Below are 115,343 nucleotides of genomic sequence, written 5' to 3'. Positions count from 1 at the left end.
TAGGAGTTGTTGCTGTACCAGGAATAGAGCCATTTGTTATGGCAGACGTACCAGGTATTATAGAAGGAGCTTCAGAGGGTGTAGGTCTTGGATTAGACTTCTTAAGACATATAGAAAGAACAAGACTTTTAATACACGTTGTTGATATTTCAGGAGTTGAAGGAAGAGACGCAGTTGAAGACTTCAAGAGAATCAACGAAGAATTAAAGAACTACAGTGTTAAACTTTGGGATAGACCTCAAATAGTAGTAGCAAATAAATGCGATATGTTATTTGATGAAGAAATTTTTGAAAACTTCAAAGCTGAAGTTAATAAAATGGGATTTGATAAGGTATTTAAAATGTCAGCAGCTACTTCACAAGGAGTAGAGGAAGTAATAAAAGAAGCAGCTAGAATGCTTAAAGATATTCCTGTTACTGATTTAGAAATCCCAGAAGATGAAAGATTCATTCCAGAGGATAAGAAGTTTACATATACTATAAATCCAATAGAAGAAGATGGATTAAAGGTTTATGTAGTAGAAGGTTCATTTGTAGACAGATTATTATTAGCTGTTAATGTAAATGATCCTGATTCATTAAGATATTTCCATAAGGTTCTTAATAATAAAGGAATATTCCATGAGTTAAGAGAAATGGGAATAGAAGATGGAGATATGGTAAGATTAAACGACTTTGAGTTTGAATACTTACTATAATTAATGGAGGATAAATAATGATAACAACAAAACAAAGAGCATATTTAAGAGGATTAGGTGCTAAATTAACTCCTATATTTCAAATAGGTAAAAATGGAATAGAAGATAACTTTTTAAAGCAAGTTGATGATGCTTTAGAAGCAAGAGAAATTTTAAAAATAAATGTTCTTGAAAATAGTGGATTAGAGACAAGAGAAGCTTCAAATTTCATCTGTGAAAGATTAGGATGTGAAGGGGTTCAATCTATAGGAAACAAAATAGTTCTTTACAGAGCATCAAAAAATAATCCTAAGATAGAATTACCTAAAAAAGGGAAGTAATATGAAAAAAATAGGAGTATTTGGTGGAACTTTTGACCCGATACACATAGGCCATATTTATATAGCTTATGAAGCCTATAAAATATTAGAACTAGATGAAGTTATATTCATGCCAGCAGGCAATCCACCTCATAAGAAGTGGAAAGATATAACTGATGAAATAATTAGATATGAAATGGTTAAAAAAGCTATAGAGCCATATAGCTTTTTTTCCATAAATAACTATGAAATAGAGAAAAAAGGATTGAGCTTTACTTATGAAACTTTAAGATATTTACATGAAAGTTTTAAAGAAGTAGAGCTCTATTTCATAACCGGAGCAGATTGTCTTATAAACCTAAATTCATGGAAAAATATAAATGAAATTTTTAAATTTAGTAATTTAGTGGTTTTTAATAGACCTGGATTTGATAAAAATGATTTATTAAAGAGGAAAGAAGAGTTTGATAGAGAATATTGTACTAATATAGTATATTTAGATTTACTTAATATAGAGATAAGTTCTACTCTTATAAGAGAAAGAGTTCATGATTCTCTAGAAGTTAAATTCTTTTTGCCGCCAGGTGTAGTGGATATAATAGATAAATATAATTTGTATAGGAGAGAGTAACTATGTGGTCATTAGAGGAAATAAATAATTATGTTAAAGAGACTATTAAGGGAAGTAGATACTCACATACTTTAGGGGTTGTTGAAACTGCTAAAGAACTTGCTAAAATAAATGGAGAAGATATACAAAAGGCAGAATTAGCTGCATTAATTCATGATGTAGCAAAATATATTCCTGTAGATGAACAAGTAAAAATATTAGAAGAGCATGGTTATGAACTAGATGAAATAACCTTAAAATCACCTCAAGTTTTACATGGATTTGTTGGTGCCATAGTAGCTAAAGAAAAGTTTGGAATAGAGGATGAAATGGTTTTAGATGCTGTGAAATATCATACTTTAGCCAAAAAAGATATGAGTACTCTAGAAAAAATAATATATATAGCTGACTATATTGAGCCAGGTAGAGATTTCCCAGGGGTTGAAGAATTAAGAGAAATAACAAGAGAAGATTTAGATAAAGGAGTATTAAAAGGCTTAGAAAATACAATTTTATTTGTAATAAAACAAGGCAATTTAATACATCCCTTAACTATAGAAGCAAGAAATTTCTTAATAATGCAAGAAAAATAATCAAATAATTGGAGAGGGTTATATGGGGAATGAAGAAAATAGATTTGAAAAAAGACAAGATAAGAAAAATATCAATAAAAAAAGCTTGGTAAAAAGAATAATTTTAGGTGCTTTAGCTTTTATTCTTATTTTTTTTATAAGTATTTTTGGATATTTTTATTTTAAATATGGCAGTTTTTTAGGGGAAGTTTTTAATATAGTTAAAGACGTAAAACAGGATGTAATAAAGGTTGAAGAGCCAATTAATGTACTCTTATTAGGAATGGATATTGGTGATACAAGTGATGTATCAAATAAAGATGCTAAAAGAACAGATACCATAATTCTAGCAAACTTTGATCCTATAACAAAAGAGGCTAAGTTAATATCTATACCTAGAGATACTAGAGTAAAAATTGGAGGAAAGTCTCAAAAAATAAATGCTGCTTACCCAATTGGGGGAGAAAAGCTTGTTAAACAGCTTGTTGGAAATATATTAGGGGTTAAGGTTGATTATGTTGTTAAAGTTGATTATGAAGGCTTTAGAGGCATAATAGATGCCATTGGTGGAATTGATATGTATATAGAGCAGGATATGAACTATGACGATCCAGGGCAGGATTTACACATACATTTCAACAAGGGAGAAACTGTACACCTAGATGGTAAAAAAGCTGAAGAGTTTTTTAGATGGAGAAAAAATAATGATGGTACAGGATTAGTAAATGGAGATGTTGATAGAATAAAAAATCAACAAAAGTTTATAAATGCTGTAATAGATAAGGTTTTATCAGTATCTACCATAACAAAGATAGATAGTATAGCAGAGATTTTAAATAAAAATATAGAAACTAATATTCCTTTAGATGTTACTGTTGCATATGGACTTAAAGGATTAGAGACTGATAAGAATAATATAAAAATGATGACTTTACCTGGAGAAGGTAAATATGTTGGAAATGTTTCTTATTATATTCCTGATGAAAAGGCTACTAAAGAATTAAGAAGTCAATTAAACAGTAGTAATTTAAGTGGAAGAAAAAATGTTATTCCTAGTGCTGCTAGAGGAGATTTATCCATAAAAGTTTTAAATTGCACAAAAATAAATGGCTTAGCTGCAAATGTACAAAAACAATTAAATGAAAACGGATATGATAAAGTTGATGTTGGAAATGGAGATCCAAGAGAAAAATCAGAGATTTTGATAAAGGATGAAAGTTCTAGAGCTTTTATGGAAAATGATTTAAAGATAGAGAATATTAAAAAGGGCATTTCATCTAAGTATGATGGAAATGGAACTTATGATGTAGTAATATTACTAGGAAAAGACTTTAAAAATTTCGGAGAGATGAAATGAGTATTTTAGAAAGTAAAATAACTAAAGAGTATGATAAAAGAAAAATAAGAGAGTTTTTAAAAGAAGAGTTAGGATTATCTTCAAGATTAATAAGAAGTGCAGCCATAGACAAGAGAATTAAGGTAGATGGTGTTGCTGTAAAGATGAACTATGTTGTTAAAACTGGTGAAGAGATAAAAATCGAGCTTTCAAAAAAGGAATCTCAAAATATTGAACCAGAAAAAATGGATATAGAAATAGTTTATGAGGATAGTGACATATTAGTTTTAAATAAGAAACCTTTTATGGTTGTACATCCTACAAGAAGCCATCCTAATGGAACCTTAGCTAATGGTATATTATATTACTTTAAAGAGAGTAATCAAGATTGTATAGTTAGACTAGTTAGTAGATTAGATATGAATACTTCAGGACTTATAATCATAGGTAAAAATCAATATGCTCATATGGTTTTATCTAATGAAATGAAAACTGATAAATTTCAAAAAAGATATTTAGCTATAGTTCATGGAAATTTAGAAGAAAAAGAAGGAACTATCAATAGACCAATTTATAGACCAGCAGAGGATACTATAAAAAGGGTTGTAGATGAAAGAGGGCAAGAGAGCATAACTCACTACAAGGTTATAGAAAGTTATAAGGGTGCTGATTTAGTTGAATGTTTACTAGAAACAGGAAGAACACATCAGATAAGAGTGCATCTAAGCAGTTTAGGTCATCCTATATTTGGAGATTCTTTATATGGAACAGAGGATGAAGAGTTTATATCAAGACAGGCACTGCATGCTTATGGATTAGATTTTTATAGTCCAAAGACAAAGAAGCCTTTAAGCTTAAGGGCAGATCTTCCAGAGGATATGAAAGAGTTAATAAATAAATTAAAAAACAAGTAGTTTTAAGCATTGGCTTAAAACTACTTGTTTTTTAATTATAAAAATATGAATTACGTTTTTTTCTATTTCTTATTCTTTTTATAGTTGATATAAGTCTAATCATAAATAGTATTAAGATTATTAAAAATATTAAACCTATAACACCTAAAGCTATGTAAAATCCACTAAAACCCTTTAATTTAAACATAAGTTTTTCAAAACTTGTATAAGTTATATCATTACTATTTAAAAGATTTAAGGTTTTATAAGGAGTATTTCCAATCATAAGTGTTCCAGTAAAAGAATCAGTATCTTTTAATATGTCAGTACCCCTAGATATAGGTTTAGTTGCTTTTACTGAAAAGTCTATGTTTAAATTTTTCTTTATTTCATCTGTAGATAAGTTCTCTATTTCAGAGTTCTTAAATGTTTTATAAATATCTTCAGGAACTACTAAAGATAAGGTGTTCTTATCATCAATGTAATATTCTTTTACAACATCATTTTTAGAATATAATTTAACTAAAGAAAAATTATCAAAGCCATAATCTAAAAGATTTTTTGTATCTTCATAGTATTGATCCTTAGTGTCATAACCTAGTAGGGTAAGGATTAATTTTCTATCACCCCTTTTAGCTGCACAAGTAAATGTATGCCTTGATTTAGTTGTATATCCTGTTTTGTTACAAAAAATATCTTTATTATAATATGGGCTTGTTTGGTGAATAAGTTGATTATTATTATTTGCCCATATAGGTTCTCCACTTACAATGCTTTTAGGCATTTCATAAACTGTTTTTTTTGTAATTTCATCAATTATTGGATTTTTTGAAGCTACATTCATTATTAGAGCTAGATCATAAGGGGTAGTCATATGATCATCCTCAAAAAGTCCACTAGCATTAACAAAGTGAGTATTTTTAGCTCCTAATTCTTCTGCACGCTCATTCATAAGCTTTGCAAACTTTTCTTCAGAGCCAGAAATATGTTCAGCTAAAGCTACAGCAGCATCATTAGCTGATTGTATTAATAATGCATTAAGCAATTCTTCAACTGTATATTTATCTCCTTCTTGAAGACCAACACGGGTTCCTTCAGCTAAAGGAGGATTCTTTCCTATAGTAACAACATCATTTAAGTTAGCTTTTTCTACTGTAAGTAAAGCTGTCATAGTTTTAGTAGTAGATGCAGGAGCAAGTTTTTCATTAGCATTTTTTTCAGCTAAAACCTCCCCTGTAGTCCCATCCATAAGAACCATTCCTTCACCTTTAATTTCCGGTACATTACTTTCAGCAAAAACATTAGTACTTAAAATTAAAGAGAAGATAAAAGCCATAGATATTATAAAATTAAGTTTTATTTTTAAATTCTTAAACTTTATACTCATAGAGCCTCCAAAATTTTTAATTTTAATTGCAATAATTATTATAACAATAATAGAGTATATTTTCTATAAATTTGTATTAATTTGGTACTCAAAAATGGAGAAATTGTCAATAATGTTAAAGAAATATTAGAATTTATTGCTTTGAAACTTTAATTTTTTAATAAACCTTAAAGAATTATATAATATGGAGGGTTCATGAAGAGAAAAGAAAAAATTATAGGTAGTTTAATAATTGCTATAATAGCCATTTTGTTTTTATTTATTGGTTACTCAAAGACAAATGATAAAAAAATAAGTGATAGTGATATGGAAAAACTATTTTTAGATATAGAGGAATCAGAAGAGAATAATGAATTAGAAAAGTTTAATGAAAAAGAATCAGATTCGAAGAAAGAAGAGAGTAATAATATTAAAGAAGAAAAAGTTAGTGATATAGAAAGTGAAAAAGAAGAAAAAGAAACTAGCTTAGGTGAAGAAAAAATAGTTGTAGAGATTAAGGGCGAGGTAAAAAAGCCTAATGTCTATGAATTAAAAAATGGAAGTAGAATTTATGAGCTTATAGAAGAAGCAGGAGGACCAACTGATGAAGCAGATTTAAGTAATATAAATAGAGCTTTATATTTAAGTGACGGACAATGTATAGTGATTAAAAATATAAATGATGTTGAAAGTGAAGAGGCAAATTTAAATGAAAGTTTAAATACTGAAGTTGCTAATAGTATTCCTGCTAATTCATCAGGTGACAAAGGTGAGAAAAATGAAAGTTCAATTATAAATATAAATACTGCCTCTAAAGAAACACTTATGACCTTAAATGGAATAGGAGAAAGTAAGGCACAGGCCATAATAGATTATAGAGATGAAATTGGCGGATTTAAAAGTGTTGATGATATTACAAATGTAAGTGGTATAGGAGAAAAAACATTAGAGAAGATAAAAGATAAAATTTCTATAAAGTAATATGATATAATGAATATTATTATTTAGAAAAGAGGTGGAGTTTTATGATAGAAAAAAGACTAACTGAGCTATCAAAGACTTCTGGCTGAGCAGCCAAAATAGGGCCGGGGGCTCTTTCAGAAATTTTAAGTAAATTACCAAAGATGAATGATAAAAATTTGATTGTTGGAATAGATACATCTGATGATGCGGCAGTATATAAATTAAATGATGAAATGGCAACAATACAAACATTAGATTTCTTTACTCCAATAGTAGATGATCCATATACCTTTGGACAGATAGCTGCAGCAAACTCCTTAAGTGATGTTTATGCCATGGGAGGAAAGCCTATAGTGGCATTAAATATAGTTTGTTTTCCTAATTGCTTAAATATGAATATATTAGGTGAAATATTAAGAGGGGGAGCAGATAAGGTATTAGAGGCTGGAGCTGTAATAGTTGGAGGACATACCGTTCAAGATGATGAACCTAAATATGGTTTATCTGTTACAGGAATTGTTCACCCAGATAAAGTTCTTAAAAACTATGGATCAGAGACAGGTGATATTTTAATATTAACTAAACCAATTGGTCTTGGAATAATAAATACAGCTATTAAGGCTAAGATAGCTTCTAAGGAAGCTTATGAAAAAGCAGTAAAAGTAATGGCATATTTAAATAAGTATGCAGGTGAAATAATAACTGACTATAATATAACATCATGTACGGATATAACAGGATTTTCACTAATAGGGCATGCATATGAAATGGCAGAACCATCTAAAAAAACCTTTAGAATCTTTAAAGATGCAATTCCATTTATTAAAGAAGCTAAAGAATATGCTAGTATGGGATTAATACCAGCTGGGTGTTATGAGAATAAAAGATACTTAGAAGGAAAATATCTTCTAAATAATGTTGAAAGTTGGATGGAAGATATATTATTTGATCCTCAAACATCAGGTGGATTATTAATCAGTTGTAAAGAGAAAGATTACATAGACATACTAACTAGATTAGAAAAGTTAGAGGTAGAAAGTGCTGTTATAGGACGTGTTGAAGATTTCAATGATGCATATATAGTAGTAGAGTAATTTTTAGGAGGATAACATGACAAAAGAACTTCTTAGAGCTTTGCCTAAGATAGATGAAATACTTGGTATTTTTAATGAGGACTTTTTAAATGAAAATGGGAGAGAAACAGTTGTAAGTGCTTTAAGAGATATAATCAATGAAAATAGGAAAGCTATTCTAAATGAAGAGGTAGATTATGCCTTAACTAAGGAAGAAGCTAAGAGTAAATGTGAGCATAGATTACTTAAAAAAAGAGAAAGAAATTTAAAAAGGGTTATTAATGGAACAGGTGTTGTTATTCATACTAATTTAGGAAGATCTTTGTTAAGCAAAGAGGCCACTGAAGCAGTTGCTTTAGCCGCTTCAAGCTATAGCAATCTAGAGTATGATTTAGAAAAGGGAGAAAGAGGATCTAGATACTCCCTTATAGAAGGTATCATAAAAGATATTACAGGAGCTGAGGCAGCCTTAGTGGTAAATAATAATGCAGCGGCCATAATGCTTGTATTAAATTCTCTTTGTGAAAATAAAGAGGTAATTGTTTCTAGAGGGGAACTTGTAGAAATAGGGGGCTCTTTTAGAATTCCAGAAGTTATGAATTTTTCAAGAGCTAAGCTTGTAGAAGTGGGAACAACTAATAGAACACATTTATATGATTATGAGGATGCCATAACAGAAGAAACTGGAGCCTTTCTAAAAGTTCATAGCTCAAACTTTAAAATAGTAGGTTTTACTAAGAGTGTAAGTGCTAATGAGATATGTAACTTAGCAAGGGAAAAGGATATACCTGTAATAGAGGACATTGGAAGTGGTGTTTTAATTGATTTAAGCAAATATGGATTAGAAAAAGAGCCTACAGTAATAGAAAGTTTAGAAGATGGAGTAGATGTTGTAACATTTTCTGGAGATAAGATGCTTGGTGGAGCGCAGGCTGGGATTATTGTAGGTAAAAAGAAATTCATAGATAAAATAAAAAGGAATCAATTAACTAGAGCTCTAAGAGTTGATAAATTTACTTTAGCTGCTTTAGAAATTACTTTAAAACATTATTTAAATGAAAAAGAGGCAATTGAAAAAATACCAACTCTTCATATGATGACTTTAGATTTAAAGGAAATAAAAGAAAGAGCTAATAGACTTTATAAGAATTTAGAAAGATTAAATAAGTTCTATAAGTTTTCTATAGAAGAAGGTGAATCAACAGTTGGTGGAGGTTCAATGCCAGATAGTAAATTAAGTACTTATTTACTTAGAATAGATTCAGATAGCATAAATGAAGTTAATTTAGAAAGAGAGCTAAGAGAATATAAAATACCTATAATAACTAGAGTTTATAAAGGGGCAGTTTATATAGATCTTAGAACAATCTTAGAAGATGATTATGAAGTCATATTTAATGCTTTAAAGGAAATAGGTGAAAAATAGATGAAACATGTGATTATAGGAACATCAGGGCATATAGATCATGGTAAAACAACTCTTATAAAGGCTTTAACAGGTAGGGAAACTGATAAGCTTGATGAAGAAAAGAAAAGAGGTATATCAATTAACTTAGGGTTTACTTTCTTTGATTTGCCTTCAGGAAAAAGAGCAGGCATAATAGATGTTCCAGGGCATGAAAAATTCATCAAAAATATGTTAGCAGGAGCTACATCACTAGATGTAGTTCTTCTAATTATTGCCCTAGATGAAGGAATAATGCCTCAAACAAAGGAACATTTAGAAATATTAGAACTTTTAGAAGTTAAAAAGTGTATAGTTGCTTTAACTAAAAGGGATTTAGTTGATGAAGAATGGGCAGAAATGATAAAAGAAGATATAAAGAATTATTTAAAATCAACTAGTTTTAAAGATGCAACCATGATAGAGGTTTCTTCTAAAACTAAAGAAGGAATTGATGAATTAATAACTGAGATAGATAGTGCAGTAGAAGAAATAGAGCAAAAGGATAAGGAAGGCCATTTTAGACTAGCTGTTGATAGAAGCTTTTCAGTAAGTGGATTTGGAACAGTAGCTACAGGAACTATATTAAGTGGAAGTGTAAAATTAGGCGATTTAGTCCAAATTAATCCAAGTGGAATAGAAGCTAGAGTTAGAAATATTCAAGTTCATGATGAGAATGTTGAAATGGGGGAAGCTGGTCAAAGATGTGCATTAAACTTATCAGGAGTTACTAAAGAGGAAGTAACTAGAGGAATGGTTGTGTGTACTTCTAATACCATTCAGCCATCTTACATGGTAGATTGTAAGTTTAGATACTTAAAGTCTAATGAAAAAAACTTAGTTAATAGACAGAGAGTAAGAATATATCATGGTACATCAGAGATATTTGGAAGAATAGTCCTACTTGATAAAGAAGAGGTAAAGCCTGGTGAAGAGGCATATATACAGTTAAGACTAGAAAGTGAAATATGTGCTCAAAAGGGTGATAACTTAGTTATAAGAAATTATTCTCCTATGACAACCTTAGGTGGAGGTAAAATAATAAATCCCGTAGCAAAAAAAGCTAAAAGGTTTAAAGAGGATTATTTAAATGAACTAAAGCTTATGGAAAAAGGAAGCATAGAGGACATAGTTGAAAATGTAGTACTATCTTTAAGTGAAACCTTCCCAAATTCACAAGAGGTTATAAAAGGATTAGGAAGAAATATAGAAAATATAGATTTTATATTGGAAAAGCTTTGTGAGGATAAGAAAATTATAGGAATAGATAATGGTAAATCAAAAGTATTTATTCATAATAAATTTTTCACTAAAAAGAGTGAAGAAATTTATGAAATTCTAAGAAGATTCCATGAAGAAAATCCATTAAAAGTAGGGATGAATAAAGAAGAACTTAGAAGTAAGAGTTTTTCAAATAAGATTAAGCAAAAAATATTCCAAAGTTTCTTAGAACTTATGAAGGAAAAAGAGATAATAAAGGAAGGGATTAATATAATTTCACTAAAGGATTTTGAGATAAAACTAACAAAAGCTCAAAAGGGGATTAGGGAAAAAATATTAAAAGCTTATTTAGAAAGTGGAATAGTTTCTCCAAAGATAAAAGAGCTCATTGAAGATAAAAAGTTAGAAAAGGAATATATAAAAATATATAACCTTTTAATTGAAGAGGGCACTTTAATTAAACTTCCAGAAGAGGTTGTAATGCACAAAGAGGTATTACAAGGTGTTAAAGAAAAAATAATAGAATGGCTAAATAAAAATGGTTCTATTACTTTAGGAGAAACTAAGGAGCTTTTAGGTGTTTCTAGAAAGTATTTAGTAGCAATTTTAGAGTATTTAGATAATGAAGAAATAACTAAAAGGGTAGAAGATAAGAGAGTTTTAAATTAAATAGAGAGTTCTAAAAGGGAAGTTTGGTCTTATAAGCTTCTCTTTCTTATATTCATAATTAAAATGTAATAGTTTTGCCATAATAATACACTATAATTAAATAGATTTGATTTACATAAGATAATAAATATAGTATATTTAATTAATGTATTTCAGAATAATATTTAATGCTTTTAGGAGGATATTATGGACGATAACAAATTCACTAAAGAGCAAGAAAATGCTTTAAAAAGTGATGAAACATCAGTAACAAATGAGAAAATGGACTCATATGAAAAAGAAGCAGCGGTATTAGAGAGTATATCATTAGATACCAATACTATGGCTATTGATGAGGAATTTATGAATAAACAAGATAAAGACAAAAAAGATATTGGTGAAAAAGGTGAGAAAGAGACTTCTTTCTTTAAAAGAATATTAGAAGGAATTATAGATCAAACAGTAGTATTATTATTATCTTTAGCAGCCTTCTTTATAGTAGATTTGCTAATGAGACCTTTTGGCTATAAGATATCTTTAGAAGGAAGAATTCCTTTTTATTTTGTAATATTTGTTATTATGAACATACTTTACAGAGCTATAATGGAAGGTAGAAAGTTCAAATTAACATTAGGTGAAAAAGTTTTTAGAAAATAAATAATTTATTAGTAAGGGAGACAACTAATGAGAAAAGGTAATGAAATAGAATTATTAGTAGAGGGAATAGAGTTCCCTGCTAAAGGATTCGGCTTTGTAGATGGATTAAAAGTTTATGCTAAAAATACTTTCCCAGGACAAAAAGTCTTTGGTAGAGTAACTAAAAAAAGAAAAGAGTATGCAGAAATTAGAGTTTCTGAAGTAAGAGAAAAAGCTAGTTATGAGGAAGACCAAAAGTGTCCACACTTTGGAGTATGTGGAGGATGTTCTTCTCAAACAATTCCTTATGAGAAACAATTAGAGCTTAAGGTTGAACAAGTTAAAGATTTATTTAAAGAGGCTGAAGTTCCAACAGGAGAGTTTTTAGGTATAGAAACTAGTCCAATTCAATGGGAATATAGAAATAAGATGGAATACACTTTTGGAGACGAAGAAAAAGGTGGAGAACTTACCCTTGGAATGCATATGAAGGGAAAATCTTTTGGAATAGTAAATGTTGATAAGTGTGTATTAGTTGATGAAGATTTTAGAAATATACTAGATACAACAGTTAAATATTTCAGAGAAAAAGGATTACCTTTCTATAAAATAATGCCTAGAACAGGGTATTTAAGATACCTAGTAGTAAGAAAAAGTGTTAAGACAGAAGAAATTCTTGTTAATTTAGTTACTACAACTCAAATAGATTTTGATTTAACAGAGTTTACTGAGCTTATAAAAGGATTAAACTTAAAAGGAAAATTAAAATCAATAATACATACAGAAAGTGATGCTTTATCAGAGGCTGTTATACCAGAGAAAGTAAACATTCTATATGGTGATGATTTTATAACAGAAAATCTTTTAGGATTAAACTTTAAAATATCTCCATTCTCATTCTTCCAAACAAACTCACTAGGAGCTGAAAAGCTATATAGCATAGTGAGAGATTTTATGGGAGCTGCTGACAATAAGGTAGTATTTGATCTTTATTGTGGAACAGGAACAATAGGTCAAATAGCAGCGGGAAAAGCTTCTAAGGTTATTGGAATTGAACTTATAGAAGAGGCAGCTATGGCAGCTAATGAGAATGCAAAATTAAATGGATTAAATAATTGTAACTTTATAGCTGGAGATGTAGCTGAGGTTATAAAAACAGTTAAGGATAAACCAGACATAATAATTTTAGATCCACCAAGAAGTGGGGTACATCCAAAGGCATTAGACTACGTTATAAAATTTAATGCTCCACAAATAATATATGTTTCATGTAATCCAAAAACTCTAGTAACTGACTTAAAAGTTTTAGAAGCTAAGGGATATGAAATAGAAAAAACTTTACTTATGGATATGTTCCCTAACACTCCTCATGTAGAGACAGTTGTAAAATTAAATAAGAAATAAATTATTTTATAAGTATAAATAGAATGATTTCATAAATAAATTGCTACCAATTTAACTATATAAAAGTTGATTGGTGGCAATTTTTTGTTTGCAGAAATATTTTTTAGATAGTAATTTGAATTTAAAGTTTAATGTAAAATTTATAGGTTTTTTATAAAGGATTAGGCAGAGAGAAAAGAGTTATTTGTAACATTATTTAAATTATAGAGTAAATTAAAATAAGAGTTAATTTTAAGAGGTGAGGAGCCATAGAATCAGTACAATGTCCAAACTTTTTAAGTGAAGATTCTCCAGATTATTTAGTTGAATATAGAGGAAATTTAAAAGAAGAGTTAGAAAAAATTCCTTATGCATGTGGAGACGCGATTACTGATACCTTAGGTGTTGTTTCAACACCACCACAGTATTTAAAACAACTAAGAAAAGATGTTCCATCAATTCTTTATATACAGACAAGAGTGCCTTATGTTTTACAGGAGGTATCTCCACAAGAAACTGATAATATATCCACAATTGTAAATAATCCTTATTTAGGACTTGATGGAAGCGGAGTCATAGTTGGAATAGTTGATACGGGAATAGATTATCTTAATAAGGAATTTATGAGAGAAGATGATACCTCTAGAATACTTACTATTTGGGACCAAAAGAGTACTAAAAAACCTAATGATTCAGTTTATGTAGGATCCATATTTAATAATGAAGACATAAATAATGCTATTAAAAGTAAGGCAGATGGAGGAGATCCATATGATATTGTTGATAGTAGAGATGAAATAGGACATGGAACTAAACTAGCTAGCATAATAGGAGCCCGTGGATATAATAGGAATATTAAAGGTATTGCACCTAATTGTGATTTTGCCATTGTAAAATTATTAACTTCACTTAGCTATGAAAAAGCATTTAGAGAAAATGGAATAGAGGATGTTCCAGTTTATAATGAAGCTGAAATTATAGCTGGAATAGAGTATCTTAAAAATTATGCCTTTAATCTTAAGAGACCACTAGTAATTTGTTTAGCAATAGGATGCACTGAAGCAAGTCATGATGGAAGAGGACTTTTTTCTAGATATTTAACTACAATTGGCTCAATAAGAGGAGTTGCTGTAGTTGCTGGAGTTGGAAATGAGGGAAGTGCACAAGGACATGCATCTGGAGTTATAGAACTTGAAAATAGTGTTGAAAAAGTTGAATTATCAATACCGAGAGAAATAAAAAATTTTAACTTAGCTTTCTGGATTCAAAGACCTAATATAGTATCCTTAAATATAAAATCTCCTAGTGGAGAAGAATCTTCATTCATAGATGCTAAAATTTCTCTAGAGAGATCATTCAAATTTATATTAACGGATACCAGTGTTAATATTAACTATTATGTTCCTGATACCTTTACAGGAAATGAACTTATTTATATAGATTTTAAAGATATTAAGCCTGGAATATGGACTTTTGAATTAAGAGGAGATTATATAACCAATGGAAGATATGATGTATGGTTAGCTCCAAGCTCTTTATTGCCTGAAAATACAAAATTTCTTAGCCCTAATCCATTAAATACCCTTATGGTTCCATCTACTGCTAGATATATAATAAGTGTAGCCTATTATAATAGTCAAACTCAATCTTTATTAGCAGAGTCTGGAAAAGGTTTTAATATTAATGGATGGATAAATCCAGATATAACCACTGCAGGTAAGGATATTTTGACCATGTTTCCTGGCGATAGAGTTGGAAGAATGTCAGGGAGTTCTCCAGCAACGGCAATAATTGTAGGGGTATGTGCCTTATTGTTTCAATGGGGAATTATAAATGGAAATGATAGAACAATGAATTCTAGCAAGTTAAGAAGCTATTTAATATATGGTGCTACTAGAATTCCGGGACAAACATATCCTAATGAATATACTGGATATGGATATTTAGATTTATATGAAATATTTAAAAATATAATAGCGGTTCCTTTAGCACCTTATAGAAGTGCTAAGGTTAATGAAGATTATACTGAGTATTATTGTGGAAGGATGTTAGTTAGCGTGCCTTCTGATTTTTATTATGGAGGGGAATAAAATGGAATTTAAGTCTTCAGCTCCAGAGAATGTATTTAATAATGAAAATTATTTAAATTATTTAGTTCAGTATCAAGGTGATATTATAGGAGAGTTTAGTGGTGAAAATGGAATATATGCAACCTTAATTAATAATAGATATGCCATAATAACTATTGATAAAAACTTACAGGAATATGAAAATGATATATCTATGATTAAATATAAAAAAGAAAATGGAAGAGATGTAGAAATAGATAGCATTACTTATATAAAAAATCCAGAAGGATATGTACTTCAGGAAATAAGCCCTTTAGAGGCAGCAAATGTTGAATATGTTCAAATACAATCATACTTTAATCTAACAGGTAGAGGGGTTATTGTTGGAATTTTAGATACTGGAATAGATTATTTAAACGAAGAGTTTATGGATTCAGATGGTAATACAAGAATTTTAGGAATTTGGGATCAAACAATTTCAAGTGAGAGTTCAAGTAATGATAATTTACCTTATGGAACTTTTTATTCAGAAGAAGATATAAATAGAGCAATAAGACTTAGTAGAGAAGGAGGAGATCCATATACAATAGTTCCATCAAAAGATGAAGTGGGTCATGGAACATCAATGGCAGGAATAATTGGATCATCAGGAAAAAATCCTAGGTTAAAGGGGGTTGCACCAGATTGTAAGTTCTTAGTTGTAAAGCTTGCACAGTCACTTTATTATAAAAAAGAGTATGAAATAAACATACCTATTTATAATATAACTGAGATATTTACAGGAATACAATATTTATATTCATATTTTTTAAAGGGATCTCAAAGTATGATTATATATTTACCTTTGGGAACTAATAGAGGAAGTCATAAAGGAACAAGTATGTTAGAAGAATTTTTAGATTCTATATTGATAAATAGAGGAATTGCTTTAGTTACCGGTGCTGGAAATGAAGGAACTGCATTATTACACGGATCAGGAACTATAAAACCTGATGGTCAAGTAACTACCCATGAATTTAATATAGATGAAAATCAAAAAAAGATTATTATTGAAGTTTGGGTACAAATACCTAGTATTGCTTCCATAGAAATAGTTTCACCTACTGGAGGAACAACAGGAATAATTCAACCTTTTTTTGGAAAAGGGGATAGGTATGATTTTACAATTGAGCGTACTACAGTGTTAGTAAGTTATTATGTACCTGAAGAAATATATGAAGATTCTCTCATATTAGTTATACTAGACAATGTTCAAGCTGGAACATGGAGTTTTAAATTTAGGGGGTTAAAGGAAATAGAGGGAAGATATGATATTTGGTTACCTCCAAGGGGAGTAAGTAAAACTGCAACTAAGATGATACCTTCTGACCCATATGGAACAGTAACTGTCCCAGGTACTAGTTCTTCTGTAATAACAGTAGCTGCATATAATCAATTAAATAATACACAGTTAAATTATTCAGGGAGAGGATTTCAGGATAATTATATTGATATAATAGATGTGGCTGCAGGAGGAGTAGATGCACTTACTGTTGCACCAGATAATAAAACAACTTTAGCAAATGGTACAAGTGTTGCAGCGGCTATAGTAGCTGGGATTTGTGTTTTACTTTTTCAATGGGGAATTGTTGAAGGAAATTATCCATATATGTTCTCTCAAACTTTAAAAGCTTTTATTGCAAGAGGTACAAGAAAGAGAAAAGGGGATACTTATCCAAATCCAGAGTGGGGATATGGAATAGTTGATATATTTAATATGTTTAATCTTACTAATTAATTTACTTTATTATATAAAATATATTTTGAAAATTTATTATATTAGATTAGATAGGAAAAATAAAAAATACTCTGATTAAACTTATTCATAAATCATATGTTTAATCAGAGTATTTAATTTATAATTATTTTAAAGTTTCTTCTATACTATCATCTACAGAGGATACAGCTGTTTCGGCATCAGCTTCAATTACCTCAGAATCATTATTAGCTCTATTATATTTTTTAGTAAATACTATAAGAAGTAATATGCTAGATATTAGATAAAGAGCACCTGCTATATAGTAAGCTTTTCCATAACCAGATTCTGTCTTTAATAAAGAATATCTTGTATAGATACCAGCTACAATTCCTATAAGTGAATTAACAACTAATATAAGTGAATTATAAGCTGAAACTAAATTTTTAGGAACAAAGGTTAATGGTAAAGAACTTTGTATTGGAGCAGAAACATTTGCTATACCAGATCTTAAAAATAGTATTATACCTACTATCATAGCAACATTACTTCCAAACATAGCACCGTTAGCCATTAATAACATAAGTGGTACACAAAGTATAGTAGTTGCGGCTATGGTTACTATTGAACCAAATTTCTTTTCTAGGTAAGGGGTACAGAAGTAACCGATTACCATAGATACTGTTTGGAATGTTATGATAGATGATACAGTACCTCTGCTTATATGTAAGAAATTATTTAAATAAATTGGGAAGAATGGTGTTACCAATAAAGCACCAAATCTTACTATTCCAAATATAAGAATCCATAAGATAACATATTTATTAGCGAATAATTTGAAGTCAAAGGCTTTTTCTCCTTTTCTAGCTTGAATTTCTTCAGGAGTTTCTCTATAATCTTCACTTTTTTCTTTTAAGAATAATAGAAAGACTGAAGCTATTACTGTTAAGGCTATTGCAATCCAAAGTACAAATTTATATGAATCTGAATATGCCATTAATTGAACAGAACTTAAGGCATCTTGATTTTCTGATAAAACAGAAGCATTATCATAAGAGACACCTAAAGATTTAGCAAATTTCCAAACAACAATTTTACCATTGAAAAATGTTAAAATTGATTGGCTAATAAGGTTACAGTACATAACTCTAGAGAACATTTTAGTTCTTTCTTTTCTAGGAGTATATGATGTAAACATTACAGGATAAATACAGTCAAACATTCCTAAACCAACATTGACAACTATATATGCAAAGGTTATGATTAAACCATTTTTGCTATATATACAAACCAATAAACCAAGAACTGAAAGAATAGGTGCAAGTAATATTAATTTCTTGAATCCTACTTTATGAGTTAATAGTAAAAGCATTGCTATTATGAATGTTCCAATTGATGCATAGGTAGGAAGTGCTTTAACTACATTAGGAACAGTGATGTTTAAATAAGATAAATAAGAGTCATTAGTTATTCCTGTGACAGCCCCCATGAAAATATAACATAATATAAACATTGCACAGTTATACTTCCATCTTTTGTCCCAGTTTTCATCTTTGCTTGTAATTAGATTAACTAAACCAGCTTCCATATAAATTCCCCCAATTTTATAAATTTGTTTAAATTTTCAATTTAATAATAACTCTTTATAGATAAAAAAATCAAAACAATAAAAAATACATTAAGAAAAAAATATATGGAATAATAATTAAAGTAATAATTGGATAAGTAAAAAATTAACATAAATAGAAAATTAATAAGTTTTTAAAATAAAATTAACATTTATTCGGAATTAATGTAAAAAATCGTTTTTAAAAGATAAATTTTGGTGTAATATATAAGAAAAGTAATATAGCTATAAACATGGGAGGAGAGGCTATGATAAAGAGTATTGATAATATAGAGTTAAAGAAGGATTTAGCATATAACTTAATAAGTGATTTTGAGAATGAAGTTTATAATAAAAATATTATTGAGAGAATTATAAAGAAAATAGAGCAAATTCCATTTTATGCATATATAGAAAAAGGGAAAGAAATAGGATTTCTTTCAATGAAATCTTTAACTGAGGAATCAGCAGATATTTATTTCATAAAAATGTTAGATGAATATAAAGAGAAGGGATTTGAGGAGGAGCTTATAAATAATGTAGCAACCTTTTACAAGGAAAAAGGTTATAAGCTTTTAAGAGTTAAGATATTAGCAGATGGTAAACATGATAAATTAATAAATTTTTATAGGTCAGTTGGATTCTTCAAGTTAGAAGAAAGGGTAGAATCAGGAGATATAGAAAATAAAATTTTGGTTATGATAAGACCCTTAATATAGAAATTACGAATAAGCGTAGATTAGTAATAGTGCTAATTTACGCTTATTTTTTGTTTATTAACATATAATTTCTAATAAGTTAAAAAACTTGACATATTTTCAAAGTGTAATATAATATTAATGAAAATCATTATCAATTAGGTAAAATTAAATTAGGGGGGAACAAATTAATTTTATAAAAATTTTAAGGGGGATAAACATGTCAAATAAAAATAAAATAATTATAGGATTAGCCTCATTTTTGGTTTTAATTGCCGTAGGTTTTGCTGCTAAATCAAAAATGAATGTGAAAAATAATAGTGTTATGGAGGAAGCTGTTGTTTCTAGTGCCTCTGAGAATAGTGAAGAAGCTAATGAAAAAGATAAAGATATGACAAAAGAAGAAAATTCTAATGATGATACAACTAGCAGTGCATCTAAAAATGATGAAGATGTAAACGGTGATATTAAAAATAATGAAGATAGTAATAAAAAAGATGCCTTAAGTAGTGCATCAAGTAAGGATAATAGTAAATCAAAAATTTCAAGTCAAATAAATTCTAAAGGTACAACTTCAAATAAAAATAAATCAAATGCAATAAGTAGTGCTTCAATAAAAACAAATACTTCTAAAAATGGATTTGAAGCTATAAGTCAAAGTCAACCTAGTTCTAGCAAAGTAAATAAAAATAATTCAAGTAAAGATGTAATAAGCAGTGCTTCTGTAAAGTCTAATAATTCTAGCAAAACAGATGGAGCTATAAATAAAGATCAGCTTATTTCTAAAAATTCAGATGAAAATAATGTGAAAAAAGATACAGTAAGTAGTGCTTCAGAAAATAATCATGGAACAAATTCAAAAGAAAATAACATAAATAATCAAGTGGTAAGTAAAGTAGAAAATAATAGTGGTAAGGATGCAATAAGTAGTGCCTCTAAAGAAGAAAAACATAATAGTATAAAGGATTTAATTAGTAACAATAGTACAAAATCAGGTTCTTTTATAGAAAAAGCTATAAATGAAAAATATACAAAATTAGTTGATTTAGGTTGGGTTAAATATATAGTAGTTACTTTTAATCAAGGAACTATAAATGATTATGATTTATATGTTTTAGATAATGGAAATTACAAACTTATAAATCCAAGTAATGTTGATGACAGTGGAAAAATTGTTAAATGGGAAATAGATAAATTAGGCTACAATACAATAAAAGTTAAAAGTAAGAAAACTGGAGAAGAAGGAACTTATAAGTTTGTAAAGTAAGGGGTGAAGGTAATGAATAAGAAAAAACTAAGTATATTAACAGCTATTATAGCAATATCAACGTGTTCAATTTCAAAAACAGCTAGTGCGGCACCAAGTAAAATATTAACTTTTACTAATATGCCTGTTTGGGATTATCATCAAAGAAATTATGATAAGCATGGAAATCTTAGAATTAGCACTGCAAAAACTACATTTAATTTAAATAATGAGGAAGAAAAGGCTAGTTACATTCCTATGTTTAAGGTGGATGAAGTTGAATTAAATTCACCAATAAATATTCAATGTGAATTAAAAACTGATGAACAAAAAGATTGGTTTGAAAAAATAAATAAAGTAACCCTTGAGGATGCAACAAAGAATCCAAGTTTAGAGCGAAACTTAGAATTTGAAAAGAGCGGAAATAAAATTATTATTAAGGGAAATCAAAAGGCTTTAGATAATAATAAATTACATACTATAAAAATATATTCAGAAGGAAAAGATTGGGCTTCAATTTCTGTTAACATAGTACAAGCTGAGCCTATTAAGGTTTTAGTATCTTATCCGATGAATCCTAGAACTGGAGAGGATGTAAGATTTAAGCTTGATAACTTTAACTATGCTATTTTAAATCCAGTTAATAGAGTATTTTTAACACATAACAATGTTAGAAAAGAGCTAGTTAAGTTTAAGGATTATCATGTTATTTCAGAGTATATTACAGTTTATGCTGAAAATGTAGATACTGAAGAAGGAAATCTTTTAGAGCCAGGAAAGTACACTTTAGAAATATATGCTGATGGATTTAAAAAAGCAGAGAAGGATTTTGAAGTAATTAAAAATGAAGTTATTGCATCAGAGAAAAATAATTCTAAGGATAATATTAAAATAAAACCTGTAACTTCAAAGATAACAAATAAAGAAATTAAGCCTTCATCTGTAGATACCCTAAGTAGTGCAAGTGTTGGCTCAAGTAAGGGAGCAGATAATTCTGGCTCTGAGGAAACATCAGGTGCAAGTATTATAATGCAAACAAATTTAATTTATAACCATGATTTACTTGCAAATGCTTTAATATTAAATGAATTAGGTCTTGGAACAGAGGAATCAGAGGGAATAGCTAAAAGATTTGAGTTAAATACTATTTCTTGGGATGCGGTAATGAATGAAGATGGAACTCACATAAATGATTTTAGAGATTATCTAAATGCCGTGAAGGATGCAGCTTTAAAAGGTGATTATCTAACTTATGATGAATACCTAAAGAATGAAAATAGTAAGGAATATAAAAATAGACCATATAACGTAAAAGAAGTTTTAGAGGATAATCTTTTAGGTGATGCTCAAAACTTTAGAACTGTGCTTGGTTTAGAAACTCCAAGTTTAGAGATTAAGAGTGCAGTTATGGATAAGGATTTAATTCTTGAAAGTAGTGATGAAAGTTATTTAAAAAATATAAAATCCATAACAATAAATGGGGGCATAAAAGAATTAGATAAGAGTTTATACTCTATAAAGGACAATCAATTAATAATAAATAGTAAAGTTGTAAAAGGAGATAAAATAAAAATTTCAATTTCAGCTACTGGTTATAAGGATAAGGTTATTGAGACAAAACTTGAAAAAATCTTAGATGATATAAGCCTAAAATTAGAAAAAGAATATAAAACAGGGGAAGATGTAATAGTTACAGGTTTAAGTGAAGACTTTATTAAGAATATCAATAGTATAAAGTTAGATGGAAAACTTCTACTAACTAAAGAACAAGGGGGAAGTTCTGGAAATACATACTATGAAATTTCAGAGAATAAATTAACACTTAAATCAGGCTTATTTAAAGAAGATAAAAATTATAAGTTAGAAATAGACTCAAAATATTATGGTAAAAAGGAATTTGAATTTAACATTACAAAAGGTGATGAAAAAAGTAATGAAAAAACTGAGATTATAGAAGAGAAAAAAGAATTACCTAAAATAGATGTAAAAATTGATAGCAAATCAACATTTATGAAGAAATATGATATTAAATTCTTAAATTCAGGAGAATGGATAAATAATATAACAGGGGTTTCTGTAAATGGAGTTGAATATAAATCAGGTCTTGTATGGGGAGATTCAAAAGACCGTTATGCTGTATATAAAAGTGATAATAATATAGGAATAGGATATGAAGGCTTTAAACAAAATGAAGATAACATAATAAAAGTTAAAGCTAAGGGTTATAATGATTTTACTTTTATAATATCTAAGGATGGACAAATAGTATTAGATAAAGAAGAAAAAGAAAGTGCTAATATTGAAGAAAAATCAGAAGTAGAAAAAGAGATAGATTTTACTAACAATATAAGCATAAGCAAAGAATCAATACTTATAAAGAAATATAATATTAAATTCTTAAATTCAGAAGAATGGTTAAAGAATATAACAGATATTTCAGTAAACGAAGTTCTATATAAATCAGGGCTTTCATGGTGGGAATCAAAAGAGCGTTATGCTATATATGAAGCTGATAAAACTTTAGCCATAGGATATGAAAGCTTCAATAATGAAGGTGAGAATCTTATTAAGATTAAATCAAAGGGATATAAGGAATATGCATTTATTATTAAAGGTGGAAAAATAACTTTAGTTCAGGATGAAAAGAAAGTTGAAAGTGAAGATACAAATAAAGAAGCAGTTAAAAATGAGGAAAGTAAAAAGGGAGAGAGTAAAGAAGAAATAAAAGAAAAAGAAGAAGCTCAAAAGGGAGAAAACAAAGAATCCTCAATAAACAAAGATGAAAATAAAGAGGATGCTAAAGAAAAAGAGAATGGAAAAGTAGAAAATAAGGACGGAAATAAAGAAGAAGCTAAGGAAGTAGAAGAAAAAGTGGAAGTTAAAGAAGAGGATTCTAAGAAAGAAGCAGAGAAGCAAGACGTAGAAAAAGAAAATAAAGAAGTTGAAGAAAATAAACAGTCTGCTGAGAAAGATTTCTCTGGTAATATTCCAACAATAACTAAAAGCTTTTTTGGTGATAAATACGATCTTAAGTTTTTAGGAGAGGATGAATGGCTTAAAAATGTAGAGAGTGTTTATATAAATGATGTTGAATATGAGAAAAAACCTTTAATCTGGGGAGATAGTGCAGGGCGTTACAATATATTAGAGAGCGATAGTACTATAGCCATAGGAATTGGCAATTTCAATAAAGATGAAAATATCATAAAGATTAAATCAAAAGGATATAAAGAATGTACATTTATAATAAAAGATGGAAAGATAAGCTTAGTTAAATAGAAATATTTTTGGAAGTTTAATAAAAAATAGTTATGATTATGAAGAAAAATAAACTTATTTAAAGATAAGTTTACTTAATTAGATTTAAAAGATGATTTTGCTTAATCAAAGTCATCTTTTAATCTAAATGTGTATTTAAATTTTAAGAGATATTTATTGGAGTCAAAATATATGTTGAAAAAGAGAGCAATTGTTATTTTATTAGTTTCTATACTTTCTATGGGATTAATATCTTGTGATAATTCAAAAAAAGTGGAAAGCAATAATAAAGAAGTTAATTCCTATGAAAAAACAGAAAAGATTTTAGGTACTGTAGTTAGTGGAGTAGCATATGGAGATAATGCTAAGGAAGCCTTAGAAAAAGCTTTTAATAGAGCAAAGGACATTGAGAATATGATGTCAGTAAATATAGAGAATAGTGAGCTTAGCAAGGTAAATTCTGAAGCTTTTCATAAAAGTGTTAAGTTATCAGATGATTTATATTATGTCATAGAAAAATCTATATATTATGCTAATTTAACTGATGGAGCTTTAGATCCAACTATAGGACATGTAATTGATTCTTGGGGAATAGGAACAGAACATGCTAATATACCTGAAAAAACTTTAATTGATAAGTATAAAGATTTAAAAAATTATAAGAATATAGAATTAAATCCTCATACTAAGGAAATAAGATTTTTAAATGAAAATATAAAATTAGATTTAGGAGCCATTGGAAAAGGATATGCTGGAGATGAAATGAGAAAAGTTTTAAGGGAAGAAGGAATAAATTCAGCATTACTTAATTTAGGGGGAAATGTTGTTGCCTTAGGAAATAAGATAAATAATGAAAATTGGAGCATAGGAATAAGAAATCCTAAGGAAGAGAATGAGATTTCAGCTTCTGTAAAAATTAATGATGAAGTTGTGGTAACATCAGGAAATTATGAAAGATATTTTATAAAAGATGGAGTTAGATATCATCATATATTAGATCCTAGCACTGCTTATCCAGCTGAAAAGGGACTTATAAGTTCAACAATAATCACTAAAAATGGAATAGATGCAGATGCCTTATCAACAGCTACTTATATTTTAGGGGCAGAAAAAGCTAAGAAACTTATTGAAGGATTAGATGGGGTAGAGGCATTATTTATAAAAGATAATATGGACTTCATAGAAACAAGCAACTTGGATAACAAAGGATTTAGGGGGATGTAAATGAATAAAAAAGTTCAAGTGGTAATAATTTTTACGATTTTATTGTTATCTACTTTGTTATGTTTTTTTATACATAATAAAAAAGTTAAAAATCCAGTAGCTAAGATATATAAAGATGGACAACTTATAAAATCTATTGATTTAAGTGAAGTAGAGAAGAGTTATGAAATTAAAATAGGGGATGAAGAGCATTATAATATTCTTCAAGTTAGTAAAACAGGAGTAAAGGTAATTGAGGCTACTTGTCATGATAAAGTTTGTATGGAAACTGGAGAAATACATGATTCTCTTTTACCAATAGCTTGTCTTCCAAATAATTTAATAATAAAAATTGAAGGAGGAGAAGAAAATGAAGTGGATACAAAAACTTATTAAAGGAAAGGTGGATATTTATGAATAATATTAATAAAATAGTTAGATTATCAATATTAACCACCATTGCTTTAACTATATTTATGATAGAGCTTCACATTCCTCCTTTGGTACCAATACCTGGAGTTAAGCTTGGCTTGGCTAATATAATAACCTTGATAGTATTATATTTATATGGAATTAGAGAAGCTTCAACAGTTCTTATTATAAGAATACTTTTAGGAAGTATGTTTTCTGGACAAGTAGTAAGTTTATTATATAGTTTATCTGGTGGCTTAATGTGCTTATTAGTCATGATTCTTTTAATGAAAATAGTTGGGAAAGAGGTAATATGGTTTGTTAGTGTAGGTGGAGCAATAGCTCATAACATAGGACAAATTATTATAGCAATGATTCTTTTTCAAACAACAAGTGTATTATATTATTTACCAGTGTTGATTTTAAGTGGAGTAATAACAGGAGTATTTACAGGACTTTTAAGTAAATATATGATAACTAATAAAGTTATAAATAGATTAATATCAAATAGTTTGTAGTTTTCTTAGTACATATTTTTAGTAAAGAGACTTATCAAAATATAATAATAAAGCTTACAAACATATTCCGAGAATTACTAGATTTCGTTAAGAATTTATAATTATTACTCCGAAGACATTACTAAAACTTCGAAACTTAAGTGAAAGCCCAAATTTTTAATTTGGAATCTTGAACTTATGCAATCGAACTTTGTGAGATTGTATTCCTAAGATACTAAACAGTCTCAGTTTTTTAACGTAATATCTTCTCCATAATAATTTAAATTCTAAAACTCATCTAGATATTCTCTTCATATTGTTTGTAAGCTTTATTAAAAGTTATTTGGATACACGCCCAATATAAAGTAAGATAGTAGATAATTTTCTGTAAAAGAAAAGATTATCTAATATCTTTAAAGCTAGTTATTTTATTTTGAGAATATTGCAGTACACCATTCATTTGTTTGGAATTTTTTATTTAATTTAAAGCCTTTATTCTCAACTTTTTCTTTAACCCAATCAAAGCTCCACTCAACTAAGCCTGAAACTAGAAGCTTTCCTGTCTTTTCTATGTGTTCTTCAATAAAATCCATAAACATTGCAGTTTCTTCTCCTCCAATATTTATAAATATCCAATCAAATTTTTCATTTAATTTATATTCTTCATGAAGAACATTTCCAACTACTACTTCTATATTTTCTAGTTCATTTAAAGAAGCATTTAAAAGAACTTCATCTTCCACATCTCGTATATCTACTGCTACTATTTTTGAAGCACCTTTTACTCCAGCAGCTATAGAAAGTATTCCAGAACCTGTTCCTAAATCAAGAAGAGATTTTCCTTCAAAATCTTCTTCAACTATGAATTTTAATATGTCTTGAGTAGTTTCATGTAATCCAGTTCCAAAGGCACCTTGAGGAGTAAAGAAAATTTCTTTTTTATTTTCAAAGTTATCAGTTGGGGCACATAAAACCCATTGATCATTTAAATGAATTGGATCAATATAAAATTCTTCAAATTCATTTTTAACTTCATCTATTGAAGAAGGTGTTTCTTTAAGTAATGAAGAAACTTGAGATTTAAAGTTTTCAAAGTCTTCTAAATTACCATCAAAGGCTACTTTTAAATCAACAATAACATTTTCCTTTTCTTTATAGCCATATCCAAACATATCTGTTGTTATGTCTAGTGGAGACTCATAATAAACATTAAATATATCATTGATTTGAAGTAATTCTATTTGTTCATCAACAAGTTCCTTTGGCATTTTATAAGTAATTATAAACATATATATGTATCTCCTTATATTAAGTTTTAATTATGTATAAGAAGATTATAGCATATTAAAATTAGTGAGGAGTTTTATTTAAGATAAGCTTTCAATAAAATAAATATTTACTTTTATAAAGGGACTAATATTAAAATATATTTTGAAGAAAATAAGAAAAGGGAGAGAAAAATTTTAACTGTTTGAGATATTTATAGAAAAAGATTACAATGAAAATATATAGGTTAAATTATTATAGAATTTTAACTCGGAGGAATTTTAATGAAAAAAAATGCGGCTCAAAGGGAGTATAAAAAATTATCAGGTCAAATAAATCAAATAGAAAACATAGTAAGACATTCAAAAGCAGGAGCACTTTTTGAACATGAATCAACCTTAAGAAAAAAAATATTGCAATTAAAAGAGATGAAAGATCAAGGGTTAAAAGGATATGAATCTCTTTATGATAGATATGAAGAATTATTAGAAGAGGTAGGAAAGAGAATTCTAGAAAATTATAATAAGAAAAATGATACTAATTTTGATTTTTATGAAGTTTTAAGAAACAATTACAATGTATTTCTTAATTCAGGAATTATGACTCTTCTTGTAAAACATCATATTCCAGAGTTAATATCTAAGGAATTTGATGAGAAGTTTCCAGCAAATCCAAAGGATGAATATCTTCATACAAGAAGGCTTAAAAGAAAATTCTATCTTCACTTAGGAGAAACGAATACTGGAAAAACCTATACTGCTATGCAGAGACTTAAAGAGGTTAGAAAAGGTGTATATTTATCTCCTCTTAGAATTTTAGCTTTAGAGAACTTTGAAAGATTGAATAATGAGGGTGTTAAATGTAATCTTCTTACTGGAGAAGAAGAAATATTATTTGAAGATGCAACACATGTATCATGCACCATAGAAAAAGCTAATATACATGAAAGATATGATGTGGCAGTTATAGATGAAATTCAAATGATAGATGATTCACAAAGAGGGTATGCTTGGACTAGAGCTTTACTTGGTTTATATTGTACTGAAATACATATATGTGGAGCCTTTAATGCTAAGAATATATTAAAAGAAATTATAGAAGATTGTGGAGATGACTATGAGATTATAGAATATCATAGGGATATTCCACTTATTGTAGAAGATGAAAGTTTTCATCCTAAAAATGTTCAAGAGGGAGATGCCTTAGTTTTATTTTCAAAGAAAAAAGTTCTTCAAATGGCTGAGCAATATTCACAGATGGGAATTAAATGCTCCATAATCTATGGAGATTTACCACCAGAGGTTAGAAAGAAGCAGTATGAAGAATTTATAACTGGAAAAAATAAAATTTTAATAACAACTGATGCCATTGGAATGGGAGTCAATCTTCCTATAAAGAGAATTATTTTCTTATCAATAAGTAAATTTGATGGAGAACAAATGAGAGAGTTAACTTCGCAGGAGGTTAAACAAATTGCAGGAAGAGCAGGAAGAAAAGGCATATATGATACTGGATATGTAGCTACTTATAGAGATAATAAAGAATTTATTGAAGAGAGATTAGAGGAAGAGGATATTAGTATAAAAAGAGCAGTTTTAGGACCTTCAGATGCAATATTAGAAATTGATAATCTTCCTTTAAATGAAAAATTAGCTTTATGGAGTACAAAGAAATGTGAAGTTCCATACTATAGAAAAATGGATATAAGTGAATATTTAATAATATTAGAAAGATTAAAATCATATAAACTTCTTGAAGAAATTCAATGGGAGCTTTTAAAAATTCCTTTTGATATATCTAAAGATGACTTAATGAATCAATTTTTAAATTTTGTTGATCAGCTATTTATAAATGATCAAGAAGAACTATTTAAACCTCAATGTTATTCAGGAACTTTATATGACTTAGAAACTTATTATCAAATGGTAAATATGTATTATTCTTTTAGCAAGAGATTTAATTTAAATTTTGACTTAGAGTGGATTGAAAATGAAAGGCTTACTGTAAGTGAAGAAATAAACAATATTCTTATGAGAATTTAATAGGTGATTTTATGAGAGTTTTAAATTTAAAAATAACTTTAAGAGCATCTTGGGTACATTCTTTAAAAGAAAAAAGAATGGTGGTTAAGAGCATAGTTCAAAGATTAAAAAATAAATTTAATGTTTCTGTAGGAGAGGTTCATGAACAAGATATTCATCAAATTATAGTTATAGGAATTTCAGCAGTTTGCGGAGATCAAAAGCAAGTTGATTCAACATTAGAAAATTTAATAGATTTTGTAGAAGAAAATACAGATGCAGAAATTATAAACATAGAAAGTGATAATTATATATTTAAATAAAGTTGTGAAAATAAATTTTAAACTTATAATATATGCTGAAAATGGAAAAGTATATTCCAAAACTATATAAGTATAAGGCTTTTAGGTGAGGGAAAACTAAAATAAAATAAAAAAGAGTAGGAGGCGATTAGTATGAATCCATACGAAGCACCAGAAAATAACTATATTTTAGTTATGCCTGACGGAAGTGTAGTAGGCTTTGAAGAAAGTGATATGGCACAGGCATACATAAACAGATATTATCAAGAAAAAATCACTTCTTATTGTGATAAAGTAGATTATTCAGAATATGATATGACAGAGTGGAAATCAACAGAGAATATATGTACAGCTTTAGGAGCATATGAAGGTTTATGCATTTTATATAAGCTAGAAGACCTTATATGTAGTATTCAGCAATCATCAATATTTGAAGATGAAAAGAATGAATTAATAGCAAAATTAAGATGTAGAAATATAGATATAAATATAAATGATTATCAAATTGATGATATATTATCTAATATTGATGGAGTAATATATCAATAAAAGGATTAAAATTAAATTTAATAAAAGAGGCTTGTATCAAAAGCTAATAAAAAACTTACAAATAATATGAAGAGAATGCTTTTTAAGTTTTTTAAAATTTATTTGATACATGCCTTTTTTTTATTTTGGTAAAGAGTTGATAACAATTAAATTTGAAAAATATAGTAAAATTAATTTAACTATGTGGGTAGAGGAGAAAGAGATGGAAGAAAAGATTTTAATAATTGAGGATGAACCAGATATACAAAATATTTTAAGATACTCATTTATGAAAGAGGGATTTAAAGTTAGATGTGTTGATAAAGGAAGACAGGGTATAGATATATTTAAAGAGTTTAATCCTAGTTTAGTGATTTTAGATTTGATGTTACCTGATATTAGTGGATTTGATGTTTGTAGAGAGTTAAATAAATTAAATGCAAATATTATAATGCTTACAGCTAGAGATGATATTGTGGACAAGGTTCTAGGACTAGAGTTAGGAGCAGATGATTATATAACTAAACCTTTTGATATAAGAGAATGTGTAGCAAGAGTAAAGGTTGCATTAAGAAGAAAAGATAAATTTTTAAAGGAAAGCAATAAAAGTACAGTTAAAGATGAATTCATAATTGGCTCTATTAAAATAAAAAGGCAGTCAAGAAAGGTTTATTTAAATGAAGAAGAGATAAGATTGAAGCCAAAAGAAATAGAACTATTACTATATTTTTTAGATAATCCTAATATAGCCTTATCTAGAGATCAGATATTAGATGGGGTATGGGGAGATGAGTATTTTGGAGATTTTAGAACTGTTGATGTTCATGTAAGAAGATTAAGACAAAAGCTTAATAATGAGGAAATAATAGAAACTATTTTTGGATTAGGATATATGTTTAAAGGTGAAAAATATGAAAGTTAAACATAAATTTTCAGGAGGATTTTTAATAATATTTCTAATTGCCTTTATAATTTTAAATTGTTTTTTAGGTAAAGCTTTTATTAATTATCATGAAAATAAAATTAAAAATGAAATGGATTCTTTATATAAAAGTAGCTACAGTATTTTAAGGTTATATTTTCAAGTAAACAATTTGGAAGGAAACAAGGGGAATTTTAATAGATATATTCCTAAAATATCAAATGATATTAGTGAACAGGGAAAGTGTCAAATTGATGTTTTTAATGAAGATTTAGAAAAGGAATATAGTTATTATTTAGATGATTTTTCCTTTGATTACGAAAAGGATGGGGGCTATGATGTTTTAAAAGAAGCAAATAAGAATAAGGCTGCATTAAACATTTATAGAGATGAAAATGCTGTTAAAGCATACTTAGCTTTTCCAGTTTATGTTGATGAGAGTTTTTTAGGAAATATACTTTTAAGCAAGGATTATTCAAAGGAATATTTAGAGTTAAGAGATTTAATGAGCAATATAAAATTCATTGTTTCAATAACATTTTTACTTATATTAATTTTCACATACTTTCTTTTTGAGAGAATAATAAATCCTTTAAATTATATAAAAAATTCTTTTAAAAGAATTGGTGATGGTGACTTTAAAATAAACTTAAAAGTTAATTCAAAGGATGAAATAGGAGATTTAGCCTGTGGAGTAAATAAAATGGCAAATAAAATTGAGGAACAGATTGAAAAAATAAATGAAGAAAAGGAAAAGGTTTTAACATTAGAAAAAACTAGAACAGAGTTTTTTAATAATATTACTCATGAGTTAAAAACTCCATTAACTAATATTTCAGGATATGCTCAAATTATGAGTGAAGAAGATTTTCATGATAATGATTTTAGAAAATTTGCTTTAGAGAGAATAAACAAGGAAAGCAAAAGAATGCATGAACTTATAGTAAGTTTGATTGAAATTTCTAAAAACAAAAGCGACATAGAAGGTGGAGAAATAGAAAATGTAAACCTAAAAACATTAATAGAGGATTTATGTGAAGATTTTAAAGTTAAGGGAGATAAACAAGGGATATGCATTTCTAATAATTTAGAAGATATTGAGTTTATGTGTAGAGAAGATGAAATAAGGAGAATTATTATAAATCTTTTAGATAATGCCATAAAGTATTCAATAAAAGGTAGTGAAATAGAGATTAGTCTATTTAAAGATAAGGAAGAAAAGCATATAGAGATAGAGAATTTAAGTGATGAGATTAGTAGTGAGGGAGTAGAAAAAATATTTGAGCCATTTTATAGAGAGAATACTAAAAAATCTAGAGAGTTAGGGGGAAATGGGTTAGGTCTTTATATATGCTCAGAGCTAGTAAAAAAATATGGAGGAGATATTTCATTTAATTATTCTAACGGTAAGGTAAAGGTTAGTATTATTTTTAAATAATTTATATATTTAATTTTGGAAATATTTTGGTAATAAGATTTAATTTTTTAGAAAAAACTCCTGTGTAAAATAAAAGCAAATAGTAATTTTATAAGAAGATTTTGAAAGGAGTATTTATGAAAAGGGGTAAAATTTTAATTTGGGTTTTAGCTGGGGTGGTTACTACAGGACTTTTAATAAGTTCCTTTATAAGTTATAAAAATACTAATAAGTATGGAGGGGATTTATATATACTATCTAATAATGCTGCTGAGGATTCTGAAAATAATAAAATAAAGGTTATTAAAGAGCATGATTTTAAATTAGAAGAAGGACTATATGACTATGAAAGCTTATTAGTGAGGGATGAAAAACTTTATTTAGAAAGCAGAAATAGGGATGGAAAGCTCTTAAAAACAGAGGAAATTATTTTTGAAGGAAATAATTCTAAGAGGGTTGAAGTTGAAAAGTTAAAAGAAGCTCCAAATCTTAGAGATATTGAATTTATACTAGATAACTGTGAGTTTGAAGATTTAGGAAATGGCAATTGGAAGATTTTTAGTAAAGATTATGAAAAAGAAGAGATAGTTAATATAGAGAAGTTTAATAAAAATAATTTTGCAGAAGAGACCTTAAAGGAATCAGAAGAATATTATGTTTTAGAAGATTATTTGATTTTTTTTATAAATAGAAGATTTGATTGGGGAGAAGGAATTTGGGATAAAGATGGAGATTATAAAGAAATAAGATGGTATGACTTTAACAATGAACTTTGGGATAGTATTGAAGTACCTAAAGAAGTTTATTTAGAGAGAAGTTTAATAGGTGTAGTAGATAATAAAGTTTTTATTTCAGGAAGTAATATGAAAGGTCAACAATTTCCAAGTAAAATATATTCTTTAGATTTAAAAGAAAAAGTTTTAAAAGATGAAGTTGATTTATTAGAAAAAGGGGAAGCTTACTATGATTTAGCTTTTTTAAATGATGAAAAAATTTTATTTCATTGTGGAAGTAGTGAGGGAGAAAAAGTTAAAATGATAGATTTAAGAAATAAAGTCACCACAGAATTATATAAATCTAATCTAGACGTAGAAAGATTCTTTTTATCTCAGAAAGTAGCTCCATTAGGAGATAAGATTTTTTATCTTTCTCAAAATGGAGGGAACATGGAGGTTAAGGTTTTAAAGATAGGGAATAACAAAACCATAGCTGAAGGAAAAGTTTATGATTATGAATATAATAAAGCTGCTCTTATAAAGGAGTATGGAGAGGATTATATTGATCCAACACCACAGATTTTATGGAATAATGATGGAAAATATTTAATTATAGGAGAAAAAGAAAAGGGAAGTATAAAAATATCAAATATAAAAGTTTTAGAATTAAGCCAGTAAAATTTGTGAGGGGATTTTATGAAAAAAAGAAAGGTTTTAGGTGGAGTTTTATTTAGTTTAGTACTAATAACATTAATTACTCTAATTATGTTTTTTAGAGAAAATATTATTAGTAAATTTGTAAATTCTGAAACCGTGAAAGAATTTACTAGTGAATGTAAGACTAAAAATGAATTGAATTTTAAAGCAGAAGATGAGGAATATTTTTCTTGCGAATTAGTTATTAATGATGAAAAATTATATCTACAAAAAAGAAATAATGATTATAAAATTGTAGACAAGTATGAAATAGTATTTGAAAAGGATGAAGTTAAAAAAATAAAGTGTAATAATTTAAAAGATGAAAGTATAAGAGATGAAAGTATAAAAGAGGATATAGATGAAAGTGAATATGTTAATGGCTATAAATATGAGGATTTAGGAAATGGAAAAGGGCAGTTTTTTGATTTAGCATATAATAAAAGGTTTAAAGTTGATTTAGACAAGTTTAATAAGGATGATATGGCTAAAAAAACTTATGGAGAATATAGTTATAGCAAGATAGTTAAAGATAAAATTTTCTTTTTTATTAGGAGAGATCCAGGAAAAATAAATTGGTTTTCAGAGGAGCATAGTAGATATAAGGAACTAAGATGGTATGATTTTAATGAGGAAATTTGGGAGAGTGTGAAGCTTTCAAAAAATCAACATGTTCAAAGTATTATAGGAATTGTAGATAATAAGATTTATTTAACTGGAACTGAAGAGTGGGGCAGTCAGTATCCAAGTAAAATCTATAGTGTAGATTTAAAGAAAAAGAAAGTAAAAGAAGAAATAAAATTAAAAGATTTATGTATATAAATTAATAAAAAGGACAATATAATAATGTAACGTGGAGGAGATAACTTAAAAATTTCTACCGAAAGTTACATTTAAAAAAATTTTAGTGTATGGCAAGGTAAGAATTATTTTTCTTACGGAAGTGGCGTAACTAAAATTTTAGAATATAAATCTTAATCAGAAGAGATAATTACTTTTACTGAACTAAGATTAGATATTCTAATAAAAAGCTCTTTGATATCTTATAGTAATCTTAGAGTTTTATCTTAAATAAAGGTATTAGGTAATTTAATTTACATGAGTTTGCTTAAGTTATTAGGTATTTTTATTTAAGAGAAGGGATAAGTTGTTTAATAACTTATCCCTTTTTACTTTTAAAGTTATTTTAAAATTAATACTCACTTAAAATAAATATAAATTAATAAAAATTTTTGTGATGAAAATTTAAATATTAATTACTTATAAAATAAATTTTAGGTTTATGATATATAATATATTTAACAAATACAAATGAGTAGGTGAAATACATGTCAGTAGATAAAAACAGAATAAATCAAGATTTAAAGTTTATTTGTGAAAATATTAAAAAGTTAGAAATATTAAATAGACTAGGAGAAGAGGCGTTTTTAAAAGATTTTAAAAATGTGGATAGTACAAAGTACTTATTAAGAAGTTCTATTGAAGCAGTTTTAGATTTATCAAACTATGCTGTTATTTCTAATGGATGGGATATGCCAGAGAATATAGAGAAAACTTTTAAAGTTCTTAGGGAAAAAAATATAATAAGAGATTTTGAATTTGAAGAGTATATGGAGCTTGTGAATTTAAAGGATAAACTTACCTTCATGTATGCTTCTATAGAAGATGAATTCATATTTAATGAGTTAAAAAAGACAATAATAAAGCTAAAAAATATAAAAAAATCCTTAGATAATTTAAAATAAAATTATATTTAAAATGAATATTGATTTCTAGACAGAGTTAGAGCTAAATTAATTTTTTATAGTTTTTATTCTTTATTAAGAAATTTTCTTACCCTTATCTAGAAATCAATATGAGCTTAAGAGATGTATTTCTTACTTTCTAAGAAGCTCAGAGGTTAATATATATGGATTTTTATATCTATTCTTCTTTTTAGTTTTATTTCCTATATTTATGCACTTATGAGGACAGTTATTTACACATCCCATACAATCACAACAATTTCCTTTCCATTTAGGTCCTTCATCTATAATTTCTATATTTTTATTTGGACAGATTTTAGCACAAATTCCACAAGCAGTACAAAATTCATTGGTGTTAAAATTCTTATCTTTATTTTTAAAACCATCTTTCCAAAGTTTATATAAAAGTAAATTAATTCTAGTATGTTTTTCCTTTAAGTCTTTAGACTCCCTATTTAATATTGAAAGAGTAAAATTTTCTATTTTAAACTTGTTTGAATCAATTACTTTTTTTGCATCTTCTCCTACCTTAGGATTTCTACCCATTCTTACATAGTTTGAGTTAAGTAAAAACTTTTCCCCATTAGATAAACTTAAGTTCTTAGGATAAAGTAATTTATTTATCATAGAGAAGGTTATGCCTTTTCCGCCACCAGTACATTCAGCTGCAAAAATATATGAATCCTTATTTAATTGTAATTTAGAGATAAATTCACTTACCATAGGAGGAAGGCCAGAGGCATAAATAGGATATACAAAGCCTATGGTTTCTGCTTCATATTTAAACTCTTTTTTATAGAAAGCATCTACTATGGAGATTATTTCTGCATCCTTTAGATGTTTAGCTATTTCCTTAGCTGTGTAAAGTGAATTACCTGAGGTTGAAAAATAAAATATTAAATTTTTCTTCATATAATACCCATCCTTATTAAAAAATAATTCATTATATTCATTTTAATATTAAAAATACATAATTTCTATATAAAGGCTAAATATAATTAATACGAAATAAAAATCAAAGTTGACAATTTTGATGGGAATTAATATAATTGGAACTATATTAAAATGGAAAGAGGTTAAGCTAATGAAGAAAAAATTAATGTTATTATTTCTAACAATAAGTATTTTAATGATGGTATTAGTTGGTTGTAGCAATAATAGTAATAACATTCAAAAAAATAGCACTAATAAAGAAAAGATAACAGTAGCAACTTCAGGAACATATTATCCATTTACTTTTCTAGAGGGTGGAGAACTTAAGGGGTTTGAAGTTGATGTATGGAATGAAATAGGAAAGAGATTAGGGTATGATGTTGAGTTTAAAACAGCTTCTTTCAGCGGATTATTTGGAATGCTTGAAAGTGGAAAGGTTAATACAATAGCTAATCAAATAACTGTAACTCCAGAAAGAGAAGAAAAGTATTATTTCTCAGAGCCATATGTATATAGTGGGGCTCAAATAATAGTTAAAAAAGGCAATGATTCAATTAAATCCTTTGACGATTTAAAGGGCAAAAAGGTTGGAGTTGACCTTGGAAGTAACTATGAGAAAATAGTTAAAGATAAAGATGAAAATAATGAGATAAAAATATTAACTTATCAAAATACAGATGCTGCTTTCAATGAACTTTTACTTGGAAGAATAGATGCTGTAGTAATAGATAGGGTTTCAGCTATAGCTGCCATAAAAGAAAAAGATTTAAATTTACAACTAGCTGGAGAACCAATAGATAAAATAGAAAATGCCTATCCTTTTGTTAAGGATGAAAAAGGCAAAGATTTATCAGAAAATGTTAATAAAGCTTTAGATGAAATGAAGAAAGATGGAACTCTTAAATCTATTTCTGAAAAATGGCTAGGAATGAATGTAAGTGTTCCTAATAACCAAGAAAATAGTAATAATATTATAGATAATAATAAAAATAATAGTATAGGTTTTGATTTTATGTATTCATTAGATTTAATACCTATGTTATTAAAGGCTATTAACGTAACAATATCTTTATCAGTATTCGGTATGATATTAGGATTAATAGTTGGTATAGCTCTTGCTATGATAAGGGTTTACAAAATTCCTGTACTAAAGCAAATAGCTGAGGTTTACATATCATTCTTTAGAGGAACACCTCTTTTAGTACAATTATTTTTACTTTATTTTGGTGTGCCACAGGTAATACCTTCACTTCAAAATATGAGTGCATTTACTGCAGCATTAATAGGTTTAGGACTTAATGCATCAGCTTACATAGCAGAAATATTAAGATCATCAATAGATGCCATAGATAAAGGGCAAATGGAAGCATGTCTATCATTAGGTATGACAAGGGCTCAAGCTTTAAAAAGAGTAGTTTTACCACAAGCATTTAGAATAGCAATACCTCCTTTAGGTAATATATTTGTAGATACAGTAAAAGGATCTTCATTAGCATTTACTTTAGGAGTTGTAGAATTATTAGCTAAGGCTCAAATGGAGGCGGCAGCTAGTTATAAATTCTTTGAAAGTTATGTGGTAGTTGCAATCATGTACTGGATAATCATAGGCTTCTTTAATTACCTACAAAAGATTTTAGAGAAAAAACTTTCAGTTTATTAAGAGGGGAGGAGAGAAGTCATGATAAAGGTTAAAAATCTTAAAAAGAGTTATAAAAATTTAGAAGTTTTAAAAGATGTTAACATGGAAGTTAAACAAGGTGAGGTAGTTGTTATAATAGGACCTTCAGGTTCAGGTAAGTCAACTTTCCTAAGATGTTTAAATTATTTAGAATCACCAGATAAGGGAGAAATCCAAGTTGGTCATGTGAAAGTAAATGCTGAAAAAATAAGTAAAAAAGAAATTAATGACTTAAGAAAACAATCAGCAATGGTATTTCAGCATTATAATTTATTCAACAACAAAACAGTTCTACAAAATGTTACGGAAGCATTGATTGTAGTAGAAAAAATGGATAAGAAAAAGGCAGAAGAAATTGCCTTAGAAAATTTAAAGAAGGTAGGTATGGTTGATAAAAAGGATAATTATCCAAATACCTTATCAGGAGGACAAAAACAAAGGGTTAGTATAGCGAGAGCTATGGCTATAAATCCCAATGTTACCCTTTTTGATGAACCTACATCAGCCTTAGATCCAGAATTGGTAGCAGAAGTATTAGCTGTTATAAAAGATTTAGCTAAGGAACATAAAACAATGATAATAGTTACCCATGAAATGAGTTTTGCAAGGGATGTAGCAGATAGAGTTGTATTTATGGATGGAGGAATAGTTTTAGAAGAAGGTACTCCAGAGGAAATTTTTAAAAATCCTAAAAATGAAAGAACAAAACAGTTTCTTGAAAGATTTATAGTTAATTAAAAAAACTATAGTGGTATAAGTTAATTTTCTATACCACTATAGTTTTTTATTTTATTTCTTTAAATAATTCAAATGCTTTACTTTTAGCTTCTTCTAATATCTCATTACCTTCTGATGTAATACTATAATATTTTCTTATCTTACCATCTATTAATCTATCTTTTCTTAGTAGTAAGCCATCTCTCTCCATATTATGAAGTATTGGATATAAAGTTCCTGGACTCATAGAATATCCATGTTCCCTAAGTTCTTCAATCATTTTTGATCCGAAAAAAGGTTCAACTTTTGCATGGTGTAATATATGGATATGTATAAAACCTAAAAATAATTTTCTTAAAACTTTTTCTTGCATGGGGTCATCTCCTATAACAAATAAATATATATATATATAAATACGATATCGAAAATAGATTACTGTTAATGCTTTCTATTATATTATACTCCTTAATTCTTTCAAATCAAAAGATTAATATATGGTATTATGCTTAAAATTTAATGTAAAATGGTCTTGTAGTTTAATTAGATTATATAAAGTTAACTATAAGGAGTATTTGTTATAAATAGTTAAAATATTGATTAAAAGGTAGGGTTATACTAGGGAAAATAATGAAATTAGGAAATAAAAATTATTTAATTTTAAGTATGTATAGAAGCTTTTTTAGAGAAATTTTTTATATAAAGTTTTTAAATAAAAAAAGAATGCATAAGCATTCTTTTTTATTGTTTCTTATTCATTATAGCATTTCTTATTTTTTTGAATTGTGGGAAAGCTTTTTTATAAAGTGTGTATATTCCATTATCAACAACAATATCAAACTCTCCTATAAATTCTACGAAGTTTCCGTTAAATCCTTTTTTGAATTTATAAAGTCCATATAATGGATTTTCAGGATTTAAGTCTCCAGAAACACCTCTAAAGTCATATACATCACAACCTAGATCAATAGAGTCACAAATCATTGACCATTGCATAGCAAAGTTAGGCATTGTATCTCTTAATATATTTTCTGAAGCTCCGTAAAGATACCATGCTTTGTTTCCGTAGTATAAGTATATTGATCCTGAAAGATATATTTCTTGACCTTTGAAAGGTTCTATATCAGATATTTTCTTTTTAAATCCTTCTATTTGTCTTTCAGCTTCTTTAAGTCTCTTATCTTGGTCATTTAATTTCTTTTCAATTCTTGATTTCTTATCTTCATCAGTTTCAGCATCAAGCTTTACTTTAAGTTCTTCTATTTTGTTAATAGCCTTAGTTTTAGCTTCTTCTTGCTTGTTTAATTTTTCTGATAATCTGTTGAAGTCATTTTCGTAGCTATACTTAACCATGTATAATCTACAATGTGGATATAAGTAATCTATCATGTCCTTAAAATATTCTCTATGTCTTACTAAGAAGTTATCTCTCTTACCAGTTGTAACCATGATTTCATGGAATCTGTCTAATACATCTTCATTTAAAGTTTCTTTATCATAAACTTCAACTGATAATCCTCTTTCCTCAGCAACTTTTATATTATATCTAGTTTTACTAGAGAATTTTTTAAATACAGCCTTCTTAATATCCATTTTATTCCCTTCAGTTGGAAGTGGAAGTCTAAATACAAAGTTTGGTTGTATAGCTTCAAAGTTTTTACTATCTGTGTTTTTGTAACCTAAACTCTTAAGGAAGTTCTTTATTTCAGTACCTTCTGAAAGAGCCTCTTCATTTTCTTTTAAATGGATATCTGGATCTATTGTTATAAAGCTTATATTATTCTTTTTAGCAAACTCTCTTAGATATTCAGTAAATTCTATTAGTAATTTTTTATTGTTGTAGTCACATGTAAAACTTCTTGGAATATATCCCATATATTTATTTATGTATGGTGCTTTTCTTAAAAGTATAGTAGCTGTGATAACCATATTATTATCATTATCATATCCTGCTATAAATTTCTTCTTCCAATCTTTTTTTAATTCAGCCCAATAAGATGTTTGGAATATGTGACCCTTTCTATCAGATTCATTAAATTTATCAATTTCTGATGAATTTATTTCTACAAATTTATACAATTTAGTTTCCTCCTTAAACTTCATCAGTTCTAAACATATATATACATTAAGACATAATAAGTATATTGTAATATGAAATAATTTTCTGTTCAAGTGTAACATTGCTATTATACAGGAATATTAGGGCTTTATGTAAGCTTTGTAAAAAATAAAGATGCCATATCAAAAGCTAATAATAAAACTTACAAATGTATCAGGAAATTACTAGAGATTTCTTAATACTATTTGCAAGTTTTATTAAAAGTTATTTTGATATAACATCTTTTTTAAGCTTGTGAACTCTTGGTTTCTAAACTTTCTAAAAGATTTTTATTTAAAAACATTATTAAATAAGATACTATGCTTGCCATAAAAATTACTGTTGTTCCAGGACTAATTTCAAATAGCATAAGTGAAAATAAAAATATAACTATATTTCCAATAGAAACTACTGGTTTAGTAAAAGTTAAAATTACACTAGCTCTTAAAATATCCATTGAACTCATAGAAAATCTTGATATTAATACAAAAATATATGTTGTAGTTAATAGTGTTAAGACCATTAATACTATAAATACGCAAGTAAGTGGTAAACTATAGTAAACAGTTGAAAATATTCTTAAGTTAAAGCTTAAAAGGAATATTAAAAATAATTCTCCACACCACATTAAGGTAGATTGTTTCCAATTATATTTTAAACCCTTAAGAAAGTCACTAAATAAATCTAAATCTTTGTATTTCACTAATTTTCTCATGCAGTAAAGCAGTGCTGTAAAACTTGCTCCAAAAGGAATTAGAGAAACTAAAAATAAAGGTAAATATGTTGTTATATTACTAAGTCCTACAAATAAGAAGAACAAGATTACAGGTATATTTAATATAGAGAAAAATATATTAAGCATAAAAAACCAAAAGATATAATTAAAAAAAGTAAGTAGTTTTTCAAGATTAAAAAATTCACTCATTTTTATCACTCCATAAAATAATGTAATGGTTTAACTAATTTGTAATTATAGTTTAAGATAAGTAGAGGGTAAAAACAATTTAAATATGCATGAATTTTAAATGAAACCATAAAAAATACATAAAAACAATAAAATATCATAATTTGATAAGCTTTTCAGATAGGTTAGAATATGATTTAATAAAAATTGACTAAGGTAATGTGGGTGAAGAGGGGAATTAAATGAAGTTTAGTAAGTCAAATCTTTATAAGAGACTGTTTATAACATATACAATAGTTATATTATCCGTAGTTAGTATTTTATGCATTTACTTTTTAAGTAAAACTTCTGAAGAGATTAAGAGAAATAATCTTTATTTAAATGATAAAATACTTCAAGATGTAAATGAAACCCTAGAGTATAATAGCAGCACATCGAGAAGAATAATGAATATGCTCTATGAAGATGACTTTAGGTTAAATGATGTTATAAAGTATTTAAATTCAGATTTAGTTGATTATATAAAAGGCAAATTAGATTACTATAGTGCAAGTGATAAACTTTATTATAATGGTATAGAAAGTTTTGTTAAGAGTTCATTTCAATTAAACAACTTTTTAAAAAGTATATCCTTTATAAGTTATTCTAGAAATGAAATATCAGTTTTTAATAGAAAGGGAGAAATAAAGACATATCCTTTTAATTCAAATGAATTATTAGACAAAAAGGATATTGAATATGCAATCTACAATAAAAATGAGATTAGTATAATAAATGAAATAAGAGATGCAGCTTCTTTAAAGCCAGAAGGAATGCTTATGACTACTTACGATGTAGGGGTAATTAGTGATGTTATAAAAAAATATAAGGATACAAATTCAGAGGTTCTTATATTAAATAAAGAAGGAATGGTTTTATATGACTCAGAAAATAAATATGATTATGAGTATTATCCATACTTTGATAAGCTTAAAGTAGGGCGTCATGAGATTTTATTAGAAGATAGTTATTATGTAGATATATTACCAGATAACAATGGATTAATGTCTGTAGTAAGAATAAAAGTAAGCAATGCTACTAAAGTACCTCTTCTTTTTAAAGTTTCAGCATTCTTAGTTAGTTTATTCTTATTTATAATTGCAGAGTGTGTTCTTTATATAAAATTTAAAAATTTAAGTAGTAGAATGGATTCCCTTGTTTTAGCCATGGAAAAGGTTGAAAAAGGAGATATAGATGTTCATATTCCTTTAAGTAAGGATAGAGATGAAATAACATTTATTGCAGATAATTTTAATAAAATGTGTGAAAAGTTAAATGATCATATAAGGAAGAGCTACTTAGCAGAATTACGTCAAAGAGAGGCTGAAATTGTAGCCCTTCAAAATCAAATTAATCCACATTTTCTTTATAATACACTAGAGTCAATAAGGATGAAGGCAATATGTAATGGAGATAAAGAAGTAGGAAAAATGCTTTATAGCTTAGCATTTTTATTTAGAAGCCAAGTAAAAGGAAATCTTATAGTTTCAATAGATCAGGAAATAAAATACTGTAATAAATATTTAGAGTTATTTAAGTTTAGATATGATGAGAAATTTAAGTTCAAAATAGAATGTGAAGAGGATTTATATGATAAGGGAATTGTTAAATTTACTCTTCAACCTTTAATTGAAAACTATTTTGTTCATGGTATAAGGTTAGAAAGAGATGATAATGAATTAAAGATATATATCTATAAACATTTAGAAGATATAGTTGTGGAAGTAATAGACAATGGTAGGGGAATTCCTAAGGAGAAATTAGATGATATAAATAGAAGAATTAGGGAATGTGATCATTCTGGTAAATCAATAGGGATGCTAAATGTTCATGAAAGGATTAAAATTAAATATGGGGAACCTTATGGGTTAACTGTTACTAGTGAGGAGAATAAGGGAACTAATATGATTTTAAAATTCCCGCTTAGAGAGGTGGAGTAGTAATATGTACAAGGTTATGCTAGCTGATGATGAAAATTTAATTTTACAAGGACTTGAGAATATAATTGAATGGGAAGAACTAGGGTTAGAAATTGTAAATAAGGCAAGTAATGGTCAAGAAGCCATAGATAAATTTAAGGAAAATCCAGTTGATATAGTGGTAACTGATATTAATATGCCACAGGTTACTGGATTGGAGTTATTAAAGGAATTAAAGAAAATTAATTCTGATGTTAAGTTTATAATATTAAGTGGATATGATGATTTTTCTTATGCTAAGAAAGCAATAGAATTAGGTGTTGAAAACTATATATTAAAGCCTATAGATGAAGAAGAATTAGAAAAAACTTTAAAAAATACAATAAATAAAATAAAACAAGAAAAAGAAGAAAATAAATCAAGTTTAGGAAAACATAATATTCTTATTAAACTTATAAAGGGTAAATTGGCTCAAGGTGAAATAGAGGAAAACAAAGAAGGATTTTATATGAATTTAAATTCAGAAAGATATTCTCTATGTATTATAAACACTAGAAGTAGATATGATAGTGAGGAAATGTTACATAATATAGTTAATGTAATAAAGGAAAACACTCAAAATAACTTTGAGATAATATATACTTTAGATGAAGAACTTATTTTAATAAATTCTTGGGATGAAGCCTTAAGTAAAAAAGAGATTAAAAAATATTATGATAAGTTAAAAGAACAAATAATAAATGAATATGGAATAGATGTATTTTTAAGTGTTGGAGAACCTGTTTGTGATCTTTATAAAATTAGTTCAAGTTATAAGGAAGCAAATAATTTAAAAAAATATGTTCTTACCTTAGGATATAATAAGTGTATAACAACAGAGGATGTTAAGGATATAAATGAGAAGAATATAAACTTTAGTGAGGTTTTAGATAAATTAAATAAAAGAATAATTGCTAAAGATATAGAAGGGGCAGAAAAAATCATTGAGGAAACTGTTGAGGATAAAAAGTTAAATCCAAGAAATATATATGATTTATCTGTAAAAATACTATTTTTATTAGATGGTATTGTGGAAGAATTTAAAGTTGAAAAACAATATACAGGAAATAGCTTAGGAGAGGAAATAGTTGCTCTTTGTAGTGAAGATACAAGGGAAGATATTAAAACCTTATTATGTAGTGAAATTAGGGAAGTTATAGAACTTATGCACCCAACAACTATAAAATATAGCCCTGTAATTCAACAAATTATAAGTTATGTAAATGAAAACTATTATGAAGAGGTAAGTCTTAAGACTTTAGCTCAAAAATATCATATAAATACTTCTTATTTAGGTCAAGTATTTACTAAAGAAGTTGGATGTTCATTTTCTGAGTATTTAAATAAAACTAAAAATATGAAAGCTAAAGAGCTTATATTAAATACAAATATGAAGATAAATGATATAGCTAAAAAGGTAGGGTATTTAGATACTAGTTATTTCTATAGAAAGTTTAAAAAGTACTATGGAGTTTGTCCATCAACCTTAAGAAATATAAAAAATTACTAATTATAAAGCTATGGAATATTAAGCTGTATTCAAAGATAAATTTTGAGTACAGCTTTTTTTATGAAACTTTGTTAAAAAAATAATATTTAAAACAAGAATTAAGCAAATAATAATAAAGCGTAATATAATATTTAATTATAACTCTCCTTAAGTTTTATATATTGTGTGATAAAAATCACATTTTCCAAAGTTTTGGAATGATAAAATTTAAACAATTGAAGGAAGTTATTATATTAATAATTATTTTAGGTAAATGTTGATTTCTAGCTATATATTTAGAAATCAACAATAGTTTAAAAATAGACTTTTTTATTAAATTTAAAAGGTAGGTGCTTTAGAGTATGTATAAATTAGGAATAATAACTAGCAGTGATAAAGGATATTCAGGAGAAAGAAAGGATGAAAGTGGATTAGTAATAGCTCATATTGCAAAGGAAAAAGGATTTAAGGTAGAAAAGTATATAGTATTACCAGATGAAAGAGAAATGCTTAGAGATGAGATGATTAATATGGCCGATAATCTAGGGGTTGATCTTATACTTACAACTGGTGGTACTGGATTTAGTAAAAGAGATGTTACTCCAGAGGCAACTAAGGATGTTATAGAAAAGGAAGCCTTAGGAATACCAGAAGCTATAAGAAGTTATAGTATGACAATAACTAAAAGAGCTATGCTTTCTAGGGCTACAGCTGGTATAAGAAAAGATACTCTTATTGTTAATATGCCTGGAAGTCCAAAAGCTTGTAGAGAAGTTATGGATTATATTTTAGAGGATTTAAAACATGGAATAGATATTCTGAAGGGAGATGCTAGAGAATGCGCAAGAAAATAAGCCTACCTATAATAATGGCAATAGGAATGTTATCATTATTATTTGTAGGATGCACTAATAATAAGGAAGAGAAAACTTTAACAGTTAGCATTGCTGCAAGTCTTCAAAAGCCTATGGAAAAAATTGCTTCTAATTTTGAAAAGGAAAATGGAGTAAAAATTCAATATAATGTAGGTGGATCAGGAACCTTAAAAAAACAAATTAGTGATGGGGCTGATGTAGATTTATTCTTCTCAGCAAATACTAAATATGCCAAAGAACTTATAGATGAAGGCCTTGTAAATAAGGATGAATCCTATAAGATTTTAAATAACCAATTAGTTTTAATTGAAAACAATGATTATAATAAACCTATAAATTCTTTAGAAGACTTAAAAAATGTAGAGGGTAAAATTGCAATTGGTGAAATATCAACAGTTCCAGCAGGACAGTATGCTAAAGAAAGTTTAGAAAAAGTAGGAGCTTATAAGGATATTGAGGATAAATTAGTTTTTGCTAGAAGTGTAACAAATGTTAAGACATATGTTGAAAATGGGGAAGCTAATTTAGGGTTTGTGTATAAGACAGACGCTTTAGATTTAAAAAATAGTAAAATAGTTTATGAGGTACCTAATGATTATCATAAACCTATAGAATATGAATTATGTTTATTAAAAAATAGTAAAAATAATAAAGAAGCAAAGAAGCTTATTGAGTACCTAAAAGGTGAAGAAAGCAAAAAGATATTTAGTGAGTATGGTTTTGAGGTGAACTAAAAAATGATATGGGAAGCCTTATTAATATCCTTAAAAGTTGTATTAGTATCAGTGTTTTTAAGCTGTGTTTTAGGAATATTACTTGGCTATTTTATGGTGGAAAAAAATTTTAAGTTTAAATACATTATTGAAACAATAATAATATTTCCTATGTTTTTACCTCCTTCTGCTGTAGGATATTTAATTCTTTTAATATTAGGCAAGAAGGGAGTAATAGGTGAATTTCTATATAATAATTTTGATATGAGTATTATATTTACTTGGATAGGTGCCGTTATAGTAGGGATAGTTGTTTCAATACCTATTATGTATCAGAGTTTAAAGACATCCTTACTTAGTGTTAATGAGGATGTGAAAAATGCTGCTAGGGAAATGGGCGCAATAAACTTTAAACTTTATAGGCTTATAAGTTTACCTCTTTCTAAAAAAGGATTATATACAGGTATTGTACTTAGTATAGCTAGAGTTTTTGGAGAATTTGGAGCTACTATTTTAGTTGCTGGGAATATTCAAGGTAAAACTCAAACAATACCTATGGCTATGTATTATGCTATTGAGAATGGTGATTCAGGTTTAGCAAATAAGATATTAATACTTATAGTTTTAATATCGGTGATTTTAACTTTTTCTTATAATAAAATAATTAAGAGAATAAAATAGAATTTTTAAAGTTTAGAGAAGAGGAGAGAGTAACATATATGGATAATAAACTTACTCATTTCGATAATAAAGGAAATGCAGTTATGGTAGATGTAAGCAATAAAAATGAAACTGAAAGAATAGCTATTGCAACAGGAACTGTAAAGGCATCAAGTGAAACTATAGAATTAATAAAATCTGGTCAAATAGGAAAGGGAGATGTTTTAGGGGTTGCTAGAGTTGCAGGTATAATGGCAATGAAAAATACTAGCAATTTAATACCTATGTGTCATCCTGTTATGATTACAGGATCTAGTATTGATTTTGAAATTGATTCTGAAAAAAATGAAATAAGGATAACAGCTACTTCAAAGGTAGTTCATAAAACAGGAGTTGAAATGGAGGCTCTTACAGGAGTATCTATTGCAGCCCTTACTATTTATGATATGTGTAAAGCCGTAGATAAAAGAATGGTTATAGGAGATATACACCTAGTAAAAAAACTAGGTGGAAAAAGTGGAGAGTTTAATTTTTAAATTATTCATGTGAAAAAGTGAGTTAGAGTTTAGCCTCTAACTCTTTTTTATTATAAAAATAAGTATATAAATTATATATTTTATGGACTTTCTATTGTTATTAAACTTTTTTAATATTTGTAATTGAAATTTATACAGTAAAACTAAATATTTTCAACTTTTCCCAAAACACATAAAATGATAATATTTTATTGTAAGAAACGTTTACAACAAAAGGGGGAAGAAGTGTGAAGAGTAAAGCTAAAAAGCTTCCAAAAGAGAAGCTTACAATGAAAGATAGAATGAAACGTTTTAAAAACAATAAAGAATTATTACTACTTACTATACCAGGGGCAATATGGTTTTTAGTATTTGCTTACTTACCAATGTTTGGAGTAATTGTAGCATTCAAAAGATGGAGAATCCATGGAGGCTTCTTTGAAAGTTTAATGAATAGTAAATGGGTTGGGTTTGATAACTTCAAATTCCTATTCCAAAGTAGTGATGCTTGGCTAATAACTAAAAATACAGTTTTATACAATATTGTATTTATAATTTTAGGAATAGTACTTCCAGTAACATTAGCAATTTTATTAAATGAATTATTAAATAAAAAGTTAGCTAAGTTCTATCAAAGTAGTATGTTCTTACCTTATTTCTTATCATGGGTTGTTGTAAGTTATTGTTTATATGCATTCTTAAGCCCAGAAAAAGGATATGTTAATGGTATTTTACAATCTATGGGTGGAAAGGGAATTTCATGGTATACAGAGCCAAAATATTGGCCATTTATCATAATTTTCATGAGTCAATGGAAAGCAGTTGGATACGGAACAGTTGTTTATTTAGCTTCTATATGTGGTATAGATAAGAGTTACTATGAAGCAGCAATGATAGATGGAGCAAGTAAGTTCCAACAAATAAAATATATAACAGTTCCATTATTAAAACCTGTAATGATCATAATGTTCATAACTTCAATTGGTGGTATGTTCAGAGGAGACTTAGGTCTATTCTATCAATTACCAAAGGATTCAGGTGCTTTATATCCAGTAACAAACGTAATCGATACTTATGTATATAGAGGTCTTATGAACTTAGGAGATATTGGTATGAGTTCTGCAGCAAGTTTATATCAATCATTTGTAGGATTAATACTTATAGTAACTTCTAACGCTATAGTAAGAAAAGTAGATGAAGAAAACGCATTCTTCTAAAAAAGGTGGTGTAATGTGTGTTAGAAACTATTAAACAAAAAAGACTTCAGAAAAAAGCTGAACCAAAAGAAGAAGTAAACAAGTTTAATGCTGTCTCAAAAAAGAGTAACTTTTTATTAAATGTTTTATTCGCAATATTAGCTTTCTTAGCAATAATGCCCTTCGTATTTGTTATAGCTATATCATTAACAAATGAGCAATCATTACAATTAAATGGATATAGATTCATACCAGAAGAGTGGAGCTTAGAAGCTTATAAATATATATTCTCATCTGGTAGCCAGATTTTAACATCATATGGGGTTACAATTACTGTTACAATTGTAGGTACTTTAATTGGACTAGCTATAATGTCAATGTATGGATATGCTTTATCAAGAAAGAGCTTTGCTTACAGAAAGTTCTTTACTAAAGTAATATTTGTACCAATGTTATTCTCAGGTGGTATGGTTGCTTCATACCTAGTAGTTACAAGATTTTTAGGATTAAAGAATACAATATGGGCTCTTATACTTCCAATGTGTGTAAGTTCATTCCATATAATTATTTTAAGAACATTCTTTAAGACATCAGTACCAGACGCTATTATAGAATCAGCTAAAATAGATGGAGCATCAGAGTGGAGATTATTCTTAAGAATAGTATTACCAATCTCTCTTCCTGGTATAGCAACAATAGGATTATTCTTAACTTTAGGATACTGGAATGACTGGTTCAACGCTATGTTATATATTGATGAACCAAACTTAATACCATTACAGTACTTATTAATAAGACTTGAAAACTCAATGGAGTTCTTAGCAAATAACGCAACATCACTTGGTGCAAATGCTATAGAAGCTACTAAGAGTATGCCAAAGGATACTGCTAAGATGGCTATAGTTGTTATTTCAACTTTACCAATTATATTTGCTTATCCATTCTTCCAAAGATACTTTGTAAATGGATTAACAATTGGAGCAGTTAAAGAGTAATTAAATAGAATAATATGACTGTGTCAAGGCACTTAAATAAAACTTATAAATATATTTCGAGAATTACTGGACTTAGCTAAGAATTTATAGCAATCATTCCGAGATATTTACTAAAGCTTCGAAACTAGCTTCGCGTCGAACAATCTCAGCTTCTTAACGTAAATATCTCTCCATGATTGCTTAAATTCTAAAGCACATCCAGATATTCTCTCCATATTATTTATAAGTTTTATTATTTAAGCTTATGATACAGTCTTTTTTTAAAAGATAGAGATATGAAATAATTAAAATGAGGAGAAAATTAGTATGAGATTTATATCAGAAAGAATAAGAAAGACTTATGAAGAAATAGGAAGATATGTTTATTCTAATACTTTAAACATAGATAATTATAAATTTATAGCAGGAAAGTATGATAATATAGATGAAATAAAAAATGCACCTGAAGAAGGATGGATAGATTTTAAAACAGGGGATCTTTGGGGAGAGGAAAGCCATGGATGGTTTAAAACTTCTGTTAAGGTTCCAGAGGAATTTGCAGGACAAACTATTGCTTTAAGTTTTCATACTTTTTTAGGAGATTGGGATAATACTACAAATCCACAGTTTATCCTTTATGTAAATGGAGAACATATTCAAGGGTTAGATGTAAATCATCAGGAAACAATATTAACTCATAATGCTGTGGCAGGAGAAGTTTATAATATAGACTTGCATGCACATATAGGAAGAATTGAGGGCAAAAAATCAACTTTACATGGTAAGCTAGTAACAATAGATGAAGAAGCTAGAAAATTATACTTTAATTTAAGTGTTCCTCATATAGTAGCAATTAAATTACATGAGGAAGATAAGAGAAGAATAGATATGTTAACTGTGTTAAATGACACAATAAACTTAATTGATTTAAGAAGACCATTTACTAAAGAGTACAATGAAAGTTTAAAAATTGCTAATAAATATATAGAAGAAAATTTCTATGATAAAATGTGTGGACATGAAGATATGGTAGCTACTTGTGTTGGTCATACTCATATAGATGTGGCTTGGCTTTGGACTGTAGCTCAAACAAGAGAAAAGGTTGCAAGAAGTTTCTCAACGGTATTAAAGCTTATGGAGGAATATCCAGAATACATATTCATGTCTTCTCAACCTCAGCTTTATAAATTCTTAAAAGAAGATCATCCAAAGGTTTATGAGAAAGTTAAAGAAAAAGTAAGAGAAGGGGTTTGGGAACCAGAAGGAGCAATGTGGCTTGAAGCTGATTGTAATGTAACTTCAGGAGAATCCTTAATAAGACAAATATTACATGGAAAAAGATTCTTTAAAGAAGAATTTAATGTGGATAATGAAATTCTTTGGCTTCCAGATGTTTTTGGATATTCAGCAGCACTTCCTCAAATATTAAAAAAATCTGATGTTAATTATTTTATGACAACTAAGATTTCATGGAATCAAATTAATAAAATGCCTTATGATACTTTTATGTGGAAAGGAATAGATGGAACAGAAATATTAACTCATTTTATAACTACAACTTACCCAGATCAAGATCCATTTAAGGAAACTATGACAACATACTGTGGAAATATTCATCCAGGTTCAATAATGGGAGCATGGAATAGATATCAGCAAAAAAATATAAATAATGATGTTTTAGTTGCCTTTGGATTTGGAGATGGTGGCGGTGGTGCTACTTATGAAATGCTTGAAAATGGAAAGAGACTTTCTAAGGGAATACCAGGAGCACCTAAGGTTAAAATAGGTAAGGCTAAGGATTACTTTAAGAAATTAGAGGAAACTGTAAAAGATAATAATAAACTTCCAAAGTGGGTTGGAGAATTATATCTTGAATATCATAGAGGAACTTATACTTCAATGGGAAGAAATAAGAGAGATAATAGAGTATGTGAAAATCTATATACTTCAGCAGAGAAATTTAACTCAATGGCTATGTTGTTAGGAAAAAACTATCCTTTAGCTGATTTAAATGCTGCTTGGGAAACAATACTTTTAAATCAATTCCATGATATTTTACCAGGTTCATCAATTAAAGAGGTTTATGATGTAACTAAGGAAGAATATAAAGATTTAATTGAAAAAGGAAATAACTTTGTAGGTTCAGCTTTAGATAATATAACATCAGAAATAAACTTAAAGGAAAGAAGTGTTATTGTATTTAACTCTCTAGGATTTGAAAGAGATGATATAGCTACTTTTGATGTTCCAGAAGATATAGAAAATCCATCTGTATTAGATGGAGAGGAAGAAATTATTTGTCAAAGAATAGATGATGGGGAAAAAGCAATTTTCTTTGCTAAAGGAATACCTGCAAATGGATATAAGAGCTTTAAAATAATAGAATCTACCAATAAAGAAGTAGAGAATGTATCTCTAAGTGAAAAAGAAGCTGAAAATGACTTCTTAAGAATTAAATTCAATGAAGAAGGAAATATAGTTTCATTATTTGATAAGAGAGCAGAAAGAGAAGTATTAAAAGAAGGAACTTTAGGAAATAGGATTCAAGCTTTTGAAGATAAGCCTATGGAATATAGCAACTGGGATATAGATATATACTACAAAGAAAAAATGTGGAATGTTGATGATGTTCAAAGCATTGAAGTTGTGGAAGAAGGCCCAGTAAGAAGCACATTAAGAATTGAAAGAAAATTCTTAGAGTCTACTATAGTTCAAAATATTTATGTTTATAAAGATTTAGATAGAATAGATTTTAATTCATATGTTGATTGGAAAGAACATGAAGTATTATTAAAAACTTCATTCCCAATAGATTTAAATGCTACAGAGGCTACTTATGAAATTCAGTATGGTAATGTTAAGAGACCAACTCATAGTAATACATCATGGGATGAAGCTAGATTTGAAGTTTGTGGACAAAAATGGGCTGACCTTTCAGAGGGAGACTTTGGGATATCCTTATTAAATAATTGTAAGTATGGTCATGATATACAAGATGGAGATATGAGACTTACTTTATTAAAATCAGGAACACATCCATGGACTGAAACAGATCAAGAGGAGCATTTCTTTACTTATTCTATTTATCCTCATATGGGTACATGGAAAGATGCTCATACAGTTCAAAAGGCTTATGAATTAAATCAACCTTTATATACAAAGGTTTGTGAAAAACATGAGGGAATATTAGAGGATACTTTAGGCTTAGTAAAAGTGAATAAAGATAATATAATGATTGAGGTTATTAAAAAAGCTGAAGATACAGATCATTTAATAATTAGAATGTATGAATTCTTTAATAGTAGAACTAAGGCTACTTTAGAATTCTCAAGGGAAATAGAAGAAGCCTTTGAATGTAACTTAATGGAGAGAAACTTAGAAGAAGCTAAATTTGAAGGGGAAAAAATAGAGTTTACTATAAATCCATTTGAAATAAAAACATTTAAGGTTAAATTAAAATAATAAAAAAAGAGGCTATATCAAATTGAAGTAAGTTCACTTTTGATATAGCCTTTTTCTATGTTTATTTTTATAGCTTAAAGCCTAAGTAAATTTCAAATACAGCGATTATAATAAAGTAAACCCCTATTATAAATGGTGTAGCTATTAAGAATGAAATTGGTTCAAATAATATTAATAATCCTAATATTATTAATAATATAGAGTAAAGTGTTGTGGCATTAAAACCAAAGCTTTTATAAGTAAACTCACCAACAAGTAAGAATATACCGTTAACTAATGCCCAAGAACCATAGAATATAACTAATACGTCAATACTTTCTAGTGGAACAAAACATAGCATTAAACCAAATAATACTGATATTATACCTGTAAAAATATATAAGCCTTTTCTTGAAGATTTAAAAGCTTTAATTATTGTAAATATACCTGAACCAATTATTAATATACCTGCTACTATTGTGAAATATAGTAATGAGTCCATTGGTTTAATAAAGAATAATATACCTACAATTGCCATTAGAATTCCTTCTAATATACAAAATATTTGTGCACTTTTTTCCATTTAAATCACTCCTTAATTTTTTAAAAAGTTTGTTATATAGAAATTTAAGAAATATTACTATAAGTAAATAATAACATTTGTTTAAAAAATGTTCATATTTTAAATTTAACATATATTTTTTTATTGGCATATAAATTTGATACTTTTCAATTGAAGCAATAAAAAAAGTAATAATATTTTTAATGAAAAGGTATTTATTAGAAAAAGTATGAAATGTTTTAGGGGAGATAATAAAGTATATAATTTCATTAAATTTATAAATAGAGAATGTCAAATAAATATAAAAAAACTCCACTATGAAAATGTTTAGATGGGCTATATAATAAACCTGTAAACGATATTAAGGGATTTGAAAAACAAAGGTTTAATAGGGAGGAAAACGTAATGTTAAAATTCAAAAAACTAATAGCTTTAACAGCTTGTGCAATGTTAACTACTTCAGTTGCATTAACTGGATGTGGAGCAGACAAAACAGCAAATGCTGGAGAGGGAGAAACAGTAAAACTTACTTGGTATACAATTGGACAAACACCAAAAGATTTAGACATGGTTCAAGAAAAAGCTAATGAATATTTAAAAGAAAAGATAAATGCTACTATTGATATGAAATTTATTGATTACGGTGATTACACTCAAAAAATGGGAGTTATAATAAATTCAGGAGAACCATATGACTTAGCATTTACTTGTTCATGGGCTAACCCATATTTAGAAAATGCTAGAAAAGGAGCTTTCTTAGAAATAGACGAATTATTAGAAACTAAAGGTAAAGAAATGAAGTCTGTTATAGATGAAAGATTCTGGGAAGGTGCTAAAATAGATGGTAAAACATATGCAGTTCCAAACCAAAAGGAAATAGGAGTTGCACCTATGTGGGTATTCACTAAGGAATATGTTGATAAATACAACATACCATATCAAGATATCCATACTTTAGAAGATTTAGAGCCATGGTTAAAAGTTATCCATGAAAATGAGCCAGATGTTACACCTTTATACATAACAAAAGGATTCTCAGCACCAGCTTACTTCGATCAATTAGTTGATCCAGTAGGAGTTGAGTATGGAGATGAAAGCTTAAAGATTAAAAATATGTTTGAAACAGATAAAATGAAGAGCGAATTAGAAACTTTACAAAAGTACTATGATGCTGGATATATAAATGCTGACTCAGCTACAGCTAAGGATGATAAAGCAGTTAAGAGATTTGTAACTAAAGCTGATGGACAACCTTATGCTGATGGATTATGGTCAAAGGATTTAGGATATGAGGTAGTTTCATCACCAATAATGGATACTCATATTACTAATGGTTCAACTACAGGATCAATGATAGCTATTTCTAAAACTTCAGAGCATCCAGAAAAAGCTATGGAATTCTTAAACTTATTAAACACTGACGTATATTTAAGAAACTTACTTAACTATGGTATAGAAGGAACTCACTATGAAAAAACTAGTGATACTCAAATAAAATTAACTGATAAAGCTAAAGACTACTCAGTTGGATACTATACTTTAGGTAACTTATTTATAACTTATACTTTAGATAACGAACCAGTTGATAAGTGGAAAGAATTCGAAGCATTTAATGATGCATCAGTTGAATCACCTGCTCTAGGATTCAAATTTAACACTGAAAAAGTAAGTAACCAAATAGCTGCTATAAACAACGTTCTTGAAGAGTTCAAGGCAACTATATACAGTGGATCAGTTAACGAAGCTGAATATTTAGACAAAATGAACAAGAAATTAAAAGAAGTTGGAATAGATGAAGTAATTTCAGAAATGCAAAGCCAAATAGATGCATGGAAAGCTGAAAATGGAAAATAATATAATTTAAAAATAAGTGTAAACTCTATGCCAAGCATAGAGTTTACTTTTATAAAAATATAAATAAAACTTATGAAAGTATTCTTACATAATCTAAGGAGTAGATTATAAATATATGTATAGCGGGGGATGATTTTTCTATGAAGAAATATGTTGTTGTTGATATTGGAGGAACGAGTATAAAACATGCTTTGATGACTGAAAGTGGAGATATTTTAGAAAATGGAAGCATGAAAACTGAAGGGGATAATATAGATATTTTTATTGAATCCATAGGAAAAGTTGTTGATTCATATAAAGAAAAAAATGAGGTTTTTGGATTAGCATGTAGTTCGCCAGGTGCTGTAGATGTTAAAACAGGATTTATAGGGGGAGGAAGTGCCATTCCTTGCATACATGGTCCAAATATAAAAGAGCTTTTAGAAAAAAGATGTGGTTTAGAGGTTTCTATAGAAAATGATGCAAATTGCGCTGGATTAGCGGAAGGATGGCTTGGATCAGCTAAAGGATTAGAAAATTATGCATGTATTGTAATTGGCACAGGAATAGGTGGATGCATAGTTATAAATGGAAGAATTTTAAGAGGAAAGCATCTTCATGGGGGAGAATTTGGTTATATGTTTACTAGAGATAGTGAAGGATTAACAGATAGAATTTGGAGTGAAGTTTCTTCTACCAATGCTTTAGTTACAAGGGTATCTAAATTAAAAGGAATAGAAAAATCAGAACTTGATGGAAAGAAAGTTTTTGAAATGGCTGAAAATGGAGACGAGGAAGTTAATAAGGAAATAGAATTATGGTATATGGACCTTGCAAGGGGAATATACAATATTCAATATATAGTTGACCCAGAAAAAATTGTTATTGGGGGAGCTATAAGTGCTAGGGATGGATTTGATAAGAAAATAAATGAAAAACTTGCTTTACTAAAAAGTGATATAGCAACTTTAGATATAAGTGTTGAAAAATGCAAATTTCAAAATGATTCAAATTTAATAGGAGCATTATATAACTTTCTTTTTGTTAGAAAATAAATCTTATTATTTAAAGAAAAATTATATAGATAAAAAGGGGAGAATATTATGACGCAATTAAATTACAGAGAGAATTTAAATATGAAGTTTAAAGCTTATAATGGGGGATTGAGAGTTTTTAAAAATTATGAGATTAATCATAATAATATAGATATTTATTTTTCAAATATGAAAATAACTCTTACTATATTTGAAAATGATATAGTTAAAGTTTTTATTGGAGACAAATACGAGGAAAGCATTTCAACTAATGGTGTAGTAGATAATTTAGGAAAAGGTGAATTTATAGTAGAAGAGGATTCAAACTTTGTAATTGTAAAGGGCACTAAAGTTTTAACCTTTGTAGATAAAAATACTACAGAGATAAGTTTTAGAGACTTAGAAGGAAATATAATAAATGAAGATTTTCAGCCAAGCTTTAAGGATGAAGAAGGAAATGTGTACATATCAAAGGTAAATGATTGTTTAGCATATTATGGACTTGGAGAAAAGGGTGGAGATTTAAATAAAAAAGGATGTTATACAGAAAACTTTAATACTGATGATCCAGAGACTGATGATGATTCCATAACTTATTATAAGACAATTCCTTTTTATGTTGCCTTAAAAGAAGAAGCTACCTATGGAATATTCTTTGATAATAGTTTTAGAAGTTATTTTGACATGGGAAAGGAAATGGGAGATAGGATTTTCTTTGGAGCCATAGGAGGACAAATTCAATATTACTTTATTCCAGGAGAAAATATTAAAGAGGTAGTTAAGAATTATACTGCTTTAACAGGGAGAATGGAGATACCACCTCTTTGGAGCTTAGGGTATCAACAATGTAGATTTAGTTATTTTAGCCAAGAGGAAGTAAGAGAATTAGTAAAAACCTTTGAAGAAAAAGATATTCCCTTAGATGTAGTTTATTTAGATATAGATTACATGGATGGATTTAGAGTTATGACTTTTAAAACTCCTAATTTTGATGATGCAGCTGGTCTTATTAGTGATTTAAAAGAAAAGGGAATAAGAACTATTACTATTATTGACCCTGGTGTTAATGTAGATGAAGAGTATGATGTATTTAAAAGAGGTAAAGAAGGAAATCATTTTACTAAAAAGTTAGATGGAGAAATGTTTATTGGGGCAGTTTGGCCAGGTGATAGTGCTTTCCCTGACTTTTCAAATAAGGATTGTAGGGAATGGTGGAAAAGTGAACTTAAAAAATTCATAAGTGAACATGGCATGGATGGAATTTGGAATGATATGAATGAACCTTGTGTCTTTAATAATGATCATAAAACAATGTTAGAAACCTGTCTTCATAATAGTGATAATGGAGTTATAGAACATAAGGAGTTTCATAATAGATATGGCTTTGAAATGAGCAGATGTTCTAAGGAAGCGCAAGAAGAATTACATCCTAATGAAAGAGGATTTTCAATGACTAGAGCTACCTATGCTGGTGGACAAAGATATTCCTCAGTTTGGACTGGAGATAATATGAGCCTTTGGAGCCAAATGAGAATGTCAATATCAATGAATGCTAATTTAGGAATCAGTGGATTTTCCTTTGTTGGAAATGATGTTTCAGGTTTTGGATTAGATTCAAGTGAAGAATTATTTATAAGATGGATGGAAATGGGGCCATTTATTCCTATATTCAGAAATCACTCCAATATGTACACTAGAAGACAAGAACCATGGGCTTTTGGACCAAGAGCTGAAAAAATAGCAAAGAAATCTATTGAGTTAAGATATGAGTTACTTCCATATATTTATGATTTATATTATATATCACATAAAGAAGGACTTCCTATATTTAGACCTATGATAATGGAATACGAGAAAGATATGAATCTTTTAAATATGAGAGAACAATTTATGTTAGGTGAAAATATGCTTGTTGCACCAGTATTATATGAAGGGGAAAGAAGCAAAACTGTATATTTACCAAAGGGAAGTTGGTTTAATTATTTTACAATGGAGAAATTACAAGGAGGAAAGTGGTATAAGCTTCCTTGTGAATTAGATGAAATTTTAGTTTTTGTTAAAGAAGGCGCAATAATACCAACATATAATAAGAAATTTAGAAATGTTAAAGAAAGACCAAAGAATATACTTCTTAAGGTTTTTGGAGAGAATGCTAAGGGATTCCACTATAATGATGATGGACATACTATGGAATATTTAGAGGGAAAATATACTTATATGGACATAAAAGTTGTAGATGGAAAAGAAGAACTTAAGCTTATTAATAATGGATATAGTATAGAAGATATAGAAATTCAAATAATAAAATAATCTATAATAAATTATTTTTATATATACTCATGTTTATTTAGATAATAGGCATGAGTATTAATTTTTATTTTTTTGATAAAATTATTTTAATGTTAACATTTGAAATAAAAGTAAGTTATTGCAAGAAAATGGAAGTTGTGGAGAGTTAAATTTAGCAGATCTATCTTAATAAAGAAATTTCACTATATTGCTTTAATTTTAATAGGATGTTAAAATTAATGGGTAATATTTAACGTTAAAATAATTTATGACAAGTTTTCTATGAATTCTTTTAAAAATAGACAAGTATTTTTAAGAAAATTTATATGAAAGCTACTAAAATTTAATGATTAGGAGGGAAAAGTACATGGGTAATAGTAATGACGGAAAAAAACTTATGTGGTATAACCTTGGTTTAATGGCCTTTGTATCAGTTTGGGGCTTTGGTAACGTAGTAAATAACTTCGCAACTCAAGGGTTAACCGTAGTAACTTCATGGATATTAATAATAGCTTTATATTTCGTACCATATGCACTTATGGTTGGAGAATTAGGCTCAACTTTTAGAGATAGTAAAGGTGGAGTAAGTTCATGGATAGGTAAAACAATGGGACCTACATTAGCTTACTTAGCAGGTTGGACTTATTGGGTGGTACATGTGCCTTATTTAGCGCAAAAACCACAAGCAGTACTTGTTTCATTAGGATGGGCAGTATTCCAAGATGGAAGCACTATAAAAGGTATAGATTCTAAAATTATTCAATTAGTATGTTTAGTAGTATTTTTATTCTTTGTATGGATTGCTTCAAGAGGAGTAAATTCATTAGGGAAAATAGGTACAATAGCAGGAACAGCAATGTTTGTTATGTCTATTCTTTATATAATACTTATGTTAACAGCACCTGCTATTACAGGAACTTCTATAGCAAGTCCAAATATGACTTCTATAAAAACCTATATACCGAAATTTGATTTTGCCTATTTTACCACTATAGCTATGTTAGTATTCTCAGTTGGAGGAGCTGAAAAGATATCTCCATATGTTAATAACATGAAAGATTCTAAAAAAGGTTTCTCAAAAGGTATGATAGCCTTAGCTATAATGGTTGCAGTTACAGCACTTCTTGGATCAGTAGCAATGGGAATGATGTTTGATGCAAATAATGTTCCTGATGACTTAATGTTAAATGGTGCTTACTATGCATTCCAAAAGTTAGGTAACTATTATGGAATAGGAAATTCTTTATTAATATTATATGCATTAGCAAACTTTGCAGCTCAAGTTTCAGCATTAGTATTCTCAATAGATGCTCCATTAAAAGTTTTATTATCAGATACTGATGCAAGATATGTTCCAATAGCATTAACTAAGACTAATAAGAATGGGGCTCCAATAAACGGATATATAATGACTTCTATTTTAGTTGGAATATTAATAATAGTTCCAGCTTTAGGAATTGGAAACTTCAATGCTTTATTTACTTGGTTATTAAAATTAAATGCTGTTGTTATGCCAATGAGATATTTATGGGTATTCTTAGCTTACATAATGTTAAGAAAAGCTATAAAAGGAAAGTTCAAATCAGAGTACAAATTTGTTAAAAATGATAAATTTGCAATGTTAATAGGTACTTGGTGTTTTGTATTTACAGCATTTGCTTGTATCTTAGGTATGTTCCCAACAGATGTTAAAGCATTCTCAGGAGAATGGATTTTCAGAGTAGGAATGAATATTGGTACACCTTTAGTATTAATAGGATTAGGTTTAATCTTACCTAAGATAGCTAAGAGAACTAACGGACAAGCATACGAGGATGCAGTAAGAGAAGCTACAGCAACAAAGTTAGAACTTAATTAGTAAAAAAAGGCACTCTATAGAGTGTCTTTTTTTTATACAATTATATAATTATATTTGGTGATTTTATTAGATTAATTATAATGACAAAATATATGAAATATGATAATATGATAATTACAATATATTTTGATAATCAAACAAAATATTGTCAGAGATTAAAAAGAATAGATAAAGGGCTAAAGAAAATATGAGCCTTTAAAAATAATAAATGGAAAAGAAGAAGGGAGAGAAATCTTAATGATAGTAGAACCAAAGTTTAGAGGATTTATATGTACTACATCACATCCTACAGGTTGCAAAAAAAATGTTGAGAATCAAATAGAGTACGTAAAAGAAAATGGAAAGATAGAGGGAGCTAAAAGAGTACTTGTATTAGGGGCTTCCACTGGATATGGATTAGCAAGTGCTATTGTGGCTTCAGAAGCATGTGATGCGGAAGTTTTAGGTGTTTCATTTGAGAGAGAGGCAAAAGGGAAAAGAACAGCTTCAGCAGGTTGGTATAACATAGAATCATTAAAGAAATTTTCAGAAGGTGAAGGAAAGAAATTCATATCAGTAAATGGAGATGCTTTTTCTAATGAGGTTAAAAGTGAAGTTATAGACTTAATAAAAGAAAATATGGGAAAAGTAGATTTAGTTATATATTCCTTAGCAGCTCCAAAGAGAAAGGATCCTGTTTCAGGAGAAGTTTATAGTTCTTGTTTAAAAACTGTAGGAGCTCCATTTACTAGTAAAACTTTAGATTTCCACACAGGAGAAATACAGGATATTACTATTAATCCAGCTACAGAGGAGGAAATAGAAGGTACTAGAAAAGTAATGGGTGGAGAAGACTGGATGCTATGGATTGAAGCATTAAAAGAAGCTGATGTTTTAGAAAAGGGCGTTAAAACAATAGCTTATTCATATATTGGACCAGAAGTTACCTATCCAATATATAGAGAAGGAACTATAGGAAGAGCTAAAAATGATTTAGAAAAAACTGCAGGAGAGATAAATAAGGTTTTAAAATCATTAGATGGAGAAGGATATATATCTGTAAATAAAGCTTTAGTAACGCAAGCTAGCTCAGCTATTCCAATAGTATCTTTATATATTTCAATTCTTTATAAGGTTATGAAAGAAAAAGGTACTCATGAGGGTTGTATTGAGCAAATATACAGAATGTTTAAAGAGCTTTACGAAGGAAAATTAAATTTAGACTCAGAAAATAGAATTAGAATAGATGATTTAGAGATGGCTGAGGATGTACAAAAGGCTATTGAGGAAATATGGCCACAAATAACTAGTGAGAATGTTTTTGAATTAAGTGATGCAGAAGATTTTAAAAAGGAATTCTTCAAGTTATTTGGATTTGGTTTAGAGGGAGTAGATTACTCAGAGGATGTTGATATAACAACAGTTTAATACAAAAATATTATTTAAATAATTTTAAAAAATATGAAAAGGTCATACTTTAGTTAATTTACTAGAGTAAGGCCTTTTATATTTTATTTAAAGTTAATTTATTTAAGAATTTATAGTTGCTTTTTGTATGGCAATGTATTTTTATATTTTGAATAAAACTTAATTGTATCTAAAAAATAATAAATAGTGATAATATAATGATTATTATTCCTGCAATTAAGTTACTGTTTTTTGAAATATTTTTACTTTTTATTGTTTTTGATAAATAGAAGCCTAAAGAGATAAATATCAATGAAATAATAAAGGTTGATATTGTTGTAAAGGCAATATTAAGTCCAGAGATGCTAGCACCTATTCCTAAACCAAAGTTGTTTAAAGCTAGGGCCAAGGATAAGGCTAGGGATTCTTTAAAATCAATATTACCAGATTTATCTTTATCTGCAACTTCTGGGTTTTCTAATATAAAGGTGGGAGAGGAATTATTCTCACTATTATGTGAGGTTAGGATTTTTTTCTCTTTGAAATAAGAATATATAGAATAAAAACCTAATAAAAGAAGAACTAAACCACCTATAATATCTCCTAATTTAACAGGAATTAAATCCACTAAAAATTTTCCAAGTATCATTGAAATAAAAGTTCCTAAAGCAGATATGGATGCTATGACAAGGGTACTTGAAAAATTTATTTTTATGTCTTTTAAACCATATGCTAAAGAAACAACAAGTATATCTAAACTTGCAGCAATTACAAAAAGAAGTATACTTAAAAAGCTCACTTTTTCTGCCTCCAAAATTTTACTGTTAATTCCAATATATTTTATTAATATATAAATTGTGACAATTTTGGAGGGAGAGTAAGCTTAAGACTGAGAAATATAATAAGATAATTCCTTAGGTGGAAACTCTAATTTTTTTACTAACTTTGTTAAATAAACTTTAGCTTTTTCAAATTCTTTTTCATTAATTAGCTTTTTAAAATATAGGCTTTCCCTATTACTTATATGATCTTTTAAAATATTAAAAGCTAGTTCTAAAGAGTATTTAAATCCTATAATATCCTTAGGAGATAGTAATAATTTATCTAAATAATTATAAAATTCTATTAAACCTTTAGAAAAGGAGTTAAGCTTTTTCTGAAAGTCTTTATCATGTTGAAGCAAAAGTAATTTATAATTTTCTATCTCTTCCCTATAAGCTTTAGAGTTTAATGTTTTATTTATTTCTTTTAAGGCGTTTATACACTTAATTGCAGAAATATCCTTATCCTTAACCTCTAACATTATGTCAGGAGAAAACTCTTTAACCTCCTCATAATATTCTAAAAAACTATTTATAGAAATTGAAGGAGAGTGGGACCCTTTCTTTTTAAAAATATCCTGCTCACTATAATGTACTTTCATATTTCCATCTAACTCTTTATTCCATGTTTTAATAACAAGTGAGTAAATTTCTTTTAAACTATAAGAATTATCCCCATAGCATATATTATGTAAATTATCAAATATAACAGGAATATTTATTTTACTAGAAATATCTAATACATCATCTAGAGAAAAATTTCTTTCATCATTTTCTATGACTAATCGCTTTTTAGAAGAATCTGAAAGCTTTTTAAATCCCTTTAAAAAGTTTTCCTTTGCTAATTTTTTATCTCCATATACCCCTCCTATATGAAGTATTATTTTATTTTTATAATCTACATTTAAGGAGTCTAAAAACTCACAGTGATACTCAATATCCTTTATAGATTTGAATAATACATCCTCCTTAGGGGTGTTTATTACTGTATATTGACCAGGATGCATAGAAACTCTAATTTTATTATTCTTAATAAAAGTTCCTATGTCTTCTAACTTATCTTTAAATTCTTTTTGCCAGCTTATATTATTTATTTCATGGGAACCTAAGGGGATAATGTCTGAGCCTATTCTAAATAAGTAAATATTATTTTTAATATTCCATTCTAATATTTTTTGTAAATCATCTAAATTTTGCTTTGTAATAGAAAGGGATTTATCCTTAGAAAAATCCTTTAGTAATATTCTGCGATTTGTTCTAGCATTTGTAGTTATTGGAGTACAAGCATATCCTATTTTCATATATAATCAATCCTTTTCAAAATATTAATTATATATTTTGCATTTAAATAAAAAAATAAAACAAAAAGTTTTAGAAACGTATTAACTTTTAAGTATTACTTTAATAATTAAATATAAAGAATTATTATAATATAGATAGTAAAATTATTCTAAATTAACAAAATATAAAACTACAGTAATCATTGCTTTTATTTATAAATTAATAAATTTGTAATAATTCATAAGGGGGTTATATGGCAAAATTATATTATGAAAAAAGATATATTTAGATTTAAGGATATATAAGAAGTTTGTAAATTTGGTTTATTGTAATTAAATATATAAATTTAAATTAAATCTAAAGGACAGTGATGTTAATGTAACTATAGGGTATATGAAAATCTTTGTAAAAGGTTTAAAAGATGGGGTGAAGTTTTAGACTTAGATTAATACACTGAAGAACATGACGATTATATGGTTAGTAAAACACTATTAATTAAATGCTAATAAGAAAGAAATTTAAAAATTTCTTAGGAAAATTCAAGAGGAACCTTTATTGAATAATGGTTGTTTACAATAAAAAGATTATTTCAAAAAAATATGGAACTGAATTTTTAGAGGTTTAAAACATATAAAATAGATGAATAAATATTTTAAGTTTTGGTGCAATTGATTCATAAAATATATTTTGTTTTATGAATCAATTGCTATGAAAATTTTACGATGATATTTATTCTAAATTGATGATTTTATTCCATTTATCATGTTTTTTTGATAATTTATTAAAAAATAACAAAAAAATATATTTTACAAAATATATAAACAACTGTTATAATGTCAGAGGTTAATTTAAATTATAGGAGTGGAATTTATGGAAAAGTATATATTTTGGGTAACAGCTATTTTTCAAATAGGCGTATTTGCTCTAATGCTATACTATTTATTCATAGCGTTATTTGGATTCTATAAGAAAAAAGATACAAAGACTTTTGAGCCTCAAAAGAAATTTGCAATGCTTGTAGCAGCCCATAATGAAGAAGTAGTTATAGAAAATCTAGTTGAAAGTTTAAAACATTTAGATTATCCAAAAGAATTATATGATATATTTGTTATTGCAGATAACTGTACTGATAATACTGCTAAGATTGCAAGAGCAGCAGGGGCAAATGTATTTGAAAGATTTAATAAAGAGAAGAGAGGTAAGGGTTTCGCATTAGAATGGATGTTTGATAAAATATTCAAAATGGATACTCATTACGATGGAATAGCAGTTTTTGATGCCGATAACTTAGTTGATAAGAATTTCTTAAAAGAAATGAACAATAAAATGTGTGAAGGATTTAAAGTTGTTCAAGGATATATAGATTCTAAGAATCCACAGGATTCATGGATAACAGAATCTTATGCCATAGCATTTACATCAGCTAATAGAATGCTTCAATTAGCTAAGAGTAATATAGGTTTATCAGCTCAAATAGGTGGAACAGGATTCGTTATAGATACTGCAACTCTTAAAAAGTTAGGATGGGGAGCTACTTGCTTAACAGAAGACTTAGAGTTTAGTTGTAAGCTTATATTAAATGGAGAAAAAGTAGGTTGGGCACATGATGCCATAATATATGATGAAAAACCATTAACTTTAAAAGCTTCATGGAACCAAAGAAAGAGATGGATGCAAGGATTTGCAGATGTTGCTACTAGATATGGAATGAAACTTTTAAAGAAATCTATAAAAGATAGAAGCTTAGTTGCTTTTGACTGTACTTTATATGTAATGCAACCATTTGTTACTTTAGCAACTGGATTAGCTGGTTTATTAACTTTCGTACAAATAAGAGCAGTAGATGGTCTTGGAATATTCGTTATAAGTTATTTATTTAATGCCACAGTATGGCAATTATTCTGTGTATTCCAATTCTTATTAACACCATTTGCTTTATTGTTTGATAAAAAGATGAGCGGAAAGTTATTCGTAGTTTTAGGACTATATGCATGTAACGTATTTATACAACCATACCTAATAAATCAATTAGGTATATTAGACAATATAATGTTATTAACATTATTCAATGTGGCTTATATAGGAATATTCTTAATAGGAACATTATTATTCCTAGGAAAGAGAAATTTCCAAATATTCTATAGATATTTAATTTATCCATTATACATATTAACTTGGATACCAATAACAATCCAAGGTATAATCGATAAAGATAAAAAAGAATGGTCACATACTAAACACGTTAGACAAATCGGAATATACGAAGTTTAATTATTATAAGACATCCATTAATGGATGTCTTATATTTTTGCTGTAAAAATGATTACGGGAGTATAAAGTTGACAATATTATTAGAAGATATTTATTTAAATAAGGTAAGTTTTTGTATTTTAAAATCTTTTGATATAATTAATAATCGTGAAGTACTATAAAGATATGTTCGACGGGAACAAATGTTTGACAATGTATTTTTAAAGAATTATACTATTTTAGTAAATTGAAAGGATGATATATAAATGTTTGGATTAATAAGTTATGAGGAGATATATGGACATGAGGACGAGTATATCTTTATAGATGTTAGAAGCCAAAAGGAAGCCTTTGAAGAGCCTATGATAGGGTCTGTAAATATTCCAGTGCTTTTAAATGAAGAGAGAGATGTAGTCGGAACTTTATATGTTAGAGAAAGTGCAGAGGCTGCAAAAGAGCAAGGAATAGAATTCATCTCTAGAAGATTGCCTGAAATATTTAAACAAGTTCAAGAGCTTTATAGAAATAAGCATGGTAAAAAACTTGTTATTTTTTGTGCAAGAGGTGGAATGAGAAGTGGAAGTCTACATTCATTACTAAATAGTTTAGGAATAAATTGTTATAAATTAGAAGGCGGATATAAAGCATATAGAAGTTTTATAATAAATAAAATAGAAGAATTCTCAAAGGAAATTGATTTTATAGTATTATACGGAAATACTGGTGTAGGAAAAACAGAAATGCTATATAAATTAGAAGAAAAGGGATATGATGTTTTAGACTTAGAAGGATGCGCAAATCATAGAGGTTCAATTCTTGGAGGAGTTGGATTAGGTGATTGCAATACTCAAAAGAGATTTGATGCATTAGTTTATGATAAACTTAGACATAGAAATTCTAACATTGTATTTATTGAAGGAGAAAGTAAAAGAATAGGAAGAATTCTAATACCTGATCCTTTATTTGAAAAGATGTATGAAGGTGCAAAACTTAAAATAAGTGCAGATCCAGAGATTAGAGCAGAGAGATTAGTTAAGGAATATACTGCCTTTGAAAATGTAAATGAACAATTAGATGAAGCTTTAGGAGTTCTTAAAAAGCATATAAGTCAAGAAAGAGTGGAACAATATAAAGACTTAGTAGCCAAAGGTGACTATAAGAAAGTAGCCTTAGAACTTATGGAAAAATATTATGATCCTAGATATGGAACAAGTGCAAAGAAAAAAACATTTAGAAATGAATTAGAGATAAATGACATAGAAAATGAATTATTTAAATTAGAGGAAATATATAAAGAGATTTCAGAGGAATTAAGGGAGGATGTATATGAGCAATAAAAATAACAATTATGATGTTACCTCTTTAACTTCTTTAGAAAAGTTAGAACCAGTAAGAGTAAGACCAGGAATGTACATAGGTTCTACAGGAAGCAAGGGACTTCATCATTGTATATGGGAAATATTAGATAACTCTATAGACGAAATATCAAATGGATATGGAAATAAGGCTAAGGTTATTTTAAATAAAGATAAAAGTGTAACTGTAATAGATAATGGAAGAGGAATTCCTACGGGAATGCATCCAATAAAGAAAAAAACTGGTGTTGAAATGGTATTTACAGAGCTTCACACTGGTGGTAAGTTTAATAACCAAAACTATAAGACTTCTGGAGGACTTCATGGTGTTGGAGCAGCCGTTGTTAATGCCTTATCAAGATGGCTAGAAGTTGAAGTAAAACAAAATGGAAAAATATATAGACAAAGATTTGAATATGCTTATGACAAAGAGCTTAAAAAAGATATGCCAGGAACACCAGTAACTCCATTAGAAGTAGTAGGAGAATCTAAGGAAACTGGAACAAAGGTTACTTTTTTACCAGATAGAGAAGTATTTTCAACATCAGATTTTAAATTTGACATAATAGATGAAAGATTACAAGAATTAGCTTTCCAAAATAAAGGAATAAGATTAGAACTTATTGATAATAGAAAAGAAGAAAGCGTAAGTAAAGAATATTACTCTGAAAGAGGACTTTTAGACTTTATAGATTATTTAAATGAAAGTAAAACCCCTCTGCATCCAACTCCTGTTTTATTTGAAGGAGAAAAAGAAGTAAATAACATACAAATGTATGGAGAGATATGTCTTCAATTTACTGATTCAACAACAGAGAATATAGTTAGTTACGTAAATAATATTCCTACTACAGAAGCTGGTACTCATGAGACTGGTTTTAAAACAGGAATGACTCGTGCTTTTAAAGAATGGGCTAAAAAGCTTAACCTTATAAAAGAAAAAGATAAGGAATTTGAAGGTGATGATTTAAGAGAAGGTATGACAGCTATTGTCAGAATAAAAATCACAAATCCAGTCTTTGAAGGTCAAACAAAAACTAAGCTTGGAAATAATGAAGCTTACACAATGATGAATGATTTAGCTTACACTAAGTTTGGTCATTGGATAGAGGATAATAAAGAAGTTGCAACTATGATTATAAATAATGCCTTAGATGCAGCTGCTAGAAGAGAAAAAATTAAAAAGATTAATGATGCAGAGAGAAAGAAAATAGGAAAAGGAACAGCACCTTTAGCAGGAAAGGTTGCAGTATGCACATTAAAAAATAAAGAAGCTAATGAATTCATAGTAGTTGAGGGAGATTCAGCAGGTGGATCAGCTAAGCAAGCTAGAGATAGAAGATTCCAAACAATAATGCCTTCAAAAGGTAAAATAATGAATACAGAAAAACAAAAGTTAGAAAATGTTATAGCTTCTGAGGAATTAAAAATCTTTAACACTGCCATAGGTACAGGAATTTTAGATAATTATAATGAAGAAGATTTAAAATATGACAAAATAATAATAATGAGTGATGCTGACGTAGATGGATATCATATAAGAACTCTTTGGATGACATATATCTATAGATACATGAGACCTCTTATAGCTAATGGTCATCTTTATTTAGCACAACCACCTCTTTATAAAGTTGCTAAATCAGGTAAGGGTAAAGATAAGATTCTTTATGCTTATAGTGATGACGAATTAGAAGAAGTTAAAAAGAAGGTAGGAAAGGGAGCAACTATTCAAAGATTTAAAGGACTTGGAGAAATGAATCCAGACCAATTATGGGAGACAACTTTAAATCCAGAAACAAGAACTTTAGTACAAGTTACTATAGAAGATGCCGCTAAGGCTGAAAAAATGGTTTCTTTATTAATGGGTGATGTTGTTCAGCCTAGAAAGAACTATATGTATAAGTATGCTGAGTTCTAAAGGAGGAGATTAAATGGCTAAGAAGAATATTGAAATACCTAAGGATAATAATATTATTAGAATGCCTCTTGAAGAGGTTATGCCTGATAACTATTTACCTTATGCAGTAGAAGTTGCTAAGGATAGAGCACTTCCAGATGTAAGAGATGGATTAAAGCCTGTACACAGAAGAATTTTATATGGTGCATATATGTTAAAGGCTTTTCCAGATAAACCTTATTACAAATCAGCTAGAATAGTAGGGGATATACTAGGTAAATATCACCCACATGGAGATAGTTCAGTTTATGATGCCATGGTAATTCTAGCTCAAAATTTTAGTACAAGAGCTCCCCTTATTGATGGACACGGAAACTGGGGAAGTATAGATGGAGATGGAGCAGCGGCTATGAGATATACAGAGGCTAGACTTTCTAGTATATCTATGGAGATGCTTAGAGATATAGAAAAAAATGTAGTAGATATGGTTCCAAACTACTCAGATTCTGAAATGGAACCTAAGGTATTACCAGCTAGATATCCAAACCTTTTAGTAAATGGTACTTTTGGTATAGCAGTTGGACTTTCAACTAATATACCACCACATAATTTAAGAGAAGTTATAGATGGTACTTTAGCTTATATAGATAATAATGAAATTACTACTAGAGAATTAATGAATTATATAAAAGGGCCAGATCTTCCAACAGGAGGAGTTTTAATTGGTGAGAAAACTCTATTATCTGCTTATGAAACAGGTGAAGGAAAAGTAACTTTAAGAGCTAAGGCTAAAATTGAAACTTTAGAAAATGGAAGACTTGGAATAGTAATAACTGAATTCCCTTATAGAAGAAATAAGGCTAGAATACTTCAAACAATATCAGATATGACTGGTGACAAGAGACATGCTAAAGCTTTAGATGGAATAGTGGATATTAGGGATGAGTCAGATAGAACTGGTATAAGAGCCGTAATAGAATTTAAGAAGGCTGTAGATCACGATATGGCTGATAAGGTTCTTAAGTATCTTTATAAGAAAACTGATCTTCAAGGTAACATAAGCTTTAATATGGTTGCCTTAGCAGATGGAAAGCCAGAGACTATGGGATTAAAAACAATAATATCTCATTATGTAAACCATCAAAAGGATGTTGTTACAAGAAGAACAAAAAGAGAGTTAGAAGTAGCAGAAAAGAGATTCCACATAGTTGAAGGTTTCATAAAGGCTATAGGAATAATGGATGAAGTTATAGCTACAATTAGAGCTTCAAAATCAAAGAAAGATGCTCATGAGAATTTAGTTTCAAAATTTGGATTTACTGACTTACAGGCAGAGGCAATTCTAGAATTAATGCTTTATAGATTAACTGGATTAGAGATAAAAGTATTCCAAAAAGAGCATAAAGAGTTATCAAAGAAAATAAAGGCACTTAGAAAAATTTTAGAAAATGAGTCAGTTCTTTTAGGTGTTATAAAAGATGAATTAAAAGAAGTGGCTGAAGTTTATGGTGATGAAAGAAGAACTGCCTTAATAGAAGATGAAAGCGAAGCTAAGATAGATTTAGAAGAGTTAATAGTAGCAGAAGATGTTATGGTTACTCTATCAAATGAAGGATTTATAAAGAAGCTTCCTCTTAAGACTTATAATCGTTCAAATGTTGATGAAAATGAAATTGAATATAGAGAAGGAGATTATTTAAAATTCCTTATTAAATCAAATACTAAGGATACCTTAGCTATATTCACTGATAAGGGAACTGTTTATCAAATAAAATGTAATTCTGTAGCAGATAAGAAATGGAAAGATAAAGGAGAAAGACTTGAGGATTTAATAAGAGGATTAAGTTTAGAAGATGAAAAAATTATTGCTCTTGAATCAATTGAGAATTTCCTTCCAAACAAATGCTTTAAGTTTATAACTGCTAATGGATTAATAAAGAAGACTACTTTAGATAAATTTGTTACTGCTTACTCAAAGCTGATGGCTATAAAGCTTAAGAATGATGATTTATTAGCAAGTGTATCTTTAATAGATTCACAGGATGAAGAAAGATTTGTTGAAATTGAAACAACTAATGGATTAAACTTTGTTGTTTCAGAACCAGAATTAGAGTTTACAGATAGAAATATACTAGGAGTTCAATTAGTACCATTAAAGAGTGGTAACCAAATTAAGAGTATAAGATTTGTAGATAACTATGAATATAAAGAATTCATCATAGGAATAAATAAAAAGGGAAATATAAAAACTTTCAGTAATATGAATAGCAATTCTTATGAAAAGGTAAAAGTTAATTCATTTAGAAACATAATTGCTTTCTCAAATAAAGGAAAGGTATTTAAATTCCCAGCATACTTACTTCAAAATACAGAAGAAAGTAATATTTCAGATTTAGTAGATGGATTTGAAAAGGATGAAATTATAATAAAAGTAGCACCTATAAATGAGTTTGGAAAAATAGGTGAAGATTTATTTGTTTACTTCTTCTCAAGAGAAGGATTAGTTAAAAAGACATCTTTAAGAGAGTTCTTAGGAGAATTTAATAATCAAATAGCTTATAAGTTTAAAACTCCAAAGGATGAATTAGTAAATGTAGATATAAATTTTGAAAATGCTACAGTAATCTTAGTAACTAAGAATGGTATGGGAATTAAATTTTTAGCTACAGCTATTAATCCAATGGGAAGAGTAGCTTCAGGGGTAACAGGAATAAGCTTAAAAGATGATAATAAGGTTATATTTGGTAAGGTTATACCACCATCTGAAGATATTGATGATAAAACTTTAGAGGCGTATAATGACTATAAAAAAGAATTAACTAGTAATTATGAAAAACTTATTTTAGAGTCTAAGCAAAAAGAAAAGGCTGAAGTCAATATTGAAGATATTAAACTACAAAATAGAGCAGGAAGAGGAAGTAGTTTAATGATTTTAGTATTGGAAGACTATATAAGGGACGTAATTATTAAGTAGGAGGTATGGTCATGAAAAAAGTATTAGTATTTTTAGCAGAAGGTTTTGAGACTATAGAAGCATTATCTGTTGTAGATGTTTGTAATAGGGCTAAGGTAACATGTCATGCATGTAGCCTTACAGAAAATAGAACTGTTAATAGTGCTCATGGAACAATGGTGCTTTGTGATAAATTAATATCAGATAATGATTTAGAAACTTATGATGCAATTGTACTTCCAGGTGGAATGCCAGGATCAACAAATCTTAGAGATAATGAGAAAGTACAATCATTAATAAAGAAATATAATAAAGAAAATAAAATTGTGGCTGCAATATGTGCAGCTCCAATAGCTTTAGCTAAGGCTGGAGTTATTGAAGGAAAGAAGGTTACAAGTTATCCAGGGTTTAAAGAGGAACTTGGAAATGTTAATTATGTAGAAGAGGACACAGTAGTTGTGGATGGAAACATAATAACTAGTAGAGGACCTGCAACTGCCTTAGTATTTGGATTAGAAATATTAAAAAAGTTAGGATATGAAAAAGAAGCAGAGGAAATAAGAGAGGGAATGCTTATTAACTTTTTCTTAGAAAAAGAAGGTAAGTAGAACTTTTATAATTTAAAGAGAGTTGTATCAAAATAACTTACAAATAAAATTTATAAACATATTTGGAAAATTACTTAGTTAATCTAAGAAGTTTATAGTAAATATTCCATTTATAAATTTTCTTTTGAGTTTTGATACGGCTCTTTTTTTTTTTACAAGCTTATTAGGTATGTTAAAATATAATAAGATTTAATATATTTGGAGGGAAATATATGCAAAAAATAGTTTTAAATAATGGTGTTAGATTATTATATAAATTTAAAGATATAGAACATACATCTTTTTGCATAAGCTTAGAGAGCGGAGCTAATGTAGAACATAAAGATGAAATAGGAATGGCACATGCCCTAGAGCATATTTTATTTAAAGGAAATGAGAAGCTTAAGGAAGATGAGATAAATGAAAAATTAGATGATTTATTTGGATTTAATAATGCTATGACTAATTTCCCTTATGTTATTTATTATGGAACTACTGCAAAGGAAGATTTTGAAGAAGGATTTTCTTTATATGCAGATATAGTTTTAAATTCAGATCTTCAGGAATTTGGTTTTTCAGAAGAATTAAATGTTATAAAACAAGAAAGTGATGAGTGGAAAGAAGATTTAGAGCAACATGTAGAGGACCTTGCTTTAATGAATGGCTTACCAGATGAAAGAATAGGAAACTTAATAATAGGAGAAAAAAATCATATAGAAGCTATAAGTTTTCAAGGGTTAAAAGATTTTTATGAAAGAAATTATCTAAGTGAAAATATGATTGTCTCAGTTGTTTCCTCTCTTTCTTTAGAAGAAGTAAAAGAGATTGTAGAGAAAAATTTTAATAGAGCAAAGAGAGGAAAAATATCTAAATATAATTTAGAAAGAAATATTAATTGTGGCATATTCTCTAAAAAGATAGAGGGAAATACTGGGGCAAAAATATGCTGTTTATTTGATATAAATGATTTAAGTATGGAAGAGGTAACTTTACTTAAGGTATTTAATCTTTGGTTTGGTGAAGGGGTAAGCTCCGTATTATACGATGAAATTAGAACTAAGAATGGACTAGCTTATGAAGTTTATAGTGAAGTTAAGTATGAAAAGGGAATAAGATTATTTAAAATTTATTTAGGAACCTCTAAGGAAAAGGAAGAAGAAGCCTTAGGACTTATTGAAAAGTGTATATCAAAGGCTATGGATATAGAAGATTATTTAAGTGAAGAGGGATTAAATAAACTAATAAAGAGATTTAAGCTTAAAAATTCATTAGATTTAGAAAAAAGTATAGTTCTTGCTAATAGAATGGCTATATATGAAACTATGTTTAATAGAGGAGAATATATTTTTGAAGAATTAAACTTAGTTGAAAACTTAAGTTTAAAAGATATGAAAAATTTAATTAAAAGAGTTTTAAAGAAATCCATTGTGCAAATAATTAACTAAGAGGTGATGGCGTGAGAGAGCAGTGGCTACTTAAACAAAGAAAAAGAGATGAAATAGAAAATTTAAAGGAAGAATTAAATATAGATTTATTAACATCTATCCTTTTAGTGAATAGAAATATAAAAGATGAAAAAGATGCACGTGAATTTTTATTTGGTGGAATTGAAAATTTAAATAACCCTTATCTTATGAAAGATATGGAGAAAGGGGTTAAAAGGGTAAAAGAAGCCATAGAAAAGGGAGATAAAATAACCATATATGGAGATTATGATTGCGACGGTGTATCAAGTACTTCAATTCTTTATAAAGGGTTAAAAAGATGCAATGCTAACTTTAATTATCATATTCCAGATAGGGAAGATGAAGGGTATGGTATGAACTCTAAGAGAGTTAAAATTTTAAAGGAAGAGGGCACTAAGGTTATTTTAACTTGTGACAATGGAATTGCAGCCTTTGAAGAAATAGATTTAGCTGAGAATTTAGGCATGGATGTAATATTAACAGATCATCATGATATTCCTTTAGTTAAAGATGAAAATGGAGAGATAAATAAAGAAGTTCCAAAGGCTTATGCTGTTATAAATCCTAAACAAGAAGACTGTAATTATCCATTTAAATCCCTATGTGGAGCAGGAATTGCCTTTAAATTTATATGTGCATTATATAAAGAACTAGGGATTCCACAGAAGGAAGCTTTAGAATTATTAGAGATTTGTGCAATTGCTACTGTGTGTGATGTAGTTGATCTATTAGGAGAAAATAGAATAATAGTAAAAAATGGCTTAGAAATGCTTAATAATACTAAAAATAAAGGATTAATAGCTTTAAAGAAATATACAGGTCTTGAAGGAAAGGAAATGGCACAATATCACTTAGGGTTTGTTATAGGCCCTTGTATAAATGCCACTGGAAGACTTGAAACAGCTGACTTATCTGTTGAATTGCTTTTAGCTGAAGATGATGAAAGGGCAGATACTTTAGCTAAGGAGCTTTTTGAGCTTAATCAAAGAAGACAGGAATTAACTAAAGACAGCGTTGATATGGTAATAAAGCAAATAGAAGATAATAATATGGAAAATGACAAGGTTATTTTAGTTTATAATCCTTATATACATGAAAGTATTGCTGGAATTGTAGCAGGGAGAATAAAAGAAAAATATAATGTTCCTACAATAATAATGACTAAAGGAAAAGATATGCCTAAGGGATCTGCAAGGTCTATAGAGGAATATAATATTTTTGAGGAATTATCAAAATGTAAAGAGCTTATAAGCAAATTTGGAGGACATCCAATGGCTGCTGGTTTATCTGTTGAAGAAAAAAACATACCTATATTAAGAAATATGTTATTAGAAAACTGTAAATTAACAGATTATGATATAATACCAAAGGTTAGAATAGATGTTAAATTACCTTTAGAAAGTTTAAATTATGGATTAGTAGATAGTTTAGATAAGTTAGAACCCTTTGGAAAAGGAAATTCTAGCCCGCTTTTTGGAGAGAAAGATGTTAAAGTAAGCAGAGTTTGGATAATGGGAAAAGAGCAGAATGTAATTAAGTTTAGATGTAAATTAAGAAATAGTTACAAAACCATAGATGCCATAGCCTTTGGAAATAAGGTTGAGGAATTTAAAGAAGATTTTGCTAATAAATATGGAGAAGAGGAATTATTAAGAGTATTAGATGGTGGAAATTGCAACTTTAGCGTTGATTTAATTTATTACCCAAATATAAATGAGTTTAATGGGAATAAATCTATTCAAGCTAATGTAAAATACTTTAGATTATAAAATTAAAGGAGCAATATTTTAAAATATTGCTCCAATGTTTTGTATATAATTAGGCATAAATTAATCATATACAATATTAATATTTAATTTTATTTAACAGTAGACTTTAATAGGTTCAGGTTAAATTCCTTTTTCGTATTGTTCTACCATTCTTTTAACCATTTCTCCACCAACGCTTCCGCATTGTTTAGAACTTAAATCTCCATTGTAATCTGAGAATGGTACTCCCATTTCAGCTGCTACTTCATTTTTGAATTTTGATAATCCGTTTTTTGCTTCTGGTACTAAATGTTGTGACATTTTTCATTCCTCCTTAGTTATTAATTGAGTTTGTATTACTATTAATTGAGTTTGCATTTATATATTGTGCAGAATAGAGTAAAATATGAGAGGGAATTATAGGAGTTATTACAAAAAAATATTTATAAAACCATAGTTTATTTAAAATATTATAAAATCACATTTTATTAAGGGAGTTGATTTTTTGAAAAAGTATAAAATAATTATGACTGGTGGAGGTTCTGCAGGTCATGTTACCCCAAATTTAGCTTTAGTTCCTAAATTAAAAGAGTTAGGGTTTGAAATAAAATATATAGGAAGTAAAAATGGTATAGAAAAAGAAATAATAACTAAGGAAAATATACCTTATTATTCAATATCATCAGGTAAGCTTAGAAGATATTTTGATATAAAAAACTTTACAGATCCTTTTAAAGTATTAAAAGGTGTTATGGATGCCTCAAGAATACTTTCAAAAGAAAAACCAGATGTTATATTTTCAAAGGGTGGATTTGTTACAGTACCTGTAGTAATAGCAGCCTCAATGAAAAAAATTCCTGTGGTATCTCATGAATCAGATTTAACCCCTGGATTAGCAAATAAAATAGCATCACCATTTTGTGATACCCTGTGTGTTACATTCCCAGAAAGTTTAAAATATATAAAGGATAATAAAGGGGAATTAACAGGAACTCCAATAAGAGAAGACCTTTTAAAGGGAGACAAAGAAAGAGGAAGAAAGTTCTGTAACTTCAAAGAAAATAAAAAAGTTCTTATGATAATTGGTGGTAGTTTAGGTTCAAAAGTTATAAATGAAAGCGTTAGAAAAATTTTAAATGAGATATTAAAAGAATATAATGTTATACATTTATGTGGAAAAGGAAACTTAGATGAATCATTAAAGAACTTAGATGGATATAGACAATATGAGTATATATCAGAGGAACTTCCAGATTTAATGGCTTTAGCAGATTTAGTTATATCTAGAGCAGGAGCAAATACAATATTTGAATTATTAGCTCTTAGAAAGTTAAATATATTAATACCTTTATCAGCTAATGCTTCAAGAGGAGATCAAGTTTTAAATGCTAATTCCTTTGAAAAGAGTGGATATTCTATGGTCATAAAAGAAGAAGAGCTTAATTCAGAATTATTATTAAAATCAATAAAGGATTTAGAAAAAAATAGAGAAAAGTACTTAAATTCCATGAAAATGAGCAAAATAGGCAATGGTGTTAATAATATCATAGATATAATAAAAAAATCGGCACATATGTAAATTTTTATAGTTAATTCTTAGCATATGGTAGAAGTTTTACAAGAATTAAGAATAAACTATAAAAATATGTTTCAAAATATCGGAATATGAAACTTGAAAAATTTCTGTCAAAGAGTATAATTATTAATGTCGAGTAAAATTAGTTTTGTATCAAATAATATTGGGCTTTAAGATAAAATATATTATCAAGTATAAGAGGTGTTTTTATGAGTAAAGTATCAGTAATATATTGGAGCAATGGTGGAAATGTTGAAGTATTAGCAAACACTATTGCAGATGAGTTAACAGATTTAGGAGCAGAGGTTTTAATAAAACATGTTTCAAACGCTAAAGTAGAAGATGTGCTAGAAGCCGATGCAGTAGCTTTAGGCAGCCCTTCAATGGATAATAATAGAATAGAACAATACGATATGGAACCATTTGTTAATCAATTCAAATTAACTCCAAATAACAACAAAAAAATGATCTTATTTGGATCATATGGTTGGGATAATGGAGAATTCATGGTTGAATGGGTTAAAAGAATGAAAGATTATGGATTCGACGTTGTTGGTAGCTTAGCTGTAAATGAATCACCAAACGATGATGAAATTAATTCAGCAAAAGAATTAGCAAAAAAATTAATAAAATAATACTTATGCTAATAAGTAATTTTAATTAATTACTTTAAATATATTATAATTTTTAAGATTTTAATTTATATATCTACAAAATTAATGAAAGAGAGGTCATCTCAATGGCAATGAGAAAAATGAAAACTATGGATGGTAACACAGCTGCCGCTTATATATCATATGCGTTCACTGATGTTGCAGCAATATTCCCTATCACTCCATCATCACCAATGGCAGAGTGGGTTGATGAAAACAGTGCAAGAGGATTAAAGAACATATTTGGTCAACCTGTAAAAGTAATGGAAATGCAATCAGAAGCAGGTGCTGCTGGAGCAGTTCACGGTTCATTACAAGCTGGAGCTTTAACTACTACTTACACAGCTTCACAAGGTTTATTATTAATGATACCAAACATGTACAAAATAGCTGGTGAATTATTACCATCAGTATTCCATGTATCAGCTAGAGCATTAGCTACTTCAGCATTAAACATCTTCGGTGATCACCAAGACGTTATGGCTGCAAGACAAACTGGATTCGCTATGTTAGCAGAAGGATCAGTTCAAGAGGTTATGGATTTATCAGCAGTTGCTCACTTAGCAGCTCTTAAAGCTAGAATACCTTTCGTAAACTTCTTCGATGGATTCAGAACATCACATGAAATACAAAAAGTTGAACTTTTACAATACGATGAATTAAAAGAATTAGTAGATATGGAAGCTGTAGAAGAGTTCAGAAGAAGAGCTCTTAACCCTAACAAGCCTGTTACAAGAGGTACAGCTCAAAACCCAGACATCTACTTCCAAGAAAGAGAAGCAGTAAACAAATTCTACGATGCAGTTCCAGAAATAGTTGAGAGCTACATGAAAGAAATCACTAAGTTAACTGGTAGAGAGTACAACTGTTTCGATTACTATGGAGCAGCAGATGCTGAAAGAGTTATCGTAGCTATGGGATCAGTTACTGACTTAATAGAAGAAACTGTAGACTACTTAAACGCTAAAGGAGAAAAAGTTGGTTTAATCAAAGTAAGATTATTCAGACCATTCTCAAATGAAAGATTAATAAAAGCAATGCCAAAAACTGTTAAAAAGGTTGCTGTTTTAGATAGAACTAAAGAACCAGGTGCTGCAGGAGAACCTCTATACTTAGAAGTTAAGAATGCATTCTACGGATTAGAAAATGCTCCTGTAATAGTTGGTGGTAGATTCGGATTAGGATCAAAAGATACTGTACCAGCTGATATCGTTGCTGTTTACGAAAACTTAAATAAAGAGGATGCTAAAAATGGATTCACTTTATCAATAGTTGATGACGTAACTAACACTTCATTAGAACCAGTTGGAGACATAGATACTACTCCAGAAGGAACTAAAGCTTGTAAGTTCTGGGGATTAGGATCAGACGGAACAGTTGGAGCTAACAAGAGTGCTATCAAAATCATCGGAGACCATACTGACATGTATGCTCAAGGATACTTTGCATATGACTCTAAAAAATCAGGTGGGGTTACAATTTCTCACTTAAGATTCGGTAAACAACCAATAAAATCACCTTACTTAATAAACAAAGCTGATTTCGTTGCTTGTCATAACCAATCATATGTTAACAAATACTTCGTTTTAGATGGATTAAAGAAAAACGGAACATTCTTATTAAACACTATCTGGACTCCAGAAGAAGTTGCTGAACATTTACCAGCAAGTTATAAGAGATTCTTAGCTGAAAACAACATTAAGTTCTATACTTTAAATGCTGTTAAGATAGCTCAAGAAGTTGGATTAGGTGGAAGAATCAACATGATCATGCAATCAGCATTCTTCAAACTAGCTAACATAATACCAGTAGAAGACGCAGTTAAATACTTAAAAGATGCTGTTGTAACTTCATACGGTAAAAAAGGTGAAAAAGTTGTTAACATGAACCACGCTGCTATAGACAAAGGAATCGACGCTATCGTTGAAATCACTGTTCCAGCTGAGTGGGCTAACGCTAAAGATGAAGTTGTTGAAGCTAAAGAAGTTCCAGCATTCATCAAAAACATTGTTGAACCAATGAACAGATTAGAAGGAGATAAACTTCCTGTATCAGCATTCAACGGAATGGAAGATGGTACTTTCGAACCAGGTACTGCTGCATACGAAAAGAGAGGAATCGGTATAAACATACCAGAATGGATAGCAGACAACTGTATCCAATGTAACCAATGTGCTTACGTTTGTCCTCATGCTACAATAAGACCATTCTTATTAACTGAGGAAGAAGCTAAAAATGCTCCTGCTTCAACTAAGTTAGTTGCTGCTAAAGCATTAAAAACTGAAGAGCCAATGCAATTCACTATGGCTGTAAGTACTTTAGACTGTACTGGATGTGGAAACTGTGCTCAAGTTTGTCCTGCTAAGGAAAAAGCTTTAGTTATGAAACCACAACATACTCAAGAAGATCAAATAGAAGCTTGGGATTACTGTGTAAATGATGTTGCACCTAAGAAAAACCCAATGAACAAAAACACAGTTAAAGGTAGCCAATTCGAGCAACCATTATTCGAGTTCTCAGGAGCTTGTGCTGGATGTGGAGAAACTCCATATGCTAAACTTATAACTCAATTATTCGGAGATAGAATGATGATAGCTAACGCTACTGGATGTTCATCAATCTGGGGTGGATCAGCTCCTTCAACTCCATACACAACTAACCACAATGGTCATGGACCAGCTTGGGCTAACTCATTATTCGAGGACAACGCTGAATTCGGATTAGGTATGTTCTTAGGAGTTAAAGCTATAAGAGAAAGATTAGTTGATCTTGCTGGAAAAGCAATTGAAGCTGGTGTTAAACCAGAAGCTAAAGAAGCTTTAGAAGCTTGGATAGCTGAAGTTGACAACGGAGAAGGAACTAGAGATAGAGCTGACGCTGTTGTAGCTGCATTACAAGGTGAAACTAACGAGTTCGCTAAAGAAATATTAAAAGATCAAGACTACTTAGCTAAGAGATCACAATGGATCTTCGGTGGAGACGGATGGGCTTACGACATCGGTTACGGTGGAGTTGACCACGTTTTAGCTAGTGGAGAAGATGTAAACATACTTGTTATGGATACAGAAATCTACTCAAATACTGGTGGTCAGGCTTCTAAATCAACTCCAACTGCTGCTATCGCTAAATTCGCTGCTGCAGGTAAGAGAACTAAGAAGAAAGATTTAGGAATGATGGCTATGAGCTATGGTTATGTATATGTTGCTCAAATAGCTATGGGTGCAGATAAGAACCAAACTCTTAAAGCTATAGCTGAAGCTGAAGCATACAAAGGACCATCATTAATAATAGCTTACGCTCCATGTATCAGCCACGGATTAAAAGCTGGTATGGGTAACTCTCAATTAGAAGAGAAGAGAGCTGTTGAATGCGGATACTGGGCTATGTATAGATTCAACCCAATGTTAAAAGAAACTGGTAAGAATCCATTCTCATTAGACTCTAAAGAACCAACTGGTGATTTCAGAGAATTCATAATGGGAGAAGTTAGATACGCTGCATTAGCAAAAGCATTCCCAGAAGCTGCTGAAGCTTTATTCGAAAAGACTGAAAGAGATGCTAAAGAAAGATTAGAAAACTACAAAAAACTTGCTGCAAACTAGTAAGTAGTAGATAACTAATTACGTTTAATATATATTGATTGAAGTATAAAGTAATATAAGAGTTAGAGTATTTATGCTCTAACTCTTATTTTTTTGTTTAAATTTATTTTCATATGATAAGTGTATTGGGGTTATATAATTAAGAAAGATAATTTATAAAGTAAAAATAATTAATAATCTATTTTTATAAAAGATAAAACTATAAATATCAATTTAAAATAAGAATTAAATATCTTTGTATAGATATGAATATTAATAATTTTGTATAGGGATAAATATTAATAATTTTTAAATATAAAATTATTATATGGTCAATTAGAAAAAATAAAATTTTAAATAAATAAATATTCTTTTTTATATTTATTCAATAAATTTTTAATAAAATGTTAATTAAATAACTCTCTTGATGATATTAAGTTAAAGAGGAAGAAAATAAAAGAAAATTGAAGTATTTTAGAGAAAAATAAAATTAATAGAATAAATTAATAATTAATACAGAAAAATGAAAGAATGAAACTTTTGAATAAATTGTTAACAAAGGTTATTATTTAAATATAGTTGGTAGCTATTATTCAAGACAAAAATTTAGAGCGTGATAAATTTTTGTCTTAGGTAATAGTTGTTAATTGTTAAAGCTTAAGTATTAAACTTAAGTTTCTAAAATTATAAATTAAACAATAACAACAGAGGAGGCGTTTATTATGCCAAGTAAATCAAGTGCAAATGCAAAAACACTTACTTTGTTTGGGTTCTTTGCTATGACAGCATCAATGGTAATGACAGTATATGAATACCCTACATTTGCAACATCAGGATTTCATTTAGTATTTTTCTTAATCGTAGGCGGACTTTTATGGTTCTTACCAGTTGCATTATGTGCAGCAGAAATGGCAACTGTAGATGGATGGGAAGAAGGCGGTATCTTTGCTTGGGTAGGTAATACTTTAGGTGAAAGATGGGGATTCGCAGCGATCTTCTTCCAATGGTTCCAAATAACAGTTGGATTTGTTACAATGATTTATTTTATATTAGGGGCTCTATCTTATGTGCTAAATTGGCCAGCATTAAATAGTAATCCATTAATAAAATTTATAGGTGTTTTAATCATATTCTGGGGATTAACTTTCTCACAATTTGGAGGAACTAAAAATACAGCTAAAATAGCTAAAGCAGGATTTGTTTTCGGAGTTGTAGTTCCAGCAATTATATTATTTATATTAGGTATAATGTACATAGCAAAAGGTAATCCAGTACACGTTGATTTAAGTGCACATGCTCTTATACCTGACTTTACAAAGGTAAATACATTAGTTGTATTCGTATCATTTATATTAGCATACATGGGAGTTGAAGCATCAGCATCACATGTTAATAAATTAGAAAATGCAAGCAAAAACTATCCATTAGCTATGTTTATACTTGTTGTATTAGCAATAGTTCTTAATACAGTAGGTGGTTTAACAGTAGCAGCAGTTATTCCTGCTGAGCAATTAAACTTAAGTGCTGGTGTTGTTCAAACATTCCATCAATTAGTAGTTGTAAACTTAGGTGAAAGTTTTGATTGGATAACAAGAATAGTAGCTTTACTATTAGCTTTAGGAGTTATGGCAGAAGTAAGTTCATGGGTTGTAGGTCCTTCAGAAGGTATGTATGCAGCAGCTAAAAAAGGATTATTACCTAAAAAATTAACTGAAGTTAATAATCATGAAGTTCCAGTTCCATTAGTATTAGTTCAAGGTTTAGTAGTTACTATATGGGCAGCTGTTTTAACATTTGGCGGTGGTGGAAATAACGTTTCATTCCTTACTGCAATATCATTAACAGTTGTTATATACTTAGTTGGATATTTATTATTCTTCATAGGATATATTATTTTAATATTAAAACATGGAGATTTAAAACGTGCTTATCATGTACCAGGTGGAAAAACATTTAAGATGATAGTAGCAATAGCAGGATTCGCTGTATCAGTATTTGCTTTAGTTATTTCATTCGTACCACCATCACAATTAACAGGAAAAAGTGTATCAGAATATTTAACTATACTATCAATAAGTTTCATAGTAACAGTTTTAATTCCATTTATAATTTATGCTTTACATGATAAATGGAATAAATAGCAGAAATAAATTAGAGTTATATTTGAAGTAGCCTAAAAGTATAGGCTACTTCAAACATTTTATAGAGAAATAATTAAAAGTTTTGAAATTTTAACTATGTAATAAAAGAGGTGAGAGGTATGAATTATTATATAAGCATATTATTTAGAGCCATACCATTATTAATGGGAATAATATGCCTTACTTATGGATCATACATATATACACTTGGAGATAAATTTGGCAATGGATATATAATAGCTAGTCATGTAATAATATTTTTTACTGCCATATGTATAGCTTTATTTACTACAGCAGCAACAATAATAAGACAATTAATAAATAAATATAATTCATTTTTTAAGTTTATTCTCCCTACCATTGGATATTTATGTGCAGCCATAAGCATGGTAGGAGGATTGTATTTTGCTTTAAACAATGGAGGAAATCCTGCATATTTTGTGGCTGGAAACATAGGCTTTGGTGTGGGACTGATATCATGTTGTGTATCTACAGTGGCATTATCATCAACAAAGTTTTTGCTTATACCAAGTAATAGTAAAAATTTAAAAGAAGGTGAAAAACCTAAGGGATGTTTTAGTAAAGAAATGTCCTATGTACTTATAGCTATTCCTATAATATGCACTTTAATAGGACTAATATTTTCATTTAATCTCTTAAGACATACAGATAAGGTACCTAGTTTGGTAGCTGGATTTGTACTATTTGGCATATCTTTAGTTTGTGGAAGTTTAATATCATTAGTAGCTAGTGTTTGTAGACAAATACAAAATACTTTTACTAGTAAGGAGCGTTGGAAATGGTCTATATTAGTTATTGTATTAGGAAGTATAAACCTTATATTAGGAGTATGTGTGCTTTTATTTAGTAAAAATCAAACTTTTATAGCACCGGGATATGTATTAATAGGTTTAGGGTTAGTATGCTATAGTATTTCAAGTAAGGTATTATTACTTGCTTCAGTGTGGAGAAGAAAGAGCAAGTTATCTAAGAGAATTCCTTTAATACCTGTTATAACAGCCTTAGCTTGTTTATTTTTATCAGCATATTTATCAGAGGCTGAATTAGTTAACATGGCATATTTTGTACCAGCCCATGTCATGGTTGGATTAGGAGCTATATGCTTCACATTATTCTCCATAGTGTCAATATTAGAGAGTGGTACATCAAATTAAATTTATGTATTTTATGGAAGTGAATTTTTAAGGATTCACTTCTTTTTTTATAAATATTTAATGAAAATAAAGGTTTATAAATATTGAATCTATTAAGGTGTTATTGAAAAGAAATTTTTTACTTAAATATTTAATAAAATGTTAATGAAATATAAATTTTAAAATATATTTTATATAAGGATATATTTAATCAACATTTTGTTATATATGCATTATTTTATTAAAATATGAAATAATAAGTTTGTTTGAAATAAAATAATTAAAAATATGGAGCTTATTTTAAGTATTTATTAATAAAAATCATTCTAAAATATTTTATAGAGAAAAAAATAGGAAATTGAAGAAATTAAGAGCATTAGAGAGAAAATTTAAATGTTAATAAATAAATAATAAAATATTAACAAAATGTAACGAATTGACGAATTTAAATATTATACCAAAAGGTGTATTATATAAATAACTTGATGAGGTAGTCATTAAGGCAATATAGATAAAATGATTTATATAACTAAAAATTACTCTTAATTTCTTGAAAGTTATGAAGAGATTAAGAGTGGTTTTTAGCTAAATTAGGAGGTATTTAAAATGCTTTTTGGAAAAAATGAATTAGGTAGTCAATTTGAAACACCAATATTTGGTACTGTGGAAAGTAATGAATCTATTCCTAAATATGAATTAGCTAAAAAATCAATTGCACCTCAAGTTGCATATAGATTAATTAAGGATGACTTACTAGATGAAGGTAATGCTCGTCAAAACTTATGTACTTTCTGTCAAACTTACATGGATGATGAAGCTGTAAAATTAATGGCGGAAACATTAGAAAAAAATGCTATAGATAAATCAGAATATCCTCAAACAACTGATTTAGAAAATCGTTGTGTAAATATATTAGCAGATTTATGGCATGCACCAAAGGATGAAAGTTTCATGGGAACTTCAACAGTTGGATCATCAGAAGCTTGTATGCTTGGTGGTATGGCTATGAAATTTAGATGGAGAAATAGAGCTAAAGCTTTAGGTATGGATGTTACATCAAGAAAACCAAACTTAGTAATTTCTTCAGGATACCAAGTATGTTGGGAAAAATTCTGTGTTTACTGGGATATAGAAATGAGATTAGTTCCAATGGACGAAGAACATATGAGCATAAATGTAGATAAAGTTTTAGACTATGTTGATGATTATACAATTGGTGTAGTTGGAATACTAGGAATTACTTACACTGGTAAATATGATGATATTAAAGCATTAGATAAAAAACTTGAAGAGTATAATAAAACTGCAAAATTAACAGTTCCAATGCATATAGATGCTGCTTCAGGTGGTATGTTTGCTCCATTTATAGAACCAGAACTAGAGTGGGACTTCAGACTTAAAAACGTTGTTTCAATAAGTACATCAGGTCATAAATATGGACTAGTTTATCCTGGTATAGGTTGGGTATTATGGAGAGATAAAGAATACTTACCACAAGAATTAGTATTTGACGTAAGCTACTTAGGAGGAAAAATACCAACAATGGCAATTAACTTCTCAAGATCAGCTAGCCAAATTATAGGTCAATATTATAACTTCTTAAGATATGGATTTGAAGGATATAGACAAATACATCAAAGAACAAAAGATGTTGCTATGTTCTTAGCATCTGAACTTGAAAAAACTGGATTATTCCAAATATACAATAATGGTGAAAACTTACCAATAGTTTGTTATAAATTAAGAGATGATGTAAATGTTGATTGGACATTATATGATCTAGCAGATAGATTATTAATGAAAGGATGGCAAGTACCAGCTTACCCATTACCAGCAGACTTACAAGATACAATAATTCAAAGAATTGTTTGTCGTGCTGACCTTAGCCATAATTTAGCTGAATTATACTTAAGAGACTTAAAAGCAGCTATAGAAGATTTAAATAACGCAAGAGTTTTAAATCAAAAATCTAAAACAGGAGTACAAGGATTTACTCACTAGTATATAATAAAAAACTCTCCTTAAAGTAAAAACTTTAGGAGAGTTTTTTCTATTAAGAAGTATATTTACTAGAAATATTATTTTCTATTGATTATAATATTATATTATGTTAAGAATATAATTAAAGATTATAAAGAAAATGCTTTTATTATTTTGTATTTAAGGTTACAATTAATATAAAGTAAATTTTCCACAAGGGAGGAAAGATTATGTCAGATAAAGATTTAAACAAATGCTGCGGAGGTAACTGTGGTTGCGGAAGCGAAAAAGAAGAAAAGCATGAAGGATGCGGATGTGGTGGACACGGTCACGATCATGGACATGACCATCATGAAGGATGCGGATGCGGAGATGAACATTTAGAGCATTTCGTTGTAGATTTAGAAGATGAAGAAGGAAACACAATAACTTGTGATGTTATTGATGCTTTTGAATATAAAGATGAAGAGTACGTTTTAGTACAACATCCTGATGAATCAGTTTACCTATTCAAATCTCAAGGTGAAGAAGGAGAATTAGTTCTTCCTTCAGAAGAAGAGTTTGATGAAGTTGTTAAATTCTACGAAGAAAATGTAGCTGAATAATAAAAAAAAGATGATGTTTTACATCATCTTTTTTTTAGTTTATAATATTTTTTATAAATTTTATTTGAAGTGTGGTGTATGACATGGAGAAATTAGCTATATTTGATGTTGATTTTACTTTAACTAGTAAGGAAACTTTACTACAGTTATTTAAATTTTTAATAAAAGAAGATAAGAAAAACTTAAAATTTTTACCAAGGGCTGCTTTTTCAGGACTTATGTATGGATTAAAGTTTTATGATGAAAAAAAGGTTAAGCAATCATTTCTTAAATTTATAGATGGAGTAGAGGAGAAGGATTTAAAAATCCTTGTGAAAAAATATTATGATGAGGTTTTAAGTAAGATAATTTATAAAGATTCTATTGATATGATGAAAAAGTTAAAATCAGAAGGATATAAAATTTACTTAATATCAGCTTCGCCAGAATTTTATTTAAATGAACTTTATAATATAAAAGAAGTGGATGTTATAATAGGAACAAGGTTCTCATTTAATGAAGGAAAGTTTGAAAGAAAAATGGTAGGGGAGAACTGCAAAGGGGAAGAAAAGGTTAGAAGACTTAAGGAATACTTACAAGAAAATAATATAGAGGTAGATTATAAAAATTCATATATGTTTTCAGATTCCCTTTCAGATAAACCTTTATTAGATCTAGTAGGAAATGGCTACTTAATAAATTATAAGAAAAATAATAAGGATTATAAGATTTTAAATTGGAAATAAAAAGCAATCTCTATTTAGAGATTGCTTTTATCTTAATTAAAATTATTTACTAACTCTTGTTGTGATTATTTGAGTTAATGGTGGTACAACTTGTTTCTTTCTTGAAAGAACTCCAGGTAAGAAAGTAGTTGAGTCCTCTAATTTAACTTTGAATGCTTCTTCAGCTATTTCAGGACTTCTTCCAGCCACTAATATTTGTGAACCTTCATTTATTATGTCAGTAAGTAATAACATAATCATTTCTAATCCCATTGATTCAGCTTTTTGATTCATGTAATCTAACATTTCACCTTTTAAAGGCATGAATCCTTCTATGTCCATTGTGTTAACTTGAGCAACACCTACTTTAACACCTTCAATTGTGAAAGGTTTGAAGTCAGCGTTGAATATTTCTTCAATAGACTTTCCTTTTAATGAAGTACCAGCTTTAAACATTTCTTTAGCAAATGTTTCAGGAACTATTCCTGCTATTTCAGCAAGTTTTCTGCACATTTTCACGTCTTGTGGAGTACAAGTTGGTGATTTAAATAATAATGTGTCTGAAATTATAGCTCCACATAAAAGTCCAGCAGCTTCTCTTGATGGTCTGATTCCATTTTCGAAGAATCTCTTAGCAACTATTGTTGAAGTACTTCCAAGAGGTTCATTTCTGAAGTATATAGGGTTACCAGTTTGGATATCTGCAACTCTATGATGGTCTATGATTTCTAATACTTCAGCATCTTCTAAACCATGTACTGATTGACCTCTTTCGTTATGGTCAACTTGGATAACTTTTTTCTTATGAGTAGAAATTAAGTGGAATCTTGCAATTGAACCAACTACTTTGTTATTTTCATCTATTACAGGATAGTTACTGTATCTAGTTTCACTCATTGTTACTTTTACATCTTCAACTAAATCATCAGTAGATACAGCTACTAAGTTATCTTTAGTCATAACATAGTCTACTGGTAAACTTTGAACGATTAATCTTGATGCAGTGAATGAATCATGAGGAGTTGTAATAACAGTTATGTTATTTTTCTTAGCAAGTTCTATTATTTCTTTAGAAGGTGTATGTCCACCTGTTACTATTAATAAAGAAACTTTTAACTCTATTAATTCAGCTTGTATTTCAGCTCTATCTCCAGCTATAGCTATGTCGCCTTCGCTTATGAATTCTTTTAAAGATTCAGCTTGCATAGCAGCAACTACAACTTTTCCTGGGAATACTTTTCTTTCTTCATTTATGTTTTGAGCTTCAGCAGATAATGTATCTAATATATTATCTAATGAAGTAGCACTTTTAGCAAGAATATTGCTATCCCAAATATCCATGTATGTTGCAGTTATGTTTGATGTTGATAACATTCCAAGTAAGTGGTTATTTCCATCAGCAACAGGGATTGATTTTAAGTTTTTATCTCTCATTATGTTCCAAGCCATTTTTAATGAAACTTCTGGAGCTAATGGAGCTATTTTATCCATTTCTAAATCTTCAACTTTTAGTTTAACTGTTTCTAAAAATTGAGGTGCTTCTACACCAAAATAATCAAGTATGTATTGAGTCTCTTGGCTAACATTTCCTAATCTAACTGGTATAGCAGGAGTGTCTTGAGTTTTGTTTTTAAATTCAGCATATGCTAAAGCAGCACATATTGAATCTGAATCAGGATTTTTATGTCCTGTAATGTATATAACATCCTTCATTTAGGTTGCCTCCTTTGTTATTCGAAATTTTTTAATTCATGAATATATTTTAATTCCTAAATTATGAAAAGTAAAGTTTAACAACACTCATTTTATCATAGTTTAATAGAATTTTCTATGAGGTAAAATTTAAGAATTATTCTTAATATAGGGTGTTACATAAGAAATTTTTTAGTTCTAAAAGCAAGTTGTTTAAACATATATTACAATAGATTGCTAGGAAAAGAAGGAGGAACAAGAAGTTATGCATGAGAAAGAACTCTTTAGAGGGTTAACAACTCAAGAAGCTAAACAACGAATGGAAAAATTTGGATTAAATGAAATAACAGAAAAGAAAAAGGTATCTGCTATAAAAATATTATTACAACAATTTAATGATTTTATAATATGGGTTTTAATTGGAGCTACTATTATATCAGGACTTATGGGAGATGTTGCAGATGCTATTACCATATTTGTTATTGTTGTAATAAACGGAATTTTAGGATTTGTACAGGAATTTAAGACGGAAAAATCTTTAGATGCATTAAAATCCTTAGCAGCACCTACTTGTAAGGTATTAAGAGATGGGAATATTAAGGTAATTAATGCTAATGAATTAACTATAGGGGATGTTGTAATATTAGAGGCTGGAGATAGAGTTCCTGCTGATGGAGAAATCTTTGAGTGTACAAACTTTATGATTGATGAGTCATTACTTACTGGAGAATCAGTTGGAGTTAACAAAACAAATAATTCTAAAGAAGCTTCTTTAATTTACATGGGGACTAAAGTATTAAAAGGTAAAGGAAGATTTAGAGTAACAGCTATAGGTATGAGTACAAAAATGGGATCTATAGCAGATATGTTACAAGACATAGAAGAGGAAAAATCTCCTCTTAAAGAGAGATTGGATGGATTAGGGAAAATTTTACTTGTATTATGTTTAGCTATATGTGCTTTAGTAACTATATTAGGTATTATAAGAGGAAATGATTTAACAGAGATGTTCTTACTAGGTGTTAGTTTGGCAGTTGCAGCTATACCAGAAGGATTAGCGGCCATAGTAACTGTTTCTTTAGCTTTAGGAGTTTCTAGAATGTTAAAAAGAAATGCCTTAGTAAAGAAATTACCAGCTGTTGAAACACTAGGATGTACCTCAGTTATATGTAGTGATAAGACTGGTACCTTAACTCAGAATAAGATGACTGTTAAAGAAATTTTTGTAGATGGAAAGCATTGTAGATTAGATGTGGATAAAATTCCAAATTCACCTATTTTAATGAAAGCCTTTGTTTATTGTAATGATTGTAATTATGACTTTTCAAAGGATAAGTTAGATGATGTATTAAATGGTGATCCTACAGAAACAGCTTTAATAAAGGCATATTTTAATAATGTAGATCTATTAAAAAATACAGTATCTAATGTAAATAGAGTTTTTGATATACCTTTTGATTCAAGCAGAAAAATGATGTCAGTTATAGTTAAGGAGAATGGAAGAGAGGCTTGTTATGTAAAAGGTGCTCCAGAAAGACTTATAAATAAATGTAGATATATACATGAAGAAGGAAGAGTTAAATTACTAACTTCTCAAAAGAAACAACAAATATTAAATGTTGTGGAGAATATGAGTAATAGGGCATTAAGATGTATAGGAGGCGCATATAAAGTAGAAAATTTAACTAGAAGTGAAAGCCTTGAAAATGAACTTATATTCCTTGGAATTGCAGGTATAATAGATCCACCTAGACCAGAGGTTAAGGACTCAGTTATAAAATGTAGATTAGCAGGAATAACTCCTGTAATGATAACTGGTGACCATAAAAACACTGCCTTTGCCATAGGAAAGGATTTAAATATTGCAAAATCTCAAGATCAAGTAATAACTGGAGAAGAATTAGACAAATTAGATGATAAAGAACTTAAAAAGAGAGTTAATAAGCTGAGAATATTTGCTAGAGTTACTCCTAATCATAAACTTAGAATAGTTAAGGCCTTTAAGCAAAATGGAAATATAGTTGCCATGACTGGAGATGGAGTAAATGATGCTCCAGCTATAAAGGAAGCTGATATTGGGGTTGCTATGGGAATTTCAGGTACTGATGTTACAAAGGAAGCTTCATCAATGATTTTAATGGATGATAACTTTGAAACCATAGTATCAGCAGTAGAAGAGGGAAGAATAATATATGATAATATAAGAAAATTCATAAGATATTTATTGTCATGTAATTTAGGAGAGGTTTTAACAATGTTTTTAGCTACCATATTCTATCTTCCAACTCCTATGTTACCTATACAAATACTTTTTGTAAATTTAGCTACAGATGGATTACCAGCAATAGCCTTAGGAGTAGATCCTGCTGATAAGGATATAATGAATCAACAGCCTAGAAGTAAGAAAGAAGGTATATTTGCTAGGGGACTTACTGAGAAAATTTTAGTAAGAGGATGTTTAATTGGAATATGTACCTTACTAACCTTTATTGTTGGTGGATTATATGGAATGGATTTAAGCACATGTAGAACTATGGCTTTATCAACATTAGTTATGTCTCAATTATTACATGTTTTTGAATGTAGATCAGAAAGACATTCAATTTTTGAAATAAAATTATTTACTAATATGTATTTAGTAGGTGCAGTAGCAATATCAATACTTATGTTATTAAGTATTATTTACATTCCTTTCTTTAGTGGAATATTCCATACCACAGTACTAGGTATAAATCATTGGTTAATAGTTTTATTCTTCTCAACAATAATATTCTTTATAAATAGCTTATACTTATTTATAAAAGTAAAGAAATAAATTTAATAAGATATATAAATTATTATTTTTTTAATTTTAATATAAAAATGGTGTGTATCAAAATAATTTTTTATAAAACTTACAAAAAATATGAAGAGAATATCTAGATAAGCTTTAGAATTTAAATTATTAGCGAAATCTAGTAATTCTCAGAATATGTTTGTAAGCTTTAAATAAAAAAAGCTGTATTAATATACAGCTTTTTATCTTTGTTTAAATTGTTGTTGTCTAGCTTTCTTTAATTGTGAATGGTCTACAGGTACTAAATCTTGTTTAGTAGTTAAGTTAAGTATGTTATTTAGAGCAATATACTCTTTTTCATTTTCCTTATTTGATTTAAGTCCTTGAACTATAACATTATTTCCTTTTTTCACACTTATGAAAGTAGGTTTTTTAAACCAACGATTCTTCTTATATACGCATTTTATTATTTGCTTACTTCTCTCAGGTTTAACTATTAAAGTAACAACTAATTTGTGGAATATCCAAAGAATAGTTTTTTCTTCGATTTTTTCAGAAATTACGCTTCCTTGAAATTGAGCAATTCTATCGCCGTATTTTTCAAGATAAGAATCAGTGTAATATTTAGATAATTTTTCTTTGAAACCCATAATTATAACTCCTTTTAAGTTGACGAATTTACATTTATTATTACTATAAATACATATTATATGATAGATAGTATTATAACATAATATTAAATATATTAAAATACTTTGATAGTGTCCAAAAGCCCATAGAATAAGAATTTTATATAAACATGTAGTATTAAATTTATTCAATGTAAATATTTAAATTATAGACTTATTAGAATTTATATTCTATAATTAGATATGTAATGAAAATGTTATCTTAGGAGGAAGTATTATGGATAAACAACAATTAGCAAAAATGATAGACCACACTATATTAAAACCAGAAGCTGATAAGGCATCAATAGAAAAGCTTTGCAAAGAAGCTTTAGAATACAATTTTGCTTCAGTTTGCATAAACCCTACTAATGTAGAATTAGCAGCTAAACTTTTAAAAGGCAGCGAAGTAAAGGTTTGTACAGTAATAGGTTTCCCTTTAGGAGCAAACACTATGGAAGTTAAAGCTTTTGAAACTAAAGATGCAATAGCAAAAGGTGCAGATGAAGTTGATATGGTTATAAACATAGGAAGATTAAAAGATAAAGATTATGAATATGTAGAGAAAGATATAAAAGCTGTTGTAGATGCGGCTGATAAGAAAGCGCTTACAAAAGTTATAATAGAAACTTGTCTTTTAACTGAAGAAGAAAAAGTTAAAGCTTGTGAATTAGCTAAAAAAGCAGGAGCAGATTTCGTTAAAACATCAACTGGATTCTCAACAGGTGGAGCAACTCCAGAAGATATTAAATTAATGAGAGAAACTGTAGGACCAGATATGGGAGTTAAAGCATCAGGTGGAGTAAGATCAATAGAAGATGCTGAAGCTGTAATCAAAAATGGTGCTACTAGAATAGGAGCATCAGCTTCAATAGCTATATGTGAAGGAAAAGTTTCAGATTCAACATATTAATATATAACTAAATTAAATAAGATATTTACTTAGTAAAGCCTATAGAAAAATTTCTATAGGCTTTTTTGTCGAAGAAAAAAATAAATAAAAAATAGAAAATGATGGCTAATTTTAAAGTTATAGAATATTAATATAATAAAGTACTTATAAAGAGGAGGTTACTCTATTAAAGCTAAGATTAGTTTTATGAGTGAATTTTTATGAGAAGAGAGTTAACTCCAAAAGAAGTAATTTATAATGAAGATTTTACTAGTGGGATAGGTGAGAAGGAATCCTATGGTAATGAATATCAAGGGGTTTTTAAGAAAATTGATGAAGCATTAAGCATAAATAAAGAAGGATTTAATGTTTACCTAATTGATGAATTTTCAAAACAAAAGCTTAAAGACATAATGGTACATCTAGAAGATAAAATGAAAAGTAGAGGTAAGCCTAAGGATATATGTTATGTTACCTTAGAAGATATTAGGGTTCCTAAGGTTATATTTCTAGAAAATGGAATGGGAGAAAGGTTAGATGAAACTTTAGAATATCTAAAATCTTTTTATTATGATGAAATATATGCTTTTTATAATTCTTCAATAAATAAAGAAAAGGAAGAGATTATAAATGATATACAAAAAAAGAGAAATTATTATATAGGGGACTTAATAAAGAGTGCAAAGGAAGAAGGATTTGATTTAAAAGCAACTTCTTCAGGCTTTGCATTTATTCCTTTAGTAGATGGAGAAGCTATGACAGAAGAGGAGTTTGATGATCTAGAAGAGAATAGTAAAGGGGATATTTCTATAAAGGCTGACAAGTTAAAAGAGGGAGCAGAAGGAGTTCTTGAAGAATTAAAAAATATAGAGTTAGATTCCATTGAAAAATTAAAGGGGATACTTAGAACCTATTTAGAAAATGAATCAGCAAGTGTTAAAGAAAAAATAAAGGATAATTTTAAAGATGAGAATGAAGCTTATAACTATCTTATAGATGTTTGTGAAAGTTTAGAAAACCTATTGATTGATAATTACACAATAAACTTTGATGATGATGAAGAAAAGATAAATGAGATTATTTCAAAGTATGTTTGTAATATCATAAAAAACAGCAAGGGGCAAGAGGCTCCTAAGGTTATTTTTGAAGAAGATCCAAGCTTAAATAATCTTTTAGGAACTATAGAGTATGAAAATCATAATGGTGTGTATTCAACTGATGTAAAACTTATAAAATCAGGTTCATTACTTGAAGCAAATGAAGGGTGCATAATACTTAGGTTAAGTTCTTTAGTTAATAATGCAAATAGCTATTATTATTTGAGAAGGGCGTTACTTCATGGAAAGATAAATTATGATTTTAATAGAGGATATTTAGAAGTGCTTTCATTAAATGGGTTAAATCCAGATCCAATACCTATTAAGGTAAATGTAATTTTAATAGGAGATTTTGAAAGTTATGATATTTTGTATAACCATGATGAAGACTTCAAGAAAATATTTAGGATTAGAGCTGAATTTTCAAACTTAATAGGAATAGATGAAAATAAAAAATCTTTGGTAGATCTTGTTGATAAAGTCATAATAGATAATGATTTAATAAAGATCTCTACTTCTGGAATTAATGCTATTGGAAAACAATTAGCAAGAAAAGCTGGAACAAGGAAGAAAATTCTTTGGGATATTGATGAAATAGAGAGAGTATTACTTCTTGGAAATGAAGAGGCAAAAAATAATAATAAGTCATTGATAGATAAGGATTCAATAGAAGCGGTTGTAAATCAATGCAGTGAAATTGAAAAAGATTATTTAGAAATGTATGAGGAAAAGAAGATAATTTTAGATATAGAAGATAGAATTATTGGAAGTGTAAATGGATTGTCTGTTATAGATTTTGGTTATATGAGCTTTGGAAAGCCTATGAGAATAACTTGTACTTGTTATAAAGGTAGCGGAAAAATTATGGATGCACAAAGAGAAAGCAATTTAAGTGGAAACATTCATAATAAATCTTTAAATATTCTAAGAGGCTTTTTAAGTAGCTTCTTTAATTCTTATGAAGCTTTACCTGTTGACTTTCAACTAAGTTTTGAGCAGCTTTATGGAAAAATAGAAGGAGATAGTGCTTCTGTGGCAGAAGTAATTGCTATGATTTCTTCTTTAAGTAAAATACCTGTAGATCAAAGCATTGCAGTAACAGGTTCATTAAATCAATTTGGACAGGTGCAACCAATAGGTGGAGTAAATGAAAAAATAGAAGGATTTTTCAATGTATGCAAAAAAATTGGCACTTATATTGGAAAAGCTGTTTTAATACCAGAAAGCAATAAAGATGAGCTTATATTAAATAGTGAAATAGAAGAGGCTGTGAGAAAGGGTGAATTTAAGATATATCTTATGAAAGATATAAATGAAGCTCTTAGTACATTGCTTCTAAATGACACTATGCCTCTTGAAGATATAGGAAATAAAATTAGTGAAGAAATTAAAAAATTTAAGGACAATTAATATCTTATTAAGCCTATAGAGTTTGTTTCTATAGGTTTAATTTATTTTAGTATTATTTGACATAAATAATTAAAATATGTTAAAATATGGAAAAGAAGCTGTGTGGGAGGTGTAACTCTATAAGAGTGATTGTATGTGGTTAGATTTTGAGAAAATAGGAAATGTTTTAGTTGTAAGTTTAATTGGAGAATTAGATCATCATAGTGCAGAAGAAGTAAGAGTAAAAATTGATGATAGGATTAGTAGAGAAAATATAAGAAAGCTTGTATTGGATTTTTCAGGTGTAACTTTTATGGATAGTTCAGGAATTGGTGTTATTATTGGAAGGTATAAAAAGATAAGTATGCGTTCAGGTGAAGTTAACATAATATCTGTAAGTAAAAGCATAAAAAGAGTTTTTGAGTTATCTGGAATATTTAAGATAATAAAGTATTACGAAAATTTGGATGAAGCTCTAAAAGTGGGTTAATGGAGGGTTAGATATGGATAATAAAATGAGATTAGAGTTTTTGGCTAAATCTGAAAATGAAGGATTTGCAAGGGTGAGTGTATCAGCTTTTATTGCTCAGTTAGATCCAACTATTGAAGAATTAACTGATATAAAGACTGCTGTTTCTGAGGCTGTAACAAATGCTATAATTCATGGGTATGAATGTGATGAGAGCAAAGTGGTTATTATTGAGGCTAGTATTTGTGAAGATGAAATAAGTATAACTGTAGAAGATAATGGTATAGGAATAGAAAATTTAGAAGAAGCAAGAGAACCCTTATATACATCTAAACCAGAATTAGAGAGATCAGGTATGGGATTTACTGTTATGGAAACATTCATGGATTCTTTAGAAGTTTATAGTGAAAAGGATAAGGGTACAAAAATAATAATGAAGAAAAAAATGAATACATAGGCAGGTGAATAAAGTCTATGGATATAAGTAGTATTGAGAAAGATAATTTTAATTATGACAAAAATACAACTCTCATAGTCATGGCTAAAGAAGGAAATAAGGAGGCAATGAATAAGCTTATAGAAGTTAATACTCCTTTAGTTTCTTCAATATGCAAGAGATTTACAAATAGAGGGTATGACTATGAGGATATATTTCAGATTGGGTCAATGGGATTAGTTAAAGCTATAAACAACTTTAATGATAGTTTTAATGTTAAATTTTCAACTTATGCTGTGCCTATGATTATAGGTGAAATAAAGAGATTCTTAAGGGATGATGGAATAATAAAAGTAAGTAGAAGCACTAAGACTTTAGCTAAAAAGCTTCATTACAATAAGGAAGAACTAATAAAAAAATTAAATAGGGATCCTACTGTAGATGAATTAGCTGAATACTCTGGTGTTGATAAGGAAGAGGTAATAGTAGCCTTAGAATCAGCAAGCAGTATGCAATATCTATATGACACTATACACCATGATGAAGGAACACCGGTTCTCTTAATAGATAAACTTAGTGAGAAGGGTGAAGATGATGACATGGTTAATAAAATAGCTTTAAGAGAGGCTATTAGTTCATTAGATTCAAAGGGTAAGCAAATCATAATGCTTAGGTATTTCAAGGATAAAACTCAAATTCAAGTTGCAAAAATGCTTGGTATAAGTCAAGTTCAAGTTTCTAGAATAGAGAAAAAGGTACTAAAAATTATGAAAGAAAAATTAGAAGAGGATTGATTATAAATGAAATGTTTTAGGAGCATTATTTTATGTGAAAGTAATCATATAAAATAATGCTCATTTTTTTGTATAGATTAAAAATAAGAACAAATAATATAAGTATATTTTAATAGAAAAGGGTGATTAATATAGCTATGTATGAAAATGACAAAAAAATAAGGACTAAGTTTGATCAACTTGAACAACAAATAAGACCAAAACCAAAGCTTCTTAGAAATTGTATAATGGCATTTATAGTAGGTGGATTAATTTGTGTAATAGGACAATTTGTGAGAAATACTTTTTTATACTATGGCTTCACAGAAGAACAAGTTAGTAGTTTAACACCTATGACTATGGTTTTTTTAGGGGCTCTTTTAACAGGTCTTGGAATATATGATAGAATAGCTGCTAAGGCTGGAGCAGGTACTATAGTTCCTATTACTGGTTTTTCAAATGCCATGGTGTCACCTGCCATAGAATTTAAAAAAGAAGGATTTGTAATGGGAGTAGGTGCTAAAATGTTTACTATTGCAGGTCCTGTTTTAGTTTATGGTACAGGAACCTCTGTAATAGTTGGACTAATATATTACTTATTACTTAGATTTGGAATTGTGGGGTGATAAGAATGAGTAATGATACAAAAAGAGTAGGATCTCAAACAATAGAATTAAAAAGTAAACCTAGAATAATAGCTACATATAGTGTGGTTGGTCCTAGAGAAGGTCAGGGGCCTTTAAAAGAATATTTTGATAAAATATTGCAAGATGACTGTAATGGATGTGAAAGCTTTGAAAAGGCTGAAAGTAGTTTAATGATAACTGCTATAGAAGGAGTAATTAAAAAAGGGAATGTAAAAGAAGAGGATGTAGATTATCTTTTTAGCGGTGATTTATTAAATCAGTTAACATCAACAAACTTTGTTGCTAGAGAATTTAAGATTCCTTTTTTTGGAGTGTATGGAGCTTGTTCTACTATGGCTGAATCATTAAGTTTATCATCAATGATTATGGATGGTGATTTTGCAAAGTATGCAATTGCTTCTACATCCTCTCACTTTAGTTCAGCAGAAAGACAATTTAGATTTCCTTTAGAATATGGATGTCAAAGAAAAGAATATTCACAGTGGACTGTAACTGGTTCTGGAGCTATGCTTTTAGGAAAGTCAGGAGATTATCCTTATGTTACCCATGTAACCACAGGAATTGTTAAGGATTATGGAATTAAGGATGCAGATAATATGGGAGCTGCTATGGCACCAGCTGCTGTAGATACTATATATAAGCATTTTGTTGATACAGGAAGAAAACCTGAAGATTATGATGTAATAGCAACTGGAGACTTAGGGGCTGTAGGAAAGAAATTAACAGAGGAATTATTAAAAGAGTATGGATATGATATTAGTAAGGTTTATATAGATTGTGGAGAAAAGATATTTGATAATGAAAAACAAGGAACTTTTGCAGGTGGAAGTGGATGTGGATGCTCAGCCGTTGTAGCCTGTGGATATTTATATAGAATGTTAAAAGAGAAAAAGTTAAAAAGAGTTTTATTAGTTTCCACAGGAGCTTTATTAAGTTCTACATCTGCCTTACAAGGAGAAAGCATACCAGGAATAGCTCATGCTGTAGCTATAGAATATATTTAAACTAAGTTAGATATTTTGTGTGAATATTTTGTTATAAAAATTTAATAATGAGGAGATGAGAATTTTGCAAGATTACATAAATGCTTTTTTAGTAGGTGGTGCAATCTGTGTAATAGGACAGATATTAATAGATAAAACTAAACTAACACCAGCTAAAGTATTAGTTGCCTTTGTTTCAATAGGAACAATATTAGGAGCTTTAGGAATATATGAAAAGCTAGTCCAAATAGGTGGAGCAGGAGCTACAGTTCCATTACCAGGCTTTGGGTATGCCTTAGCTAAGGCAACTATAAAAGAAGTAAATGAACAAGGATTAATGGGAGCGTTTACTGGTGGATTAAAGGGTGCAGCAGGTGGAATAACTGCGGCTATTTTCTTTGGTTACTTAATGGCATTAATATTTAATCCAAAAACTAAATAAATGATTATAATTTCTATAAAAGGTCAATAATTTTTTCGAAGGAGAGATTCTATGAAAAAGTTTGAGAAAGTTATTGTAAATAGACCTTTAGGATTAATTTGTATTTTTACTATTTTAGGAATTATAACATACTATTTTGGTAGTTTTAACTTAATAGGTACAGCTTTTTTAGTTGTACCTTTAATTTTGTTTAGCTATCTTTTATTAGATATTGATAATTTTAATATAGGTATAATATTTTTCCTCATAGCTATTTTAAGTTGCACCATCTATTATGAGCCAAAATTTCAAAAAGAGGGTGTTCAAGAAATAAGAATAATAGAAGTTACAGATAAAGCTATAATAGGAAAGATAGATGGAAGAATAGTTGAAGTAAGAAATCAAAGTGGAAGTGAAATTGAATATGGAGAAAAAATATATGGAGTTTGTAAATTTAAGAGAGGAATTAATTTAGATAGAGGTCATGTTGGACAGGTTTTCTTAAAGAAAGTATTAAAAAGAGAAAAGGACTTAATCTATAAAATAAAAAATATACCAAAGAAGTATTATGAAAACTTAAGTGAAAATTTTTCATCCTCTGAAAGTGCACTTTTAAATGCTGTTTTATGGGGAGATAAAGAAAATTTAACTTATAATCAAAAGGATTTTTTATCAGATTTAGGAGTAATTCATTTAATATGTATATCAGGGTTTCATATAGCCTTACTTTTTTCAATAATTTATAAAAAGTTTTCTTTTAAGATAGCTTTAAGTATATGTACTATTTATGTAATTTTAGTTGGGGCATCTAGTTCAGCATTAAGAGCTTTAATTATGATAACTTTATTAAAGTCTTCTAAAAGGCTATTTAAGACCTATGACCCCTTAAGTTCTATATCATTAGGAGCAGTGATCTTACTTATTTATAAACCTTATAACCTTTTTAGCATGGGATTTTTATTATCATTTGGTGGAACCTTAGGCATAATTTTATTCTATAAAAATTTATTAGAGGGATTTTATATGTTACCACCAAAGTTAAATGAATACTTAAGCTTAGGACTGTCTGCGCAAGCTTTTATATATCCTATTTTGGTAATTGCTTTTGGAAAATTTTCTATTAACTTTTTAATATCAACCTTTTTAGTAACTCCAATAATAGTAATATTATTACAGATACTATTAATTTCTATTTTAATTGGTGGAAATTTAATTGGAGTTATAGTATTTTTAATAAATATAATATTCATGGTATTTAGGGGGATTTTAGTATTTTTAGATAAGGTAGTATGGGTTACCCCTTATTTATCCCCAGTATTTGCAATTGCTTATATGACTATGTTTTTATGGATTTACATGAGTCTTAAAGGATTTAAAAAGTTTAAAATAGGAGTTTATTTAGTTATACCTGTTTTGCTTTTAAATTTATATGTATTTGGAGCTAAAATTAGAGTTGTAGAGGATAAATGGAATAAGGCTATAGTTATAGAATCTGGATTTAAAAAAGTTGCCTTAGTAAACAATAATAGTGATTATTTTAAAAAATCCATAATGAAAAAGGAATATGTTAATGAGGTTATTTATTTGAAAAAAGAGTCTCAATTTGAACTGACAAAAAGATATTCAATATCCATAGAAGATAATTTTAATACCATAACTTTAATGCCAGAGAATAGTGATTATGATATAATTGATTTGATTCAAAAGAAAAGTGCGTATATACTTTAACTTATGTAAATAAGTAGCTGGGATTTGAAAGGTTGATATTTTAATGATAGATTTAGACGGTTTATATGAAAATTTGAAAAAAGGAAAGATAGAAAAAAGTTATATATTAGTTGGATTAGATGAGCTTTTAATTAAAGAAGGTATAGAAAATATAATTTATAATGTATTAGATGAAGGATTTAAGGATTTAAACCTAATTAGATTAGATGGTAATAACCTTAATTTTGATGATTTCATGAATGCTTGTGAAACATTGCCTTTTATGAGTGACAGAAAAGTAGTAGTTTTAAATAGAACTAATATATTTAGGGATAAACAAGATAAAGAAACTGAAAAATTATATAAGCAATGTGTAGAATATTTTCAAAATACACCAGAACATTGTGTTTTAATAGCATATACAACTTTAAAGGATAAAAGGGATAGAGTTAATAGATTAAGCAAACTAAAAAAGCTTGAGAAAAGCAGTTGTATAGTTTCTGTTGAAAAGTTAAAAGGGGCAAAACTGCAACAAAAGGTAGGAAGAATCTTTCAAAGATATAATAAAAACATAGGAAAAATAGAATTAAAGTACTTTTGTGACTCAGTAGAAAATAACTTTGATGTTATAGAAAGAGAAGTTGATAAAATAGTAAACTATGTAGGGGAGAGAGAAATAACTAGAAAAGACATAGATTTACTACTTCCTCCTAGGTATGAGGACGACATATTTGATTTAGTTGAGCTTATTTCAATTAAAAGAGCAAAGCAAGCCATAGACTTAATGGATGAATTAATAGGCAGAGGACAAGATCCTATATTTATACTAAGTCAAATCAGAGAGCAATTTCAAAAGTTACACAGGGTTAAAATAAGACTTTCTGAAAAGTATAGAATTGATGAAATAAAGAAAGATTTTTTAGAAGCTAGCAGGGTAAATTTACCTGACTTTGTAATAGAAAAATTTATTAATCAGAGTAAGAAGTTTTCTAATAAACAGCTTAATAAATGTATTAATCTATGTCTATATACAGAAAAGAAACTTAAGAGTAATTCAAACTTAAATAAAAAAACAGAGTTAGAACTTATGATTGTAAGTACTGTAATATAAAAAATCCAGATTAGATAATTCTAATCTGGATTTTTTACTTAAAGAAATACTTCTAATAAAAGAAAATGGTGTTAGAAATTCTAACACCCATATAATTAAGCCATAGCGTTTAACTTAGCAGCTAATCTTGATTTCTTTCTAGCAGCCATGTTTTTATGAACTACTCCTTTAGAAGCAGACATATCTAAAGCTCTAGCAGCTTCAACGTATAAAGTTGCAGCTTCTGCTTTGTTATTAGCTTCAACAGCTACTTCAAACTTCTTTATAGCAGTTTTAAGAGCTGACTTAATCATCTTATTTCTTAAAGTTTTCTTTTCAGTAACTTTTATTCTTTTCTTTGCTGATTTAATATTTGCCATTCTAGTTCACCCCCTTCAACTTTTATAGCGTATCTGCAGTTTTGGGGAATCTGCGTACGAGTTCATTATTAACAAAGGTAATTATAACATCATAAATATATAAGTTCAAGTCTTTTTTCGTGTTTATCGACATAATTATCATTTTTAAGGAGATTATATATAATATATCAATTTAAATTAAAAAGAGGTGGAAAAATGTACAATGTAAGAACTGATTTAGCTGTTGAAAGTAGAGAGATTTATAAACATAGATATAATAGGGAAATTGATGGGGTAGTTTTTGAAGAAAAGACTGTGGAAGAAGATATTAAAGTTACAAATGTTGACATATTAAATGAGGAAGGTGCTAAAGCTATGGGAAAACCTATAGGCAGATATGTTACCATAGATATCCCTGAGTACACTCATTATGATGGTGGCATTATGGATGAGGTTTCTCATGTGGTAGCAGCCTCCTTAGAAGAACTTATTAATTTACCAGAGGAGAGAACGGCTTTAGTAGTTGGGCTTGGAAACTGGAATGTTACACCTGACGCCATAGGACCTAAGGTTGTAGGAAAATTAATGGTAACAAGACATTTAAAGAAGGTTATGCCAGACATAATAGATGATTCAGTAAGGCCAGTTTGCGCTATAGCTCCTGGAGTTTTAGGTATAACAGGAATTGAAACTGGAGAGATAATAAAATCATTAGTTGAAAAGATAAATCCAGATTTAGTAGTTTGTATTGATGCCTTAGCTTCAAGAAAACTAGAAAGAGTGGCAAGAACTATTCAAATAAGTAATACTGGAATATCACCAGGGGCTGGAGTTGGAAATCATAGAATGCAAATAAATGAAGAAAGCTTAGGTATCCCTGTTATTGCCTTAGGAGTACCAACTGTTGTGGATGCAGCTACTATTGCAAATGATGCCATGGATTTAGTTTTAGATGAAATGATAAATCAAGCAGATGCTGGCAAAGAATTTTATAATATATTAAATAACATAGACAAGAATGAAAAGGGAATGATGATAAAGAGCCTTTTAGACCCTTATGTAGGAGACTTAATGGTTACTCCAAAGGAAATAGACGATATAATAGAATCAGTTTCAAAAATAATAGCAAATGGAATCAATATAGCCCTTCAACCTAATATGGTATTAGAGGATATAAATAAATTTTTAAACTAAGACTGAGTTTAAAATTAAAAGTTTTATTAAGATATTTTTTAGAATTATGAGTGAATTTGAAGAAGAATAAATTAAATATTTACCTAAAGAGAGTAACATAATATTTAACCTATCCTCATATAAATGAAAATATGAGGGAGGGGATAATGTGAGAGGTATTAATAAAAGAGAGATACCCATAGGAGTGATTGTTCTTTTATCTTTACTTATAATATTTATGTTTAGATTTATGAAGATTGCAGCAAGTAAAGACATGAGAGAGAATTTATCATATATACAACTTTTAAATGCAGGAATGCCTGTTGCAAAGGGAACATATTACGATGAGAATGCTTATTTAGAAAGTAATATTACATTAAAAAGTTTAGCCTTAGAAACTTTAAATATAAAGCCTCTAGATCCGATAGAGTTAGTAATGAATGAAGTGCCTTACTTTGGTGCAGTAAATAAAATAGCTTCAATTGATAAAGTTAATTATGTTTCTGCTGAAAAAGTATCTTCATTTGATTTAAATAAAGATAGTATAGATATAGTTTCTGAGGAAGAATCTAAGGAAAGTGCAGAATTAGAAGCTAGTAAAAATAGTGAAGTTTATGATCCAAGTTTAAAAAAGGAACTAGATCAGTCTAAGCCAGAGGTGCTTATTTATCATACTCATAATTCAGAGGGGTATACTGAGGAGAGAACTTCAAACAATGAAGAACATAACGTAGTTGGAGTAGGAACTTTAGTTGCAAAAGAACTTGAAGAAAACTATGGTATATCAGTTATTCATGATAAAACAAATCACTCAGCTTCATATGAGCAATCTTACAATAAATCTAGAGAGACAGTTAAAAAATATATTAATGAATATGATGATTTTAAGATGGTAATAGATATTCATAGAGATTCTGTTGGAGAGCATAACAAAAAGAATTTAACTGCTAATATAAATGGAGAAAGTTTAGCTAAGATTATGTTTGTTACAACTAAGAATAGCCAATATTTTAATGATGCTGAATCCTTGGCCTATAGATTTATTAATAAAGCCAATGAGCTTTTTCCTGATATTTTAAGAAGACAGGAAACCTTTAAGTATGATAGGGGAAAAAATGCGTTTAACCAACAATATAATAAGAATTCAATGCTTATTGAAGTTGGTGCAGAAGTAAATACTTCTAAAGAGGCTCAAGCTACAGCAAAGTATATAGCTAGATTAATAGCAGAAGAATTAAACAGAAAAAGTGAATAAAATAAAAGAATTTTGAACATCCTTATAGATAGTAATCTATGGGGGTGTTTTATTTTGAAAAAATTTATGACTATTCTAACTCTTGGCATAATAGTTTTTTCTATAATTTCTTGGGGGCTTATAGGTGTTAATATAGAAAATACAGAGGCATTTAATAATCAAAATTATGAATTAAGCGAAAAAGTTGATTATGATAGAATAAAAGAAGAAACAGGTATGGATTTAACTATATTTAGTGAAGACAATAGTCCTGTAAAAATATATGAAAATAAAGACGAGGTTTATTTAGTTTTTAAAGAACATACTTTAAACTTAAGTAAAGGCTTATTTGGTAACATACTAATTGGTACCTTTAACCTAGTAAATAAATTAATAAATGATATTAATCAATTTATAGGAAACTATATAATAATGTAAAGTAAAGTATATTGACAGTTTAATGGCACATTGTGATATAATGTAACTTGACTTATTCTACAATGTGGGGGTGAAAACTGTTCAAAAACTTTTTAAATAGTTTAGAGAGCAGGTTTAGATATGGATAAAAAGAAGTATATAAGAAACTTTTCAATCGTAGCTCATATAGATCATGGTAAATCAACATTAGCAGATAGACTTTTAGAGAAAACTGGAACATTAACTCAAAGGGAAATGGAACAGCAAGTATTAGATACTATGGAGCTTGAAAAAGAAAGAGGAATAACAATAAAGTCTCAAGCAGCAAGACTTATCTATAAGAGAGAGAACGGCGAAGAATATATATTAAATCTTATAGATACTCCAGGTCACGTAGACTTTACATATGAAGTTTCAAGAAGCTTAGCAGCTTGTGAAGGTGCTATTCTTGTAGTAGACGCTACTCAAGGGATACAGGCTCAAACTTTAGCAAACTGTTACTTAGCATTAGATAATGATTTAGAAATAGTACCTGTTATAAATAAGGTTGACTTAGCTAGTGCTAGACCAGATGAAATAAAGCAAGAAATAGAGGATGTTATTGGAATAGAAGCAGAGGATGCACCTTTAGTATCAGCTAAAACTGGATTAAACATAGAAGATGTTTTAGAAGAGATAGTTGAAAAAGTTCCAGCACCAGAGGGAGATGAAAATGCTCCACTTAAAGCTTTAATATTTGATTCATACTATGATAGTTACAAAGGAGTTGTATGTCATATAAGAGTTAAAGATGGTAAAGTTAAGCCTGGAACAAAAATTAAACTAATGTCAACAGACAAGGTTTATGAAGTAGTTGAAACAGGAGTATTTACACCAGCTTTAATGCCTTTAAAAGAAGGATTAAGTGCAGGGGAAGTTGGATACATAACAGCTTCAATAAAGAATGTTAGAGATGCCAGAGTAGGTGATACTGTAACAGAGGCAGCTAGACCAACAGAGGAGGCATTACCAGGATATAAACCAGCTATACCAATGGTTTACTCAGGTATATACCCAGTTGATGGAGCTAAGTATGAAGAATTAAAAGAGGCATTAGAAAAGCTTCAAATAAATGATGCTGCATTATCATTTGAACCGGAAACATCAGTAGCTTTAGGATTTGGATTTAGATGTGGATTCTTAGGATTATTACACATGGAAATAATTCAAGAGAGAGTTGAAAGAGAATTTAACTTAGATATAATTACAACTGCACCATCAGTTATATACAAAGTAACTAAGACAAATGGAGAATCTTTTGATTTAACAAACCCAACAAACCTTCCTCCAATGACAGAGATTGCATACATGGAAGAGCCTGTTGTTAAGGCTTCAATTATAACTCCAACTGATTACACTGGAGCTGTAATGGAATTATGCCAAGATAGAAGAGGTAAATTCATAGATATGCAATACTTAGAGGAAACAAGAGTTGTTATACATTATGAAATTCCATTAAATGAAATAGTATATGACTTCTTCGATACTCTTAAATCAAAAACAAGAGGATATGCTTCATTAGATTACGAATTAAAAGGATATGAGCAATCAAAACTTGTTAAGTTAGATATTTTATTAAATGGAGACAACGTAGATGCTTTATCTATGATAGTTCCAGAAGTTAAGGCTTATCAAAGAGGTAGAGCTATAGCTGAAAAACTTAAAGAAATAATTCCAAGACACATGTTTGAAGTTCCAATTCAAGCAGCTGTAGGTTCAAAAATTATAGCTAGAGAAACTGTTAAAGCTATGAGAAAAGACGTATTAGCTAAGTGTTATGGTGGAGATATTTCAAGAAAGAAAAAACTTCTTGAAAAACAAAAAGAAGGTAAGAAGAGAATGAGACAATTAGGAACAGTTGAAGTTCCTCAAGAAGCATTCATGTCAGTTTTAAAAGTTGACTAATTAATTTCTTTATATAGAGGCAATGATGAATAGTATTAAGTATTTATCATTGCCTTTTTTTTAATACTAAATAATAGGAATTAAATTTTTTTTGTTATTTTTATAAAGGTTTTTAAATATTTTAGAATTAGCTTATTTTTAGATACATTGAATTTAAATTTCTAAAATAAATATTTTTTATTTAGTCATTAAAAAGAAATCTCCTCAATATATTTATAGTAAATTAATAAAAGTTATGTAGAGGAGAGGTATTCTTATGTTAAATGCTAATAAAAGAGATGTTAAAATTAAGTGCAGAAAGTTTAGAAATAATAGGAAGGCAACTGGTGTTATAAATAGAAAAAATGGAGATAATATTTCTATCAGTGTTAAAATTTCTGATTTAGATAAGTTTTTAGCTAAGCATGGAGATCATAGTGATTTAGAGATAAACTTAGAGGGTGAAGTAATAAACACTTCAATTATAGAAGTTCAAAGAGATTTATTAGTTCACAATGTTATAAATATAAATTTAAGAGAGATATAAAGCTAAAAATATTTTGAGTAAACTTATTTATATTTTAGTAAACTTATTTAAATGGCAATATTAATCTTAAATTTTAAAATTTTAGTTTTATCTAAAGTTAGATATTTAATTTTGTGAAAGAATCATATAAAAGTCATGGGTTTATTCACTCATGACTTTTTTTATTGTAATATGAAAGAAAGACTCATAACTAATAATTTGTATTTAACTACAAAATTTATTTTATATTAGTTAAAAAGTTTATTTATTTTACATGGAGGTAAGTAACTATGGACAAAATTTCTTTATATATACACATTCCTTTTTGTGCACAAAAGTGTCTTTATTGTGATTTTCCTTCCTTTGCCAGGAAAGATCATTTAAGAAAGGCCTATATAGAAGCTCTAAATAAGGAAATAATAAATTTAAGAGAGAAACATAATAATCTAGAAATAAACACTATATTTATTGGAGGGGGAACACCAAGTGTTTTAGAATCTAATGAATTAGAATGTTTATTAAAAGAAATAGCTAAACTTAATATGGCAAAAGATATAGAGTACTCTATGGAGTGTAATCCAGGAAACTTAACAGAAGAAAAGCTAGAAGTTATGAAAAAGTATGGTGTAAATAGGATCAGTATGGGGCTTCAAGCTAAGCAGGATAATCTTCTTAAAGGGCTTGGAAGAATACATAACTATAAAACCTTTAAAGAAAATTTTTTATTAGCAAAAAAGGTTGGTTTTAATAACATAAATGTTGATTTAATGTTTGGTTTACCAAATCAAAGATTAAATGAATGGGAAGAGACTTTAAGAGAGATAATATCTTTAGAGCCAGCACATATATCAGCATATAGTTTAATTATAGAAGAAGGCACTGCTTTTTATAATTTATATGAAAATGATAAGTTAAAGCTACCAACAGAAGAAGAAGAGAGAAAAATGTACCATTTAGCAAAGAAAATTTTAGAGGAAAATGGATTTAATCAATATGAGATTTCTAATTATGCTAAAGAGGGAAAAGAATGTAGACATAATTTAGCATATTGGAATATGGATAACTGGATAGGAGTAGGATCAGCAGCAGCTTCTTATATTAATGGAAAAAGAATTAAAAATATAAGTAGTGTTGAGGAATATATAAATTCTATCAATGAGAAGGGAGAAGCCGTAGAAGAAATAATAAATAATTCAAAAAATGATAATATGGAAGAATTTATGTTTATGGGGCTTAGAAAAATTAATGGAATAGATGAAAATGAATTTAAAAAGAGATTTAGTATGAATATAAATGATGTTTATGGAGAAATACTAAATAAGTATATAGATGAAGGGCTTTTAATAAGGGATTCAGGAAGGATTTTTCTAAGTGAAAAAGGCATAGAAATATCAAATATAATAATGGCTGATTTTCTATTATAAAATTAAAAATAGGTTATGGTATAAATTGAAGCAAATAAAAGAAAAATAAAGATATTAAAGAATAAATAAGGTAAAATTCAAAATTTTCATTTGAAATGATAAAAAATGGAATTGACAAAAAACTTGGTAGGTAATATATTAATAGTGTACTAGTTAGCACTCGTTCAGAGTGAGTGCTAATAAAGAGGTGAGATTAGTGATAGATGATAGAAAGCTTCAAATATTAAGAGCTATAATTCAAGACTATATATCAACTGGAGAGCCTGTTGGTTCAAGAACTATCGCTAAAAAATATAATCTTGGAGTAAGTTCAGCTACCATAAGAAATGAAATGGCTGACTTAGAGGATATGGGATTTTTAGAACAGCCTCATACTTCGGCAGGAAGAATTCCATCAAGCAGAGGATATAGATTATATGTTGATAGAATGATTGAATTCGAAAGATTGTCCTCTGAAGAGGAAGGGCTTATTAGAAGTTCAATAATAGATGGTACCTTGTACGAAGTTGATAAAATAATCAAACAAACTAGTGCTCTTCTATCGGAACTTACTAAAATGACTTGTATAGTAAAAGCACCTTCAGTACATAAGAGCTTTGTAAAATCAATTCAGCTTTTAAAAGTTGATGATGTAAGTATTTTATGTGTTTTAGTAACTGATAATGGTGTAATAAGAAATACAGTCATAAAAGTAAAGAGTGTTCCTATATCTGAAGAACTTATTAAAATTAGTAAGATAATAACTGAAAGGCTTAAAAACCTTACTATTGAGCAAATAAACTTAGAGGTTATTAGCAATCTCAATAGAGCTTTAAGCGGATATGAAGATATAGTAAATGCGGTTTTACCTGCTCTTTATGAGAGTTTAAAAGGTGATGAAACTTCTGAGGTATTCTTAGAAGGAACAATTAATATATTCAATTATCCTGAATATAATAATATTCATAAGGCAAAAGAGATTTTAGAGCTTTTACATGATAAAAAAAGTATTTCAGAACTTATAAGTGATAGTGATGATATGACTGTAAAAATAGGTGATGAAATATTTGTACCAGAAGCAAAGGAATGTTCCATAATATCAGCTGGATATCATGTAGGAGATAGATCTTTAGGTACAATAGCTTTAATAGGTCCTAGAAGAATAAATTATTCTAAAGTCTTATCAATCATGACTGAAGTTATGAAAGAGTTAAATGAAACTTTAAAGAATAAGTAAGTAAAAAAAGAGAAGAGGTGTGGCTGCTTTATGGTGGATAATAAAGATTTTAACGAAGAGTTAAAGGAAAATATCCAAGAAGAATTAGATAACGAAACAAAAGCTGAAAATCCTAATATTGATGAAGAGGTAGAAGAAGTTTCAGAAGATATTAAGGCTGATGAAAAAGTTATTGATTTTGAAGAATTAAAGGCTTTAAAGGAAGAAAATACTATGTTTAAAAGTAAAACAAAGAAATTAGAAAATGAATTAGAGGCCTTAAAAGATAGATTATTAAGAATATCTGCAGAGTATGAAAACTACAGAAAAAGAACAGATAAAGAAAAAGAAAGAATATATACTGATGCATGTGAAGATGTTTTAATCAAAATGCTTCCAGTATTAGATAACTTAGAAAGAGCCTTAGCTGTAGATGGAACTGTTGAAGATCTTAAAAAAGGTGTTGAAATGACAGTAAGACAATTTGAGGATGCTTTAGAAAAACTTCAAGTTGAAGAAATATCTACAGAAAATGGTTTTGATCCAGAATTACATCAAGCAATGATGGTTGTGGAACAAGAAGGCGCAGAGCCAAATCAAGTAGCTCAAGTATTCCAAAAAGGATACAAGAGAGGGGATAAGGTTATCAGACATTCAATGGTAACTGTAACTAAATAATTTAATTAGCATTTAACAGGTTTAAATTATAGATATTGTTAGAGGAGGAATTAACAATGAGTAAAATAATCGGTATAGATTTAGGAACAACAAATTCATGCGTAGCTGTTATGGAAGGTGGAGAACCAGTAGTTATCACTAACTCAGAAGGTGCTAGAACAACTCCATCAGTAGTTTCATTCCAAGCAAACGGAGAAAGATTAGTAGGTCAAGTTGCTAAAAGACAAGCAATAACAAATCCTGACAAAACAATAATGTCAATAAAAAGACACATGGGAACTGACTATAAAGTTAATATAGATGGAAAAGATTATACACCACAAGAAATATCAGCAATGATACTTCAAAAATTAAAAGCAGATGCAGAAGCTTACTTAGGAGAAAAAGTAACAGAAGCTGTTATCACAGTTCCAGCTTACTTCAATGATGCCGAAAGACAAGCAACTAAGGATGCTGGTAGAATAGCTGGTTTAGATGTTAAGAGAATAATAAACGAACCAACAGCTGCATCATTAGCTTACGGATTAGACAAAATGGATAGTGCTCACAAAATCTTAGTATATGACCTAGGTGGTGGTACTTTCGACGTATCTATCTTAGACTTAGGAGATGGAGTATTTGAAGTTGTATCAACAAACGGAGATGCTAGATTAGGTGGAGATGACTTTGACCAAAGAATTATAGATTATATAGCTGAAGACTTTAAAGCTCAAAACGGAATTGATTTAAGACAAGATAAAATGGCTCTTCAAAGATTAAAAGAAGCTGCTGAAAAAGCTAAAATTGAGTTATCATCATCAACTCAAACATTAATCAACTTACCATTTATAACTGCTGATGCAACTGGTCCAAAACACATAGATATGACATTAACAAGAGCTAAATTCAATGAATTAACTCATGACTTAGTTGAAAGAACAATCAACATAATGAAAGAAGCTTTAAAATCAGGTAATGTTTCATTAAATGATATAGATAAAGTAATCTTAGTTGGTGGATCAACAAGAATACCAGCAGTTCAAGAAGCTGTTAAAAACTTCACTGGAAAAGAACCTTCAAAAGGAGTTAACCCAGATGAGTGCGTAGCAATGGGTGCTGCTATCCAAGCTGGTGTATTAACTGGTGATGTTAAAGACGTATTATTATTAGATGTTACTCCATTAACATTAGGAATCGAAACTTTAGGAGGAGTTGCAACTCCATTAATCGAAAGAAATACAACTATCCCTGCAAGAAAGAGTCAAATATTCTCAACTGCAGCAGATAACCAAACTTCAGTTGAAATTCACGTAGTACAAGGTGAAAGACAAATGGCAGCTGATAACAAAACTTTAGGTAGATTTACTCTATCAGGAATTGCTCCAGCTCCAAGAGGAATCCCTCAAATAGAAGTTGCTTTCGATATAGATGCTAACGGTATAGTTAAAGTTTCAGCAACTGATAAAGCTACTGGAAAAGAAGCTAACATTACAATCACAGCTTCAACTAACTTAAGCGATGCTGAAATAGATAAGGCTGTAAAAGAAGCAGAACAATTTGCTGAAGAAGATAAGAAGAGAAAAGAAGCTATAGAAGTTAAAAACAATGCTGAGCAAACTGTTTACCAAACAGAAAAAACTTTAAATGAACTTGGTGATAAAGTTTCAGCTGAAGAAAAATCAGAAATAGAAGCTAAAATCGAAGAAGTTAAAAAAGTTAAAGATGGTGACGATATAGAAGCTATCAAGAAAGCTATGGAAGATTTAACTCAAGCATTCTACAAAGTATCAGAAAAATTATACCAACAAAATGGTGGAGCACAAGGTCAAGGATTCGATCCAAACAACATGGGTGGAGCTAATGCTGGAGCAGGTGCTACAAACAACAACGATGACAATGTTGTAGATGCTGATTTCGAAGTTCAAGATGATAAATAATAATTAAAACTATCACAAGACTTAAAGCTTTGATATAATATAAAAAGAATTAATAGAGGGAAGGCTCAATAGTCTTCCC

At 28.6% G+C, this 115,343-nt stretch carries 93 protein-coding genes (1 of these 93 running past the window's edge); 79 read left to right on the top strand and 14 right to left on the bottom strand.

The genetic code is table 11. The annotated features are described in order from the left end of the window. The 6 genes in view from obgE to CPF_RS11585 are tightly spaced (at most 22 nt apart) and all read left to right on the top strand, a layout consistent with a single transcriptional unit that may run on beyond the window. Positions 1 to 698: the 3' portion of a GTPase ObgE gene (obgE, locus tag CPF_RS11610; RefSeq protein WP_003454769.1), read on the top strand. 589 nt of this gene lie to the left of the window's left edge; only the last 698 of its 1,287 coding nucleotides appear in the window; its start codon lies beyond the left edge, outside the window; it ends in the stop codon at positions 696 to 698. A gap of 17 nt (positions 699 to 715) precedes the next feature. After that, entirely contained in the window at positions 716 to 1,018 is a 303-nt protein-coding gene (gene yhbY, locus CPF_RS11605) for a ribosome assembly RNA-binding protein YhbY (protein ID WP_003453740.1), read from the top strand. 1 nt (position 1,019) lies between these two features. After that, positions 1,020 to 1,628 carry a nicotinate-nucleotide adenylyltransferase gene (gene nadD, locus CPF_RS11600; RefSeq protein WP_003453701.1) on the top strand — a complete coding sequence of 203 codons (609 nt, stop codon included), beginning with the start codon at positions 1,020 to 1,022 and terminating at the stop codon, positions 1,626 to 1,628. Between the two features lie 2 nt (positions 1,629 to 1,630). Further along, a complete protein-coding gene (yqeK, locus tag CPF_RS11595; RefSeq protein ID WP_003454731.1) occupies positions 1,631 to 2,200 on the top strand; it encodes a bis(5'-nucleosyl)-tetraphosphatase (symmetrical) YqeK in 570 nt (189 codons plus the stop codon). 22 nt (positions 2,201 to 2,222) lie between these two features. Continuing rightward, a complete protein-coding gene (locus CPF_RS11590; RefSeq protein ID WP_011591057.1) occupies positions 2,223 to 3,536 on the top strand; it encodes an LCP family protein in 1,314 nt (437 codons plus the stop codon). After that, on the top strand, positions 3,533 to 4,429 hold the full coding sequence (locus tag CPF_RS11585; RefSeq protein WP_003455017.1) for an RluA family pseudouridine synthase: 897 nt from the start codon (positions 3,533 to 3,535) through the stop codon (positions 4,427 to 4,429). Before CPF_RS11590 ends, CPF_RS11585 begins: the two co-directional genes overlap by 4 nt. A 31-nt stretch (positions 4,430 to 4,460) precedes the next feature. Here the strand turns inward: CPF_RS11585 and CPF_RS11580 are convergent, their stop codons facing one another. After that, positions 4,461 to 5,795, bottom strand: coding sequence for a D-alanyl-D-alanine carboxypeptidase family protein (locus CPF_RS11580; RefSeq protein ID WP_003455081.1), 1,335 nt, complete (start codon positions 5,793 to 5,795; stop codon positions 4,461 to 4,463). 195 nt (positions 5,796 to 5,990) lie between these two features. Between CPF_RS11580 and CPF_RS11575 the strand changes: the two genes are divergently transcribed. From CPF_RS11575 to CPF_RS11540, 8 genes are all read left to right on the top strand, one after another. Further along, complete coding sequence (locus tag CPF_RS11575) at positions 5,991 to 6,755, top strand: ComEA family DNA-binding protein (protein ID WP_003454885.1); 765 nt, start codon at positions 5,991 to 5,993, stop codon at positions 6,753 to 6,755. A 44-nt stretch (positions 6,756 to 6,799) separates the two neighbouring features. After that, entirely contained in the window at positions 6,800 to 7,831 is a 1,032-nt protein-coding gene (selD, locus tag CPF_RS11570) for a selenide, water dikinase SelD (RefSeq protein WP_011591056.1), read from the top strand. A 16-nt stretch (positions 7,832 to 7,847) separates the two neighbouring features. After that, a complete protein-coding gene (selA, locus tag CPF_RS11565; protein WP_003455025.1) occupies positions 7,848 to 9,236 on the top strand; it encodes an L-seryl-tRNA(Sec) selenium transferase in 1,389 nt (462 codons plus the stop codon). Then, positions 9,237 to 11,144, top strand: a complete 1,908-nt coding sequence (gene selB, locus CPF_RS11560; RefSeq protein ID WP_003454944.1) for a selenocysteine-specific translation elongation factor — start codon at positions 9,237 to 9,239, stop codon at positions 11,142 to 11,144. It abuts the gene before it with no gap. Positions 11,145 to 11,330: 186 nt separating this feature from the next. After that, positions 11,331 to 11,780 carry an RDD family protein gene (locus CPF_RS11555; protein WP_003454831.1) on the top strand — a complete coding sequence of 150 codons (450 nt, stop codon included), beginning with the start codon at positions 11,331 to 11,333 and terminating at the stop codon, positions 11,778 to 11,780. 27 nt (positions 11,781 to 11,807) lie between these two features. Beyond that, positions 11,808 to 13,163 (top strand): 23S rRNA (uracil(1939)-C(5))-methyltransferase RlmD, encoded by a 1,356-nt coding sequence (rlmD, locus tag CPF_RS11550; RefSeq protein ID WP_003454771.1) that lies wholly within the window; start codon positions 11,808 to 11,810, stop codon positions 13,161 to 13,163. A 248-nt stretch (positions 13,164 to 13,411) separates the two neighbouring features. After that, complete coding sequence (locus CPF_RS11545; protein WP_373581377.1) at positions 13,412 to 15,232, top strand: S8 family peptidase; 1,821 nt, start codon at positions 13,412 to 13,414, stop codon at positions 15,230 to 15,232. A gap of 1 nt (position 15,233) precedes the next feature. Beyond that, complete coding sequence (locus CPF_RS11540) at positions 15,234 to 16,988, top strand: S8 family peptidase (protein WP_003455029.1); 1,755 nt, start codon at positions 15,234 to 15,236, stop codon at positions 16,986 to 16,988. 124 nt (positions 16,989 to 17,112) lie between these two features. Here the strand turns inward: CPF_RS11540 and CPF_RS11535 are convergent, their stop codons facing one another. Next, positions 17,113 to 18,534 carry an MFS transporter gene (locus CPF_RS11535; RefSeq protein ID WP_003455192.1) on the bottom strand — a complete coding sequence of 474 codons (1,422 nt, stop codon included), beginning with the start codon at positions 18,532 to 18,534 and terminating at the stop codon, positions 17,113 to 17,115. Positions 18,535 to 18,821: 287 nt separating this feature from the next. Between CPF_RS11535 and CPF_RS11530 the strand changes: the two genes are divergently transcribed. The 6 genes from CPF_RS11530 (at position 18,822) to CPF_RS11505 (ending at position 25,886) form a co-directional block, all read left to right on the top strand. After that, positions 18,822 to 19,271 (top strand): GNAT family N-acetyltransferase, encoded by a 450-nt coding sequence (locus CPF_RS11530; RefSeq protein WP_011591055.1) that lies wholly within the window; start codon positions 18,822 to 18,824, stop codon positions 19,269 to 19,271. A gap of 199 nt (positions 19,272 to 19,470) precedes the next feature. Further along, positions 19,471 to 20,517 (top strand): hypothetical protein, encoded by a 1,047-nt coding sequence (locus tag CPF_RS11525; RefSeq protein WP_011591054.1) that lies wholly within the window; start codon positions 19,471 to 19,473, stop codon positions 20,515 to 20,517. Between the two features lie 12 nt (positions 20,518 to 20,529). After that, positions 20,530 to 23,775 carry a hemoblobin-interacting domain-containing protein gene (locus CPF_RS11520; RefSeq protein ID WP_011591053.1) on the top strand — a complete coding sequence of 1,082 codons (3,246 nt, stop codon included), beginning with the start codon at positions 20,530 to 20,532 and terminating at the stop codon, positions 23,773 to 23,775. Positions 23,776 to 23,946: 171 nt separating this feature from the next. Continuing rightward, on the top strand, positions 23,947 to 24,978 hold the full coding sequence (locus tag CPF_RS11515; RefSeq protein ID WP_003473292.1) for an FAD:protein FMN transferase: 1,032 nt from the start codon (positions 23,947 to 23,949) through the stop codon (positions 24,976 to 24,978). Then, positions 24,979 to 25,353, top strand: a complete 375-nt coding sequence (locus CPF_RS11510; RefSeq protein ID WP_003463119.1) for a NusG domain II-containing protein — start codon at positions 24,979 to 24,981, stop codon at positions 25,351 to 25,353. It abuts the gene before it with no gap. 17 nt (positions 25,354 to 25,370) lie between these two features. Beyond that, a complete protein-coding gene (locus CPF_RS11505) occupies positions 25,371 to 25,886 on the top strand; it encodes a Gx transporter family protein (RefSeq protein WP_011591052.1) in 516 nt (171 codons plus the stop codon). 407 nt (positions 25,887 to 26,293) lie between these two features. Here the strand turns inward: CPF_RS11505 and CPF_RS11500 are convergent, their stop codons facing one another. Beyond that, the gene (locus tag CPF_RS11500) at positions 26,294 to 27,154 is read right to left on the bottom strand and encodes a 50S ribosomal protein L11 methyltransferase (protein WP_011591051.1); all 861 of its coding nucleotides are present in this window, start codon (positions 27,152 to 27,154) and stop codon (positions 26,294 to 26,296) included. Between the two features lie 261 nt (positions 27,155 to 27,415). Here CPF_RS11500 and CPF_RS11495 point away from each other — a divergent pair, with 261 nt between their 5' ends. The 8 genes from CPF_RS11495 (at position 27,416) to CPF_RS11460 (ending at position 35,478) form a co-directional block, all read left to right on the top strand. Beyond that, positions 27,416 to 29,173: an SUV3 family DEAD/DEAH box RNA helicase gene (locus CPF_RS11495; protein ID WP_003451399.1), complete on the top strand. Its 1,758-nt coding sequence runs from the start codon at positions 27,416 to 27,418 to the stop codon at positions 29,171 to 29,173. 11 nt (positions 29,174 to 29,184) lie between these two features. Continuing rightward, the gene (locus tag CPF_RS11490; RefSeq protein ID WP_003451429.1) at positions 29,185 to 29,475 is read left to right on the top strand and encodes a DUF503 domain-containing protein; all 291 of its coding nucleotides are present in this window, start codon (positions 29,185 to 29,187) and stop codon (positions 29,473 to 29,475) included. Between the two features lie 132 nt (positions 29,476 to 29,607). Beyond that, entirely contained in the window at positions 29,608 to 30,003 is a 396-nt protein-coding gene (locus tag CPF_RS11485; protein ID WP_003451775.1) for a hypothetical protein, read from the top strand. Positions 30,004 to 30,205: 202 nt separating this feature from the next. Then, positions 30,206 to 30,904, top strand: coding sequence for a response regulator transcription factor (locus tag CPF_RS11480; RefSeq protein WP_011591050.1), 699 nt, complete (start codon positions 30,206 to 30,208; stop codon positions 30,902 to 30,904). Further along, positions 30,894 to 32,342 carry a sensor histidine kinase gene (locus CPF_RS11475; RefSeq protein WP_011591049.1) on the top strand — a complete coding sequence of 483 codons (1,449 nt, stop codon included), beginning with the start codon at positions 30,894 to 30,896 and terminating at the stop codon, positions 32,340 to 32,342. The genes CPF_RS11480 and CPF_RS11475 overlap by 11 nt, the downstream gene beginning before the upstream one ends. A 116-nt stretch (positions 32,343 to 32,458) precedes the next feature. Further along, positions 32,459 to 33,715, top strand: coding sequence for a hypothetical protein (locus CPF_RS11470; protein WP_011591048.1), 1,257 nt, complete (start codon positions 32,459 to 32,461; stop codon positions 33,713 to 33,715). Positions 33,716 to 33,733: 18 nt separating this feature from the next. After that, complete coding sequence (locus tag CPF_RS11465) at positions 33,734 to 34,555, top strand: hypothetical protein (protein ID WP_011591047.1); 822 nt, start codon at positions 33,734 to 33,736, stop codon at positions 34,553 to 34,555. A gap of 506 nt (positions 34,556 to 35,061) precedes the next feature. Further along, complete coding sequence (locus tag CPF_RS11460) at positions 35,062 to 35,478, top strand: DUF86 domain-containing protein (protein WP_003454898.1); 417 nt, start codon at positions 35,062 to 35,064, stop codon at positions 35,476 to 35,478. Positions 35,479 to 35,610: 132 nt separating this feature from the next. Here the strand turns inward: CPF_RS11460 and CPF_RS11455 are convergent, their stop codons facing one another. After that, positions 35,611 to 36,390 (bottom strand): EFR1 family ferrodoxin, encoded by a 780-nt coding sequence (locus tag CPF_RS11455; RefSeq protein ID WP_003455000.1) that lies wholly within the window; start codon positions 36,388 to 36,390, stop codon positions 35,611 to 35,613. A gap of 172 nt (positions 36,391 to 36,562) precedes the next feature. On the opposite strand from CPF_RS11455, the gene CPF_RS11450 reads away from it, so the two are divergent. Together CPF_RS11450 and CPF_RS11445 are read left to right on the top strand one after the other, a co-directional pair. Then, positions 36,563 to 38,071, top strand: coding sequence for an ABC transporter permease subunit (locus CPF_RS11450; protein ID WP_003455090.1), 1,509 nt, complete (start codon positions 36,563 to 36,565; stop codon positions 38,069 to 38,071). An 18-nt stretch (positions 38,072 to 38,089) separates the two neighbouring features. Then, positions 38,090 to 38,827: an amino acid ABC transporter ATP-binding protein gene (locus CPF_RS11445; RefSeq protein WP_003451387.1), complete on the top strand. Its 738-nt coding sequence runs from the start codon at positions 38,090 to 38,092 to the stop codon at positions 38,825 to 38,827. 46 nt (positions 38,828 to 38,873) lie between these two features. Here the strand turns inward: CPF_RS11445 and CPF_RS11440 are convergent, their stop codons facing one another. The 3 genes from CPF_RS11440 to CPF_RS11430 all read right to left on the bottom strand — a co-directional run bounded on the left by CPF_RS11440 (position 38,874) and on the right by CPF_RS11430 (position 41,826). Further along, positions 38,874 to 39,179 (bottom strand): PadR family transcriptional regulator, encoded by a 306-nt coding sequence (locus CPF_RS11440; RefSeq protein ID WP_003451687.1) that lies wholly within the window; start codon positions 39,177 to 39,179, stop codon positions 38,874 to 38,876. A 365-nt stretch (positions 39,180 to 39,544) separates the two neighbouring features. Then, on the bottom strand, positions 39,545 to 40,882 hold the full coding sequence (locus CPF_RS11435) for a lipid II:glycine glycyltransferase FemX (protein ID WP_003471016.1): 1,338 nt from the start codon (positions 40,880 to 40,882) through the stop codon (positions 39,545 to 39,547). A gap of 266 nt (positions 40,883 to 41,148) precedes the next feature. Next, positions 41,149 to 41,826, bottom strand: coding sequence for a DUF624 domain-containing protein (locus CPF_RS11430; protein ID WP_003471057.1), 678 nt, complete (start codon positions 41,824 to 41,826; stop codon positions 41,149 to 41,151). A gap of 221 nt (positions 41,827 to 42,047) precedes the next feature. Here CPF_RS11430 and CPF_RS11425 point away from each other — a divergent pair, with 221 nt between their 5' ends. From CPF_RS11425 to CPF_RS11385, 9 genes are all read left to right on the top strand, one after another. Beyond that, on the top strand, positions 42,048 to 43,784 hold the full coding sequence (locus tag CPF_RS11425; protein ID WP_003451463.1) for a sensor histidine kinase: 1,737 nt from the start codon (positions 42,048 to 42,050) through the stop codon (positions 43,782 to 43,784). Positions 43,785 to 43,788: 4 nt separating this feature from the next. Beyond that, positions 43,789 to 45,312: a response regulator transcription factor gene (locus tag CPF_RS11420; RefSeq protein WP_003451481.1), complete on the top strand. Its 1,524-nt coding sequence runs from the start codon at positions 43,789 to 43,791 to the stop codon at positions 45,310 to 45,312. A gap of 341 nt (positions 45,313 to 45,653) precedes the next feature. After that, positions 45,654 to 46,145, top strand: a complete 492-nt coding sequence (locus CPF_RS11415; RefSeq protein ID WP_003478551.1) for a MogA/MoaB family molybdenum cofactor biosynthesis protein — start codon at positions 45,654 to 45,656, stop codon at positions 46,143 to 46,145. Then, on the top strand, positions 46,130 to 46,900 hold the full coding sequence (gene modA / locus CPF_RS11410; protein ID WP_003478550.1) for a molybdate ABC transporter substrate-binding protein: 771 nt from the start codon (positions 46,130 to 46,132) through the stop codon (positions 46,898 to 46,900). The genes CPF_RS11415 and modA overlap by 16 nt, the downstream gene beginning before the upstream one ends. Before the next feature lie 3 nt (positions 46,901 to 46,903). Next, positions 46,904 to 47,560 carry a molybdate ABC transporter permease subunit gene (gene modB / locus CPF_RS11405; protein WP_003455194.1) on the top strand — a complete coding sequence of 219 codons (657 nt, stop codon included), beginning with the start codon at positions 46,904 to 46,906 and terminating at the stop codon, positions 47,558 to 47,560. Positions 47,561 to 47,598: 38 nt separating this feature from the next. Then, positions 47,599 to 48,075, top strand: a complete 477-nt coding sequence (gene moaC / locus CPF_RS11400) for a cyclic pyranopterin monophosphate synthase MoaC (protein WP_003470675.1) — start codon at positions 47,599 to 47,601, stop codon at positions 48,073 to 48,075. A gap of 227 nt (positions 48,076 to 48,302) precedes the next feature. Continuing rightward, on the top strand, positions 48,303 to 49,271 hold the full coding sequence (locus CPF_RS11395; protein WP_003454996.1) for an ABC transporter permease: 969 nt from the start codon (positions 48,303 to 48,305) through the stop codon (positions 49,269 to 49,271). 17 nt (positions 49,272 to 49,288) lie between these two features. Beyond that, the gene (locus CPF_RS11390; protein ID WP_003451608.1) at positions 49,289 to 50,245 is read left to right on the top strand and encodes a carbohydrate ABC transporter permease; all 957 of its coding nucleotides are present in this window, start codon (positions 49,289 to 49,291) and stop codon (positions 50,243 to 50,245) included. Positions 50,246 to 50,551: 306 nt separating this feature from the next. Continuing rightward, entirely contained in the window at positions 50,552 to 53,686 is a 3,135-nt protein-coding gene (locus CPF_RS11385) for an alpha-mannosidase (RefSeq protein WP_011591046.1), read from the top strand. Positions 53,687 to 53,753: 67 nt separating this feature from the next. Here the strand turns inward: CPF_RS11385 and CPF_RS11380 are convergent, their stop codons facing one another. Further along, positions 53,754 to 54,248, bottom strand: a complete 495-nt coding sequence (locus CPF_RS11380; protein ID WP_003454877.1) for an HdeD family acid-resistance protein — start codon at positions 54,246 to 54,248, stop codon at positions 53,754 to 53,756. A gap of 384 nt (positions 54,249 to 54,632) precedes the next feature. On the opposite strand from CPF_RS11380, the gene CPF_RS11375 reads away from it, so the two are divergent. From CPF_RS11375 to fabV, 5 genes are all read left to right on the top strand, one after another. Continuing rightward, a complete protein-coding gene (locus CPF_RS11375) occupies positions 54,633 to 56,081 on the top strand; it encodes an ABC transporter substrate-binding protein (protein WP_003454778.1) in 1,449 nt (482 codons plus the stop codon). Between the two features lie 140 nt (positions 56,082 to 56,221). Beyond that, positions 56,222 to 57,115, top strand: coding sequence for an ROK family protein (locus CPF_RS11370; protein ID WP_011591045.1), 894 nt, complete (start codon positions 56,222 to 56,224; stop codon positions 57,113 to 57,115). Positions 57,116 to 57,163: 48 nt separating this feature from the next. Continuing rightward, complete coding sequence (locus CPF_RS11365; RefSeq protein ID WP_011591044.1) at positions 57,164 to 59,404, top strand: glycoside hydrolase family 31 protein; 2,241 nt, start codon at positions 57,164 to 57,166, stop codon at positions 59,402 to 59,404. A 346-nt stretch (positions 59,405 to 59,750) separates the two neighbouring features. Beyond that, positions 59,751 to 61,241 carry an amino acid permease gene (locus CPF_RS11360; protein WP_003451678.1) on the top strand — a complete coding sequence of 497 codons (1,491 nt, stop codon included), beginning with the start codon at positions 59,751 to 59,753 and terminating at the stop codon, positions 61,239 to 61,241. Between the two features lie 237 nt (positions 61,242 to 61,478). Continuing rightward, positions 61,479 to 62,648: an enoyl-ACP reductase FabV gene (gene fabV, locus CPF_RS11355; RefSeq protein WP_011591043.1), complete on the top strand. Its 1,170-nt coding sequence runs from the start codon at positions 61,479 to 61,481 to the stop codon at positions 62,646 to 62,648. Between the two features lie 169 nt (positions 62,649 to 62,817). Here fabV and ytaF read toward each other — a convergent pair whose 3' ends face one another. Further along, positions 62,818 to 63,426: a sporulation membrane protein YtaF gene (ytaF, locus tag CPF_RS11350; protein WP_003451397.1), complete on the bottom strand. Its 609-nt coding sequence runs from the start codon at positions 63,424 to 63,426 to the stop codon at positions 62,818 to 62,820. An 84-nt stretch (positions 63,427 to 63,510) separates the two neighbouring features. Next, complete coding sequence (gene uvsE / locus CPF_RS11345; protein WP_011591042.1) at positions 63,511 to 64,749, bottom strand: UV DNA damage repair endonuclease UvsE; 1,239 nt, start codon at positions 64,747 to 64,749, stop codon at positions 63,511 to 63,513. 850 nt (positions 64,750 to 65,599) lie between these two features. Between uvsE and CPF_RS11340 the strand changes: the two genes are divergently transcribed. The 7 genes from CPF_RS11340 (at position 65,600) to recJ (ending at position 77,006) form a co-directional block, all read left to right on the top strand. After that, positions 65,600 to 67,000: a glycosyltransferase family 2 protein gene (locus tag CPF_RS11340; RefSeq protein WP_003451106.1), complete on the top strand. Its 1,401-nt coding sequence runs from the start codon at positions 65,600 to 65,602 to the stop codon at positions 66,998 to 67,000. A 245-nt stretch (positions 67,001 to 67,245) separates the two neighbouring features. Beyond that, positions 67,246 to 68,316 carry a tRNA 2-selenouridine(34) synthase MnmH gene (gene mnmH / locus CPF_RS11335; RefSeq protein ID WP_003454987.1) on the top strand — a complete coding sequence of 357 codons (1,071 nt, stop codon included), beginning with the start codon at positions 67,246 to 67,248 and terminating at the stop codon, positions 68,314 to 68,316. Further along, positions 68,306 to 70,252, top strand: coding sequence for a DNA gyrase/topoisomerase IV subunit B (locus CPF_RS11330; protein ID WP_003451434.1), 1,947 nt, complete (start codon positions 68,306 to 68,308; stop codon positions 70,250 to 70,252). Before mnmH ends, CPF_RS11330 begins: the two co-directional genes overlap by 11 nt. Before the next feature lie 13 nt (positions 70,253 to 70,265). Beyond that, on the top strand, positions 70,266 to 73,205 hold the full coding sequence (locus CPF_RS11325) for a DNA topoisomerase IV subunit A (RefSeq protein WP_004457707.1): 2,940 nt from the start codon (positions 70,266 to 70,268) through the stop codon (positions 73,203 to 73,205). Positions 73,206 to 73,216: 11 nt separating this feature from the next. Continuing rightward, positions 73,217 to 73,792 carry a DJ-1 family glyoxalase III gene (locus CPF_RS11320; RefSeq protein ID WP_004457853.1) on the top strand — a complete coding sequence of 192 codons (576 nt, stop codon included), beginning with the start codon at positions 73,217 to 73,219 and terminating at the stop codon, positions 73,790 to 73,792. Positions 73,793 to 74,004: 212 nt separating this feature from the next. Then, positions 74,005 to 75,216, top strand: coding sequence for a M16 family metallopeptidase (locus CPF_RS11315; protein WP_011591041.1), 1,212 nt, complete (start codon positions 74,005 to 74,007; stop codon positions 75,214 to 75,216). Positions 75,217 to 75,227: 11 nt separating this feature from the next. Beyond that, positions 75,228 to 77,006 (top strand): single-stranded-DNA-specific exonuclease RecJ, encoded by a 1,779-nt coding sequence (gene recJ, locus CPF_RS11310; RefSeq protein WP_011591040.1) that lies wholly within the window; start codon positions 75,228 to 75,230, stop codon positions 77,004 to 77,006. 120 nt (positions 77,007 to 77,126) lie between these two features. Here recJ and CPF_RS11305 read toward each other — a convergent pair whose 3' ends face one another. Further along, a complete protein-coding gene (locus CPF_RS11305) occupies positions 77,127 to 77,306 on the bottom strand; it encodes an alpha/beta-type small acid-soluble spore protein (RefSeq protein ID WP_003451068.1) in 180 nt (59 codons plus the stop codon). Positions 77,307 to 77,490: 184 nt separating this feature from the next. Here CPF_RS11305 and CPF_RS11300 point away from each other — a divergent pair, with 184 nt between their 5' ends. From CPF_RS11300 to CPF_RS11265, 8 genes are all read left to right on the top strand, one after another. Next, positions 77,491 to 78,564 carry an undecaprenyldiphospho-muramoylpentapeptide beta-N-acetylglucosaminyltransferase gene (locus CPF_RS11300; RefSeq protein ID WP_003451085.1) on the top strand — a complete coding sequence of 358 codons (1,074 nt, stop codon included), beginning with the start codon at positions 77,491 to 77,493 and terminating at the stop codon, positions 78,562 to 78,564. A 206-nt stretch (positions 78,565 to 78,770) separates the two neighbouring features. After that, positions 78,771 to 79,196, top strand: a complete 426-nt coding sequence (locus CPF_RS11295) for a flavodoxin (protein ID WP_003451301.1) — start codon at positions 78,771 to 78,773, stop codon at positions 79,194 to 79,196. 110 nt (positions 79,197 to 79,306) lie between these two features. Continuing rightward, a complete protein-coding gene (nifJ, locus tag CPF_RS11290; protein ID WP_025647475.1) occupies positions 79,307 to 82,816 on the top strand; it encodes a pyruvate:ferredoxin (flavodoxin) oxidoreductase in 3,510 nt (1,169 codons plus the stop codon). A 701-nt stretch (positions 82,817 to 83,517) separates the two neighbouring features. Continuing rightward, a complete protein-coding gene (gadC, locus tag CPF_RS11285; protein WP_003454789.1) occupies positions 83,518 to 84,936 on the top strand; it encodes a glutamate:gamma-aminobutyrate antiporter in 1,419 nt (472 codons plus the stop codon). 119 nt (positions 84,937 to 85,055) lie between these two features. Continuing rightward, positions 85,056 to 86,111 carry a DUF2776 domain-containing protein gene (locus CPF_RS11280; protein WP_011591039.1) on the top strand — a complete coding sequence of 352 codons (1,056 nt, stop codon included), beginning with the start codon at positions 85,056 to 85,058 and terminating at the stop codon, positions 86,109 to 86,111. Positions 86,112 to 86,696: 585 nt separating this feature from the next. Beyond that, positions 86,697 to 88,091, top strand: a complete 1,395-nt coding sequence (locus CPF_RS11275; protein WP_003455061.1) for a glutamate decarboxylase — start codon at positions 86,697 to 86,699, stop codon at positions 88,089 to 88,091. A gap of 209 nt (positions 88,092 to 88,300) precedes the next feature. Continuing rightward, positions 88,301 to 88,675, top strand: coding sequence for a DUF1292 domain-containing protein (locus CPF_RS11270; RefSeq protein ID WP_003451221.1), 375 nt, complete (start codon positions 88,301 to 88,303; stop codon positions 88,673 to 88,675). 83 nt (positions 88,676 to 88,758) lie between these two features. Beyond that, a complete protein-coding gene (locus CPF_RS11265) occupies positions 88,759 to 89,400 on the top strand; it encodes an HAD-IB family hydrolase (protein WP_003454832.1) in 642 nt (213 codons plus the stop codon). A 42-nt stretch (positions 89,401 to 89,442) separates the two neighbouring features. Here the strand turns inward: CPF_RS11265 and CPF_RS11260 are convergent, their stop codons facing one another. Then, complete coding sequence (locus CPF_RS11260) at positions 89,443 to 91,092, bottom strand: putative manganese-dependent inorganic diphosphatase (protein WP_003451432.1); 1,650 nt, start codon at positions 91,090 to 91,092, stop codon at positions 89,443 to 89,445. A 244-nt stretch (positions 91,093 to 91,336) separates the two neighbouring features. On the opposite strand from CPF_RS11260, the gene CPF_RS11255 reads away from it, so the two are divergent. Continuing rightward, on the top strand, positions 91,337 to 93,886 hold the full coding sequence (locus CPF_RS11255) for a calcium-translocating P-type ATPase, PMCA-type (protein ID WP_011591038.1): 2,550 nt from the start codon (positions 91,337 to 91,339) through the stop codon (positions 93,884 to 93,886). Positions 93,887 to 94,089: 203 nt separating this feature from the next. Here CPF_RS11255 and CPF_RS11250 read toward each other — a convergent pair whose 3' ends face one another. Further along, complete coding sequence (locus CPF_RS11250) at positions 94,090 to 94,497, bottom strand: hypothetical protein (RefSeq protein WP_011591037.1); 408 nt, start codon at positions 94,495 to 94,497, stop codon at positions 94,090 to 94,092. Between the two features lie 256 nt (positions 94,498 to 94,753). Here CPF_RS11250 and deoC point away from each other — a divergent pair, with 256 nt between their 5' ends. The 10 genes from deoC to holA all read left to right on the top strand — a co-directional run bounded on the left by deoC (position 94,754) and on the right by holA (position 104,440). Further along, positions 94,754 to 95,428, top strand: coding sequence for a deoxyribose-phosphate aldolase (gene deoC, locus CPF_RS11245; RefSeq protein ID WP_003463155.1), 675 nt, complete (start codon positions 94,754 to 94,756; stop codon positions 95,426 to 95,428). A 200-nt stretch (positions 95,429 to 95,628) separates the two neighbouring features. After that, complete coding sequence (locus CPF_RS11240; protein WP_011591036.1) at positions 95,629 to 97,914, top strand: AAA family ATPase; 2,286 nt, start codon at positions 95,629 to 95,631, stop codon at positions 97,912 to 97,914. Positions 97,915 to 98,047: 133 nt separating this feature from the next. Further along, on the top strand, positions 98,048 to 98,383 hold the full coding sequence (spoIIAA, locus tag CPF_RS11235; RefSeq protein WP_003451156.1) for an anti-sigma F factor antagonist: 336 nt from the start codon (positions 98,048 to 98,050) through the stop codon (positions 98,381 to 98,383). Positions 98,384 to 98,396: 13 nt separating this feature from the next. Continuing rightward, on the top strand, positions 98,397 to 98,819 hold the full coding sequence (gene spoIIAB, locus CPF_RS11230; RefSeq protein ID WP_003451402.1) for an anti-sigma F factor: 423 nt from the start codon (positions 98,397 to 98,399) through the stop codon (positions 98,817 to 98,819). Positions 98,820 to 98,836: 17 nt separating this feature from the next. Next, positions 98,837 to 99,592, top strand: a complete 756-nt coding sequence (gene sigF / locus CPF_RS11225) for an RNA polymerase sporulation sigma factor SigF (RefSeq protein WP_003454713.1) — start codon at positions 98,837 to 98,839, stop codon at positions 99,590 to 99,592. Positions 99,593 to 99,729: 137 nt separating this feature from the next. Beyond that, positions 99,730 to 100,197, top strand: a complete 468-nt coding sequence (spoVAC, locus tag CPF_RS11220) for a stage V sporulation protein AC (protein ID WP_003454910.1) — start codon at positions 99,730 to 99,732, stop codon at positions 100,195 to 100,197. A gap of 5 nt (positions 100,198 to 100,202) precedes the next feature. Beyond that, positions 100,203 to 101,222, top strand: a complete 1,020-nt coding sequence (gene spoVAD, locus CPF_RS11215) for a stage V sporulation protein AD (protein ID WP_011591035.1) — start codon at positions 100,203 to 100,205, stop codon at positions 101,220 to 101,222. A 55-nt stretch (positions 101,223 to 101,277) separates the two neighbouring features. Beyond that, entirely contained in the window at positions 101,278 to 101,643 is a 366-nt protein-coding gene (gene spoVAE / locus CPF_RS11210; protein ID WP_011010735.1) for a stage V sporulation protein AE, read from the top strand. A 51-nt stretch (positions 101,644 to 101,694) separates the two neighbouring features. Beyond that, complete coding sequence (locus tag CPF_RS11205) at positions 101,695 to 103,350, top strand: ComEC/Rec2 family competence protein (protein ID WP_011591034.1); 1,656 nt, start codon at positions 101,695 to 101,697, stop codon at positions 103,348 to 103,350. Positions 103,351 to 103,393: 43 nt separating this feature from the next. Then, positions 103,394 to 104,440, top strand: coding sequence for a DNA polymerase III subunit delta (gene holA / locus CPF_RS11200; protein WP_011591033.1), 1,047 nt, complete (start codon positions 103,394 to 103,396; stop codon positions 104,438 to 104,440). A 95-nt stretch (positions 104,441 to 104,535) separates the two neighbouring features. Here the strand turns inward: holA and rpsT are convergent, their stop codons facing one another. Next, complete coding sequence (rpsT, locus tag CPF_RS11195) at positions 104,536 to 104,799, bottom strand: 30S ribosomal protein S20 (RefSeq protein WP_003451389.1); 264 nt, start codon at positions 104,797 to 104,799, stop codon at positions 104,536 to 104,538. Between the two features lie 195 nt (positions 104,800 to 104,994). Here rpsT and gpr point away from each other — a divergent pair, with 195 nt between their 5' ends. From gpr to dnaK, 9 genes are all read left to right on the top strand, one after another. Beyond that, a complete protein-coding gene (gene gpr, locus CPF_RS11190; RefSeq protein ID WP_003455049.1) occupies positions 104,995 to 105,972 on the top strand; it encodes a GPR endopeptidase in 978 nt (325 codons plus the stop codon). Positions 105,973 to 106,120: 148 nt separating this feature from the next. Further along, on the top strand, positions 106,121 to 107,206 hold the full coding sequence (locus tag CPF_RS11185) for a stage II sporulation protein P (protein ID WP_004457777.1): 1,086 nt from the start codon (positions 106,121 to 106,123) through the stop codon (positions 107,204 to 107,206). A 54-nt stretch (positions 107,207 to 107,260) separates the two neighbouring features. Beyond that, positions 107,261 to 107,623 (top strand): hypothetical protein, encoded by a 363-nt coding sequence (locus CPF_RS11180; RefSeq protein ID WP_011591032.1) that lies wholly within the window; start codon positions 107,261 to 107,263, stop codon positions 107,621 to 107,623. A 120-nt stretch (positions 107,624 to 107,743) separates the two neighbouring features. Continuing rightward, the gene (gene lepA, locus CPF_RS11175; RefSeq protein WP_003455062.1) at positions 107,744 to 109,546 is read left to right on the top strand and encodes a translation elongation factor 4; all 1,803 of its coding nucleotides are present in this window, start codon (positions 107,744 to 107,746) and stop codon (positions 109,544 to 109,546) included. 256 nt (positions 109,547 to 109,802) lie between these two features. Beyond that, on the top strand, positions 109,803 to 110,072 hold the full coding sequence (locus tag CPF_RS11170; RefSeq protein WP_011591031.1) for a hypothetical protein: 270 nt from the start codon (positions 109,803 to 109,805) through the stop codon (positions 110,070 to 110,072). A gap of 269 nt (positions 110,073 to 110,341) precedes the next feature. Further along, the gene (gene hemW, locus CPF_RS11165; RefSeq protein WP_011591030.1) at positions 110,342 to 111,475 is read left to right on the top strand and encodes a radical SAM family heme chaperone HemW; all 1,134 of its coding nucleotides are present in this window, start codon (positions 110,342 to 110,344) and stop codon (positions 111,473 to 111,475) included. 196 nt (positions 111,476 to 111,671) lie between these two features. Beyond that, positions 111,672 to 112,691 carry a heat-inducible transcriptional repressor HrcA gene (gene hrcA, locus CPF_RS11160; protein WP_003470958.1) on the top strand — a complete coding sequence of 340 codons (1,020 nt, stop codon included), beginning with the start codon at positions 111,672 to 111,674 and terminating at the stop codon, positions 112,689 to 112,691. A 30-nt stretch (positions 112,692 to 112,721) separates the two neighbouring features. Next, positions 112,722 to 113,348: a nucleotide exchange factor GrpE gene (gene grpE, locus CPF_RS11155; RefSeq protein WP_003461874.1), complete on the top strand. Its 627-nt coding sequence runs from the start codon at positions 112,722 to 112,724 to the stop codon at positions 113,346 to 113,348. Positions 113,349 to 113,404: 56 nt separating this feature from the next. After that, on the top strand, positions 113,405 to 115,264 hold the full coding sequence (gene dnaK, locus CPF_RS11150) for a molecular chaperone DnaK (protein ID WP_003454824.1): 1,860 nt from the start codon (positions 113,405 to 113,407) through the stop codon (positions 115,262 to 115,264). Positions 115,265 to 115,343 lie beyond the last annotated feature (79 nt).

The sequence above is a fragment of the Clostridium perfringens ATCC 13124 genome, assembly GCF_000013285.1.
GTDB lineage: Bacteria > Bacillota > Clostridia > Clostridiales > Clostridiaceae > Sarcina > Sarcina perfringens.
This window is presented reverse-complemented; position numbering and strand designations above follow the sequence as displayed.

Coding starts and splice junctions, on each gene's coding strand:
- yhbY (WP_003453740.1), top strand. CDS start 716: ATGATAACAACAAAACAAAGAGCATATTTAAGAGGATTAGGTGCTAAA.
- nadD (WP_003453701.1), top strand. CDS start 1,020: ATGAAAAAAATAGGAGTATTTGGTGGAACTTTTGACCCGATACACATA.
- yqeK (WP_003454731.1), top strand. CDS start 1,631: ATGTGGTCATTAGAGGAAATAAATAATTATGTTAAAGAGACTATTAAG.
- CPF_RS11590 (WP_011591057.1), top strand. CDS start 2,223: ATGGGGAATGAAGAAAATAGATTTGAAAAAAGACAAGATAAGAAAAAT.
- CPF_RS11585 (WP_003455017.1), top strand. CDS start 3,533: ATGAGTATTTTAGAAAGTAAAATAACTAAAGAGTATGATAAAAGAAAA.
- CPF_RS11580 (WP_003455081.1), bottom strand. CDS start 5,795: ATGAGTATAAAGTTTAAGAATTTAAAAATAAAACTTAATTTTATAATA.
- CPF_RS11575 (WP_003454885.1), top strand. CDS start 5,991: ATGAAGAGAAAAGAAAAAATTATAGGTAGTTTAATAATTGCTATAATA.
- selA (WP_003455025.1), top strand. CDS start 7,848: ATGACAAAAGAACTTCTTAGAGCTTTGCCTAAGATAGATGAAATACTT.
- selB (WP_003454944.1), top strand. CDS start 9,237: ATGAAACATGTGATTATAGGAACATCAGGGCATATAGATCATGGTAAA.
- CPF_RS11555 (WP_003454831.1), top strand. CDS start 11,331: ATGGACGATAACAAATTCACTAAAGAGCAAGAAAATGCTTTAAAAAGT.
- rlmD (WP_003454771.1), top strand. CDS start 11,808: ATGAGAAAAGGTAATGAAATAGAATTATTAGTAGAGGGAATAGAGTTC.
- CPF_RS11540 (WP_003455029.1), top strand. CDS start 15,234: ATGGAATTTAAGTCTTCAGCTCCAGAGAATGTATTTAATAATGAAAAT.
- CPF_RS11535 (WP_003455192.1), bottom strand. CDS start 18,534: ATGGAAGCTGGTTTAGTTAATCTAATTACAAGCAAAGATGAAAACTGG.
- CPF_RS11530 (WP_011591055.1), top strand. CDS start 18,822: ATGATAAAGAGTATTGATAATATAGAGTTAAAGAAGGATTTAGCATAT.
- CPF_RS11525 (WP_011591054.1), top strand. CDS start 19,471: ATGTCAAATAAAAATAAAATAATTATAGGATTAGCCTCATTTTTGGTT.
- CPF_RS11520 (WP_011591053.1), top strand. CDS start 20,530: ATGAATAAGAAAAAACTAAGTATATTAACAGCTATTATAGCAATATCA.
- CPF_RS11515 (WP_003473292.1), top strand. CDS start 23,947: ATGTTGAAAAAGAGAGCAATTGTTATTTTATTAGTTTCTATACTTTCT.
- CPF_RS11510 (WP_003463119.1), top strand. CDS start 24,979: ATGAATAAAAAAGTTCAAGTGGTAATAATTTTTACGATTTTATTGTTA.
- CPF_RS11505 (WP_011591052.1), top strand. CDS start 25,371: ATGAATAATATTAATAAAATAGTTAGATTATCAATATTAACCACCATT.
- CPF_RS11500 (WP_011591051.1), bottom strand. CDS start 27,154: ATGTTTATAATTACTTATAAAATGCCAAAGGAACTTGTTGATGAACAA.
- CPF_RS11495 (WP_003451399.1), top strand. CDS start 27,416: ATGAAAAAAAATGCGGCTCAAAGGGAGTATAAAAAATTATCAGGTCAA.
- CPF_RS11490 (WP_003451429.1), top strand. CDS start 29,185: ATGAGAGTTTTAAATTTAAAAATAACTTTAAGAGCATCTTGGGTACAT.
- CPF_RS11485 (WP_003451775.1), top strand. CDS start 29,608: ATGAATCCATACGAAGCACCAGAAAATAACTATATTTTAGTTATGCCT.
- CPF_RS11480 (WP_011591050.1), top strand. CDS start 30,206: ATGGAAGAAAAGATTTTAATAATTGAGGATGAACCAGATATACAAAAT.
- CPF_RS11475 (WP_011591049.1), top strand. CDS start 30,894: ATGAAAGTTAAACATAAATTTTCAGGAGGATTTTTAATAATATTTCTA.
- CPF_RS11470 (WP_011591048.1), top strand. CDS start 32,459: ATGAAAAGGGGTAAAATTTTAATTTGGGTTTTAGCTGGGGTGGTTACT.
- CPF_RS11465 (WP_011591047.1), top strand. CDS start 33,734: ATGAAAAAAAGAAAGGTTTTAGGTGGAGTTTTATTTAGTTTAGTACTA.
- CPF_RS11460 (WP_003454898.1), top strand. CDS start 35,062: ATGTCAGTAGATAAAAACAGAATAAATCAAGATTTAAAGTTTATTTGT.
- CPF_RS11455 (WP_003455000.1), bottom strand. CDS start 36,390: ATGAAGAAAAATTTAATATTTTATTTTTCAACCTCAGGTAATTCACTT.
- CPF_RS11450 (WP_003455090.1), top strand. CDS start 36,563: ATGAAGAAAAAATTAATGTTATTATTTCTAACAATAAGTATTTTAATG.
- CPF_RS11445 (WP_003451387.1), top strand. CDS start 38,090: ATGATAAAGGTTAAAAATCTTAAAAAGAGTTATAAAAATTTAGAAGTT.
- CPF_RS11440 (WP_003451687.1), bottom strand. CDS start 39,179: ATGCAAGAAAAAGTTTTAAGAAAATTATTTTTAGGTTTTATACATATC.
- CPF_RS11430 (WP_003471057.1), bottom strand. CDS start 41,826: ATGAGTGAATTTTTTAATCTTGAAAAACTACTTACTTTTTTTAATTAT.
- CPF_RS11425 (WP_003451463.1), top strand. CDS start 42,048: ATGAAGTTTAGTAAGTCAAATCTTTATAAGAGACTGTTTATAACATAT.
- CPF_RS11420 (WP_003451481.1), top strand. CDS start 43,789: ATGTACAAGGTTATGCTAGCTGATGATGAAAATTTAATTTTACAAGGA.
- CPF_RS11415 (WP_003478551.1), top strand. CDS start 45,654: ATGTATAAATTAGGAATAATAACTAGCAGTGATAAAGGATATTCAGGA.
- modA (WP_003478550.1), top strand. CDS start 46,130: ATGCGCAAGAAAATAAGCCTACCTATAATAATGGCAATAGGAATGTTA.
- modB (WP_003455194.1), top strand. CDS start 46,904: ATGATATGGGAAGCCTTATTAATATCCTTAAAAGTTGTATTAGTATCA.
- moaC (WP_003470675.1), top strand. CDS start 47,599: ATGGATAATAAACTTACTCATTTCGATAATAAAGGAAATGCAGTTATG.
- CPF_RS11385 (WP_011591046.1), top strand. CDS start 50,552: ATGAGATTTATATCAGAAAGAATAAGAAAGACTTATGAAGAAATAGGA.
- CPF_RS11380 (WP_003454877.1), bottom strand. CDS start 54,248: ATGGAAAAAAGTGCACAAATATTTTGTATATTAGAAGGAATTCTAATG.
- CPF_RS11375 (WP_003454778.1), top strand. CDS start 54,633: ATGTTAAAATTCAAAAAACTAATAGCTTTAACAGCTTGTGCAATGTTA.
- CPF_RS11370 (WP_011591045.1), top strand. CDS start 56,222: ATGAAGAAATATGTTGTTGTTGATATTGGAGGAACGAGTATAAAACAT.
- CPF_RS11365 (WP_011591044.1), top strand. CDS start 57,164: ATGACGCAATTAAATTACAGAGAGAATTTAAATATGAAGTTTAAAGCT.
- CPF_RS11360 (WP_003451678.1), top strand. CDS start 59,751: ATGGGTAATAGTAATGACGGAAAAAAACTTATGTGGTATAACCTTGGT.
- fabV (WP_011591043.1), top strand. CDS start 61,479: ATGATAGTAGAACCAAAGTTTAGAGGATTTATATGTACTACATCACAT.
- uvsE (WP_011591042.1), bottom strand. CDS start 64,749: ATGAAAATAGGATATGCTTGTACTCCAATAACTACAAATGCTAGAACA.
- CPF_RS11340 (WP_003451106.1), top strand. CDS start 65,600: ATGGAAAAGTATATATTTTGGGTAACAGCTATTTTTCAAATAGGCGTA.
- mnmH (WP_003454987.1), top strand. CDS start 67,246: ATGTTTGGATTAATAAGTTATGAGGAGATATATGGACATGAGGACGAG.
- CPF_RS11330 (WP_003451434.1), top strand. CDS start 68,306: ATGAGCAATAAAAATAACAATTATGATGTTACCTCTTTAACTTCTTTA.
- CPF_RS11325 (WP_004457707.1), top strand. CDS start 70,266: ATGGCTAAGAAGAATATTGAAATACCTAAGGATAATAATATTATTAGA.
- CPF_RS11320 (WP_004457853.1), top strand. CDS start 73,217: ATGAAAAAAGTATTAGTATTTTTAGCAGAAGGTTTTGAGACTATAGAA.
- CPF_RS11315 (WP_011591041.1), top strand. CDS start 74,005: ATGCAAAAAATAGTTTTAAATAATGGTGTTAGATTATTATATAAATTT.
- CPF_RS11305 (WP_003451068.1), bottom strand. CDS start 77,306: ATGTCACAACATTTAGTACCAGAAGCAAAAAACGGATTATCAAAATTC.
- CPF_RS11295 (WP_003451301.1), top strand. CDS start 78,771: ATGAGTAAAGTATCAGTAATATATTGGAGCAATGGTGGAAATGTTGAA.
- nifJ (WP_025647475.1), top strand. CDS start 79,307: ATGAGAAAAATGAAAACTATGGATGGTAACACAGCTGCCGCTTATATA.
- gadC (WP_003454789.1), top strand. CDS start 83,518: ATGCCAAGTAAATCAAGTGCAAATGCAAAAACACTTACTTTGTTTGGG.
- CPF_RS11280 (WP_011591039.1), top strand. CDS start 85,056: ATGAATTATTATATAAGCATATTATTTAGAGCCATACCATTATTAATG.
- CPF_RS11275 (WP_003455061.1), top strand. CDS start 86,697: ATGCTTTTTGGAAAAAATGAATTAGGTAGTCAATTTGAAACACCAATA.
- CPF_RS11270 (WP_003451221.1), top strand. CDS start 88,301: ATGTCAGATAAAGATTTAAACAAATGCTGCGGAGGTAACTGTGGTTGC.
- CPF_RS11265 (WP_003454832.1), top strand. CDS start 88,759: ATGGAGAAATTAGCTATATTTGATGTTGATTTTACTTTAACTAGTAAG.
- CPF_RS11260 (WP_003451432.1), bottom strand. CDS start 91,092: ATGAAGGATGTTATATACATTACAGGACATAAAAATCCTGATTCAGAT.
- CPF_RS11255 (WP_011591038.1), top strand. CDS start 91,337: ATGCATGAGAAAGAACTCTTTAGAGGGTTAACAACTCAAGAAGCTAAA.
- CPF_RS11250 (WP_011591037.1), bottom strand. CDS start 94,497: ATGGGTTTCAAAGAAAAATTATCTAAATATTACACTGATTCTTATCTT.
- deoC (WP_003463155.1), top strand. CDS start 94,754: ATGGATAAACAACAATTAGCAAAAATGATAGACCACACTATATTAAAA.
- CPF_RS11240 (WP_011591036.1), top strand. CDS start 95,629: ATGAGAAGAGAGTTAACTCCAAAAGAAGTAATTTATAATGAAGATTTT.
- spoIIAA (WP_003451156.1), top strand. CDS start 98,048: ATGTGGTTAGATTTTGAGAAAATAGGAAATGTTTTAGTTGTAAGTTTA.
- spoIIAB (WP_003451402.1), top strand. CDS start 98,397: ATGGATAATAAAATGAGATTAGAGTTTTTGGCTAAATCTGAAAATGAA.
- sigF (WP_003454713.1), top strand. CDS start 98,837: ATGGATATAAGTAGTATTGAGAAAGATAATTTTAATTATGACAAAAAT.
- spoVAC (WP_003454910.1), top strand. CDS start 99,730: ATGTATGAAAATGACAAAAAAATAAGGACTAAGTTTGATCAACTTGAA.
- spoVAD (WP_011591035.1), top strand. CDS start 100,203: ATGAGTAATGATACAAAAAGAGTAGGATCTCAAACAATAGAATTAAAA.
- spoVAE (WP_011010735.1), top strand. CDS start 101,278: ATGAGAATTTTGCAAGATTACATAAATGCTTTTTTAGTAGGTGGTGCA.
- CPF_RS11205 (WP_011591034.1), top strand. CDS start 101,695: ATGAAAAAGTTTGAGAAAGTTATTGTAAATAGACCTTTAGGATTAATT.
- holA (WP_011591033.1), top strand. CDS start 103,394: ATGATAGATTTAGACGGTTTATATGAAAATTTGAAAAAAGGAAAGATA.
- rpsT (WP_003451389.1), bottom strand. CDS start 104,799: ATGGCAAATATTAAATCAGCAAAGAAAAGAATAAAAGTTACTGAAAAG.
- gpr (WP_003455049.1), top strand. CDS start 104,995: ATGTACAATGTAAGAACTGATTTAGCTGTTGAAAGTAGAGAGATTTAT.
- lepA (WP_003455062.1), top strand. CDS start 107,744: ATGGATAAAAAGAAGTATATAAGAAACTTTTCAATCGTAGCTCATATA.
- CPF_RS11170 (WP_011591031.1), top strand. CDS start 109,803: ATGTTAAATGCTAATAAAAGAGATGTTAAAATTAAGTGCAGAAAGTTT.
- hemW (WP_011591030.1), top strand. CDS start 110,342: ATGGACAAAATTTCTTTATATATACACATTCCTTTTTGTGCACAAAAG.
- grpE (WP_003461874.1), top strand. CDS start 112,722: ATGGTGGATAATAAAGATTTTAACGAAGAGTTAAAGGAAAATATCCAA.
- dnaK (WP_003454824.1), top strand. CDS start 113,405: ATGAGTAAAATAATCGGTATAGATTTAGGAACAACAAATTCATGCGTA.